The organism is Pseudoalteromonas sp. P1-26 (assembly GCF_001401795.1).
GTDB lineage: Bacteria > Pseudomonadota > Gammaproteobacteria > Enterobacterales > Alteromonadaceae > Pseudoalteromonas.
Map to the genome: position 1 here is coordinate 57,672 of NZ_LKDX01000006.1, position 86,611 is coordinate 144,282.

Consider the following 86,611-nt stretch of genomic DNA (forward strand, 5'->3'; position numbering starts at 1 on the left):
CGGAGGGAAACCACCTGTTTGATAACCTTTTTGGATTTGGCCATACACGTTCATGTTATTGCTAAGCTGGTAAGACGCATTTAAATCCCATGTTACTGCATCAAAATCAGCACTTACGTATTTACGTGTCGCAAACGTTGGGAATAAGGCATCGGCTTCTTTTTTATCTTTCGAATAACGTAGACCACCGCCTACAGTTAAATCGTCGCTTAGGTCATAGCTCGCATTGATATAAGCTGCGTATGAGTTAGTTTCTTGGTTGATATCAAAGTAACCATAATCACCAAAAGACGCTGTAGTACCATCATTCAGAAGACCATCAGGTGTATTGAATGGGCTAAATACAAACGGGCCAGAGCTTGTGAAGCCATCTTCATTAAAGAAGTATAAGCCAGACACAAAGTCCATATTATCGAAGCTACCGTTTAACTGGATTTCGAATGAATATTGATCTGCGCCGCCTTCTTCAGGGAACTCTGATAAGTTAAGGGCAACAGCATCATCATCAAGACCCCCTTCGTATTCTGAGCTACGGTAGCTGGTGATGAACTTAGCCGTATACGTATTATTGATATCCCAGTCAGCTGTTAGTGAAGTACCCCAGCCTGAATAAGCCGTCGATTCAATACCCGCTACCGTTGTTGCTAAATCATCAGGTTCGCTTGGTAACATGTCTTCTGTTAGTAGTGGGAAATCACCATTGAATGGGTCATTCGGGTCAAGTGGCGCCGTTAGTTCAATTGTGTATGGTGATTGGCCTGATTCGTTATCAACACCATCAATTGAGAACACAAAAGATAAGTCGCTGTTTGCTTGCCATTTAAGCGCCATACGACCGCTTAACTCTTGCTCTTCACCAATTTCTTTTTCTGGGTTTGCAAGGTTAATTGCTTCGCCTACACCATCGCGTTGCTTATAAGACACGCTTGCAGACATGCTTACAGTGTCAGTAAGGCTGTTATTAAAGTAAACGTCACCGGCTAAACGACCACGGCTACCTACTTTTGCATTTGTAGTTACAATGCCTTCATCACCAGGTTGCTTAGTAATAATATTTACTGCACCACCTAATGTGTTACGACCGTACAAAGTACCTTGCGGACCACGTAATACCTCTACACGCTCAACATTTGGTAATGATAAGTTAGAGCCCATTTGGCGACCAAGGTAAACACCGTCTAAGTAAACACCTACCCCCGGATCAGTTGTGATCACGTGGTCTTGTAAACCAATACCACGAATAAATACAGATGCATGGGCCGCATTACCTACACCATAACGAGTGATGTTTAGGTTAGGTACGTATTTACCGATGTCTTCAAGGTTGCTCATGTTCGCTTTATCAATCAGGTTTTCGCCGATTGATGTCACTGCTGTTGGCGACTCAAAAATGCTTTCTGTACGCTTACGCGCTGTTACTTCGATTTTTTCAAAAGCATCTTGTTTAGCAGTGGTTTTTTCTTGCTCAGCAAAGGCTGAAGTAGATAATGCAGCAACAATGGCTACAGTTAACTGTGAGAGGTGACGTAATTTCAATTAAAACTCCAAAGGATACCGTGTGTGTGTATTTTTACCCGTAAATTTCAGGCATAAAAAAAGACGCTTAGGTATAAGCATCTTTCCTCTGGAGGGGTATTATATGTTAGTTTTGTGAAAATATGTATAATTATTTTAATTTTTATCAAAAACTGTATAAATAAACCACATCACCTCCGTATTTTCGAATTATAAGCTACTAAATTCTTTGCAAATTAGTAAATAAAAATAAATGTTTAGCTCTGTATTACCGCTATAAACTTACTAGTTAACACAATTAAAATGAACAAAAAGTGAACCTTATTTTTGTTGTTTTTCAATAAAGTAGAAACAAATTTCAGAAATTTCTCAGCTTCCAAAGAGTACCTAGCTCAGGTAATGTTTAATTAAGTGCAGCCAAGTTGGCAAAAGCTAACTAAACAAAAATGTGCGCAAAATTTTCCTCTGTTGGAATTTCATTTTTTAAACGTAATAATCAGCAACACAATTTACTTGTTATCATTTATCGATAGTTTTTGGCGTGAATATGGATTTTCTTTTTAATAAAAGCGCGGCTGATTCTGTATCACCTGCTTCGACTCTTCCCTACTGTATTGCGAATGATGATAAAACTCTGCTGCTTAATTACGACTCTTTAGACACTTTAACCAACCGTGAATTAATAAGTGAATTTATGAAGGTTCATGGCTATCATCATCTGGTAATTTTTAATATGCCTGATAGAGCGGATGTGCTGCCATTAAAAGACTGGCCAAAGCTAAAAGGGTTATTTTTCAAAAACACCAAAACTGATATTTTTGAACAAGGGCTACAAGAAATTAAAAAGGGAGCCTTGTGGTTTCCAAGAACAGTAAGCGATAAATGGATGAGAGAAATGCTCGAAACTGAGCAAAAAAATCAAATTCAATCAAATAACTTAACGTTTAAAGAATCTAAAGTACTGCACTTGCTTTCTTCTGGCGCGACCTGCCCTCAAATCGCCGATACTTTATTTATTAGCGAAGCGACGGTGCGAGTTCACTTGCACAAGATTTACCAAAAAATTAATGTTAAAAACAAACAAAAAGCCTTGCAGTGGTGCGAAAGAAATATAGACAAACTCAATAAGCTTGCGGGCTAAATTGCAATTAAGTTGTAACTTGGTACAGCCTCATAATTCTGTTTCCATCCTAGCGCCTATAACATGCGCTATACAGCATTGCTCAAAGCTTTAAGTATTTTTGCAAAATAATTATTTAACTCTTTGCCTTTTGGGAAAATCGTTTTTGATTGAATAACAAACAAATAATGGTCTATGCTTTTACTTGACCACATTTTGCAAGGAGCAAACTTTGAAAGTACTCACCCCCTTACGCGCCACAATTTTAATGGCAGTCACAGCGGTCTCATTGACAGGTTGCCAGCTTACCTCAAGTGAATTACCTGCAATCAGTGATTCAGGAACAAAAAACTCAGGTCACGTTGTGTGGCATGATTTGATTACACCCAATTTGGCACAATCTCAAACATTTTATGGCAGTGTATTTGGTTGGCAGTTTCAAGCCGTTAACGATAGCTATACGCTGGCATCCTTAGACGGAAAATTAATTGCAGGCATGGCTGAACTTGATAATAAGCAAAATGCTAGCCACTGGTTGAGCCTTATCAGTAGTAAAGACATCGCTGCCGTCAGTGAAAAAACTATCAAAGCCGGAGGTAAAGTCTTAGTAAGCAGTACCGAAATTAAAGGCCGTGGCACTATTGCTGTATTAGAAGACCCCCAAGGGGCTGTTTTTTCACTGATCAATACTGTTAATGGTGACCCTGAAACGCATCAAACCGATAACGGCTGGATTTGGCAAGAAGTATGGAGTGATAACCCTGAGCAGAGCAAAGCCTTTTACCAATCACTTGGTAATTATTCAGCACAAAATAAACCGCTTAATAATGGCAATTACAGTTACTTAGCCTTAAATGGCACACCTGCGATTGGCTTTGTAAAAAAACCAGATGCCGAGATAGGCAACACATGGGTGAATTACATTAAAGTAGCCGATGTTGACGCGACCCTATTAAAAGTAACTGCCGCAGGCGGCATAGTTCTAATGGCACCAAATGACAAAGTACGAAGTGGCAGCGTCGCCATTATTCGTGATCCAGCGGGTGCTGGTATTGTAATTCAGGAGCAAATGTAATGAATAAAAAAATGATTCGCTTAGCTGCTCTTGCGGCTGCAATGTTAGCTTTAAATGCCTGCACCCCCTATGCAAGCCTAGATATTAATGCGCCATTTAAAGTAGGTCCTGTGTACGTTAACCCAAGTATTGGCATTGGCGGTACACTTTAATCAATTTCAGGGCGCTGCGTTTTAAACAAAGCGCCCTATCATTAGTGTTTTACTTTTAAGCGCCGTACCTGGGTCAGCACATCTTCAGCTTTGGCGCCTAGGTAAACGTAAATTGCCAGTGCAATCAACAGACCTACCACAGCAAACATCATCAATACAGCAGGTATAACATACTCAGTTTGCCCGAGTGCTGCTTTAAACATGGTTAGTAAGGCTTCTATCGATACTGCAATCAAAATTGTTGAGATAAAGCGTGTGATCGTTCGTCTTGTTGAGCTGTGCCGAAAAATATCCTTATGCATGAGGATTTCTTCTTCTAGAATTGTTTTGCCTAAATCAAAAATAGCCAACGCTAAAGTAACAAAGATAATAATAGTAAATGGTTTAAGCGGGTCTGACTGGGTGTCTTCGCTTAAGACTAAGTCCGCCATTCCGGCAAATACTTTATATAACAGATAGAACACCAAGCAGAACAAACAAGCGACAATCAAGCCATAACCCACCTTAAAGTAAGGTGTCATTCTTGCTCGCTTGGTGTCTCCCATAATAAATTCAATCAGTTCTGTTAAACACACATCGATAACCAAAAACTGCTGTTTATCGTTGCCTGAAGGGATTGTTTTGATCACTGAGATACAAAGGTGCTTAGTCGCAGTCGAAATATATGGCGAAGTAAAATGCGGCACGGGTGTTGACGAAGCGAGTAAAAAATAAGGCCGAGCACTTAAGTCCTGCCCAGCCCCAATATGACCCAGTTTCTTGTTGTACTGACGCTTAAAGCAAACATTGTCACCTTGCTGAATGCCTTGTTCATTCAAGCAATATTGCAATTCTAGAAATGGATATTGATTGACGAGCTGTTGGTAGGCTTGCTTGTTAGTCAACGATGCCTGAACACTGGCAAGTATAGAAAGAAGAAGTTCATGAATAAGCTGTTGTTGCTCTTCATAGCGTTCTATAGCACTTAAATAACTCATTCTGGCCATCTTGCTTCCTCAAAGTAGTGATATCCACTCTAGTTAAGCAAGGAAGACTCCAATTTTTATTTCAATTAATAATCAATTAGTTAATTTCGTGAACGGGAATGACATTAGAATAAAAGCACTATAAAGGTGCGCATTTTGTTTTATGAAGCACTAAAACGAAAAAAGCTGTAACTCTGTGAGTTACAGCTTTTTAATTTTGGTGCGGATGGGGGGACTTGAACCCCCACGGCCGAAGCCACCACCCCCTCAAGATGGCGTGTCTACCAATTCCACCACATCCGCATACAATTCTGTATGTTGTTAAGCTTTACGTTTACTTGAGGAATGAAAACTGCTTAACGATAATTAGCAAAGCTAATTAGTTAGGTACGTCAGACGTTTTATCTTCTGTCGCAGGCACATCAGATTGTGCTGGCGTTACAGTTTCAACAGCTGGCGCAGCTTCTAGGTTTTCCCACTCATCAGTCTTTTTGATTTGACCTGCAGTAAGGTTACCTAGAACAATACTTAGTACGAAGAAGATCGTCGCTAAGATTGTTGTTGTTTTAGTCATGAAGTTACCAGCACCTGATGAGCCAAATACGGTACCAGAAGCGCCAGCACCAAATGATGAACCCATATCTGCGCCTTTACCTTGTTGGATTAAAACCATACCAACTAATGCTAAAGCAACAATTAAATAAACTACTAATAAAATTTCGTACATCTTATACGGTCCCTTTTGCACTTTCACAGATAGCAGTAAATGAATCTGCTTTAAGACTCGCGCCACCAATAAGGCCGCCGTCTATATCTGGTTGTGCAAATAATAATTCGCTATTTTTTTCATTCACGCTACCACCATATAAGATGGTTAATTGCTGTGCTACGTCGCTATCTGAAGAAGCAATCTTCTCGCGGATAAACTTGTGCACGGCTTGCGCTTGCTCAGGAGAGGCAGTCTTACCTGTGCCAATGGCCCAAACGGGCTCGTATGCTACCACAGAATTCTTCAGTGCTGCTACACCTAATTTGCTAATTACAGCATCAATTTGAGCTGCAACCACTAATTCAGTTTCGTTTGCTTCACGTTGCTGCTCACTTTCACCCACACAAAGGATAGGAGTTAAGCCAACTTGCTGCGCTCGCGCAAACTTATCTGCAACAACTTCATCTGACTCACCGTAGATACTACGACGTTCAGAGTGACCAACCAAAGTGTAAGCTGCGCCTAGGTCTTTGACTAGCTGAGCATCAACTTCACCAGTAAAAGCACCAGCTTGGTTTTCAGAGACTGTTTGCGAACCAAACGTGACGTTTTGTTGCTGCAAAGAACTCAACAATGGGAATGGTGGAAACACCACTATATCCAGTTCATCCGATTGAACATTTTTGATAGCAGTTGATAACTGTTCAACAAGCTCTAGAGAGCCGTTCATTTTCCAATTACCTGCGACCATCGGCTTACGTGTTGCCATTATTCCACTCCACATTAGAAAGCGGGCAAGATACTAACTCGACTTGCCCAAAGTTACAAGAGGTTATTGTTATGCCTCGGTTTGTTTGCTCACAGTTTCGACAACTGCGGCTATTTTACGTGCGCTATCAAGGACAACTTTTTCCTGTTCAGCTTCAACCATTACTCGCACAACAGGTTCAGTACCTGATTTACGAAGTAATACACGACCTGTATCACCTAATTTTTCTTCAACTTGTGCAACAGCATCAATCACCGTTTGATCTTGCGTTGGATCAGTACCTTGTGGGTAGCGCACATTAATCATTTTCATTGGATATTTTGTAAAGCCAGCCCCTAAGTCTTGCAATGTTTTATTCTGCGCTACCATCGCTGCTAATACTTGCAAGCTTGAGATAATGCCATCACCTGTGCTAATTAAATCTAGATTTAATACGTGACCTGAGCTCTCGCCGCCGATTTTCCAACCCTTCTCTTGAAGTAGCTCCATCACATAGCGGTCACCCACTTTGCTGCGAGCAAACTCGATTCCACGAGCCTTTAAGGCATTCTCAAGACCCATATTTGACATGACAGTGCCAACGACACCACCACCTAAAATATCGTCATTTGCAGCTTGGCAAGCAATGATATAGACAATGTCATCGCCATCAAATACACGGCCATTATGGTCAACCATCATTACTCGGTCACCATCGCCATCGTAGGCAATACCAACATCGGCATTGTGTTCTAATACCTTGCGTTTAAGCGTTTCAACATGAGTTGCTCCACACTCTAAGTTGATATTTACCCCGTTTGGCTCACAGGCATGGCAGATAACATCCGCGCCTAGTTCACGCATTACTGAAGGTGCAATGTTATAAGTAGCACCGTTAGCACAATCGAGAACAATTTTTAAACCTTCAAGCGATAAGCCTTGCGGGAATTGGCTTTTGCAGAATTCAATGTAGCGACCATCAGCAGTTTCTAAACGACGCGCTTTACCAAGCTTATCAGAAGCAACACAGGTCATTGGTTCATCCATCATGGCTTCAATTTCAAGTTCTACTTCATCTGCAAGCTTTAAACCACGACCACTGAAAAACTTAATACCGTTATCATGGTAAGGGTTATGAGATGCACTAATCACAATACCCGCTTCAGCACGGAAAGTTTGCGTTAAATAAGCAACAGCTGGTGTCGGCATTGGGCCTAACAAAACAACATCAATACCAGCAGCAATTAAACCTGCCTCAAGTGATGTTTCGAGCATGTAGCCAGAAATACGGGTATCTTTACCAATAATGACTTTTTTTGTGCCAATTTTTGATAATACACGCCCTGCAGCCCAACCTAACTTTAAAGCAAATTCAGGTGTGATTGGAAACTCACCCACCATGCCACGAACACCATCTGTGCCAAAATACTTTCTTGTGTTACTCATTTGAAATTCCTCGATCACATGCTTGCCAAACCGCTAGCACGTCAGCTGTTTCTTGTACGTCATGAACACGAATAATTTTTGCGCCATTTTGTGCTGCTATCAGCGCACCGGCAAGGCTTCCCGCTAAGCGTTCATGTGTGTCTCTATTTAATAAATTACCAATCATCGATTTACGAGAAAGGCCTGCTAGTACTGGTAAATTGAATTTATTAAATATATTAAACTCTTTAAGTATTTGATAATTATGAGCCAAAGTCTTACCAAAGCCAAAGCCCGGGTCTAAAATAATACGTTGTTGCTGAATGCCCGCTTGCTCACACACAGCTAAACGCTCTGCAAAGAACTCATTAATATCATTAAACAAGTCATTATAATGCGGGTTACTTTGCATAGTGCGAGGCTGACCTTGCATATGCATTAAGCAAATTGCCACCTCTGGGTATTGTGCCAGTACCTCAATTGCACCAGGTTCTTGTAACGCTCTAACATCATTGATGATGTCAGCTCCTGCGATTATCGCTTGGCGCATTACTTCGCTCTTGCTGGTATCAATCGAAATAATACAATCACTGCTTGCTCTAAGCGCTTTAACTAAAGGAATAACGCGTTCAAGCTCATCTTCAAGAGATACATCAGGTGCCCCTGGGCGGGTAGACTCACCACCTATATCAATTATTTTTGCGCCTTGATTTAATAACGCATGAGCTTGTTTGACAGCGCTGTCTAGCTGGCAATAACTACCGCCATCAGAGAATGAATCTGGAGTGACATTTAAAATCCCCATCACCACTGGGGAATCGAGGTGTAATGTGCGACCTCGAGGTAAGTTAAGAACGGTCATTGAACACCTATGCTATAAATTAGCGTCAATTGCGCATTTATTATTCTAGATAACAGTTTGAAAATTGCGCATTTTTTGAAATAAAAAAGCCCCGACTAGCGGGGCCTTTCTGTGTCTAATTGTACCGACTATTCGGCTTTGTCATCAACATTTGTTTTTGTTTCTGATGATTCTTCTGGCTCTTTTGTGTCGTTTTCGACAACTTTTGCAGCAGAAGGAGCTGGCTTTTTATCATCTGAACGGCGGTCATGAACATCACGTGGCTCACGTACAGGCTGACGTGCCATTAAGTCATCAATTTGACCCGCATCAATCGTCTCGTACTTCATAAGTGCATCTTTCATCGCATGTAAGATATCAATGTTATCTTTAAGGATTTGCTCTGCACGTTGGTAGTTACGATCTGAGAATAAACGAACTTCTGTGTCGATCACTTTTGCAGTTTCATCAGACATGCTCATAGCACGGCTACCGCCGCCACCCATGTACATTTCGTTTTGATCTTCAGCGTAAAGTAATGGACCTAGTTTTTCACTTAGACCCCATTGAGTAACCATTTTACGAGCAATATCGGTTGCACGTTCAATATCGTTACTTGCACCGGTTGTCACTTTATCTTCACCATAGATCAGTGCTTCTGCTATACGACCACCGTAAAGGCTAGAGATCATTGACTCTAATAGCTCTTTAGAGTGGCTCACACGGTCTTGCTCAGGCAGGTACATAGTGACACCAAGTGCACGACCACGAGGAATGATAGACACTTTATAAACGGGATCATGTTCAGGTACCATGCGACCAACAATCGCGTGGCCCGCTTCATGGTAAGCAGTCATTTCTTTTTCCTGCTCACTCATCACCATGGTCTTGCGCTCTGCACCCATCATGATTTTATCTTTTGCAGCATCAAACTCTGCCATGCTAACAACGCGTTTGTTACCACGAGCTGCATATAAAGCGGCTTCGTTAACTAAGTTTGCAAGGTCAGCACCAGAGAAACCAGGCGTACCACGTGCAATTACCGCAGCTTCTACGTTGTCGCCTAGTGGCACTTTACGCATGTGAACTTTAAGAATTTGTTCACGACCACGAATATCAGGAAGTCCAACAACAACTTGACGGTCAAAACGACCAGGACGTAATAACGCAGGGTCTAACACATCTGGGCGGTTCGTTGCAGCGATAACGATAATACCTTCGTTACCTTCAAAGCCGTCCATTTCAACAAGCATTTGGTTAAGTGTTTGCTCACGCTCATCGTGACCACCACCCATACCAGCGCCACGCTTACGGCCTACTGCATCGATTTCATCAATAAAGATGATACAAGGTGCTGCTTTTTTAGCTTGCTCGAACATGTCACGTACACGTGATGCACCGACACCTACAAACATTTCTACGAAATCAGAACCTGAAATTGTGAAAAACGGCACTTTAGCTTCACCAGCTACTGCTTTAGCTAGTAACGTTTTACCCGTACCAGGAGGACCAACCATCAACACGCCTTTAGGGATGCTACCACCTAGTTTTTGGAATTTTGATGGGTCACGTAAGAAGTCTACAAGTTCAGTTACATCTTCTTTCGCTTCGTCACAACCAGCAACATCAGCAAACGTCGTTTTAACTTGGTCTTCACTCATCAGACGCGCTTTACTCTTACCGAAAGACATCGCGCCTTTACCGCCACCACCTTGCATTTGACGCATGAAGAAAATCCACACACCAATAAGCAGTAACATTGGGAACCAAGAGATTAAAATGCTGGCGAGGAATGACTGCTCTTCTGGCTTAACGCCTTTTACATTAACGTTGCTTTTTAAAAGATCATTCAAGATGTCTTTATCATACATTGGCATGATGGTTTGAAAGCGCTCACCATTTGTTTTAGTACCAGTAATCGTACCTGTGGTGCTTTCAATTGAGACTTCTTGGATAGCGCCACTACGAGCGTCGCTAACAAATTGAGTGTAACTTGTTTGGCGATCTGCCTGATCACCACCATTAAAGCTCTGAAACACTGACATTAGCACAACTGCAATGACCAGCCAGAGTATTAGATTTTTCGCCATATCGCTCAAGGAGTTAACCTCTTGTATCCAATTAATTTAAATTCAACTTAACGCAGCACAACTGTACTACAGTTTGTAGCCTGTCGCCACTATATAAACTTCCCGAGAACGGGCGCGTGATGCATCGGGCTTTCTAATTTTAACCGCTTTAAAGCTATTACGTACTTCCTGCAAGTATTGATCAAATCCTTCGCCTTGGAAGACTTTGACACAAAATGCACCATTTTTCTTTAAAACTTGGTGGCACATATCTAATGCCAACTCAACTAAGTACATACTACCAGCTTGGTCAACAGATGTATTGCCGCTCATATTGGGTGCCATATCAGAAAAAACTACATCAACATTTTTTCCATCAATACGGGTCAATAGTGCATCAAGTACCGCTTCTTCACGAAAGTCGCCCTGTAAGAAGTCAACACCTGCTAAGGAATCCATAGGTAAGATATCACAAGCAATTACTTGACCTTTATCCCCTACTTTTTCTGCTAAATATTGCGACCAACTACCTGGCGCAGCACCTAAATCAACCACCGTCATCGATGGTTTGATTAATTTATCTTTGTTTTGAATTTCGTCTAATTTGAATACCGCACGAGAACGCCAACCTTTCTTTTGCGCTTCGTGAACATAAGGATCGTCGAAATGTTCTTTCAGCCAACGCTTAGAACTGGCTGAATGTTTTTTATTTGCCATAAAATTAATACGTAACTAATTAGTAATATTCTCTAGATGGCGTTAGAATACCCTTAATTCAAGCCATATTCAGCAAAATTTGTAACATGATGAAATTATCGAACAAACAAAAGCAGTTTTTAAAAGGCCAAGCGCACAGTTTAAAACCTGTTGTATTACTTGGTGCAAACGGATTAACCGAAGGCGTTTTAGTTGAAATTGAAAGCGCCCTAGAAATTCATGAACTAATCAAAGTTAAAGTTCCTACAGATGAACGTGAAACTAAAACATTGATTTTTGACGCAATTGTTCGCGAGACAGGCGCAATAAAACTACAAACAATTGGCCATACAATTGTATTGTATCGCCAAAGCGAAGAGAAAAAGATTCAATTACCACGCGGTTAATCCTGCCTTGTGAAATTTCGAATCAGAAAAAGCCAGCAAATATGCTGGCTTTTTTGTAGGCAGAAATAATTTTGAATTAATTTGTAACTAAACTTTTTAGCTAGGCTATTTTTGCTCTCGCGTGTATTTAAGAACCCGATTAATAAACTCGGTAGTTAATTCATTAATTAACCCTGTTTCTGCATTGAGAACTAAGCTAAACCCTATGTTTAGATGCGGGAATACTACAATATCGCTGCGATAGCCTTGAACCCAACCACTGTGGTAATAAAGTACTTCATCATCATAGTTGTAAACACGCCAACCCAATCCATAGTAAGCATCTTTAACATGACTTCGCCAAACTCGGCGACGAGTTTCTTTTTTAGTATGTGTATAAGGACGGGTTTGTTTGATCAATGCTTCGAGTGGTAATACATCTGGGTATTGTCCTAGCTGCGCATTCAACCAAATAGCCATGTCATTTGCGCTGGCGTTCACACCTGCAGCTGCAGGCACTTTATAGTAATTCTTCTTTAAACGAGATGTATACCAACGCTTTCTTCCGCGTACATGAGGATGAGCATAGTTATTGTCTTTCACCATCCCCTCAAAACCAACACTGGCATCCACCATTTTTAAAGGCGCAAAGATATATTCTGAAATCCAATGTGAGTAGTCCATCTGTGTTGATTGATAAATCACTGAGTCAATCAAACTAAACATCACATTTTGATAGCCGTAGCACTCGCTTGGTTTGCAGATAGGCTCAACAGTCAATAGCCGCTCGACAATATCTGGGTAACTCATACGCGACTCAATTAGGTTATCGTATGCATTAGGTACTAGGCCACTAGAATGACTAAGGATATGATAAATTTTTAACTCATCTTTGTAAGCAGTATTAGAAAAAGCAGGAATAAACTTACTTATTGGGTCATCAATATTAAACTCCCCTTGCGCTGCAAGTTTAGCAGTTAATGAGCCCGCAAAGGTTTTAGAGACTGATGCCAATCGAAAGCGGGTATGTTTATCGACTTTACGACCTTTTTCTATTTTTGTTCGACCAATACCATTAATAAAATCATCATGACCAATATTTACAATCGCCAATGAACCACCTGGGATCCCTTTGCTTTTTAACTTACGGGTAAGGTGTTTATTATAATCAGCAACGAAAGTTTGCCATTGCTTATCACTCGAAGCAGCTTCTCCGCTAACAAAAAGCAGTAAAAAAGAAAAAAGAAAGGGAATTAAAGATAAGCTGTACTTCATTATTTATTTTTTTAAGTCTGTTTAGGAAGTTTCTTATAACATAATATCATGAACTTTTGCCTCGACTAACGTACAATACGCTTAATCTTAAATATTTATGGGTAGATTAATCTTTATGCGCTTACTTGTAGTTTTGTTTTTTACTTTAATTTCAGCTGGTTGTGCCCTTAAACCTGAACCTGCGCCATTACTTTCGATGCCAAAGAAACCAAGCTTACAAAGCCAACGCTTTCAAGTAGAGTATCAAACAGAGCATGCAGCTCCTAAAGTGAAGTCAGTACAGTTGCCTGCACATGCAGTTAGTAAAAACCAAACTGTGGTGATAGTTGCCGACAAAACCAGTGTGACAGATACACTTTACACGCAACTGACTGAAGCACTTACAGCCAAACAATTAAAGGTTGTAGAAGATGGCACTCAAGCAGATTACACCCTATCTATTCACCAGCTTGACCTTGAACTGATTGAAGACACAGAATATCAATTAGTCAAACCAGAAAAGCCTCTGCCTTTATTTGATGAAGTTGCAAAACAGTTTCCAGTTCAGCAATGTGCGACTATTTTAGGTCAAGTAAGCATGCGCTTAACTCACAAGAAAACCGGTGATGTTGTGTGGTTTGCAAAGTCATCAATTGACAGCGCAAGCTTTCACCGTGAACCCCTTATTTATAGCTTTGTACAACAGCAAGTAATCAAGAATGAGCTTGAAGTAGCGAGCTTTGTGCACGAGCAAAACTCGGAACAAGCTCGCATGGCGCGAATTAATCAAGAAGTGACGATTCCTGCTTATCAAACTATCACGCAAATGACCGCCTTAAAAAAAGAGCAAGGCCCGTGTAACCGTACAGAAATTAGTGCACTTACACCTATGATGCAGTACTACCTGAGCAGCATTTTAATCGATAAAATTAAAGTTCAGTAACTAACTTTTGCTGTTTGTCTGCCCATAGGCAAACAGCTTCCCTCCTTGAATTTGCAACACTTTCTTACACTTCCAATTTCTGTTACTACATTTTTTTACAGATTACAGGAACTCCTTAACAATATACTATAAGCTATTACCCTTTCTCACAGACAAGGAAGCAACATTGCGAGCTTACAGTGCCCTATTATTGATATGTTTAACCTTGCTTAGTACCACAAGCCAAGCAAGTAACCGCTATTATGCAGACAATACTTTAGAGCCAAGCCAAGGCTTTGCATGGGACTGGGGCATTGGGTTAGGTTACTACATTGAAGATTCTTACCTTGTAGGCATGGACTCTTACAATGATGGCATAGAGCCAGATGTACACCTCGCAGTTTCTTACGACAGCTTTTACCTCGATTACGACCAAAGCCAACTTAGTGGCGGTTTAACATTAGGTTACAGCGTTATCGATAAATTTGAATGGGGCTTAGATATTGTCGGCACCAACATTCAATCTGGCTTTGATGAAACAGGCTTAAATATTTATGGTAACGAAGTAATTAAAGAGCTTGAAGGGATCAGAACACGCGACTACGACTTTGATGTAGGTCTTCGCCTATCACGTCGCTTTGAAAACTCGCAAATTTCATTTGAATACCTGCATGATATATCAGGTGCGCATAATGGCTGGGTAATGAATTCGTTTTTTAGTCAGATCATTCCTTGGCGAAATTGGGAGTTTCGCTCTGGCGTTGGCTTAAGTGCCTACTCAGCAGACTTTACAAATTACTACTTTGGCATTTCAGAAGCTGAAGCGCTCGAAACTCGCCCTGTATATAACCCAGATACCTCTTACAGCCTTATTTTTGAATTTCATGCAGAATACCCAATTAACAGACATTGGGTGTTTTTAACTGGTTGGTTATCGACTTGGTTTTCAAACGATATTCACCAAAGCCCTATTATTTCTCAAGAGTATCAGCATAAAGCCAAGGTAGGCGTGCGTTATGTTTTCTAAGTATTACTTGTGCTTTACCTTATTACTGTCAGGGCCATTACTCGCTGAGCAGCAATCTGTAGGCAAGAAAGATATTGAAAATGCGTTAGTTGCCCTGCCCGACACTTGCGTAGCGCTGCGTGAAGGTAGGAATTGCTACGCTGAAGTTGATTTAACATGGCATCAGCAGCAAGTTGGTAACTACTGCTTACGTAATGCGCAAAGCAAGCACATTATTCAGTGCTGGTTGATGCAACAAAAGGGCTTATTTAGATACCAATTTGATTCAGCAGAAACCATAGGTTTTGAACTTATAAGCAGTGATAACGGTAAGGTTGTCGCAAGTACTGAAATACAATTACAGTGGGTCTATCAAAATCGTCAGAAGAAACGTCGTTGGCGACTGTTCTAAGCAGGAGTAAATAATGGAACATTACGGAACTATCTTATTAGTAGAAGATGATATTTCTCTCGCCAATTGGGTTGCGGAATATTTAATTGAACAAGGCTATCAAACAACAATATGCCAACGTGGCGACCAAGTGGTTGAACAGGTGCGTAAAACAAACCCTGACTTAGTTTTGTTAGATATTATGCTGCCTGGTCAAGACGGTATTAGTGTGTGCCGTGATTTAAGACAGTTTTATCAGGCCCCGATTATTATGCTCACCGCACGTGATGATGAAATGGATGAAGTGATTGGCCTTGAAGTTGGTGCCAGTGATTACATGATGAAACCCGTTCGCCCTCGCGCTTTATTAGCACGTATAAAAGCAGCACTTCGCTCTAAATCAGATACACAAGAATCAAGCACAAGCTCTGAGCTTATTAATGTGGGTAAGTTATCAATCAATACTGAGTCACGTACCGTTTACTTTAATAATGATGAGGTTCATATCTCAAGCGCTGAGTACCTACTACTGCATTATTTAGCAAGTAATGCAGGTCAAGTGGTTTCACGTGATGCAGTGTTTAAGGCAACGAAAGGGCGCGAATATGATGGCTTAGACAGAAGTGTGGATGTGCTGATTTCATCATTACGTAAAAAATTTAATGATGACCCTCAGCACCCTGAAAAAATTAAAACTATCTGGGGCAAAGGCTATTTACTTGTTGCCACCGCTTGGCAATAACGACTCGCGCCTGTGAAAAAGTTTTATATCTCACTCCTTGGCAGTGCCCTGCTTTCAATCATCGTGTTGGGTTGGCTAATTGATGCTTTTAGCCAACAAACCCAAGCACCTCAGGATGTGTTTTCTAGCGAAACACAAATGATTAAAGGCTTTGCAAAGCAACTCGCTAAGTATGATGCTAAAGAGCGTGAGCAAGCTATTGCGGATATTAACCAAAACTTTGCTGTGCAACTAGAGTATCGCCCTACACAGTCGCTTGCGCTACCTCATTCATTGTTAACACAAATAACCCAACCTAGTGGCCTTATCCTCGAAGATCAGCAAGGATACTATTTACTTTACAGTGAAGCAGCTTTAGGCACACACCACTTAAAAATGCGTTTAGATAAAGACTTAACACACGAGCAAGGCAACGATGTATTACTGACCTTGTTATTCTACGCTGGGTTATGCGTATTTATGGGCTTTATCATTGCGCCACTGGCCAAGCGTTTAACGGTATTAAACGAAGCGGCACAACGCTTTGCTAAAGGTGATTTAAAAAGCCGTATTCACTTATCTCACTTTACCTATATCAAAGATGTTGAGCTGACATTTAACCGTATGGCGAGTCAAATTGAAAAACTTCTTGATGAAAATAAGTTAATGGCATCAAGTTTATCTCACGATATTCGCACACCTATCGCCTGCTTAAGGTTTGGTCTCGAGGCAGCGCAAGACTGCCCTAATAACGAAAAGCGCCTTGAGTATCTTGCTCGAATGGAAAACGACTTAGATCAAATGGAGTCAATGCTAAAAAGTTACTTGGCATTTGCAACCCTTGAGCAAAAAGCGAATCAGTTGACCTTTAATCATTCTGATCTAGAAACCTATATTCTTACTTTAATTCATCAAATTGAGCCTAAGCTTGAACAACAAAGCTTGCGCATTAATCACCGAGTTGAAGGCGGTGATATTTGTGCTGATTTACACTGGTTAGCTCGGGCCATTGTTAATTTATTAAGTAATGCTTGCGACTTTGCTGAATCAGAAATTTTGCTCAGTGCAACCAGTACCAGTGAATCCGTTACCATAAAAATTGAAGATGACGGTCCGGGTGTCAGCGAACAAAACTGGCAAAAAGTATTTACTCCATTTTTCCAAGAACAAACACATCGTAACCGGGATGGCGAAAGCTACGGGCTTGGCCTTGCTATCGTTGCGAAAGTGGTTGATTGGCATCATGGTACGGTCGAAGTATCAAAAAGTAAGCAACTAGGTGGCGCGTGTTTTACTCTTTCAATTCAAAATAAAAGCCAATAAACATGTTTCATTTGTGTTAATTGTTTCGTATTGTAATGCGCAATTGCACGAAATCTACGCTGACAGCTCGCACATAACGAAGAACAACGAAAATGCGGATGATTAACCCTTTTTATTTAGCGTTAATTCAAGTAGATTGTCAGCGCCGTCACAAATAGAGAAGTAACAATAATATGAGCGCATCACGTGGGGAGTTCAGCTCCCGCTTTGGATTTATTATGGCTGCAGCAGGCTCTGCTGTTGGCTTAGGAAATATTTGGGGTTTCCCTACACAAACTGCAAGTAATGGCGGTGCCGCATTTTTAGTGGCTTATTTAGTGTTAGCATTTTGTCTTGCTTATCCTGCTTTAATGGCTGAGTTAGTAATTGGTCGTCATGGTCAAGCTAATGCCGTCACTTCACTTCGAAAAGTAACAAATCAAGCATGGCAAAAGAAGTTTGCCTTCATGGTAGGTTTTGGCGGTATTATTTGTGCGGGTTTAATTTTAAGCTTCTATGCTATCGTCGCAGGCTGGATGCTGAGTGCGACACTCGAACCCGTTGCGCAATTAGCGGGGCAAGAGCAAGCTGGCACTTGGCTTAGTGAGCAGTCACTATCAAGAAACCTTTTATTCACTGCCGCATTTATTATTTTAACTGTTGCGATTATCTCTAAAGGCGTCGAAAACGGCATTGAAAAATGGTCTAAGCGCTTAATGCCTGCCCTGTTAGGCATTTTATTTATGCTAATTATCTATGTAATGACTCAAGATGGCGCAATGGAAGGCTTAAAAGCGTATTTAGTGCCAGACTTTTCATCGATTTTAAACCCTGAGTTATTAGTGAATGCGTTAGGACAAGCATTTTTCTCATTATCGCTTGGTACCAGCGTAATGATCATCTATGGCTCATACATCAGCAAGAAAGAGAACTTAGTATCTTTAGGCGCTTATGTGACTTTAATCGATGTGTTCATTGCCTTTGTAGCCGGTTTACTCATTATTCCTGCAATGTATGTAGCACAGGCACAAGGCGTACAAATTTTTTCAGCCGAGGGTGCACTACTTTCTGAAGATACCTTAGTATTCCAAGTTCTTCCGGCACTTTTCACTAGCATGGGTGATGTCGGTATTTTTGTTGGCTTTGCTTTTTTCGCGTTAATGAGTATTGCAGCGTTAACCTCATCGATTTCGATGCTAGAAGCACCAGTTTCCTATGCTGTTGAACGCTTTGCGTTAAAGCGTGTGCAAGCAACATGGATCATTGGCGGTATTATTGCGCTCATTAGTTTTACAATTGTCTTTAACTTAGGCACCTTGTTTGGCTTTGTGATCACCTTAACCACTAAGATTGGTCAACCAATTCTAGGCTTAATGTGTTGTATTTTTGTCGGTTGGATTTGGCATCGCGCGTCACTGCTAAATGAAATTCAACAAGGATGCCCTGAAGCTGCCAATAGCTTCTTCTGGAAAGTATGGCCATGGTATATCAAGTTTATTTGCCCACTAGCCATATCACTGGTATTTGCCAACTCTCTGTTAAGCTAACAAATGTTTATGTTTGAAGTGGCCATTTAGGCTACTTCAAACACATATCTTGATGTGGAATGCCATCTTCTAGGTAATCATCGCCCACATTTTCAAAACCAAATTGCTGATAAAACCCTGTTAAATAACACTGAGCACCAATCATAATCGCTTTGTCAGGCCAATGCTCTTTACATGTGTCTATCGCAGTTTGCACCAACTTACTCGCCAAACCTTCACCACGAAATTGCTTTGCTACCAGCACACGACCAAATGCGCTAAATTGCTCACTCTTTTTATAGCATCGTGCATAAGCCGCCACTTGCTGACCTTTAAACAAGAACACGTGCTGGGTCAGTTCATTGTTATCCACTTCGTCAATTTCTGGGTAAGGGCAAGTTTGCTCTACCACAAATACATCTACCCGCGCCCGTAAAATGGCAAATAACTCATCTTTACTGAGTTCGCTATAACTTTTAACAGTAAACATAACGCTCCTTTATGAAGACAAAAAACCCAGCCGTAGCTGGGTTTTAACTAGCTATTTAGTCGTTAATCTTTAAGCAAATAATCGTTCTAGCTGATCACACAACTGCGATAGGTTGACATGATCATGCTCTATAGTTAAATCGACATAACCATCCCCTCTAAAGGCACGGTCAAGTTCAATCAGTACATGAGTTTTGTGCGCTTCAGGCACAAACGACAACTCTATCTCTTGTAGACCAAATAGGCTTCGGCTATTTGGGCGATACTCTAGCTCTTGATAACATCCCGAATGTGATTGGAATGTAGGTGCTCTTAAGAAGCCTTTTTCAACATCCGCTTTCACTAGGCTAAAACCAAGCCTATCCATCGCTTCCATTAACGTGCTTACGGCATCATTAGGATAAATGTGAAGTGCATCACGATCAGTTGGATCAAGTGCTAAATCAATATCTAGGCCTGTTTCAAGCCACACATGTGATTGGTTATAACCAGCGTTAATTTCGGTGATCGGTGTTTCTGAATGCAGTCGCGCTTCAAATGGAATATGTTTTTCTGCACCTGCTGCAATCGTGCCGATATCTGTAATTCGCCACTTTTCAATCACATGGTTTGTAAAGTACTCACCATCTTCACCTTCAACTTTAACACGCGTCATCAGTGCTAAGTCTAAACCCGATATGTCTTGATCAACATCGCCGCCTTTAATAACAATAACGGCATTAAATTTTTGACCCGGTTGTAAATGCTCTGTCTCAAGTACAGTGTCAACTTTTGCTGCACCAATACCTACTGATGCAAGGATTTTCTTAAACATCTTTTCTCCTTAAGCCAGCTTATAACCTATGGCTTAAATTCCTTTGTTAATGCATCTTAACCACAATTAAAAGCTAATGTCAGCGAAAAAATGATGCTTTTGGTGGATTAATCAATAAATCATGTATAAGTGCTTATTTTTTGAACTCTCACTGTCTGATATTGTTTTCCAACAACAAATATTTCGCTACACTTCTAGCAAATGAAGTCAAAAGAAAAACTATGGAACTAATCTACTTTGCTACCGCGTTCGTTTGTGGCTTTGCTGTTTACCAGCTAAAGCTGCCTCCTCTTATCGGCTTTTTATTAGCGGGTTTTGCACTTAACCTATATGGATATAAGACAACCGAGCTGCTTAATACGTTGGCAAGCTTGGGAGTTACTTTGTTATTGTTTAGCATTGGTCTTAAGCTCAAAGTATCAAACTTAATGAAACCACAAGTTTGGGCGCCCGCCTCAATGCATATTGTTTTAAGCAGTACGCTCTTTAGTGGTTTTATGTTGTTGCTAGGAGCCCTTGCACTGCCTTTATTTAACGAACTTAGTTGGCAAAGTGCATTGTTAGTCGGTTTTGCCTTTAGCTTCTCGAGCACCGTATTTGCCGTAAAAGTGCTTGAAGAACGCGGTGAAATGGCAAGCCTCCATGGTAAAATCGCCATTGGTATCTTAGTTATGCAAGATATCTTTGCCGTTATATTCTTAGCCATCAGCACTGGTAAAGCCCCTAACATTTGGGCTTTGGCATTATTGGTTGGTTTACCTATTTTACGCCCTGTGATGTTTTGGGTATTAAATCGCTCAAAACACGGTGAGTTATTGCCCCTGTTTGGCTTTTTCTTTGCGCTAATTATTGGTTACCAAGCCTTCGAGTTTGCAGGCCTTAAAGGTGATTTAGGTGCGTTGATTATCGGTATGATGTTCGCATCCCATAAAAAAGCCGGTGAATTATCAAAGTCACTGCTTAATTTAAAAGACGTGTTACTGGTTGGCTTTTTCTTAAATATTGGTTTGAATGCAGAGCTGACTAGCCATGCTGTGATTGTTGCACTCATTATTATTTTGGTTTTGCCTGTAAAAGTTGCACTTTATTATGTGCTGACAAACGCTTTCAAATTACGTGCTCGTACTTCACTATTAAGCGCGTTTAGCTTAGCTAACTACAGTGAATTTGGTTTGATTGTCTGCGCCGTTGCAGCCACCAGCAATCTAATCACGTCTGAATGGCTAGCTGTCATGGCTATCGCTGTGTCAATCACCTTTATACTCGCATCACCTTTAAATAAACGCTCGAATGAAGTGTATGTAAAAATTGAACATTGGTTGCTTAAATTTGAAAGTAACAGCCGTCTTGCAGAAGAGCTGCCAGTTAATCTAAATGACACTAAAATCGTGATCTTTGGTATGGGTCGAATTGGTACAGGTGCCTATGAAACAATCAGCCAAACTCACCCTAACCTTGTCGCTGGTATCGATATTAAGCCGGATGTTGTTGATAAGCATATTAAACGAGGCCGCAGAGTGTTACTTGCTGATGCCACTGACCCTGACTTTTGGCAGCGGGTAAACCACTCACATGTAGGTATGGTGATGCTTGCAATGCCAAAACACATGCAAAATATTTTTGCCTTAGAGCAACTGCGTGCTTCTGGTTATGAAGGTCAAGTTACAGCGATTGCAAACTATCCAGATCAGCAAAAAGAACTAGAGGATATGGGTGTCGATTCTACTTATAACTTCTATTTAGAAGCTGGTAGCGGCTTCGCAGAGCATGTAAAACAAAAACTTTTCTCTTAATGTAAAAAATAATTCTCGGTACCTTTTCATGGTACTGAGAATTATTTTCACTGTATTCAGTTAGTTGGCTAACTAGTTTTCACGACATATCAAATCAGTCCCTCTATTGGGTCAAGCTTATTTACAAAGCTTTACATCCAGATTAGCAATCAGGCTAAAAAAAAGAGTAGAATTAATTTCAAGATGCTTAGCTAAGTATCTATTTTTAACACAAAAAAGTTTAACAGTGTTGTGTATTACCGCTGTTTTTAATTCAGCACTGTTAGATGGATTGAGGTTGTTTAAATGAAAAATAAGTTTACCAACGAATTTTTAGCAAACACGGATGATGCACGTGCTGGGAAACTTTCAGATATTCAGCAGCAACTTGATGAGTTACAAAACAATGGCATGACTGCAATGGATATTAGAACAGTGCTATTCAACAAGATGCTCGATGTATATCAAGTACCAAGCGATCATTTTCTTCGTGATGGTGAAACACCAGAACGAATCGACGACCCAGCTATTGTCGTTAAGCTAAATAAACTTGGCTTTACGAAAAAGCGTCGTCACCAACTACACTAATACGCCGTAATTAGTGGTTGTTATTCTGAGGGCCTACATCCCTCACTAAATAGGCTGTTTCTTGCCCGTCACAGCCTATTTTCTCTCTCCTTTTTACCGTATCATCTAGCTTTAAAATTTCTTTGAGATAAAGATGGATTCAGCTCAACTCAAACGCGCCATAAATACTAAGATGCCATTTGGAAAGTATGCTGGTCGCCCTTTATTGTTGCTGCCAGAGCCTTATTTAGTCTGGTTTAAACAGCAAGGATTTCCTGATTCCCAGTTAGGCGCACAGCTGGCAATGATGTATGAAGTGAAGCTCAATGGCCTTGAAAAAATGCTAATGCCATTATTAGATGAAAAATAATTAAACTTTTTTCGAACTTTTATTTTTAAGTGCGGTCTATTACTTTGCTACTTGTTTATTTTTGGTTTTAATCTTTAAAAAGCGCCCTAGGCGCTTTTTTTATGCCTGCAATTTAAAGCGAGTTACTTTTAAACAAATGAATAGTAAATTTAGCTCCACCTAATGGTGAGTCACACACCTCAGACTGCCCTTGATGCCAACTAACAATTTTAGCAACAATCGCCAGACCTAACCCAAAACCACCGGTTTTCTTATCACGACTTTTATCTAAACGAGTGAATGGCTTAAAAATACTTTGCCACTCAGATTTAGCGATCCCTAGGCCGTCGTCTTCAACACTTATTTGTATCGAATCCCCTAAATCTTCAAGACTTACATGAATTTTATGGTTTGCGTATTTTTGTGCATTGCCTAATAAGTTTTGAATACAACGCGCCATAAAATGCTCGTCACACTCGTAGTAAAGCTGCTTGGGTGCAGTCAATGCTACCTCTATATCAGTAGCAAACTCGAGTTTATTCACCACACTATTGATAAGCGCTGTTAAGTCACAGGAACGGGGCTTTAAGCTTGGTTGGTGTGAATCAAGTCGTGCGTATTCAAGCATTTCTGACACCAGTGCTTCAAGCTCTGCAATATCAGCCTGCATGTTATCAATGTATGCATACGACTTTTCATTCTCGATTTGCTCTTCGAGCATGGCAACAGCAAACTTTAAACGCGCAAGGGGTGTTCTAAACTCATGAGAAACGGAAGAAGTTAGCTCTTGCTGCGCAGCCAGTAGATACTGAATACGTTCTTGCATCGCGTTTAGGGTATCAGTAATCGGCAGAAAAAATGATTTAGAGGCATCCTGAAGCTCAAAGTCTTGCGATCCTCCTACAGCTTCACAGGCAAGCGTCAATTTATTAAAGTCACGCCATAGCAATAGGCTCCAGAGTCCAATTGGTAGGCCAATCACAGTTAATAATAAAAAGTATGGCCAAACGGAGCTAAAGTTTGGATTTTCAACTGAAAGTGGGCCTACATGTAAAAGCTGAGTGTCATTAAGAGCTATGTACCAAACCACTTCTTGTTCTTGATTGAACAAATACAGGTAATGATCATTGTTGAGCTGTGTTTTTAGGTCTTCAGGAAGTGCTAGATCGGTAAGATTAATTATCTCGCTTTCGAATTCTTGTTGGAGTGTCGCTAAGCCATTTTCAGTTTGGCTTAAGAACCACAGAGATTTACCAAATTCTTGGTCTAGGGCTATTTGCTGTTGCGTTTCTTCGTAGGGCCATAACTGCTCTATGACCCCACTAACTAGAAACAGAGAAACTATTATATAAAGATATAAGCTAGCAAATAGTTTCCCCATTAAAAATTACATATCCCATGCGTCAGATACAAAAAGGTAACCCTGTCCCCAAACTGTTTTAATTCGGTATGGTTTATCACTGTTATCACCTAATTTCTTACGGATACGCGATACACGTACGTCAACGGTTCGGTCTAAACCATCATATTGACGACCAATCATGTGTTGATGAACATGCTCACGACTTAACACTTCACCAGCATTTGACGCAAGCAACCAAAGCAGCTCAAATTCATGAGAAGTCAGTGTAATTTCACTGCCTTTAAGTGTAACAATGCGGCTAGTTTTATCAATGGTTAAATCGCCAAAGCTAAGCTCTTCTGGCGCTTTGTTTGTAGCTTGACCGCGACGTAACAATGCATTGATACGTGCTAACAATACACGAGGTTCTGCAGGCTTAATTACATAATCATCTGCGCCAAGTTCAAGGCCAATCACTTGGTCAAAGTCCTCACCTTTAGCTGTCAGCATTAAGATAGGTAAGCTAAATTTATCACGTACCTGACGGCAAACGCTAAAGCCATCTTTACCCGGTAACATGACATCTAAAATCATTAAATCAACTGGGTTGTTTTCAAGGTATTCAAATACTTCGTCGCCGCGTTCAAGGACCGCAACATCCAACCCATTATGTTGAAGGTAATCACGTGTTAACTGCTGTAAGCCGAGATCATCTTCAACAAGTAAAATCTTTGCCATTGGTTGCTCCTGAATTAAAAAAAGCTCCACGGTGAGCGTAATCTACGCCTCGTTGTTTTTGCTTCGGTGCTTTGCACTTCGACTTTTGCGGTCGCAATTTTGCTCCCCGTGTGCGGATTGACTAAGGAGTATATTGTTTCAACCTGAACCCGCGCTTTATGGCTGTAAAGCCCTTTTTTGCTGTCGTTCCAGCATTGAATTTGTTGGTTATTTTGAAACAAACACAGATCTTGAGGCAGCTGTGTTTGCCAGCTGATTTTTAACTCAAGATCACAAAATTCGTGCTGTTGTAATACAACACACACTTTTGGCGTGATATCAAACTGAGTCGCTTGCGCATGGCTTGGGGTAACCCAAATAACAGCAACAAACACACACAGACTAAAAACAAAATACTTCATATTAAAAAATATGATTGAATCCTATAAATGCAGTCATCGAGTACGTGTGTTCAAAAAGCGGACTGTCATCCACGGCTGAGTAGTCATAATATGCTAAATGAAAACGAAGAGAGTTAGCCTCACTCAGGGGCCAACGGGCGTCGATTTTAGCATAAGGTTGCCAACTACTGCCAACATCTATTTCCCCATATGAGGACTCTTTAGCCGATAAACCATAAAAATAATCATTTAGTCTGGCTGATTTGTACCAAACCCCTAAGCTAGGTGCGACAGATAGGTTTCCTATTCGGTGATGTGATTGCCATTGTAAAGCACTACGAAGGCCTTTATAAACGCCCGAAATATCGGCTAGTGCCTGTAAAGAAATCACATGATTATTATGAATATAGTGATAGCTTAAGCCAGCATCTAATGCCCATCGTCTCTTTTTAATATCGCTTGTTGATACTGACTTTTCTGCCAGTTCATTACTGGTGGTCGATTCAACAATAAAGCTATTCGATGTTTGCAGTGCGAAAACATTGCTAGGGTGAAAATCTATAAAGAAGCGAGTCTCAGGGTTGAACTCGGTTACGAAATTAACAACATGAGTATCGCTTTCTTGGAATGAATAACCTAAACGGCCATTATCGAAGAACCATTTTTCACCATAAAAAGCGATTTCAGGCAGCACAATTAATGGTAAGTTATCACCACCATGAAGTGGGTTCGTGATCACCCCAGCTCCCGTATTAATACTTAGGTGCCACTGCTGGGTATCGATCTGTTGATTTGCCACACGGCTTTCACGTTCAGTGCGCGTTGAGTCATCGGCGCTTGCTTGACTTACTAGCATGCCTATCAAGACATAAACCGCTGCGCACATCCTGATCGTTTGAGATTTCATTGTTATTTTACGACCAAAGGGGTTTTGCAATAAGAGCATAATATCAAGATGTGAACAAACTGTCGTTGCAAGGTTACAACTATTCACAAATTTGATACATATATCGGTTAAGTTTGTTACTCTTCGACGATTTCGATACGATTTCGGCCATGCTCTTTGGCTAAATAGAGTGCTTTATCGGCTTTTGCTATGAGTTGTTCTGGATTACTATTTTTAGCTTTTATAGCAATACCAAAGCTAGCAGTGACTTGGCTTAACACCTTATTAGATTTAGGCTCTTTAATCTGTAATTTAGCGACAGCATGACGCAGCTGCTGAGTAAAATTAGTCATGTCACTGATACTTGCAAACTGTGCGGTGAAACAAAACTCTTCACCACCATAACGATAGGCCTGACCAACACTAGATACATGTTTAAGTAGTTTTGCTGAAACTGCACGCAAAACTTGGTCTCCTTTTTGATGACCAAAAGTGTCGTTAAATTGTTTAAAGTGATCGATATCAACCATAGTAAGAACAGTGACTTCAGCTAAGTCATTGGTTTGACAAAACCGCGTGATATCTTCATCAAACTTACCGCGGTTATAAAGCCCTGTAAGCGGGTCTTTTTCGGCTTTACTTCTAGACCTGACAAGCTCTTGTTTTAATTCTGTAATTTCTGAGTAAGCCAGCGCAAGCTGATTTTGAAAATCTTGTGCACGACTTTGCAAAGCTGCCGACTCGTCACTTAAGCGCTCGACACAATCAAGTACATCATCAAAGCCCCTTTCCTGACTTATATCTGCACTAGTTAGTGTGTCACGGCATTCTTGCAAAGCCTGGTTGAATTCAGCTGAGTAACTAAGTGCTTCATTGATATCTTGATGCACTTTACCAACAACATCATTAAAGCCGCCAGATAGCTGATAAAATAGTGCCAAGTCGTCCCGAGATAAATACTTGTTGAAAAGGTGCTTTGCCTGCTCATGGCTACAGGTATTGTGCTTTTTAATAATACTATCAAGCTCTTTGTTTAAATCTTGGTTCTTTTCGCTAACATAACAATACCAAAGCGCATAATTAAGCGGAGTAATTGGCATTTTGTACTTAACCATTAGAGGAATTGCGAGCTTCAGACAGTGGCTCGAGTAGCTTAAAGAGTGTTCGGCTTGCGCTGAAAGTATCATGAGTCTAGGCCATGAAAGTTTTATTATTTTAAAATACGGTATCAACCCCATTAAAAAAATCAATGAAAAAGGATTTTACAAACGTAAAACCAGCAAAAACCACGAATATTTTTTACAAAAACCAATACTAAATAATTAATTTAAATTAAGCCATTTGTATCAACATAATATATTTAACAATAAAGTGTTATTGACTAGATCTTAAGCTAGATTGCTTGCTGAGTAAGCGATTGAGCAATACTCCAAATTGCATTGAGTGCCGGATCATGGCGCTCTTTATTTAAAACAGCTAGACCAATTTCAAATCCTGCAATAGTCTGCTCTGCATCACTCACTATTTGTACTTTATCTTTGAGCGGGCTGTTATCCAGTACAATTTTTGGCACCATGGCAATACCCAAGCCTAAGCTCACCATAGAAACCATAGCTTCATGACCTGCAACCTGCGCATATATACGGCCATGAATATTCTTTTTACGCCACCACTGCTCAAGACGTTGCCTTGATAACCCCTGCTCAGCAACAATAAATTCTAAATCTGACCAATCAATTTGTTCACTGGCAGAAAGCTTTTCACTGATCGGGCATGCTATTTTTGGTGCTATCAGTACTAATGGTGAGTAACCAACGCTGGTAAAGGCTATTTGCCCAGGTAACTTCATCGGTTTTGCAGCAATAGCCATATCTTCATGGCCATCTAAAACACGGTTTATGGCAAGAGCAGGATCACCGGTATTGAGGGTAATTTCAATATATGGATGTTGCATTCGCAGTTGCTCGAGTATTTGGTGTAAAAAGCTATAAGAGGCGGTTACTGAGCAATAAATACTGACATTGCCATAAACATGCTGTTGCGGCTCTTGTACGTTAGCCTTAAAACGGTGCCAGTTAGCCAGCGTCGCATTGGCGTACTCAATAAATGACTCACCCTCGCGAGTTAATTTGACGGTGCGATTATCCCGATTAAACAGCACTACCCCAACTTCTTCTTCAAGTTGCTTGATGTTGCGGCTCAATGTTGGCGCACTGATATGACAAAGCTCACTGGCCCTAGCAAAGTGCAGCGTCTTAGCTAACGCCAAAAAGTAATTAAGATGTTTGTGATCCATACCGCCACCATTTCATTTTATGAAATACTTTAATTCAAATATATCATTTTACGCAAGGTAAAAAATTGCATAGTGTTAATACATACAAAGAACACCACGTCGGTTCTTTGATTTTCTAACAAAATTGTATTTATAGGACACTAACAATGGCGAATTATTTTAATACTCTTCCTTTGAGAGAGCAGTTAGCGCAATTAGCGCAGTGTGAATTTATGGACCCAGCAGAGTTTGCTGATGGTGTAGACGCTTTAAAAGGGAAAAAACTCGTTATTGTCGGTTGTGGCGCACAAGGCCTTAACCAAGGTTTAAATTTACGTGATTCAGGTTTAGATGTTTCTTATACTCTTCGTGAGTCAGCTATTGCTGAGCGTCGTCAATCTTTCTTAAACGCATCTGAAAATGGTTTTACTGTAGGCACTTATGAAGAGCTTATCCCAACAGCAGATGTAGTATTAAACCTAACGCCTGATAAACAACATACGGCTGTTGTAACTGCCATCATGCCGTTAATGAAACAAGGTGCAACACTTGCTTATTCACACGGCTTCAACATTGTTGAAGAAGGCATGCAAATCCGTGAAGACTTAACAGTAATCATGGTTGCACCTAAGTGCCCTGGTTCAGAAGTACGTGAAGAATACAAACGTGGCTTTGGTGTACCAACATTAATTGCGGTTCACCCAGAAAACGACCCTCAAGGCCATGGTTTAGCGCAAGCTAAAGCGTATGCAGCAGGTACCGGCGGTCATCGTGCGGGTGTATTAAAATCATCATTCATTGCAGAAGTTAAATCTGACTTAATGGGTGAGCAAACGATTCTATGTGGCATGTTACAAACAGGCTCACTACTTTGCTTCGATAAAATGGTCGAAAAAGGCATTGATGCAAGTTACGCATCAAAACTAATCCAATACGGTTGGGAAGTGATCACTGAAGCACTTAAGTATGGTGGCGTAACTAACATGCTTGACCGCTTATCAAACCCAGCAAAAGTGAAAGCATTTGAATTAAGTGAAGAACTTAAAACAATTATGCGTCCACTTTATAACAAGCATATGGACGATATCATCAGCGGCGAATTCTCTCGCGGTATGATGGCTGACTGGGCTGAAGATGACGCAAAATTACTAGCATGGCGCGCAGAAACTGCTGAAACTGCATTCGAAAAGCAACAAAATACCGACCAAGAGATCAGCGAGCAAGCATTCTTCGATCAAGGTATTTTAATGGTTGCCATGGTTAAAGCAGGTGTTGAGCTTGCTTTCGAAACCATGACTGCGGCAGGTATCATCGCTGAATCTGCTTACTATGAATCACTACACGAAACGCCGCTTATCGCAAACACCATTGCTCGTAAGAAGCTTTTCGAAATGAACCGAACTATTTCAGATACTGCAGAGTATGGCTGTTACTTATACAACCACGCGTGTTTACCGCTGCTACAAGACTTTATGAAAGGCATCGATACAGATGTGATTGGTAAAGGTCTTGATAGTGCAAGCAACCAAGTTGATAACCAAACCTTGATTGCCGTGAATAAAGCACTACGCGAGCACCCGGTTGAAATCATTGGTAGCAAGCTACGTGGTTACATGTCAGCAATGAAGAAAATTGTTTAACCCTGGAAAGTAAGTTTCGCTTGTTAGAAACCAAGCCCAATTGCTTATATGCTTTGGGCTTTTTTTTTGTCCCTACATTGATTCGTCATCTGTAAAGTGTATGCTAAAATTACTGACTTAAATGTTGTAAACTAAGACACTTTCATGGCGTTAAATCAACTCACCATTACTAAAAAAATTACACTGCTTGGCAGTTCTATAGCTCTCATTGTTGCTGCGTTAATCGGCGCAACAGCGATATACAGTGCAAAACAAATCATCGAAAAACGAATGATAGAATCTGAGCTACCTAGCAAACTTCAAGCAATTGATAACTATATTACTCACGATATAAATCAAATGATCAGTGCAGCTGAGCAACTCTCTAGTAACGAGTTTGTATTAGAGTGGGCGCGTTCAGGCAATACTGATGATAAAACACTGCTAAAAGAACTTAACCGCCTTGTTAAGCAATACGATTTAGCAACCGCCTCGTGGGCTAATCGTGAAACGGCACAATATTGGAACCAAGACGGTTTCTTGCGCGTTTTAACACAAGAACAAGATGGTTGGTTTTTTGCGTTTACAAACACCGCACAGCCTTTTTCTATCAGTATCTATCAAGAATCACCGACTGATGTGAAAATGTTTGTAAACCACCAGCAAACCAACGGCATTGGTTTAGCAGGCCTTGCTAAAAGCATTGACGATATGCAGGCTATGCTGCAGCGCTTCCAAATCGAAGAAACCGGTTTTGTATTTGTTGCCGATAAAAACGGCCTCATACAGTTACATAAAGACGAAAATAAGGTCGCTAAAGCTAAATTGGATGACGTTTATAAAACGGGAATCACGCGTACTCTGCTAACGCAAAGCGACTTCAATTTACAAGAGATTGATCTTAATGGTGAAGCAACCTTAGTGGCTGCAAGTCCAATTAAAAACACCGATTTATTTGTTATTGCCCAAGTACCTAAGCACGAAGTGTTTTCGAGTATTCAGGTTTTACAATGGCAAATCATCAGCTTTGCAATAGTGATTGCGCTGATCGCAAGTTTTGCTGGTTTAGTGCTTGCACGCACGCTTTCATCGCCGCTGTCGAAAATGGCTGAGTTATTCACCCGTTTAGGCTCTGGTGATGCTAACTTAGCATATAGACTTCCTGACTCTGAGCAGCCAGAACTTGCTAACTTATCTGCTGGCTTTAACCAATTTATCTCTAAGATTGAAACTGCAATTAGCCAAGTAGCTCAAGAGAGTAGTGAAATCAGACAAAGCGCTGATCATGTGTTTCAGCAAGCACAAAAGAACTCAGTAGCACTTGATAATCAAAAAGAGCAAACAATCTCTGTTGCTGCGGCAATTAATGAAATGGGTGCGACAGTGCAAGAAATTGCCTCAAGCGCAGCGAACACGGCTAAGCTCACTGAGAATAGTAAGCAGAACACTGAACAAAGCCATACTCAGGTAACGCAAAGTAAAGAAGCGATAATAGAGCTGGCATGTGATATCGATAATATCACCGAGCAAGTAAACGAGTTGGCAAATAAAACGCAAGCTATCGCCAGTATTGTTGACTCTATCAGGGGTATTTCTGAACAAACCAACTTGTTAGCACTCAACGCAGCGATTGAATCTGCTCGTGCGGGTGAGCACGGCCGAGGCTTTGCTGTTGTAGCTGATGAAGTAAGAGCGCTTGCAAATCGCACTTCACAATCAACAACTGAAATTCAAACTATGATCAGTGAACTTACCAGTACCTCTGATTTAGTAGTGAATCACATCAATCACTCGAAATCACAAGCTCAATTAAGCGTTGATGCAATGCAGAGCTCTGTTGAATTACTTAATGCCATTAACGATGCTGCCAATGAAATAAACGATATGGCAACCTTAATAGCAACTGCGACCGAAGAGCAAAGTAATGTTGTGGCAGATGTGGGTCGTAACATTGAGCAAATAAGTGACATTAGTGATAACGTCATGCGTGAACAAATTGACAGTGAACAAGCAATCAAAGACTTAGCGAACAGTGCGCAAACTCTTGATGACCTTGTTGCGACTTTTGATAAACGCTGACACGTTTTGTAACAGTTAACCCTGACCCTTTTTCATTCACGGCCTATACTTAAATGGTATTAGGCCATGATTTAAGAGGGTCAGATGAAATTATCTAGCATTGTTTTAGCCTCAAGCTTTTGCTTATTAACGGCGTGTAGTAGTACAGAAAATAACACCGCTCCCCCACCACTTGCTTTGACGCAAAGTAATACGTTTACTCAAACCCCAGTTGAAACTCAACAAGAGATTTTTGCATTAAGCGAACATGTTAAAGAGCAACTTGATAATGCTTTTCCAAAAGACAGCCGTTCATTGCAAAGCACTAAACGTTTGCTGAAGTTCCTGTTGCAAAATGGCGATGCGTCTTTATCTTATCAATCTGGTGCTACCTTAACCGCTAATCAAGCCTACTCAAATTTAAACGCCAACTGTTTATCGTTATCGATTTTAGCCTATAGCCTTGCTGACTACCTTGGCCTTGCAGGACAATTTCAAAAAGTGCATATCCCAGAATATTGGGCACTTGATAATGGCTTTAATTTACTCACAGGCCATATCAACTTAAAAGTAAGTGAAGCTCAAAAACTTGTGGTAAATAGAAAAGTCATTTACCCAGAAGAGCGCTCTTTAGTGATAGACTTTGACCCTAACAGCCGCCAAGAAGCGTTTAAAACTAGCAACATCAATAAAGCCCGCATCACAGCAATGTTTTATAACAATAAAGGTGCAGCTGCGATGCTAAAACATGATTATGATACTGCTTTTAGCTATTACAAAGCAGCAGTTGATATTGATAGCAACTACTCAGGTGCATGGGGTAATCTTGGCGTGTTATTCAGATTAACGAATGACTATCAAAGTGCTGAAACAGCCTACCAATACGCGATTAGTTTAGATCCAGACAACAACACCGCCTTAGGCAATTTAGCAAGACTCTATAACCTGACCAATCGTAAAGAGCAAGGTCAAGCTATATTAGCCAAGCTTGATAATAAACGCCAAGCAAACCCGTATTACCATATTTCTTTAGGAAACGACGCCTATACAACCGCCCGTTATCAAGATGCCATAAAGCACTACAAAAAAGCCCGTGACTTAAACCCAACCCTGCATGATACTGATTTTGGTTTAGCGAGAACCTACTATCAATTGGGTGACTTAAAGCTGGCTAAAAAGTATTTAACTATGGCTAACAATAAAGCAGACTTTGATCATGATAAACAGCGTTATGAGAGTAAATTACAAGCGCTTCGCTCGCATACTGCAAAGCTTATTGATTACCGCTAGTGCTGTACTGATAAGCATTGGGCAAGCATTTGCCAATACAGACTTAGAACACGACATCATAACGCTAACATCGGCTCAATTTGCAGGACGAAAAACGAATACCGAGGGCGCGAAATTAGCCGCCGACTTCATAGTAGAGCGCTTTGTAGCACTTGGCTATTCGGTTAATGAACAAGGTTTTACTTATCAATCAGGATTCTTTGGTAAGGCTACAGGACGGAACATTATTGCGTCCCAAAATAGCCGCTGTGAAAACTGTAAAAAAGTTATTTTTACTGCCCACTATGATCACCTAGGGCAAAAAGGCAGTCGGCTTTATCCTGGTGCTAATGACAATGCCAGCGGCGTTGCCGCTTTACTTTATTTAGCTAAACACTTTGCACAAAGCCCCCAGCCCTATCAATTAGTTTTTGTTGCAACCGATGCAGAAGAAAATGGCCTACATGGTAGCGAGTACTTGGTATCGACACTTAATAAAGACGAAATCAAACTTAATATTAATTTAGATATGCTCGTTGTAAACCCACGAAAACCGCGTATCTATGCGTTTTTAGATAAGCAATCATTAGCGCAATATCAAACTGACATTAAAACCCTATCTGATGAGCATCTAACCTTTATGGCAACTAGCTCGTCAGCGAGGCTGAATCGATTATTTGATCTCAAAGTTGATTGGCGCAGAGCAAGTGACCATTATTCATTCGCTAAAGCCGGGATCCCATACATTTATTTTGGCATCGGACACGATAAACATCATCATCAAAGCACCGACACGGCGGCGCACATCGACTTTACATTGTTCGAATATGCCATGGCGAAAATAGCCCTATTTATTGAGAAGCTTCCAAGTTAGTTATTTGGGTAGTTCAGAGGTTAAAACAAACTGCCTTTTTTGTGCTTTGCTGAGCTTTTTTACGCTTATTTCAAGTTTAGTTGCTTCACTACGATTACCTACCTGCTGTTGATAGATAAGTGTTAAAGGCCCTTTGCCTTTGAGGTTTTTAGCCCCTTTTCCCGCTTGATGCTGCATAAAGCGCTTTTCAACGTTAGTGCTGATCCCAGTGTACCAATGACCTAAACGTGTCTGCACTATATACAAATGCCACAGAGCCTCTGAATTTTCGTTGTTTTTTATAAGCTGCTGTAAACTTTCTGGGTTTGCTGTGGTCAAATCTGTGCCTCGTGATTGTTAATCGCATTTCAGTAAAAACAATTACTGAAAAGGGTTTTACCTTCTGTGACTAATCGGTATCATGCAGTGTATAAAAAATAAGGATTCAAACAAATAATGCAGTCGTTTAAAACTTTTTCTTTTTGGTTAGTACTTACCCTTACTTTAAGTGCTACAGCAGGGTGTTCAAGCTGGGTTTACCGAATCAACATTCCTCAAGGTAACTTCCTAGAGCAATCAGATGTAGATAAGCTTCGTGTAAATATGACTCGCGAGCAAGTACTGTATGTACTAGGCAAGCCAGTAGCTGAAGACTCATTTGATAAAAATACCTGGCACTACCTGTACGTATTCAACCTTGGTCGTAGCAACGAGCAACGAAAGTCACTCACTATTAACTTTGAAAACGATAAGCTTGTTTCGTTGTCGGGAGACTATGAACAACCTAGCGAATTTAATACGCCGCTTGAACAAGAGTAATAGCAGCGCAAATTATTAAGGGTAGCCTAAGCTACCCTTTTTTATGCTTTATTTAAAGGGCGACCGCCCGTCACTTTGTTGGCTCGGCCCTCTTCTTTGGCTTTTTCAGCCCGGCGTCTGCGTGCATCCTTTGGATCAGCAATAAGCGGTCGATAGATTTCTATGCGATCGCCATCTTTTACTTCTTGATGCAGTTTACAAGTACGATTCCAAACCCCAAGCGTTAGGTTATTTGCGTCTATTTCTGGGCACTTATCAATAATACCTGACTTAATCACCGCTTGCTCAGCTGTAGTACCTACTGGTACTTCTACCAGCAAACTGGTTGCCGTTGTTGGTAAAGCAAAAACCACTTCAACAGTGATCATGGGCGAACTCCATATACAGTTTTAGCACGTTGTGTAAATGCATTAACCATGTTCTTAGCGACTTCGTTAAATACTTTTCCGAAAGCCATCTCAATAAGTTTACTAGCAAATTCAAACTCAAGGTGAAGCTGAACTTTACATGCTTTATCGTCCAGCGGTAAAAAATGCCATTTACCTTGCAGCTTTTTAAATGGGCCATCGACTAAGCGTAGTGCAACAGTTTGCTCATCTATGAAGGTATTTTCGGTAGTGAACCACTTTTTTAAACCCGCTTTTGAGATCTCTAAACTGGCCGTCATGCCACTGGCTTGTTGTGTGACGATTTTAGCATCTGAGCAATGTGGTAAAAACTCTGGATAAGCATCAACATCATTCACTAAATCAAACATTTCTTTGCTGCTGTACATTACCAGCGCACTTTTTTCTATTTGCGGCATATTCACTCCCAACTTTGTCGGCGAATTTTAGCAAGCTTTGGCTATTTCCCCAAATTTTAGTAACACGAAAATATCTGCAAAGCCTTAAAAAAGCGATGTAAAAACGCTGTTTTTACGTATAATATGAGCCACTATGGCTAAGAAAAAATCATCTAAATCGACAAGTAATACCATCGCGCTTAACAAAAAAGCGCGTCATGAGTATTTTTTACACGATAAGTTCGAAGCAGGGGTTGAACTACAGGGCTGGGAAGTAAAAAGTATCCGAGCTGGTAAAGTAAACATCTCTGAGACTTATATTCACATTAAAAACGGCGAAGCATTTTTACTTGGCAGTCAAATTCAGCCTCTCAACAGTGCTTCTACTCACGTAATTTGCGATCCTTTAAGGTATCGTAAGTTACTTTTAAATAAGCGTGAAATCGATCGTCTTATCGGTGCTACAGAACGCGAAGGTTTTTCATTAATCGCGACTGCAATGTACTGGAAAAAATGCTGGGTGAAGTTGGAGTTCCACCTTGCTAAAGGTAAAAAGATGCACGACAAACGTGAAGACGGAAAAAATAAAGATTGGGCGCGTGAAAAAGAACGCCTAATGAAACATAAAGCTTAATTTATGAAATGAGCCTAACCTTTTTGGTAGGCTCGTACCCCTTACCAGTCCTGACTTTCCCTACTTAAGAACCTTAACCCCTTAATAAACCCATACTTTTTTGCTATTTCAACCTTCTGCATTTACATGATATCAATCTTTGTCGTGATTAATTCACAACACTTTCACAATTATACAAGGATTGAAATATATGAAGAACACCCATCGCTTTATACAACGACCTCTCTATGCATTTACAGTTGCAGCATTAGCAGGCACAAGTTTTATGTCAGCTGCTGCAGAGTCAGACGGAGCTGAAAAGGTCGAGCGTATTGAAGTTACAGGTTCTCGCATTAAGCGCTCAGATATTGAAGGGCCATCACCGGTTCAATCAATCAGTCGTGCAGACATCGATAACATGGGCTACGACAACCTACAACAACTATTAGAACGTATGCCAGTTGCAGGTAATGGTACTTTCTCTACTCGCGGTAATAACCAAGACTCTACAGCTAATGGTGCTGCAGCAGTCAGCCTTCGAGGCTTAGGCTCAGACGCAACATTGGTACTTATTAATGGCCGTCGTGTATCTATTAGCGCTTTTGCTGAAAGCATTACTAATTCGTTTGTTGATATCAACTCAATCCCTGTCTCTGCGATTGAGCGTATCGATATTTTAAAGGATGGCGCATCAGCTATTTATGGTTCTGATGCAGTTGCAGGTGTAGTTAATATTATCTTAAAAAAAGATATTAACGGCCTAGAGGTAAACCTTGGATATGGTGGCACTGACGGTCCTAACTACGAAGAAAAAACAGCAAGCCTAGTTTGGGGTACCAGTACAGAGAAAAGCAGCGCATCAATTATTATTGATTATTTTAACAATACCGCGCTCTCTTCTGATGAAATGGGCCGCCTAGGCACAGCAAACCAAGAACCATACGGTGGTATGGATTTTCGCTCATCCCGTGGCTTCCCAGGCTACTTCTATGTAGATGGTGAAAAAACCATTGATCCGGCCTGTCCGGCAGAAAATGCAACTGCAAGTGGCAGCTGCTTATTTGACTACGGCCCATATGGTTACGTAACTCCAGCATCTGAGCGTGTCGGTGCTATCTCACAATTTGAATATAACTTCGACAATGGTATTTCAGCTTTCTTAGAGGTTGCAGTACAACATAATACGTCGCAAGCTGCAGGTGCACCAACGCCTCTTGATGAAGACGCAGGCCTTACCGTGCCAGCAAGCCATCCTAACAACCCGTTTGGCCAAGATATCGAAATTGGTCGCTACAGAACGGTAGATGCCGGCCCTCGCCAATGGGATATTGAATCAGATACGCTGCGTTTTGTTGCAGGCCTAAAAGGTGAGATCAGTGACTGGAGCTGGGAAGCAGCAGTTCAAAAAGGTCGCAGTAAATCAATGCAAACCGGTGACAGAAGCCAAGGTTGGGTGCGCACTGATTTCTTACAACAAGAAATCGATGCTGGTAACTATAACCCATTTGGTGGCACCTATAATGACCAAGCAGTGATTGACCGTATCACGACAAGCTTAGTGCGCCGTGGTGAGTCTCATATGACTTCATTTGATGCAAATATCAGTGGTGAAGCATTCAGCTTTGGCGATGATGTGGTGATGATGGCTGCTGGTATTGAATACCGTGAAGAAGATGTAAGCGACATTCCAGACGATCAATTCCAACGTGGTTTAATCTTTGGTACTGAATCTGTCTCAGCCGCTGCTGAACGCGACCAATACGCAGCTTACATTGAGTTTTCAATTCCGTTAGCAGACAACCTAGAACTGCAATTAGCGGGTCGATACGATGACTACAGTGATTTTGGCTCAACAACAAACCCTAAAGTAGCTGTTCGCTGGGCACCAACTGATTCAATCACTGTGCGTGGCTCATGGGCTCAAGGTTTCCGCGCGCCTTCACTGGCACAAATTGGTTTAGGTCCATCTGAAGAGAGTCAGTTCTTTGTAGATACTTACCGTTGTCAGGCAACTGGACTTGACTGTAATGCGCTTGATTACAATATCCAATTTGCGGGTAACCCGAACCTTGAAGCTGAAGAATCAGAGTCATGGAATGTGGGTTTCATTTGGGCACCTACCGCTGAATTTGGTTTTGGAATCGATGTATGGAGCATTACACAAGATAATAAGATTGACGAGCAAGAGTTCGGCCCTATTTACGATAACAACTGTAATGACCAAAACAGCACTGTGTGTGTGCGTTTAGCACCACAAAATGGTCAGAGTTTAGGTGTAATCCAAAAAGTTTACAGCACCTTTGAAAACGTTTCATCACAAGAGGTATCTGGTGTCGATGTATCGGCTAACTACACGCATGCGATGAACGATTATGGCTTCTTAAAATTCAATTTAGAATGGGCTTACCAAAACGAATTTAAGAAAGATGGCCGCGATTACACTGGCGAGTACCGTTACCCTGAAAACCGTTGGATTTTCTCAACAAACTGGGAAATGGGTGACTTCAATACTAATGTAAACGTTAGTTACACTGGCGAGTTTGAAGATACCCCAGATATCGACTTTGACGGTAATCTAGACTTTGATAGCAACACATCACGTATGGTTGATTCACAAACGCTAGTTGATTTACAAACTGCGTATAACTTCTCAGAGAAAATCAAACTTTCTGTGGGTGTGAATAACGTGTTTGATGAAGATCCTCCGTTTGCAATCGGTGATGGTGATGGCGACTTATATGGCTATGTATCAAGCGTACATAACCCACGTGGTCGTTATTTCTATACTAAGCTAACAATGCGCTTTAACTGATCTCGTTGAGCTTAAAAACAAAAACCCGCCAATTGGCGGGTTTTTTAATTCTTTAACTAAGGCCTAGATTATAGGTCACCTTCGTTTTCAGAAAGGAATTTAGCAACACCTGCAGGGCTTGCGTCCATACCTTTTTTACCTTCAGTCCAACCAGCTGGACATACTTCACCGTGCTCGCTGTGGAACGCTAGCGCGTCAACCATGCGGATCATTTCGTCGATGTTACGGCCTAGTGGAAGGTCGTTAACTACTTGGTGACGTACGTTACCTTCTTCGTCGATTAGGAAAGAACCACGGAAAGCAACACCTGCTTCTGGGTGCTCAACGTCGTATGCTTGACAGATTTCGTGTTTAACGTCTGCAACTAGTGCATATTTAACTTGACCAATACCACCGTCAGCAACGGCAGTGTTACGCCATGCATTGTGTGAGAATTGTGAATCGATAGAAACACCGATTACTTCAACGCCACGCTTTTGGAACTCTTCAAAACGCTTGTCGAAAGCGATTAGCTCTGAAGGACAAACGAAAGTGAAGTCTAACGGGTAAAAGAAGATAACTGCTTTTTTACCTTTGATAGTTTCTTTTAGGTTGAAGTTTTCAACGATTTCACCGTTACCAAGAACAGCTGCTGCAGTAAAGTCTGGTGCCTGACGGCCAACTAATACACCCATTTTTATCTCCAAATATTTGAGTTTATTTCCAATTGCCTATGCAATACTCACTTAGATATGGTTACTAAAAATCAAAAACCAAGAGTAAGTATTGATAATTTGCAAGATAGTTTAATGAGGTTACAGACAAATGAACAATCGAAAAAAACGATATGCTTAATCGGAAAAATTGATTCGCTGTAAACGTGGATTGAGATAACTCTATATTAGTGTGCGAATTGACCCACAGAACACAAAAAACCCAGCTTTTAGCTGGGTTCTTAAATGAATATCAATACAGACGCTTAGTCCATGATATCTTCTGGCATATCACCACGGATTTGCTGCCAGATTTCACCTGTTTGATGACCATATTTACGCATCATAGAAATCGCACCGTCATGCTCACGACGCTCAGCAAGCTCTGTTAGGTCTTTATAAAACTGACGCGCTAATTCACGAGTACGTGAATCAGAGAAGTAATGGCAGCCAATTTTTGAGTAGAAACCTTTAAAACCATTTAAGATAAGCACATAGATACGATTATTACCTGCTACTGCTAATTCATGGTGAACTTTATAATCGTAATCAGCAAATGCTTGAGCACTGTCTTCAAGTTCTTCACTTTGCGATAAAATTTCAATTACACGCTCTGGGGCAAGTTTAATAGCCGCACGGGTATAAATTGCGCTGATATTAGTGCGAGCAGAAAGTAATTGGTCTGTAAGCTCTGGCATTTTGTCTTCATCAAGACGTGCTAGCGTCTCTAAAATGTTAAGACCCGAGGTTTCCCAGAAGTTATTTACACGGGTAGGTTTACCGTGTTGAATCGTTAGCCAGCCATCACGGGCTAGACGCTGAAGTACTTCACGTAAGGTTGTACGTGTTACACCAATCAGCTCTGACAATTCACGTTCAGCAGGAAGAATTGAGCCTGGCGGAAAGTCACCATTCCAAATAGATTCAACAATGTATTCTTCAGCAAAACCTGCTGGGCTTTTCGCTTTAAAAATTCTCATCCAATTTCCACTTGAGTTAGCAACTACTTTTACCGCATTTGGTGTTCAACTCACTGATTGTACCAGATGATCAGCAACTAACAAGTAAACTAACTCCGCAGTGCATAAAAATCTGTAAAATCTCGATAAATAAATGACCTTTTGGATTAAAAGTACACCAAATAACAATACTTTCGGTATATTGAATTTCCAAATATTAACAATAACAACCAGCACTATTAAAAGGTACGGCCATGCAGCAGCGCGTTTTACCAGCAATATTTAAAAATTTTTTGGGGACTTCACCACAGTGGTATAAATACACCATTATTGCGTTTTTACTAATCAACCCGGTGTTATTTCAACTTAACCCTTATCTGGCAGGATGGGTGTTAGTGCTAGAGTTTATTTTTACACTCGCCATGGCGCTTAAATGTTACCCGCTACAACCGGGAGGCTTATTAGCAATTGAGGCCTTATTTATCGGCATGACAACCGCCGGCCAAGTTGAACATGAAATAGTGCAAAATATCGATGTGATCCTGTTACTTATCTTTATGGTTGCCGGCATCTATTTTATGAAAGACTTGCTTTTGTATATCTTCACAAAGCTGGTTGTTTCGGTGCGAAGTAAAACCGTATTGTCGCTGTCGTTCACGATTGCTGCGGCTTTTTTATCTGCTTTCTTAGATGCGTTAACGGTGATGGCCGTTGTTATTGCTGTCGCGATGGGCTTTTACAGTATTTACCACAAGGTTGCATCAGGAAAAGACTCTAGCAGCGAGCATGATATTAATGACGATAACCAAGTTCGCCCTGTCAATCGTCAGGAGCTTGAAGAGTTTCGTGCTTTTCTTCGTAACTTATTAATGCATGCATCAATTGGTACTGCCTTAGGCGGTGTTTGTACCATGGTAGGTGAGCCACAGAACTTGATCATTGCAGAGCGTGCTGGCTGGTTATTTGGCGAATTTTTCTTCCGAATGTTGCCTATTACTTTACCCGTTATGATCGCCGGTATTGCTACTACTTTCTTACTCGAAAAAACCAAAGCCTTTGGTTACGGCGCAAAACTCCCTGCCCCCATCCACACGATTTTATCGGATCATGCCAAAAAGCTTGAGAAAAAACGCACCACACGCGACAAAGTGAACCTAGCGATTCAAGCTTTCATTGCTGTTTGGTTGATCATAGGTTTAGCCCTTCACCTAGCCACTGTTGGTTTAATTGGTTTGTCTGTAATTATTTTTGCCACAGCCAGTGCTGGTATTATTGAAGAACACCAGTTAGGTAAAGCATTTGAAGAAGCCCTACCATTCACAGCATTACTTTGCGTATTCTTCTCAATTGTCGCAGTTATTATCGACCAGCATTTATTTACACCTGTGATCGCATGGGTGCTTACCTTTGAAGGTCAGCTGCAACTAGTGATGTTCTTTATTGCCAACGGTATTCTGTCGATGGTCAGCGATAACGTTTTCGTGGGTACTGTGTATATCAATGAAGTGGCTGCTGCGTTACAGGCAGGTCAAATTACCCGTGATCAGTTTGATTTGTTAGCTGTAGCAATTAATACCGGTACCAACCTGCCAAGTGTTGCTACACCAAATGGACAAGCTGCATTCTTATTCTTGCTTACATCAACATTAGCCCCTGTGTTAAGGCTATCTTATGGACGCATGGTATACATGGCGCTACCTTATACCATAGTGTTGACGATTGTTGGCTTGAGCATGACTTTATTCAGCCTTTCAGATATGACTGACTTACTTTATCAATGGGGATTAATCAATCACCACAGCGGTGCGTTACCTGGCTCATTAGGTGGTCATTAAAACGATTATTTAAAACAATTTATTTGCAACAAAAAAGCCCGTTTGATGCGGGCTTTTTTGCTAGAGCTCTTTTTTGCTAAATAAGAGGCATTTAATCAAGTACTTTCGCGTCGTTTGCTTTATTAAGTAAGCTGCGGCTTTGCGTTAAGAAATGTGCAGTTGCATCAGAGAAGTATTCTTTTGCATCAGCAAATGCGGCAATCAATGATGCTTTATCCCCAGCTTTTAGCTTTTCTAGCGTGTCTGCAAAAGTATCTTGGTAGTTGGCAAGCAGTGCTTCTACATCGTCGAATTGCGCTAACATGATGTCAGAGTAAAGCTCTGGCGATTGGGCAAATAAGCGCCCTACCATCATTAACTCTAATTGATAAATGGGTGATGAGCAGCTGCGAAGCTCTGCAAGTGTATGGCTTTGCTTGGCAAGAAACTGGCCATATACAAAGGTTGTTAAGTGGCGCATAACCTGAATGATCTGCATTGCTTCATCGTGTTTTTTAGCATCCATTTCAACTACTTGACAGCCCCAAACTTGTAGTTGTGCCATTAACCCTTTAGCCACTTCATGATCTCGCCCTTCACACACGACGACCGTTTGCTTTACCCAGTGTGAAATATCTGGGCCAAACATGGGGTGTAAGCCAACTACTGGGCCGCTATGAGCCGCCATAAGTGCTTTTAAAGGCTTTTGCTTAACAGAGGTAATATCAACCAGCAAACAGTCATCATCAAGTGTTGGTAATGCTGCGACGATTTGCTCAAGTGCATTAATTGGCACACTGACAAGAACCAATTTTGCCCCTTTTAATATCGTTTCACTTTGTGCTTGCTGTGCTTTATCTAAAATACGCACTTCATAACCTGAACGAGTAAACTGTTGTGCAAACAACTGGCCCATTGCACCTTCACCACCAACAATTACAATAGGTGATAACTGAGGCGCAACACAAGCAAGGCTACCTTGCTGATTCTGATAAGCTTCACGCATCATACGGCGTAGGATGTCCTCAACTAACTCAGGGTTAACCCCTTGTGCGATTGCTTCTTGACGACGTGCCGCGAGTAAATCAGCCTCGCGATCAGGTGCATGTAATGGAGCACCGATTTGTTGCTTAATTGCGCCTATTTTTTCTGTAATCCCATTACGCTTTGCCAGTAATGCCACCAATTGCGCATCACATTCATCTATTCCTGCTCTTAAATCAGCTAGATCATTCACTGTTACCACGTTACCACACCTCAAACCCTTAAAACGTAAATATTTATATACAAAAAAGTAAAGCTTTTAATACAAATTATAGTAACAGGATAACAGCCAAAGCACAAAGCCCTAACGTGCATGTAGCATAGCTCATAAAGGGATAACAGATAATTTAGAAGGGAGTATTTCTCAGGGGAGAGAAATTTTTTTGTGGTATAAAAACCAAAACGGGTTGCAACCTAAGGCTGCAACCCGTTTTATTTTGCGTTGTAAAACAGCGCGTATTAGTTAAGTTTTTCTCTAATACGTGCAGATTTACCAGAACGCTCACGTAGATAGTAAAGTTTCGCACGGCGAACTGCACCGCGACGTTTAACTGAGATACTATCGATAAGAGGGCTGTGCGTTTGGAATACACGCTCAACACCTTCACCGCTCGAGATTTTACGAACTGTGAATGCTGAGTGAAGACCACGATTACGCTTAGCGATTACAACACCTTCAAAGGCCTGTAGACGCTCTTTGTTACCTTCTTTTACACGTACCTGTACAACTACTGTATCACCAGCGCCGAATGCTGGTACGTCTGTTTTAAGCTGCTCTTCTTCAAGCGCTTTAATAATATTTTGGTTTACTTTTGCCATTATATTTCTCACTTTCCTAGGTGTAACTGTCTTCTAGCCACAAGCTTGTTGGTACTCTTGCTGAAATTCAGCAAGGAGTGCCGCTTGCTCCTCAGTCAGAGCTAGGTTATGCAACAAGTCAGGACGACGAAGCCAAGTTCTACCAAGTGATTGCTTTGTGCGCCACTTAGCGATTTCTTGGTGGTTTCCGCTGAGTAATACAGCAGGCACCTGTTTATCATCCAATGTCTCTGGCCGTGTATAGTGAGGACAATCAAGCAAGCCATTCGAAAATGAATCCTGCTCAGCTGACTGGTTATGACCTAACACCCCTGGTACTAATCGTGCTACTGCATCAATTAGCGTCATCGCGGGTAGCTCACCACCACTTAAAATAAAATCACCAATTGACCATTCTTCGTCAACGTATGATTCTATAATTCGCTCATCTATACCTTCATAGCGACCTGCAATTAAAATCAGCTTTTCTGATTGTGCAAGCTCGCTTGCACCTTGCTGATCTAATTTGCGCCCTTGCGGTGACATATAAATTACTTTTGCACCATCACCTGCCGCTTTTTTAGCGTCAAGGATAGCTTGTTTCAATGGTTCAACCATCATTAACATGCCAGGACCGCCCCCGTAAGGACGATCATCCACAGTTCTATGCTTATCAGTAGCATAGTCACGTGGGTTCCAACAGTTAAAGTCGATTAGACCATTTTTAACTGCGCGACCTGTTACCCCTTGGGTGGTAATCGCATCAAACATGTCCGGGAAAAGGCTTATCACCCCTACCCATAGCGAACTCGTTTGTGACATTAAAACCCTGGGTCCCAGTCTACGGTAATTTCTCTTGCATCATGTTTAACTTCTTTAATAACAGAATCTGTTAAGAAAGGAATTAAACGCTCTGCTTGGCCAAATGCATCTTTTTTGTTTGCTTTCACAACCAAAACGTCATTTGACCCTGTCTCCATTAGGTCATCAACAGTGCCTAAGTTATAACCTTTATCAGTTACAACAGACATGCCGATCAGATCTCGCCAATAGAATTCACCTTGCGGTAATTCTGGTAGCTGCGCTGCATCTACTGAGATTTCTGCATTGGTTAAAGCCATTGCTTCGTCTCGGTCGTTTACTTGCGCAACTTTAGCGATAAAGCCTTTGTTGTGGCGACGCCAGTCGACCACTTCTAAGGTCTGCCATTTACCTTGTTGCCCTATCAACCATGGGCTGAAATCGAAGATCCCTTCGGGATCATCAGTAAATGAATGCACCTTAAGCCAGCCCTTTATACCATACGGGGCACCGAGCTTTCCTACTGTAATATACGAGGTGTTCTCTTGACTCATGGTTACTCTTACGCCTATTAAGCCGCTTTACGAGCGTCTTTAACTAACTTAGCTACGCGATCTGAAAGAGATGCGCCTTGACCTACCCAGTGATCAACACGAGATAAATCTAAACGTACTTTTTCTTCCTGACCAGAAGCGATTGGGTTAAAGAAACCTACTTTCTCGATGAAGCGACCGTCACGCGAGAAACGGCTATCCGCAACCACAATTTGATAGAAAGGGCGTTTTTTAGCGCCACCACGTTGCAAACGAATAGTTACCATACCGTCCTCTACATTAGATTGACTGTTTTCATTAATAAGATTTACTCCCCAGTACGGGAAGCTGGGGAATTGTACGAGTTTTTTGCAACATTGCAAGTAAGAACTGCTGCAAAATGTAAGTTTAGTTGATTAAACACTGATCTGGGCTTTAAATCTTACATGCAGCTAACAACTACGCATAAATTATCTACAAAAAAAGGAGCTATATGCTCCTTTTTATACACTTAATAAACAGCACTATTAAAATTTAGGGCCGCCACCCATCATACCTGGTGGTAACATGCCTTTCATGCCGCGCATCATTTTCTTCATGCCACCTTTGCCTTTCATCTTCTTCATCATCTTCTGCATTTGCGTAAATTGCTTAAGCAGTTTATTGATTTCTTGCACCTGAGTGCCAGAACCTGCTGCAATACGTTTTTTACGCGAGCCTTTGATGATTTCCGGGCGAGCACGCTCTTTTGGCGTCATAGAGTTGATGATAGCTTCCATTTGTACGAAAGTTTTATCACCCATCTGGCCTTTTACAGCGTCTGGTAGGTTTTGCATGCCTGGCAGCTTATCTAGCATCGACATCATACCGCCCATGTTCTTCATCTGACGAAGTTGCTCAGCAAAGTCATCTAATGTGAAACCATCACCTTTAAATACTTTTTCGGCAACTTTAGCGGCTTTCTCTTTATCTACTTTCATTTCGACTTCTTCGATTAATGAAAGTACATCACCCATACCTAGGATACGAGAAGCAATACGGTCAGGGTGGAATGGTTCAAGAGCATCAGTGCGCTCACCCACACCCATGAACTTAATTGGCTTACCGGTAATATGACGAATCGATAATGCAGCACCACCACGAGCATCACCATCGGTCTTGGTTAAGATCACACCACTTAAAGGAAGCGCCTCATCAAATGCTTTTGCAGTGTTTGCTGCATCTTGACCTGTCATCGCATCAACAACGAACAAGGTTTCGATTGGGTTAATCGCACTGTGAAGTGCTTTGATCTCATCCATCATGTCGTTATCGACGTGTAAACGACCTGCGGTATCAACTAATACCACATCAATGAATTTCTTCTTCGCGTGCGAAATCGCATTGTTTGCGATATCAACCGGCTTTTGTGAAATGTCACTTGGGAAGAACTCAACCCCCACTTCATCAGCCAGTGTTTCAAGCTGTTTAATTGCTGCCGGACGATAAACGTCAGCACTCACAACTAATACAGATTTCTTTTTACGCTCTTTTAAGAATTTAGCTAGTTTACCAACACTGGTCGTTTTACCAGCACCTTGTAAACCCGCCATCATCACGACCGCTGGCGGCTGTGCATTAAGGCTTAGCTCTTCGTTAGCTTCACCCATGGCTTTTTCAAGTTCTTCACGAACAATCTTTATAAAGACTTGGCCAGGGCTTAAGCTCTTTGTTACTTCAACACCTACAGCGCGTTCTTTAACTTGCTTAACGAACTCACGAACAACAGGTAATGCAACGTCCGCTTCCAAAAATGCCATGCGGACTTCGCGTAATGTATCTTTTATATTGTCTTCAGTTAGGCGTCCGCGGCCACTGATATTTTTTAAGGTTTTACCTAAGCGTTCTTGGAGATTCTCAAACATGTAAAGGTTCCGATAAAACGTGTTGCACCTGCAATGTACATAAATCAAACAAGTTTGGCGACAATACAGGCAATATTAAAATTTAATTCCTAGCAGTATACCGTAAATGGTGGTCGACAATACAGTGTTCAAGTGTGCAGTTTGAGTTTCTTTTTACAAACTCTATGCTTTTGCCTTGCTATAAAATACAATGGCATCAAAGAGACAAGGATTTATCGATATAAATTAAGTGGCCAAAACACGATGATTATTAGTTTAACTATTATTGCTAGTTTGTTTTATGTGTTAGCAACGTCACATGTGCTATCACGCCTTTTTCACAAACAAGGTCCAAGCCAAAAGCTCACAGTCATTCTTAGCACTGTGGCTATCCTTGCTCATATGCTATTACTGGTTAATTCAGTTTTTCGTGCTGACGGCCAAGATTTAAGTATCGTCAACGTTGCCTTATTAACCTGTTGGGTCATTGTGGTGTCGGTGACTGCTGTGTCTCTCAAATTCCCCGCGACTTTATTGTTGCCAGTTGTTTATGGTTTTGCAGCCTTACTGACCCTTGCCAGCTTGTTTATACCGCATCATGTGATTTTGCAATCAATCGATGTTGAGCTTGGTTTAGTTACTCACATATCGTTATCACTGCTAGCCTATTGCGTTTTGATAATCTCAACACTTTATGCAGTCCAGTTCTACTTTATTGATAAGCGCCTCAAACGCAAAGACTTGGCAATTGTACACAGCCACCTCCCTCCTTTAATGGTGGTTGAGCGTCAGCTATATCAATTACTCACGCTGGGTACTATCTTACTGACTTTTGCTCTCCTTTCTGGGTTCATCTTCTTAGAGGGAATGTTTGCCAGTGAGTTTATCCACAAAACGGTTTTATCGTTAATTGCTTGGCTAATTTTCACTGTGGTCACTGTAGGTCATTTACGCCAAGGCTGGCGTGGTAAGCCTGTGGTATTTTCGATCATGATAGCCGCTTTTATCTTGTCACTTGCTTATTTTGGCAGCCGTTTCATCCAAGAAGTGGTTCTAAATAAGTTTTAACTTGACTCAGCAAGCTGTCTCTAGCTTAATATGCACTGATTTATAAAAAAAGGATCCATCCTTGGACGACATATCGACTAGTACCCTGTTTATTATATTGGGATTATTGATACTTATTTCTGCTTATTTTTCTGGTTCTGAAACTGGAATTATGTCAATCAACCGTATTCGCCTGCGTCATCTTGCTAAAGAAGATCATCGTGCAGCGAAGCGCGTCAGCAAACTATTAAGTCGCCCTGACAGACTCATTGGTCTGATCTTAATTGGTAATAACCTTGTAAATATCGCTGCAGCACAGGTTGCAACGATTATTGGTATTCGTTTGTATGGTGATCTCGGTATCGCTATTGCAACCGGCGCGCTAACGCTGGTTGTTTTAATCTTTGCCGAAGTAACGCCAAAAACACTTGCTGCGCTATACCCAGAGAAGGTTGCTTTTCCAAGCTCAATTGTGCTCAAAGGCCTATTGAAAATCCTTTTCCCGTTTGTGGTTATCGTAAACTGGATGACCAACGGCATGTTACGCTTGTTTGGTATTACTACCGCACAAATTGAAGAGCACAGCTTAAGTAAAGAAGAACTAAAAACTGTGGTGAACGAATCAGGTGCACTGTTACCTGCTCGCCACCAAAGCATGCTGACTTCAATTTTAGATTTAGAACAAGTCACTGTTGAAGATATCATGATCCCACGCAACGAAATTGTTGCTATCGATATCAATGACGATTGGAAGCTTATCAGCCGCCAACTTACTCATGCACAGCACACCCGTGTACTGTTGTATCGTGACCAAATTGATGATGCTGTTGGCTTTATTCACTCACGTGATGCACTGCGTCTATTAACGAAAGAGCAGTTTGATAAACCATCACTACTACGCGCGGTACGTGAAATTTACTTTATTCCTGAAGGCACATCACTGAACACGCAACTACTTAAGTTTCAACAATCAAAAGAACGTATTGGCTTAGTTGTCGATGAGTATGGTGATATTCAAGGTCTAGTAACGCTTGAAGATATTCTTGAAGAAGTAGTGGGTGATTTCACTACAACGCAAACGCGTACACCGAGTGAAGAAGTAACAGAGCAAGATGATGGCTCAGTACTTGTTGATGGCGGTGCTAACATTCGTGATTTAAATAAAGAAATGGGTTGGGAGCTACCGATTGATGGCCCGAAAACGCTAAGTGGTTTAATCGTTGAATACTTAGAGGACATCCCAGACTCAAACCTAAGTTTACGTATTGCCGGCTACCCTATTGAAGTTATCGAGATAAAAGAAAATATGGTTAAGTTAGTTAAAGTTATTCCAAGTAAACGTACAGAATAATTTTCTACACCATCTAAACAAAAGGAGTAGCTTGCTACTCCTTTTTTGTTACTTATAGCTGAATTACTTCTGAAGATTCACATTTTATTAGCTATCCCGCACACCCGAACACGAATTCCTCTACTATTATTTTCTTTTGCATATATTGATATAAAAGGGAAAATAATGGACGAAATATCAATCGAGAAAATCTATAACCAAGCTATCGAATTGCTGATGCTTTACGGGCCAAAGTTTATCCTCGCAATACTGGTTTTAATTATAGGTTGGTGGTTAATTGGTAGAATTGCCAATATGGCCGAAAAATCAATGAACAAGGTCAAGTTTGAAGTTGGCCTTACGCACTTTTTAGTCTCCTTTATCTCGGTCATTTTAAAAGTACTGTTGCTGATATCTGTTGCTTCTATGATTGGCATAGAAACCACGTCGTTTATCGCAATGCTAGGTGCTGCAGGCCTTGCGGTCGGCATGGCTCTTCAAGGTAGCCTTGCTAACTTTGCAGGTGGCGTGCTTATTCTATTCTTTAAGCCTTTTAAAGTTGGCGATGTAATCGAAGCGCAAGGCTACATGGGTACAGTTGTTGAGATACAAATTTTTGTCACTGTTTTACTCACTTACGACAATGAAAAGATCATTATCCCAAATGGCACGCTATCAAATGGCTGCGTTAAGAATAAGTTTTCAGAGCCAACACACCGCGTTGCAATCGAATTTGGCATTAGTTATGGAGATAATGTCCATAAAGCCCGTGATGTGCTTATGAGCGTGCTTAATGACTATGATTTAATACTAAAAGATATAGAAGATAAAAAACCATCGGTTCATGTTAGCCAGCACGGTGAAAGCCATATTGGCATGTTGGTATGGGCGTGGGTTGAGTCTGATAACTACTGGCCAGTGTATTTTGGCTTATACGAACGCGTTAAAATTGCCTTTGACGCCGCTGATATCACGATTCCATTCCCGCAAAGGGATGTTCACATTCACCAGTTTCCTGGTAAATAACTAACAAAAAGCCCGCTAATTGATGCGGGCTTTCTATTTATGCATTAACTAAACAAGCGTTCAAACCAGTTTTTGTCTAAATCGGCTTCACACTTTTTAAGTTGTGCGCCATAGCGGCTAGCTCGATGTTTAACTTTATTAGCAACGCTCATTAGCCATTTTTTACTTTTATAAGTGCCTCGCTTATAGCCGCCCCACCCTTCGTGGTAATTTAGGTACTGCGCGTAGGCGTCCCATTTCGATATACCATTTACTTTATGAGTTTTGTAAACGAACCAGGCCATAAAGTCGATAGCATCATCAAAATCATCTCTGTCTGCACCGCTGTTACCTGTTTCACGAATGTAATCTGACCATGTTGGGGTTTTTGCTTGAGAGTAGCCATATGCAGAGCTAGCACGTCCGATTGGAATTACCCATAAGAAGTATTCCATTGGTGGCGCTGCATCATGGCGGAATGAGCTTTCTTGATACATCATGCTCATTAGCACATGTTTTGGCGAACCCCATTTTTCTTGTGCATCACGAGCATCGTAATACCAGTCAGGTTTTTCTTCAAAAATCTTACATATATCATGAGGTTGCTCAGGGGGAGCCGTTGCACAACCAGCCAAAGATGCGGCCAGCGATAAAATAATTATACTTTTTTTCATTTTTTTATGGATCTCGCTGAACTTTTTCTCATCAGGTCAGTCTGAACTTATGAATGCAGCAGTATAGCATTGTTTCATCCCTGAAGAATCTTTGACGCAGCCTCCCTAGGCTGCGTTTTTTTATGCCTTCACAATACTAAGCTTTAGCAAAATAGTCATCTAAAAATGCAGTGAAAGATACACTGTCTGCTGCTTTAACTTCACGCTCTTTAAGTACAGAGTCAGTCGCTTGCTTTGCCAAAAATGCTTGATCATAAAATTGGTAATCAGCATCAAGGTGGCTTTGCTTGTACTGCTGTGCAAGTGCTAAAGCGAAATGACCATTATCTTGGTTCTCTTTTGCCAGCGCACTAACATATTTGCCAGAGAAAGTTTTACTTGGATTGTTCACCCAAGTTGCAAGCTCAGCTATGGTTTCGCTGTAATAACTCACGCCATATGCATTATCCATGTAACGGGCAACCTCAGATAGCTGAGTAAAAATTGTCTCGGCCCAATCAGTTAGACGCACCATCTCCCCCTGCTTGTTGAGCATTAGCTCTGGGTCTCGACCTTCATTGACAACCGCATCAAGGTTAGTAGTGCTTAGTTTTTGCTCTTGCCAATCCATTTCTGGCGAGTCATTCAATAAACAATAGGTTAAGAATACGTCTAAGAAACGAATTTGCTGTAAATCAATACCCGTTTCACTAAACGGGTTAACATCAAGCGCACGTACCTCGATGTATTCTATACCGCCGCGAAGTAATGCATCGGTTGGTGTTTCGCCCGATGCTGCATTGCGCTTAGGACGAATTGGCGAGTAAAACTCGTTTTCGATTTGCAGAATATTTTTATTTAACTGCTTTGGCTCAGCACTCGTGTAGTCATCTATATGACCATAAATATCTGATGGTGTATGAATCGCCTCTTTTAAGCCTGCTACATATTCTTCGAGTGAGTTATACATAACACGTAAAGACGATTGTGCACTGTTAGTGTAACCAAGGTTACCCAAACGCAGCGCTGTGCCTACTTCTAAATAAAGAGTACCTTTACCTAGCTTTTTGAATGGTAAATCAGTTGCGCGCCCTTGTAAGAATGAACTACATAATGCTGGTGATGCACCAAATAAAAAGCTGATCAACCAAAGCTCACGCTTAAAGTTACGAATAAGCCCTAAATAGCCATTCGAAATAGACTCAGCTAATGTACCTTGGTTGCCGTTTAAGCTATACAGGCTTTGCCATAAGCTCTCTGGGAAAGAGATATTAAAATGCACACCGGCAATGGCCTGCATCATGCTGCCATAACGGTTCTTTAAGCCTTCACGGTAAAGTGTTTTCATGCGGCCAATGTTTGAGTCACCAAACTGTGCGAGTACAATGTCATCTTGATGTTCAATAAAGCATGGCATACTAATCGGCCATAACAGCTCATCGTCCATCTGCGATAAGGTGAACTTTTGCAAGTCTTTTAGCTGCGCGAGTGTTTGCTCTGCAGATGTACTAACCGGAGTGATAAATTCTAAAAGTGATTCTGAAAAATCAGTGGTGACATGCTCATTCGTTAAAGCGCTACCTACGCCTTGTGGATGACCTTGCTGTGAGATAACACCACTTGGTTTTATCCTTAATGCTTCTCGCTCGATACCACGTTGAATCCCATTAATTGCGTTAGGAAATTGTGCCGTTAACGCTTCTAGCGTTTTATTTAAATCATGTTTTATCAAAAATGCTTCCTCGAGCCGCGTGGCTGTAATCCTAAGTGTATGGGGGCAAAAAACAATTACTCAAGTCAGAAATATCAGTTTCATTATTTACCCATACACTTGAAGCTCAATCTTGCCATTGTGAGTCACAATATACAATTGCTTTGGTGGCACTTCATTGTTGCTAAAACGGTTAAAAATACAATTTAGGCTTTTTCCTTGAGGATATTAGACCTTTTAACTAATATAAAAGACTGAGGCTAAACATAATAATTCAGGCAAGATATTGTTTTAGATCAAAGGGAAGATGAAATTATTAAAAGTTTCACAGTTAACACTATGTCCCCCCTTCCCTTACATTTTTCTGAGACTATAATCCGCACACCATAAAAAAGTATATTTCGAGGACTCATATGCGTCGTGGGCAAGAAATCGTCAATCAAGAAGTGACATACTCAGATAATCAAGAGCTTGTCTCTACCACAGATTTACGCGGTGTAATCACATACGTAAATAAGGAATTTTGTACTATAGCAGGTTACACCGAAGAAGAGCTTCTCGGAAAAAATCATAATATTGTACGCCACCCTGATATGCCTAAAGCGGCATTTAAAGAGATGTGGGAAAAACTTAAAGAGGGCCACTCTTGGCGTGGCATGGTAAAAAATCGCTGTAAAGATGGTCGCTACTATTGGGTTGATGCGTTCGTTACACCTATATATGAACATGGCCAGTTAGTTGGCTATCAATCAGTGCGTACCAAGCCATCTGAACAATTAAAAACCCGTGCGATGGCCCTTTACACTAAAATTAATGACGGTAAATCAATCGCATCATTTCGTGAGAATATTTCACTTAGACAAATAGTGTCTGCGATTTTATTAATTGCAGGCATTGTTGGTTTAGCTGTGGCCGCCTCATGGATGATTGCTATAGCCGCATGTGTCCTTGTAGCACTACTTTTTGCTTTAAATTATGACGAACTCGTAGTTACGCCAAGACATTTAAAGCAGCAACGTGCAGAGTTTGATTCAGTATCACGTTATGTGTATTCGGGCTCGCACCCATTTAGTATTGCTGCCTATAATCAGCAAATGCTGTTCGCTAAGCTTAGAACTGTATTAGGTCGTGTTAAAGACTCTACTTACTCATTTAAAGACATTGCTACCAACTTAGATAAACAATCGTCACTAACCGAGCAAGGTATTGCTGCACAAGGCCAGCGTTTAAGTGATATTGCTACGGCAATGACACAAATGAGTGCGACTATTGGCGAAATTTCAGCTAATACCCATCACACTGCTGATAAGGTTAAAACCACTTACCAAAGCTGTAACGATATCAAACTGCATATTGAAGATAATAGCAGCATGGTGACTGATCTAGCTAACCAGGTAGAGCAAGCAGCCACTACCGCTAACTCTCTTGCTAGTGAAGCTGACAAAATAGGCCAAGTAATGAGTGAGATTGAAGGCATTGCTGAACAAACAAACTTATTAGCGCTGAATGCAGCAATTGAGGCAGCACGTGCAGGTGAGCATGGCCGTGGTTTTGCGGTTGTAGCAGATGAAGTACGCGCACTTTCTTCACGCACGCAAAATGCGACGGCACAAATTCATAGCTCAATTAAAGAGATCCAAGATACGTTATTTAGCTGGTCTAAAGTGATGCAATCAACTAAAGCGCAAGCAGATAGTTGTGTTGATACGACTGCTCACACTCAAACTGAGCTTGCGAGCATCTTCGCACAAATTGATGAAATATCAGGCCTTGCGACGGAGATTTCGACGGCTGCTGAGGAACAACAAGTTGTCAGCACCGATATACGCGAAAATGTAGAAAGCATTAAAGGACACAGCGAAGAGAACTTAAAGCTTAGCTACAACGTGGCTAAAGATGCAGCGGGGCTTGTTGAAGGCTCACGCAAAGTTAACGATATGCTGTTAACCTTTAAAGTTTAAACTTAAATGATACAAAAAAGCCGCATCATAATTGATGCGGCTTTTGTTTTTAGGGCTAATTAACGACTCGAGAAAACAAGTCCATTCTCATCAGCATCAATATGGATGATGGCACCTGGTTGGTAATCCCCTCCGAGCAGGCGCTGTGCTAATGGGTTTTCAATGGTATGTTGAATAGCACGTTTTAAAGGCCTTGCCCCATACACAGGATCAAAACCACTTTCAGCGATGCGGTCTAAAGCTGCATCCGTAACTTCAAGAATGTAGCCTTTTTCAGTTAATCGCTCACGTAGCTTACTTAACTGAATATCTGCAATTTCCTTAATGTGCTCATTAGCAAGTGGATGGAATACCACGGTTTCGTCGATTCGGTTAATAAACTCAGGGCGGAACTGACTAACTAATACGCCCATCACTTTTTCTTTTAACCCGGCATAATCATTTGAACCTGCTTGCTCTTGGATAATATCTGAACCCAAGTTAGAGGTCATGATGATCACCGTATTTTTAAAATCAACGGTACGGCCCTGACCATCCGTTAATCGCCCATCATCAAGAACTTGCAGTAAGATGTTAAATACATCAGGGTGCGCTTTTTCGACTTCATCCAATAAAATGACGGAATACGGACGACGGCGTACCGCTTCAGTTAAATAGCCACCCTCTTCATAGCCAACATAACCCGGAGGTGCACCGACTAAACGTGCCACCGAATGTTTCTCCATAAACTCCGACATATCAATGCGCACCATGGCATCTTCAGTGTCAAACATGAAGCTGGCTAGTGCTTTGGTCAGCTCAGTTTTACCCACCCCTGTTGGGCCTAAGAATAAGAATGAGCCGATTGGGCGATTTGGATCAGCAAGCCCTGCGCGAGAACGACGAATTGCATTTGCAACAGCTACAACAGCTTCATCTTGACCAATCACTTTGTGGTGTAATTGATCTTCCATTTGCAGTAGCTTTTCACGTTCGCCTTGCAGCATTTTCGATACCGGAATACCTGTCCAACGCGATAAAATCTCAGCGATTTCGTCTTCACCTACTTGGTTTTTAAGCAAGCTCATTTCTTGCATTTCAGCTTGTGAAGCAAGGTCGAGTTTGCGCTCAAGTTCAGGGATACGACCATATTGAAGTTCAGACATACGCTGTAAATCGCTGGCACGACGCGCCACGTCTAAATCAAGGCGTGCCTGCTCAAGTTCTGCTTTGATTACTTGCGTGCCTTGCAGTGAGGCCTTCTCAGCATTCCACACTTCATCTAGTTCGCGGTATTGCGCTTCAAGTTCAGTGATCAGCTCTTGCATTTCGGTGCGGCGCTTTTGACTTGCTTCGTCTTTTTCTTTCGCCAGTGCATTATCTTCCAGTTTTAACTGAATAATACGACGTTCTAGCTTATCTAAAGACTCTGGTTTTGAGTCAATTTGCAAACGAATTGAAGAACCTGCTTCGTCAATTAAATCTATTGCCTTATCTGGTAATTGCCGATCGCTGATATAACGATGCGATAACTGCGCCGCGGCAACAATGGCCGGATCGGTAATATCAACTGAGTGATGCAGCTCATAACGCTCTTTTAAACCACGTAAAATCGCAATGGTGTCTTCAACCGATGGTTCATCAACAAACACCTTTTGGAAACGACGCTCAAGTGCCGCATCTTTTTCAATGTATTGACGATACTCATCAAGAGTTGTAGCACCCACGCAATGTAACTCACCACGGGCAAGTGCAGGCTTTAACATATTACCCGCATCCATTGCACCGTCTGTTTTACCTGCGCCTACCATAGTATGAATTTCATCAATAAAGAGGATGACTTGGCCTTCTTCTTTGGCAAGTTCATTCAATACTGATTTTAAACGTTCTTCAAACTCACCACGGTATTTAGCGCCAGCAACCAAAGCACCTAAGTCGAGCGATAACACTCGCTTGTTTTTTAGGCCTTCAGGTACTTCACCATTGATAATACGTTGTGCAAGGCCCTCAGCGATCGCTGTTTTACCTACACCTGGCTCACCAATTAACACCGGATTATTTTTAGTTCGGCGCTGTAAAACTTGGATAGTACGACGAATTTCGTCATCACGACCAATAACAGGATCAAGCTTACCTTGCTCTGCTCGCTCAGTTAAATCGATGGTGAATTTTTTTAATGCCTGACGAGTTTCTTCAGCATTTGGGTCTTCTACTTTTTGGCCACCACGAATGGCTTCAATTGCAGATTCGATCTTGCTAGAAGTAATATTCAGCGCTTTAAAAATGTCACCTAATGGACCTTTATCATCACACGCGGCAAGAACAAACAACTCACTCGAAATGAATTTATCTTTTCGTTTTTGAGCATATTTATCGCATAAGTTAATTAATGAAATCAGGTTATTTGACAGCTGAACATCGCCACCAATACCTTCAACTTTAAACAGTTTCTCGATTTCTTGGGATAACTTGGTGTTTAACTCATCAGCACTCACACCTGCTTGTGCAAGTAACGCACGCACACTTGAACCATTTTGCTGAAGCAATGAATACATTAAATGCACAGGCTCAATAAATTGATGATCGCGCCCAAGTGCTAATGACTGCGCATCTGAAAGCGCAGATTGAAATTTACTTGTAAATCTATCTAAACGCATAAGGGTTTACCTATTAAAAAATCTAATTGCTTAATTAATGGGTATGCTTAGTGATTTGTTCAAGTAAAAGAAGAAAATTTAATCGCAAAAAAGGCGTATTAATTGCGCCAGATCAAGCTCGCCATACGGCCTGTTTGTCCGTCACGGCGATAAGAGAAAAACTGTGATTTTTCAGTAACAGTACAGTGCTCACCACCATACATTTTGACCACACCTAATTGTGCTAATTGCTGACGTGCTAATAAATAGATATCAGCCATGTATTTTTCATGTTTGGCTGTAAAAGCTTGTTGATGCTCTGGGTTTTGTGAGCAAAAACACTCTCTTACTTCTTGCCCGACTTCAAATTGTAAAGGACCAATAGCTGGGCCTAACCAAGCAATAATATCGCTTGCTGGCGCTTGAAAATGCGAAACCGTGTTTGCCAATATACCTTGCGCTAAACCACGCCAGCCACCATGTACAGCAGCGACTTCATCCCCAGAACTCGAACAAAGTAGTACCGGCAAACAGTCTGCTGTCATTATAGCAAGCGGCTGCTTTACTAAACGGGTGTAGAGCGCATCAGCAGAGCGTAGTTCGCTTAAATCAGACTCTTCATCAATCACGACTACATCGCTGCTATGTGTTTGGTTTAACCACACAGCAGGATTAGGCAGCTGATTTGCAAGTAAGGCACGATTTGCAAGCACGGCTTGCTCATCATCACCAACATGTAAACCCACATTAAAACTATCAAAGGGTGCAACCGAAACACCACCCTGTCGGGTGGTACTCAGCGCGCTAACAGAGTTTGGTGCAGTCCATGCTGGTGTGATCATAACGCTTAAAACTCGATATTTGGGTTTGCTTTAGTATCAGCGCGCAAAGCTTCTGTCATAGCTTCCATATCATCTGGAATTGGCGCTTGCCAAGTCATCAGCTCACCAGTGATTGGGTGCGCAATTGATAGCTTAACAGCATGTAATGCTTGGCGTTTAAAGTCGCGTAGCATTTGAAACAGCTCAGGTGTAGCACCTTTTGGCGGGCGCGGACGACCACCATACAGTTGGTCGCCAACTAATGGGTGGTTTAAATAAGCCATGTGTACACGAATTTGGTGAGTACGGCCTGTTTCTAGGCGTAAACGTAAGCGTGTATGTGCACGGAACTTTTCTGCAACACGATAATGCGTCACAGCTGGTTTGCCCATTTCATGCACGGCCATGTGAGTACGTTTTGTTGCATGGCGACCAATTGGTTTTTCAACCATGCCACCTGCTGTCATTGTGCCATTACAGATTGCTTCGTATTCACGGGTGAAGTTTTCACGCTTTTGTAAAGCAGAAACTAAATGAGTTTGTGCCGGAATTGTTTTCGCCACCACCATTAAACCGGTGGTGTCTTTATCTAGACGATGCACAATACCTGCACGAGGCACATTAATGATGTCAGGATAATGATGTAGCAAAGCATTTAATACCGTGCCATCTGGGTTACCCGCCCCTGGATGTACTACTAATCCCATAGGTTTATTGATCACCAAAATATCATCGTCTTCATAAACGATGTTTAATTTGATATTTTGTGCCTCGTATTCACGAGGGGCTTCGATGGTTGTTTCAACACTCACCGTTTCGCCACCGAGTAGTTTTTCGCGCGGTGTGTTTAATATTTCGCCGTTTACTGTGATTTTATCATCCAAAATCCACGTTTTTATGCGTGAACGAGAATAATCAGGGAACAATTGCGCTAATACTTGGTCTAGACGTTTACCGCCAAGGTCAATTGGAACCTCGGCTTGGAGAGAAATTTGCTCTGACATTAGTAACTTTACCCAATTTACCAGTGCAAGCTGTGCTCGACTGGGTTAGAATCGCTTTAATATAATACGTATAGTTTACTCGGTTTTCCTCACTTGGCCTAGCCGAAGACATCGAAGGTAAGAAATAAAATGATAAATAAAATAGGGAAACGTGCGTTCGCCATAGTTTTTTCAGTATCTGTACTTGGCTTAGGTGCCTGTTCATCAGCACCAGACCAAGAAGATATCCAACGCGTTCCTAATAAATCTGCGCAAGCTTTATATGAAGATGCAAAACAAACATTAGATTCTGGCTTGTATGCTCGTGCAATTGAGCTATTAAGTGCTATTGATTCTCGCTATCCTTTTGGTCCTTTATCAAAACAAGTACAAATGGACTTAGTATTTGCGCATTATCAAGCAGGTAATACTGAGCAAGCACTAGCAACTATCGACCGTTTCATTCGTTTAAACCCAAACCACAAAGATTTAGACTACATGTATTACATGCGTGGCTTGGTAAACATCAAAGCGGATGAAAACGCATTCCAAGAATATTTTGGTGTAGACCGTGCCGACAGAGACGCAAATCGTACTCGTGTCGCATTTACTGATTTATCAACGCTTTTAAAGCGTTTTCCTAACAGTGCCTACGCACCAGAAGCGAAAAAACGTTTAGTATGGCTACTGAATAAAATGGCACGCTACGAGTTAAAAGTTGCTGAATACTACTATGAGCGTGAGGCATACCTTGCTGCAGCAAACCGTGGTAAATATGTGGTTGAGCACTACTCACAAAGCAGCTACCTTGATCAAGCACTAGAGATCATGGAAAAAAGCTACAACAAGCTGGGTTTACCTGAGTTGAGCGAACACGCTAAAGCGACGCGAGAAGCTAACAAGCGTTAAAATAGACTAAAAGCAAAAAAGGCGCCTTAGGCGCCTTTTTTAATGTTTGCGGTTAATTTAAATTTGTATTAAATCGCATCTTCATCTTCTTCAGCGGTACGAATACGTACTACACGCTCAACGTCAGTGACAAAGATTTTACCGTCACCAATTTTACCAGTTTGCGATGTTTTAACGATAACATCGATAGCACGGTCAACATCTTCGTCGCTTAATACGATATCTAGTTTTACCTTAGGTAAAAAGTCCACCATGTACTCAGCACCGCGATAAAGCTCGGTATGTCCTTTTTGACGGCCAAAGCCTTTTACTTCACTTACCGTCATACCTGTGATGCCCACATCTGATAATGCTTCGCGTACATCATCAAGCTTAAATGGTTTAATAATTGCTTCGATTTTTTTCATTTTCGGGTTACTTATTATTTCTCGATTGCCTCGATTTTAGACAATCCCATTGCTGATGGCAAACAAAGCTATGAATTACGGTGATTAAATCAGCAATCATGATATTATTAAACCAAAGTGACTCAAAATAGAGACAACAATGAAATCATTACAACGGGGTTTTACATTATTAGAGCTGATGGTCACGCTTGCTATTGTGGGTATCGTTGCACTGATAGCACTATGGGATAGCTCAGATATGCTTGAAAATGACCGAGCTGAGAGCTACTTATTAGAATTAAAACGTACTTTAAGTTTTGCGAGGGCAAAGGCGACGAGTAGTGACGAATTAGTTATAGTGTGCGCAGGTGATACAAAAGCAATTGAACAAAATAAATATGTATTTTGTTCAAGGGACTGGAGCCAAGGAAGTGTTTTTGTATTTGTAGATAAGAGCCCAAATGGTACTTTTAACCCTGGTAGAGGCGATATCATTTTGCGCGTTATGGAAGAGATACCTGACAACAGCTCACTTCGTTTTTCTGAATCTAGAGTTATAAGATTTGAAACTAGCGGTATGATTAGAACTGACCCAGGCACATTTGTTTATTGCCCTTCAAAGAGTAGCAATGATAACAATAAAGCCTTATCTATTTCAAAATCTGGCACCGCAATGTATGAAGGAAAAACAACAAAAACATGTGATTAGTCCTATCTAATTGACAAACATCGAGCACCTATTACAGTTAAATAAATAGTCGCAATTTTGGAGTCTTCAAGGATGAAGGCACTTACAACTCTGCGCAGCCTCAATGGGACAACGTTAATTGAAAGCCTCGTAGTGCTATCAATTTTATCACTCCTGCTGCATATCGCCTTATTTGAATTTAAGCCACTTCTGGCTACAAACCGTTTAGAAAGCAACATGCAAACGGTGAAAAGAGCACTGCAGTTTACTCGCCTAAAAGCGCAAACAAATGATGCCTATGTCACCTTCTGCGCCTTAAAAAACAACAGATGCAACAAAGCTATATGGCACAAATCGTTAACCGTTTTTGTAGACAAAGGCGAACTAGGTATATTTGAAAGTGGTGATACTAAACTAATGGAAATCGAAGCAATAAGTAAGTTTGACATGCTAACATACCCACGTCATGCAGTTACGTTTAGCCCAGCGGGTATGCCGATGGGATTAGGCAATGGCACTTTTATCTACTGCCCAGAATACATAAAAGCAAGCCTCAAAGGGCTTGCAATTAGGGTCAGCTCGATAGGCCGAGTTAGATTAATTGATACAGATAAATGTCAAACTGATAATTGATAAAGCTTATTTACCCCAACAGGTACTTGAGTCAGCAGAACCTGTTGACGTTTTTAAACCTGTATCAGAAATAGACAATGTTGCACATTCAGAATCTTGTAATGGTGGGCCAGATTTAGGTGTTGCCTTAAATGTAAATGTACCTGCATCATTATCTACCTTAACACTAATGGTATAAAAGTTACTTTCTGTTGTCGTAGAAACACCTAAATCAGCAATAGTGCTTGTATATTCACGGTTATCGACAAAGTATTGCTCTTGTTTATTAGCTGCATCTAATAACGAAGTAATTGCCTCAGTTCGAGCGGTACGTTTTACGTGCTCAAAATAACTAGGAATAGCAATGCTAGCGATGATCCCCAAGATAGCTACAGTAATCATCAGCTCGATTAGCGTAAAACCATTATGACTCTTTGTTCTTATAAAGTTCATATTTTAAAAACCTATATAATTGTTTTTTAGAGGAATTACCTCTATTTCTTCTTATCTTAGATGGCTAACAATAATTATGCAATTAAGGCGAGTATTCAAATAGCGACCACATGCTCTGCCTTAACATGTAAGGCAGAGCAGTCACTTAGTGCTTTATTGGCTATTATCGTTTCGCTCTTGCTTATAAATGAAAGTTTGTTGTGTTTTAAAGCCAAAGCCAATAGGCACTGCATCACTTACAAGTTTAATTTTACCATCTTCGATAACTAAACCTGGACCTTGGATCTCCTGTACTTTCAGTGGATTTTGCTCACCTTTGATACCTGGACCAATGGTTAAAAACTGGCTTTGCTCTTTAACCTTTTCATCTGTGTTGTCATCACAGTAACCATCGCTATTACCATCAACACAACTGTCACCTACACCAAAATAAAGTTGAGGAGTATCTGGCACGTCATTCGAAGTAGTAAATTTCAAGCTATCATAAACTTTTGTACCGTAATGTAAGTGGAAAGCGTATAAACTTCCTGAACCACCAGTTAGTGAACACTGATTCGCTGTTTCTGTAGATGAAGCTGGTGTATAGGTTGTGAAATAAGCGACACCACCGATAACTGTACTTGCTGCAAGGGATTTTTCACCTGCAGAAGCTAAATTGTAATACCAACCGTTATACTCACCTAACTCAATTTCTAAGTCAGTAAATTTATCCACGTCGTCCAGTGCATTTCCAAATGGATCAGAATCCATATTCATCAAGTCTGCTTGTGTAATTGCTACGGGTACATCACTACCAAGGAATGGCTGAGTTACCGTATTGATATCACGGATCATGAATAGTTGATCATTGGTAACAGTGCCCGTTGGTTTAGAGCGGTTACCACTACCTATTAGCACAGCATCAAATGGCGTATCAATTCGTGTAGTTACTGTTTCACCATTAACAGATGTTTCTGATACTTTGCTAAACATAGTTCGTGCAATTAAAGGCTTATAGAAAAAGCGGCGATCTTGGGTTGAAAGTGCGCTACCTAAACTTGCTAATTTAAAATGTGTCCATGGGTTTTCTGAATTTGTGGGGTTGTCAGAAGGCATATCAACACGCCAAACATCACCGCCTGTATCCGTTGCATACAGCCTGTCAATATAACCATCATAGTCAGAATCTAAGATACTAATATCTGACGCAATACTATGCTTACCTAAAAAGCCATTCTCACTCGGCGTTAATGCCCACACTTTTTTGCCCGTTTGCGCGTCAACAATAAAAATACCACGTCCATGAGTATCGTCTGTACGAATAACATTGTCTTTGTTTGTATCATAACCCGCGCCAAAAATAAGCACTGGTCTATCTTTATAACCATCGAGATTCACATAAGTAACAGAAGGTTTAGACCACGTTTGCCCTAATTCTTTAAAGTCGCCTGTACCACCTATAATCGGTTCATCCCACAGTAAACTTGGCGAGTTTGGGTTAGTTATGTCGAGTCCGTAGTAGTAATTTCCACCGCGTCTTAAGCCAAAGAATGCCCATACTCGGTCAGAGCCATTTACTACTCCATCACTATTTTTATCATCAAAGAATACTGAGATTGGCCCGTCAACACCATAAACCTTGGTATCTGCTTGGTTATCACGAAGTGGCTTTATTATTTTATACAAGCTTCTAGGGATAAACGCCCAGCTTTCACTTAGCACATCATTTTTATCTTGAAACATGTGCAAGTAACCGGCATTAGTGCCTATTAAAACTCGGATATCATCATTACCATAATCAATTGTTACAGGTTTTGAATGCAGCGGATCACCAAATATGTCTTTACGTGAATCCGTTGTCGATCCATCTTTGTCTTCATCATAAACATCAAGACCTCTTGACCAATTAATAAGATCTTCAACTTCATCCGCATCAGCTTCAAAATCAACGGCAGCCTTGTCTATAGTCCCGTAATGGAATACAACGCGATAACGGGTAAAGTTAAGCATGCGACCGTTGACATTTGTTAGCACTTTACGCCCCTCATTCGGCACGCTAGAAGAGTTAGACAAATACAGATTTACACCACCTAACTCAACTGAATTACCATCAGCGCTTTCACCGCTCGGTAACCAAAAGGTTTTCGCATCTTTATCGATTAAACCATCTTCATTTAAAGCAGGCTTACCATCTCTATCGATAATTTGGTCACCAGACACTTTTAGCTTTTTCAGATTTCCGCGCCAACGAGCCCCTGTTTTAGGATAAAACATCGCATAATAAATTGATTCGCGGCTGCGTGTTTGGTCAACATTATTACTTGCTATAGATGGCGCCGTGAACGTATCGTTCACTTCTCGAATTTGAGTAATCGTATTTTTAAGGGCTTCAGAAAGTTGCTCTGCAGTGTTCGCATGAAGGTACTTACCGCCCCCTTCAGATGCCGTTTCAGAAAGTAAACGTTTACCATTATCACTCATACCACTACCAAAACCTATGGTATAAACTCGCCCTGTTTCGTGAATATCAGTCGTCGTTGGCCTTAAGTCAACCTCTACATCATCAGTACCATGAATAACTTTTGCAAGCTTGTGTAAGTACACCCCGGCAATTTTATCGCTATCACTTAAATAACTACCAAAATACGACTTGTGTAAAGCACTAATATTAGAGTCTTGTTCATTATCAGAGCCAGCTGATGGGTCACCGTCTGTCATATAGATAATGTTAACTGAGTTATCACAGCGTTTTACTTCTTCAGTATTATCAAACGGTGAAATGTATGAATAGGTATATTCAATGCGAGGCTCGTACCAACAAACTCTTCTCCGCCCCTTACCTGAGCACACCTTAACTGATGTCGTATAAGGCGTTCCTCTTTCTATTGTGGTATCACGTAGTGCGGCATTAACTTTTTCGCCGTAGAAAAGGCTTTGCCCAGTAATGTAAAGATAGGCTTCCCAAAGCGTTTCGGTCAGTGGTGTCCCGCCATCGGCTGGAAGCCCTGCAATTGTGGTCTTTAAGGCTGATATATCTGAACCAATGCCTGCAAGTACATAGCCACCATTGGTGCTGTTAAAACGCATTAAGCCAAAATCAATGTCATCGTTACCATCAACCAGTTTAGTAATAGCATCTTGCGCAACGCCTAAACGGCTATCACTACATAAAATATAACCACCTGAGTAGCCACAACTGTTACCGGAACTAGTCGAAAAAGCCATACTTCCAGAAGTATCAAATACAATTAATACGCGAGGTTTCTCATCGAGATCAACATTATGATTTACATAAAGCTCTATATCTTCTGCTGAACTAGAAAAGCTAACCGCAGCAAAGGCACAAAGAAGTATCCTGTTTACTGTTTTACTAATTTTCATTACTTCTCCCGTCACCTTAATGCTATTAATTTAGCGATTAGCTTTGTTATTGCCGAACTTCTGCTTTGTGATTTTCTGCAGCAGTTGAAAACCTTAACAGTGCGATAAATTACAACACCCTTATGTTTGAGTTGCTGCAATACTTATACAGAACCATAAAAAGGCTAAAAAGCATTTATAAAATTCAAACACACTATAATTATTATAATAAAAAGCTACTACTATTCCACACTTTTCTTATCTAAATTAATAATAAAAAAAATAATTAGAGCATAAAAGAGAAATAAGAAAAAACGACCGGAAAAATAATCCTGAATGGGTTGGTAAAACAGTGAAAATAAAAATAAAAGTAAAAAATAAACAGTAACTTAATAGAGAATAGAAATATTAATTTAATATAGAAAAAACACTGACAATGAGTTCACCCAAGTTAAGCTTATAAAACGGGTGACTGAGAAAATAAATACTCAAAAACTCATAAAACCAGTGTTCAAAAAAGGATGTTATTTAATCTAGTGACTTCTGTCGTTCTTTTCTTTTTTATATATGTAAGTTTGTTGAACTTTAAAACCAAGAGGTTCATCACTCACTAATTTTATCTCTCCATTTTCAATAGTTAAACCGGGTCCATTTACCCCTTTGACTTTAAATGGGCTTTCTTCACCTACGATTTTGGGTCCAACAGTCATAAATTGGCTTATCTTTATTTGCTCAATTTCACCTTCGTAGTCATCACAATAACCATTGCCGTTTGTATCTTTACAGCTGTCAGTTTCGCCAAAAAAGAGTTTTGGGGTGTCTGGTACATCTGTGCCTGTCTTAAACTTCAAGTTATCATATATTTTTGTACCGTAATGAAGGTGAAATGCGTATAGGCTTCCGACACCACTTACAACCTCACATTCATTTACCTTATCTTCTAATGAAGGAGGAGTATAACTTGTAAAATAAGCAACCCCACCAATCACAGTACTAGCTGCCAGAGACTTTTCACCTGCAGACTGAAGGTTGTAATACCAGCCTTTAAACTGGGCTAACTCAACCTCAAGTTTGACAAATTCATCAACCTTATCAAGTACTTTCCCGAAAGGGTCTGAATTAACATTCATTAAATCAGCTTGTGTAATATGATCAGGTGCATTACCGATGAAAGACTGTGTAACAGTGTTTTCATCTCGAATCATAAATAATTGATCGTTAGTTTCTAAAGATGTCGGTTTTGCTCGGTTACCACTACCAATTAACACTGCATCAAAAGGAGTATCTACACGTGCCGTAATTACTTTACCATTAATCTTTGCTTTTGAGACTTTGCTAAACACACTTCGTGCAATAGTTGAGTTATAAAAGAAACGTCTATCTTGGCTCTTACCCTCACCACCTAGGCTCGCAAATTTAAAGTGGGTCCAAGGTTGCTTTGCATCCTTCGGGTTGTCAGATGGCAAGTCAACACGCCAAACATCTCCTCCAGTGTCAGTAGCGTATAACCTGTCAATAAAGCCATCATAATCTGAATCTAACAGACTGATATCTGAGGCAATACTGTGTTTACCCTTGAATCCATTTTCTGATGGCGTTAAAGCCCACACTTTATTACCCGTTTCAGCATCAACGATATAAATGCCCCGCCCTTTAGTATCGTTACTACGATTCGAGTTATCTTTATTTTGGTCATAACCTGCACCAAAAACTAACAGTGGGCGATCTCTATAACCTTTTATGTCAATATACGTTACTGAAGGCTTAGACCAAGTTTGTGCTAACTCTTTAAAGTCTCCCTGCCCACCAACTATTGGCCCTTTCCACATCAATTTAGGTGAATTTGGCTTTGTAATATCCAAGCCATAATACTCAGTTCCACCTCGTCTTAGACCAAAAAACACCCAAACTCTGTCAGCGCCATTTACAACACCATCATTATTTCCATCATCAAAGAAAACCGACATAGACCCATCTATACCGTAAACTTTAACCCCTTCTTTATTATCTCGAAGAGGTTTAATAATTTTATACAAGCTTCGGGGTATAAAGGCCCAGCTTTCCTTGAGTACATCATTTTTATCCTGAAACATATGCAGATAGCCTGCATTGGTCCCAATCAAAATACGTACGTCATCGTTGCCATAATCGATTGTTGTTGGCTTTGAGTGAAGCGGATCTCCAAAGATATTTGGACGGGTATCATCGGTTGAACCATCACTATTTTCATCATCCACATCGCGGCCTCTAGACCAGTCAATAAGATCAAACACTTCATCTGGATCAGACTCAAAATCCTCTGCAGCTTTAAAACGATTTCCGTAATGGATAATGACCCTATAGTCAGTGAATGGAAGCATTCGACCACCAGAGACATTTGTCAAAACCTTCCTGTCTTTATTCGGTATGCTTGATTGTTGAGATAAATATGAATTGACTCCTCCATATTCAACAGCATTGCCGTCAGCTTCACTACTACCGTCTGGCCAAAAGGTGTGAGCATCTTTGTTTATTTGCCCATTTTCATCTAGTGCTAGATTACCTTTAAAATCAACGATAGTATCACCCGATACTTTTAATTTTTTCAGATTGCCGCGCCAGCGTGCGCTGGTACTTGGGTAAAACATTGTGTAGTATAATGAATCTCTACTACGTGTTTGATCAGCGTTATTCGAAGCCACCGAAGGGGACGTAAAAGTTCCAACTTCAGCCCTAAGACCATTAAATGTTTGCTCTAAAGAATCAGCTAATTCTTTTGGGTTTTCTGCTTTGAAGTAGCTTCCCCCCCCTTCATTCGCGGCCTTTTTTAGTAATGCTTCACCTCTTTCTAAAAGCCCATTACCAAAACCTATTGTATTGATAAATACCTTGTCTTTAATCTTCGCCGTTTTTGGAAATATGTCTATGTCCACATCATCTGTGCCATGCATAACTTTAGCAAGGGCTGCTAAGTAGCTGTTTGCATTGTAATCATCAAGGATAGGCGTTGCGGGCTTTCCAAAAAATTGCCGGTGCAACAAATCTATTTCATTATTTCTAGCATCATCAAAGTAAGGGGAACCATCGGTAATAATTAAAACATTCACACTGTTATCACAACGTTCATCTTTTGTGAGTCTAGAGTCAAAAGGAGAAAGATATTTTTTACCAATTTCTGCCGAAGTATCGCGCAACGAAGGATCTATAACGCTTGCAAAATCAACATTTTGCCCAGTTAGGTACATGTATGTTTCCCACAATGTTTCAGTAATAGGCGTGGAACCACCAGCAAACGTATCGCTTATAATTGATTTTAACTTTTTATGCTCTGTGCCAACTTTGGCTCTAAAATACCCGCCTTGATTATGCGCAAACCTCACAAACCCGTAATCAAGGTCTGGGTTATTATTTATTGTTTTTATGATTGTATCTTTTGCTACCTTCATCCGGCTGTCAGGACATGGAAACCAATAACGATCGGTCGGGTGAAAACATTTGTCTCCTGTATTAGCAGATTGCATCATGCTTCCAGATGTATCTAAAATAAATATTACACGACCTTTTTCTGTAAGGTCTTTATCGTAATTAACATACAGCTCTATATCATCGGCATAGCTTTTGCTATCCAAAAATAGAGAGCAAGCGACTGAAAGACAAAGTAATAAATTTAGACTTTTCATAGCGACCTTCTTATCAACCACCCGTATTCAGGCTCGCCATTTCCTGGGCAACCCCTGTTGTAATCGTCAAAGTATGCTTACTTTTAGTGCCATAGGTAATGGTGGTATCAACTTGAACCATGTTGCAGGAGATACCTGCAGTGAAGTTAAATTTACGCGGACAAGGTAAATCAAGAACACCGTTATTTAAATTTGTCATCGTATTGGTTGCGTCGCCAACCTTTCCCATTGCATAGCCACCATCAGGAATTTCTGCCGCTTTCATTAAAAATGCACTGTCGCCACCCGCGGCGGCTTCGTTTGCAATAACTTGCTGAACAGTTCCTATTAATTCATTTTCTGCTGTTTCTCGCTCTTGGGCTGCATTAGTAATTTTAATATCTATGCTACTACTACTCATCAAAGAAACGGCAATACCTGTAACAGCTACCACCATAATCAAAGCAACGATTAACACCACCCCTTGTTGTTTCTTTTGCAAGGTTAAATGCGCCATAAATTTGCTCCAACATTGTTCAAGCGGATAGTGGTCGTAAATAGTGCGCGTCGGTAGTTATCGTCAAATGTAAGAACGCGGCTATTTGCGTCTTCACCCAATGTATAAGTTTGATTTTTTGACTTAAGGTTTGAATCTGGTAAAAGCGATCTCACAAGTAAGAATACTTGCACTGTCAAAATACCACGGCGATTTTCCCAATCAGTGTTAGTCATTTGGCTGATACTTTTATATGTATCAACACGACTGTTATTTGTAGTATCAAGACCAAACACAAAGTGCATATTTTCTACCCCTTCCATAACCGTTTCAGTTGTCATGCCCCCAGAAGGAGTTAAGCGTTTACGTCTAAGTAAAGGAACAGACACTCTTTGATCATTAATGGGGTAGGTTTGCTTTGTTATGTAATAAACATGATGTCGATAGCGCCAAATCGTTGCATTACCATTTACAGCTGCTGCCGCGATTGGGCCGCGCTGAAACTCAGCAAGCTCTTGCTCGGCGATAAAATAGTAATACTTATTATTGGTTTGATTTGGCCTTATCTGTAGCCCTTCTAAAAACTTAATTTGTAAAACATCTGTGTTTTTTTCAACATTAGTAATACAGCCAAGTGCCGTGCTAGTGGTTGTTTGCACTGCATAAACAGAGCGAAAGTTACTGGTTGCAGCTGTATCTGGAAAGCTGCCATTATTAAGGCCTTCTGAACAATCATTGCCAGGATTTCCTAAACTGTTTGTATTTGCATCTGAGAAAGAGTCTTCATAAAACGTGCCCCAAAAACCAATCTGTTCAATATCACGTTGCATGATATTCATAGCCAGTCTGCCAGTTTCTTGTAGCTCACCAATTGTCATCGTGTCACGAGTTGTTGATTTCATGCTTATATAGGTAAACATCACCCCGCCGAGCACCACACCTCCGATGAATAAAGCAACCATCATCTCGACGAGAGTAAATCCATTATGCTTTTTCATATCAAGACCTTAAATAAATATAGCTTTGTAGAACAATCAAACGTCGCTTATCGCCTTTAGAACCACAATCAATTGCAGCTGTATCTTTATTAGCACTAAGTTCTTGACGGCCTTGCCAACTGATCACAACCTCAATATTAAATTCGTTAGCATTGCCTGCAGCAACGGGAGTACTATTAATGCACACAGTTGCATCGTCTAAAGCGCCGGTGTTTTCACGAGCCTGAATTGCACGCACCCACTGTTGTTTATCTAATTCTGCCAATTGCTGAGCACTACATGCTGAGTTATAGCAACTCAAACTCGTGTTTAGAGCTGTATCACTATCGAAAGTGCCATTGTATAACGCAGCAAAGCCAGGTGAGTCATTCGCTCGCATACGCTGGATAATGTCATTACCAAGTGCCACAGCAGCTGCACGCTGCATTGAATCAAAGCTAGCTTGTTTTGCTTTAGCTTGTAAGGCCACGGCACCCAATAAACCAAAACTCAAAATAACAAAAGCAATAAGCACTTCAATAAGCGTAAAGCCGTTCTGCTCAGAATGTTTAATCATGGTGAAGTTCAATGATACTTTTACATACCGTAAGAGTATTACGACACAGATAAATAACAATCTGTATATGGACAAGCGGTCATAATGCGCGATAAACGGCACTTTAACTTTCTTCAGAACCAAGTCGCGAATAATAAAGAAGCTGGGACTTTAGGAGATAAGCTGCTGTATTGAGAATTTTTATTATTTACCCATTACAGCTTTAACATTTTTAAGCTCTCGGCGACTAACTGCCAAAGGCTCCTCAAACTGCTTCATTGTAACTGTATGCCCACCTGAAGATGGGCTATTAAGGCTAACAATATGTTGCTTATTCACAAGTGTATTTCGGTGAATTCTAAGTAGCTGCAGCGGATAGGTTTGCTCTAGTTGCTTTAAACTTTGCTCAACAAGTGCCTCACCTTCAAAAAACACTACTCGGGTATATTTTTGCTCTGCGATACAGCAAACCACATCATCTAAATTGACTCGTCGTATTACACCTGCAAGTTGATAACTAATGTAATTATTTTCAGGGGGGCTTATTTGAGTACGATTTAGTTTACTCAGTTGTGCCATTGCTTTAGCTAATGCCTGCTCAGACACAGGTTTAACTAAATAGCCATCAACAGCGAGCTCAAATGCGGTTAATGCATGTTCTGAATGCGCTGTTAAAAACATGACTGCAGGAGGAAGTGGAAACTGTTTTAGCTCTGCAGCCACCTCAAGGCCAGACTGCTTAGGCATATTAATATCAAGCATCACTAAATCGGGCTGGAGCTGCTTACAAAGCGCTATTGCTTGCTCACCATTATTGGCTTCACCAACAATAGTGCAATCTTCATTAGTAGATAATAAACGTTTGATACGCGCCCTTGCTAAAGGCTCATCATCAGCAATCAATACTTTTATCATGCGCCCCTCTGCTTTGGTATAACCAACTTCACTCTAAAAATTCCCTCACGGATAGTCGTCGTAAGTTGCGCTTTTTGTTGATAGAAAAGCGCCAAACGTTGGCGAATATTATCCAGTGCCATCCCATTTCCTGTTCGTGAGTTATTCACTTCTGCAGCTACAGGATTCGTTATAATAAAGGTATAAGCTTTATCCGACTGATGCATTTCAACAGAAATATTGCCCTGCTCTGCTGGCTCGACGCCATAAAATACCGCATTTTCAATAATTGGCTGTATTGTTAAACACGGAATATCAATGTCTGGCAACTCGCCAGGTAATTGCCAGCTTAATGCTAGGCGTTCGCCATAGCGCCAACGCTCAAGGGCTACATACTGCCTACACAAAGTGATTTCATCAGCAAGCTTTATGGCTTTACCGCTGCGCATTGCGGCCTGCGACAGCGCCGCCAGCGCTAAAATTGCTTGTTCAGCCGCGTCAGCATCGTAATGTGTAAGCTCAGCAGCAGTGTTCAAACTATTAAACAAAAAGTGGGGGCGAATTCTTGCTTGTAAGGCATCAAGCTCAGCCTGCGCTAACGCTTTCGTTTGCTGCTCTTTTTGATTATGAATAAGCAAAAACTGACTAAATAGCGCCGTTACTAAAAATATGATCAGTAAATTGCTGACAATAAAACTCGACCTCGACTCCATAGCGAACACATCTGAAAACACTGACAAAAACAGCCAGCTAAAAACATACGTTAATGCCAGTAACGTGAATATCAGAATGAATAGCTGCTTTGAATGTGACAGCTTTGTAAGTAAGGCTCGGCACACATACAGTAACGACAAGCTTGAAAGAAAGATTAGATGTAAAAAGCAACTAAATATAGCAAGGCGTAACCAAACATCACCTAAGCTCATGGGTGAGAAGGCGAGCAAAATAGCGATGACTTGGCTGACGATCAGTGTGGCAAGGACACCGCGAGATTGAAAAAGAGCCGCAATCAGCAAGCCGTTAGAATTAGGCTGTTTGCTCATGGGCTCCTCTTTTAACTGTTGACTACTATTTGCTTAGATTAGCGTAGCTCAACAGGAACGGCAAATACTATGTTCTCTTCTTCACCAGGATTTTCAACAACTTGATTACCACCCAATTCTTTTAGACGAGCAATTACTTGTTGAACTAAAACTTCTGGTGCAGATGCACCCGCAGTCACACCCACTGTATTGACACTGTTGAACCAATCCGCTTCAACATTACTCGCATCATCAATTAAATAAGCAGTGGTGCCCATTTTGTCAGCAAGTTCACGTAAACGATTTGAGTTAGAGCTATTTTTAGCCCCTACTACAAGCAGCACATCCACTTTATCTGCTAAGTCACGGACTGCATCTTGACGGTTTTGCGTAGCATAACAAATGTCATCTTTACGCGGGCCATCAATTGCCGGAAACTTAGTACGAAGTGCATCAATCACATCTGCCGTATCATCTACAGATAACGTCGTTTGGCTACAGTAAAACAGGTTTTCAGGGTTTTTAACCGTTAGGCCAGCAACATCTTCAGGGGTTTCTACTAAGTAAATACCACCCGCTTCGTTGTCGTACTGCCCCATTGTGCCTTCTACTTCAGGATGACCATGGTGACCAATTAACACGCATTCAGTGCCTTTACGACTTGCGCGTGTTACTTCCATATGTACTTTTGTCACAAGCGGGCAAGTGGCATCGAACACTTTAAGGTCGCGGCGTTTTGCTTCACTACGAACTGCCTGCGATACACCATGCGCACTGAAGATAACAATGCTGTCGTCAGGAACCTGATCTAGCTCTTCAACAAACACAGCACCGCGATTTTTTAAGCCATCAACAACATATCGGTTGTGAACGACTTCATGGCGCACATAAATTGGCTTTTCAAAGATATCCAGTGCACGCTCCACAATGCTAATTGCACGGTCTACACCTGCGCAAAAGCCACGTGGATTTGCTAATAAAATGTCCATTAGCCTGTTACCTCTAAAATATCAACTTCAAAGGTTAATCGCTGCCCTGCAAGAGGGTGGTTGAAGTCAATCGTGACTGAGTCACCTTGGACTTCACGAACAAGACCCGGAAGCTCAGTGCCATCAGGCTGAGTAAAGGCAATGATATTACCTACTTCAGCAGGAGTGTCTGCACCAAACTTGCTGCGATCAACATAATAAATGTTATCTGGATTTGGCTGACCAAATGCATCTTCAGGCTCTAATGCAAATGACTTACTGTCACCAGCCGCTAAACCGAGTAAACACTTTTCAAAGTTTGCTGTCAGGCTACCATCACCCATTCGCAATTTTGCAGGTTTATTATGTACCTTGGTTGAATCGGCTGCTGAGCCATCTTCTAACTTAATTGAGAAATGAAAGATCACTTCAGAGTTTTCACCAATTACAGCTTGGCTCATGCTTGTTGCTCCTTAGGACTTTCGCCTGTGAAGGCATCAAATAAAAGTAATGCGGCACCAATACAAATTGCACAATCGGCAATATTAAAAACAGGAAAGTGCCAGTTTTCGTAATATACATGCAGGAAGTCAATGACATAGCCATAAGCTATGCGGTCGTATAAGTTGCCAATCGCACCGGCTAATACTAACGCATAAGCAGAACATAATACTTTATTAGACGCTGGTAAGCGTTTCAGCCACCACACTAAAAGCACACTGATCGACACTGCAATCAAACTAAAGAACCAACGCTGCCAGCCACCTGAATCACTTAAAAAGCTGAAGGCTGCACCATAATTATGTACATAAGTGAAATTAAAAAACGGCAGAATATCAATCGACTCTTCGTAGGCCATGGTACTAACGACAAGTGATTTTGTCGCATAGTCTACTACCAAAAGTAGTAGACTAAGCCATAACCAAACCAAGCCACTTTTTCCGGCTAGTTTGCTCACAAACAACTCCTATGCGAACTGACGCTGTTCACCATCGCCATCAACATTGCTTACACAACGGCCACAGATCTCAGGGTGAGCAGGATCAGCACCTACATCATCACAGTAATGCCAACAACGCTCACATTTTTCAGCGGTTGTTGCAGCAACTTTAATGTATAAGCCATCAATTTCTGTAGCTTGCGTATCTTCTGGCTGTGCAGTCACAGTTTCAACGGTTACGCCTGACGTTAATAGTACAAAGCGCAGTTCATCACCTAATGCAGCTAATTTCGCGCTTAGCTCTTCACCTGCATAAATGTTTACGTTTGCTTGTAGAGTTGCACCAATAACTTCTTCTTTACGAGCTGCTTCTAGTACACGGTTTACTTCATCACGCACGTTAAGGATTGTTAACCAATCATCGTTGCTGAATTTACCTTGTGAAGAGGCTTGCAAGCCATCGTACCACACTGAAGTGAATACAAATTTGTCACGCTCACCTGGTAATGCTTCCCAGATTTCTTGCGCGGTGAAGCTTAAGATCGGTGCCATCCAACGCGTCATTGCTTCAGCAATATGGTAAAGCGCAGTTTGACATGAACGACGCGCGTGGCTGTCGCTTTTCGCTGTGTATTGACGATCTTTGATTACGTCTAGGTAGAACGAACCAAGCTCACCAGTACAGAAGTTCATTAGCTTTTGCGTTACAAGTAGCATTTGATACTTGTCGTAAGCCGCTAAGATTTCATCTTGAAGTTCAGCTGCACGGCCCACAATCCAACGGTCAAGCTCAACCATGTCTTCAATAGCAACTTGATCAGTTTTTGGATCAAAACCATTTAAGTTCGCAAGTAAGTAACGGCTCGTGTTACGAATACGACGATAACGGTCTGCTGAACGCTTAAAGATTTCATCAGATACAGTCATTTCAGCTGTAAAATCAGTTGATGCAACCCATAAACGTAAGATGTCAGCACCTAGTTTGTTCATCACGTTTTGTGGCGAAATTACGTTGCCTAATGATTTAGACATCTTGCGGCCATTTTCATCAACCGTGAAACCATGTGTTAGCACTTGCTTATATGGCGCATGACCATTAATAGCAACCGATGTCATCATTGACGACATAAACCAACCACGGTGTTGATCAGAACCTTCTAAGTAAAGATCAGCAGGGCCGGTTAAATCTTCACGTGCATCAACCACACATGCGTGAGTAACACCTGAGTCAAACCATACATCTAGCGTATCTTGTACTTTCATGTATTGCTCAGCGTCATCGCCAAGTAAAGTAGCTGGGTCTAAGTCATACCAAGCTTGAATACCTGATTTTTCAACCAATTTCGCAGCTTCTTCGATAAGCTCTTGTGTGTTCGGGTGAAGCGCACCAGTGTCTTTATCAACGAATAATGCAATTGGCACACCCCATGTACGTTGACGTGAAATACACCAATCAGGACGGCCTTCAACCATGTTTGCAATGCGGCTCTCGCCCCACTCAGGTAACCACTCAGTCTTTTTGATTTCGCTTAATGAATCTTGACGAAGGTTAGCTTGGTCCATACTTACGAACCACTGTGGCGTAGCACGGAAGATAATAGGTGTTTTATGACGCCAGCAATGTGGATAGCTGTGCGTAAGCGCATGATGATGCAATAACGCATTGTTCTCAGTTAATACGTCAATAACGCTCGTATTCGCTTTAAATACGTGCTGGCCTGCAAACATTGGTGTGTCAGGTAAGTAAACACCGTTAGCACCAACCGGATTAGCTACTTCTAAACCATAAGCAAGACCTGCCGCGAAATCCTCTTGACCATGACCAGGTGCGGTATGAACAACACCAGTACCAGAATCAGTCGTTACGTGATCAGCAACAATCACAGGCACTGTGAAGTCATAGAATGGGTGAGCAACTTGTAAGTTCTCAAGTGCAGCACCTTTTACATAACCGAGTACGTGGTAATGTTTGAAGCCATAACGGTCCATAGCATCTTTAACTAGCTCAGAACCTAAAATTAGACGTTGCTGTGCACCTTCATCATCAATTTGAACAAGAGCATATTCAAGCTTTTCGTGAACCGCTACTGCACGGTTAGCTGGTAATGTCCAAGGTGTTGTCGTCCAGATCACTGTACTAACTGCACCTGTACCTTCATGGCCTTCAGCAAGTTCAAACGCATTAATTACAGCATCTTGATCAGCAAACTGAAAACGCACATCGATTGCTGGAGACTGTTTATCTTGGTATTCAACTTCCGCTTCAGCAAGTGCTGAACCACAATCTGTACACCAGTGAACAGGCTTAGCACCTTTGTGTAAGTGACCATTTTTAATGATGCGACCAAGTACACGAATTGCATTCGCTTCAAAGTCAAAGTTCATTGTTAAGTAAGGCTTGTCCCAGTCACCAAATACACCAAGACGTTTAAAGTCTGTTTTTTGACCTTCGACTTGTTTTTTTGCGTATGCGCGACATTTTTCACGGAACTCAGCAGCAGACACCTTCACGCCTGGCTTGCCTACTTTCTTTTCAACCATTAATTCAATTGGTAAACCGTGACAGTCCCAACCCGGCACGTAAGGTGCGTCGAAGTCAGACAAAGTTTTTGACTTAACAATAATATCTTTAAGAATTTTGTTTACCGAGTGGCCTAAATGGATATCACCGTTTGCATACGGAGGACCGTCATGCAAAATGAAGGTTTTTTTACCTTTTTTAGCGCTGCGAATTTGACCGTAAAGATCGTCTTCATACCATGTCTTAAGCATCTTTGGTTCACGTTGTGCCAAATTGCCGCGCATTGGAAACGCTGTTTCCGGTAAATTCAAAGTATGTTTGTAGTCGCTCATTAATCCTACTTTCCGTATCGGCTACCTAATTTAAACCAAAACACTGCTTAGCGGCGGTTACATCATCTGCAATCTGCGCCGTCAGTTGTGTTAATGTCTCGAATTTTTTCTCATCGCGAAGCTTTTTAATAAGCTCCACGTGCATAAATTGTCCGTAAATGTCTTGCGCAAAGTCGAAAAGATGGACTTCTAACAATGCGCGTGTTCCATTAAATGTGGGTTTGTTGCCAATATTTGCAACCCCATATAATTCTTTATCACCAACTTTAGCTCGTACCGCAAATACCCCATTTACAGGGCATACTTGGCGTTTTAGTGCTATGTTGGCAGTTCTGAACCCTAATTCACGACCTTTCGCCCAGCCATGAATAACACGTCCAGAAATCGCATAACCATGACCTAACATGGTTTTTGCATCTTCTAATTGCCCTGCAGCAAGCGCATGGCGAATAAGGGTACTACTAACTCTATCATTGAGTCTGCGAAAACTTGCAGTACTTTTCACATCCATGTTCAGCTCAGTGCCCATGGTTTTTAGTAATGCAAAATCACCACGACGACGTTTGCCAAAACAAAAGTCATCACCAACAGTTAATGCCTTAACGCCTAGTTTTTCAACCAGTACTTGGCTGACAAACTGTTCTGCTTCCATGTTGGCAAATTGCTGATTAAAGCTAATGCAAATCACTCGCTCCACGCCTAATTTAGCAAGCAAACTGAGCTTATCACGTAGTCGAGTTAAACGCGCGGGAGCATTATCTTTAGCAAAAAACTCTTGTGGCTGAGGCTCAAATAACATCACGGTACTTGGCAATTGATGCTTTTCTGCGTCTTGCAGCAAGCCTTTAATCACTTCTGCATGACCTAAGTGCACGCCATCAAAATTACCAATGGTCAACACACAGCCATAATGCTGCGCGCGAATATTGTGAATACCTCTAATTAACTCCATGCCACCTTTTTGCCTTTATCAGCGAGCCCAAAACATTGATATCGGGCTTGAAGCGCCGATTATAATCTTTTTTTTAGTTTGATTCAGTAGTTGCAACACTTTTTATCGTATTTAGTCGCACACCTAAAATGAATAAGGCCGCAAAGTAAACAAAAACCGCCAGCACTAATAACCCACTCAACAGCAGCACTTGTTCAGTAAAGTACCATGTTTTCCACGCAAATTGCTGGCCAACATACCACACTGCAGCAGCCATTAATAAACTTGAAAACAAACACTTAAAGGTGAAACCAAGGCTCATCGCAGAAAACTGATAAACGCCTTCTTTACGTAGTTGATGATACAACAAATAGGCATTACAACTGGCCGACATCGCGGTTGCTAACGCTAACCCCAAATAGCCAATAAATGGAGCTAGCATAATGTTAAACACCATATTTAACACCAGTGTTTTAATGCCTATTTTTACCGGAGTTTTAGTATCTTGACGTGAATAAAAACCCGGAGCTAACACCTTGATTAACATAAAGCTAACCAGTCCCACTGAGTAGGCCATCACACCGTAACTTACCGCTTTTACATGATCAATTTCACCGTTTTGAAACGCACCATGATCAAATAAAACCGTAATAATGAGCGGGCTTATCACCATTAAGCCAAACATGGCTGGCAAGCCTAAGAAAATAACAAACCTCACCCCCCAGTCGAGGGTTAGTTGAAAATCTTTTGTGCTATTGGTGCTATGTAACTTAGACAATGCAGGCAATATGACCGTCGCGATACCGATACCGAATAAGCCAAGAGGAAACTCAATTAAACGGTCTGAGTAGTAGAGCCACGCGATAGAGCCGGTCATCAACATCGAGGCGATCATAGTGTCGAGTAACAGGTTTATTTGACTGATAGACACGCCAAACAAGGCTGGTAGCATGAGTTTTCGGACTTTCTTAACGTTTTCATCTTGCCAGCCCCATTTAGGGCGGCTCAACATGCGGGCACGATACAAAAATGGCAACTGGAATAATAACTGTACTAAGCCCCCTACAAACACGCCGATGGCAAGCGCGTATGCCCCCACCGAAAATTTATCGTGTAGAAAAACAGCACACGTGATAATTGATACATTTAACAGCACAGGGGTAAATGCCGCAACAGCAAAACGATTATATACGTTCATAACCGCACCACTTAAGGCAACCAGACTCACAAAAAATAAATAAGGGAAAGTCAGCTTTAACAGTGCACTAGCCAGTACGAACTTTTCTGCATTTTCGCCTCCTTGCCACCAATCGATAAACCAGCCAGTACCAAATAAGGCCGCTATCACAGGAGAGGCAACAACCCCAAACAAAGTAACAATTAATAAAATAGTACCTAGGGTACCGGCTGCTTGAGCTACAAACAGCCTCACTTTATCATCGCCTTGTTGTTCTTTTATCTCAGATAAAACCGGCACAAAAGCTTGAGCAAAGGCACCTTCGGCAAACAAACGTCTTAAAAAGTTAGGAATTCGATTGGCAAATAAAAACACATCCGCAGCAGCACTGGCACCTAGCAGATTTGCCACAACAGCATCTCGTACTAACCCTAAAATACGCGAGATCATCGTCATTGCACTAACAATCATCCCAGAACGAAATAATCCTTTTGCCACCTTAAACCCATTATCAAAAAACTTCTAAGATGGGCGATTATGCCTAAAATATCTTTAAAGCACTAGGCTCGAACCCGACCCTTTGTTACAATGGCGATATTAACTGCTAAAGCGGCAAATTGATGTTCGTTATAAGGAGCAGTTTTTCTTGAGATGTCAAAATTTCGTTGACATTCATGATAAAAACAGGCATATTCCACGGCCTTTAAATTAAGCTTATTTTAAGATTGTTAGGAGCAAACCTTGGCTAACATCAAGTCTGCAAAAAAACGCGCTATTACGAGCGAAAAAAATCGTCAACATAACGCAAGCCGTCGTTCAATGATGCGTACTTACTTCAAAAAAGTAGTTACTGCTATTGAAGCGGGCGACAAAGAAGCTGCACAAGCGGCATTCGCTGTTGCAACACCTATCCTAGACCGTTACGCAACTAAAGGTCTAATCCACAAGAACAAAGCAGCTCGTCATAAGAGCCGTTTAGCAGCTAAAATCAAAGCGCTATAATTTGTTTTTGATGAATATGAAAAAACCGGCTTTTGCCGGTTTTTTTTTATCTGTAATTTAATACCAATCCGCTTAATTAAGTAGTCTATTTTGAGGCAATAAAACCTCGTTGATAAAAAGGCAAAAATTTCGTTATTTAGTTGTTCTAAAAGAGAAATTTTTAACGCAGTTAGCGACAGGTTTAATCCCTCAAAATGATTAAGTATTATTGCGGGTTGGTATAAAAGGCACGTGTTCTATATGCCTCATTAAAGTTGTTAACTAGACAATTTCGAGCTCTGGATAAAACTTTTTCAGCATAGCGGCAATCTTCTTAGGTGTGAAAGGTTTTACTACAAACCCTTTAGCGCCCTTCTCAATCGCTTCTTTAACGTTTTCTACTGTTGAATGGGCTGAAACCATTACTACGTTTGCTTCAGGCGAAATTTCGTTGATTTGCGAGATAATCTCTTTGCCGTCACCATCGGGTAATTCAATATCTAAAAAGATAATATTGAACTCTTTTTCTTTACATGCGCTTAAACACTGCGCGGCCGTAGAAGCCTCACGCACATTATCGATACCTAGGTGCATTAATGTTTGATTTAAAAAACTGCGAACTGTGCCTACGTCGTCCACAATAAGAATTGAAAGCTGCGTATCCATACTATTCCTCTTAAACTATGAAGATAAACACTCATTGCACTGTAGAGTGTAACGCATTTAAGCTATAAGTGATTTGAATTTGACTATTATATCAAAAACTTCGTTATAATCTCATTATAGAGACCTATGTTTAAAAGGCCAGATAAGCTTTATGTCTAATAAAATAAAAAAACAATCTTTGCTTGGTAAAACACCTGCACGAAAAAAACCAACACAAGCAAAGCGCCAAAGACCAGCCCCCCAGCAACAAGCGCGTGCACAAGCTGCGCAGCAAAGCGTTCCTGAAGTCGAACTTAAAAAAAGTAAAACACGGTGGTACGCGCTCGCAGCAGTTGTATTAATTCTGCTAATTACGCCCAAACCTGTGTTAATCACTTATGAAAAGCTAGGTATGGTCTCGCAAAGTGTATTTTGGCCAGGGGTTTTTGGTTATGGTGCAAACTTATTTGATTCAACCCTCAGCCCCCGTGCAGACCTAAGCCGCAACATTATTTACCTGTGCCAGGATAAGCGCAAACCAGATACCTGCCAGAAGTATCGCGTGACAGAGCAAAGTGGCTTTTTTGCTGCCATGAAAAAGCTAATAATGGATTAAAAAATCTAATCCGAAAATTTAAAATTACTTGGTTGAAAGCTGTGTAAAAGATCACCATAATGGCGCTCCTTTTTCAACACAGACACGATCAGATACGACCATGCTAAACGAGCTAGATTGGCTTTTAAACTTAACGTTACTTGCACTAGGACTAGGTGCATTTTTTATTAACCAGCTTACATTACTGCGTTTTGCAGCGATTAGCGCGTGTAGTTTATTATTTTTATCGTTTAGTTTAGATCTGATGTCATCAAGCGTTATCTCAAATATGAGCTTGGTGTTGATCAACACATTTTATTTATTCAAGGTCTACACATTTGGCCAATTGAATATCAATCAAGGTTAATCTTCTCCTAAGATAAATTGATAGAATAGGCTATCCCATCTATCAGCTTTTATGCCCAAGCAGTCCTCTGCTTGGGCTTTTTTTTACTTACAAAATGATTGAACTGAGATACCATTAATGGCGTATATAAATAATTTGGAGGTACCTTATGTCATTAAACGACTTCGACTTATTTCTCTCATCAATGGAAGACGTAAAACCTCTTAAGCATGACACTGTTCAATTTGATTCTACGAAACAGGGCCCTTCTTTAGCGCAACAAGAAAAACGTAAAGCAGCTGAGTGTGATTTAGCAATTGATGAAAACTATTTACGTACTGAATTCGTTGAGCTATTAGATCCTCATGCCATATTGGCATTTAAAAAAGATGGCGTACAAGGCCAAGTATATAAAAATCTGCGCTTAGCTAAATATCAACTCGATGCCACGCTTGATTTGCATGGCCAGCCTCTTCAACGAGCGCGCAGTACGCTTTTTAATTTTATTGATGACTGCCATAAACGAAATATTCGTGTCGTACTAATTCGCCATGGTATTGGTATCAAAAATAAATCACAGCCGGGTATTTTAAAGAGCTATACCAATAAGTGGCTGCAAGAAATTCCAGCGGTTTTAGCCTTTCATAGCGCCCTTAAGCATCATGGTGGTAGCGGTGCGACGTATGTGATGATTAAAAAGTCAGACGAGAAGAAACACGAGAACAGAGAAATCCATTCAAAAAGAAGTTAATAGAATAAGTGATTGAAGTGCAGCATAAAAACATGCTGCACATATTAACTGTGATTGGTTGGTTATGATTGGCTTACTTCAATAGCCTGAGCTGGCTGCTCCGACGCATTCGCTTGATTAAACCATGCTGAAACACCAAGAACGATTACTGACACTACGACTAGACTAAATTTAGCTCCACCTTGATTAGATTTCATAACGCCTCTTTTTTATTGTTGTTTTTTTATTGAGCAACAACAGAATAGCAAAGTTACAGATGTTAACAAGGTGTACATTAAACTAATTTGTAATGTGTCAATAACCTTTTGTTCTATCAACCTGATTTATTAGATTTTTACCTTCAATTAACCTTTTGACATTACCCGCAATTTGCAAAGTCACAGTCTCTAAATCTGACAATGCAGCACAGTGAGGTGTTAAGGTCACCTTTTCATGAGACCAGTAAGCATGCGACTTAGGTAAAGGCTCTTCGCTAAACACATCAAGGGTAGCGCCGCGTAATTGCTCACTATCAAGTGCTTCAAGCAAATCTTCATCGACAACATGCTTGCCTCTGGCAACATTAATAAGCACTGCATGATTTTGCAATTTACTTAGCAGTGATTTGTTAATGATACCCTGAGTGTGTTGGTTAAGTGGCAACAAGCACACGAGATAATCAATTTGACCAAGCATGTCATCTAATCCCTGCTGTGTGTAATAGGTACTTACTTCAGCATCGTGTTTTTCACTATTAGACCAAGCACTCACTCTAAAGCCATTTGCGAGTAAACGCTTAGCACAGGCTTTACCGAGTTCACCATAACCCAAAATACCCACATGTTGATGTGAATACGCTCGCTTTGGCTTCCAAGTACTGCCTGATTGTTTTAAATAATATTCTTTGAGTCTCAGCTTGTGTGCCAACACATGGGTCAACACGTACTCTGCCATATCATTCGCAAGATTATCATCAACAATTCTAACAACGGGGACGTGCGCCGCTATCTTCGTTAAGTCGATGCTATCAACGCCAGCCCCAAATGAAGAAACCGCTTTTAAATTTACCAGCTTAGGCCATAAGTCAGCAGGGGCATTCCAAGCCAGTACAAACTCAACGGCTTGGTAATCAGTGCATTCAGACCAAAGCTGCACGTCAACCTCTGGTAATAACGCTTGTAATCGGGCAATTAATTGGCTGCAATCTCGGCCTGTTACAGCTACAAGTAAAATCATTGTCTTCTCCATTTTGCCTCGTACTCGAAGCGCTCTTTAAAAAGTCACACAACTGCAACCTAACTGTCACAGCGAACTCTTACCCTAACCTCATCGCTGAATGCGTTTATGTTTGAGGTTTGTATGATCAGTGTTGATAAAGTAATAGAAGCAAATTTACCACAGTTAGAAAATTCACCAAAAGTAAAAGGCTTAGTAAAGAAAGGTTTGGGTTATTTATTACACGAGCAAGAGTTTGTTGCCTTTGGTGATGCATACCCACACTTACAAGGACTTGAGTTTGTAGAGCAAGTACTTGATGAGCTAGACTTTGACACGCGCTACAAGCCAAAGCAGATGGAACATATTCCTAGTGAAGGTAATGTCGTTATTGTCGCTAACCACCCTATCGGTTCTCTTGATGCATTAGCGCTAATAAAAGTCTTATCAAGTGTTCGCCCTGACTTAAAAGTCGTTGCAAACCGCATGCTGATGTCAATCACTCCGATGCATTCATTACTTCTTCCCGTTGACAACCTCTCTGGTACAAGCAAAAAGAAAGAGCTTGCTAATATCCAACAGCATTTAAAATCAGACGGTGCGTTATTAATCTTTCCTGCAGGAGAGGTGTCACGCTTAAGTCCAACGGGCATTAAAGACTGTAAATGGAATACTGGCTTTTTACGTATGGCGAAAAAGGCCAACGCACCTATTTTGCCTATTTACATCAAAGCGAAAAACAGCCCGTTATTCTACGGCACCTCAATGATCTACAAACCCTTAGCCAGTTTGTTATTAGTCAAAGAGATGTTTAAACAACGACAAAAATCATTAGAGTTTGAAATTGGCGCGTCCATCCCGCCTGAGTCATATTTAATCGAGAATTTAAAAGACAAAGAAATAGCTCAGCTGATAAGAAAGCAGTTGTATCGACTTATCACAAAAAAACCTCTGCCGTTAAAAACGCAAACCCCTATTGCCAGTCCAGAAGCAACGAAAGACCTAAAAAAAGCCATTGAAGAATGTGAGTTATTAGGTGAAACCTCTGATGGTATGAAAATTTACTTATATCAATACTGTGGTAGCTCACCGATTTTCCGTGAACTGGGGCGACTGCGTGAAATTGCGTTTCGGGCAGTCGGTGAAGGCAGTGGCAAACGCCGAGATATAGATAAATACGACATGGATTATCAACACCTTGTGCTGTGGGATGCTAAGCAACTTGAACTAGTCGGCGCATACCGACTTGCCTGCGCACAAGACATTATAGAAAAACATGGCCGTAAAGGTTTATATACCGATAGCCTATTTAGCTACAGCGATGATATTGCGCCTTATTTTGAAAAGG

Annotated in this window: 84 protein-coding genes and 1 tRNA gene (1 of these 85 running past the window's edge); 33 read left to right on the forward strand and 52 right to left on the reverse strand. The window is 41.0% G+C overall.

All coding sequences use genetic code 11. The features are described from left to right. Positions 1–1,536: the 5' portion of a TonB-dependent receptor gene (locus AN394_RS05135; protein WP_055020939.1), read on the reverse strand. It extends 687 nt beyond the left edge of the window; 1,536 of the gene's 2,223 nt are visible here — the first part of the coding sequence; its start codon is at positions 1,534–1,536; the stop codon falls past the left edge of the window. Positions 1,537–2,062: 526 nt separating this feature from the next. Between AN394_RS05135 and AN394_RS05140 the strand changes: the two genes are divergently transcribed. The 3 genes from AN394_RS05140 (at position 2,063) to AN394_RS22150 (ending at position 3,862) form a co-directional block, all read left to right on the forward strand. After that, complete coding sequence (locus tag AN394_RS05140; protein ID WP_055020940.1) at positions 2,063–2,656, forward strand: LuxR C-terminal-related transcriptional regulator; 594 nt, start codon at positions 2,063–2,065, stop codon at positions 2,654–2,656. 211 nt (positions 2,657–2,867) lie between these two features. After that, on the forward strand, positions 2,868–3,710 hold the full coding sequence (locus AN394_RS05145; RefSeq protein ID WP_235576242.1) for a VOC family protein: 843 nt from the start codon (positions 2,868–2,870) through the stop codon (positions 3,708–3,710). Next, positions 3,710–3,862 carry a hypothetical protein gene (locus AN394_RS22150; RefSeq protein ID WP_167350228.1) on the forward strand — a complete coding sequence of 51 codons (153 nt, stop codon included), beginning with the start codon at positions 3,710–3,712 and terminating at the stop codon, positions 3,860–3,862. Before AN394_RS05145 ends, AN394_RS22150 begins: the two co-directional genes overlap by 1 nt. Positions 3,863–3,903: 41 nt before the next feature. On the opposite strand, the gene AN394_RS05150 is transcribed toward AN394_RS22150, so the two are convergent. From AN394_RS05150 to rlmE, 8 genes are all read right to left on the reverse strand, one after another. Next, positions 3,904–4,848 (reverse strand): hypothetical protein, encoded by a 945-nt coding sequence (locus AN394_RS05150; RefSeq protein ID WP_055020941.1) that lies wholly within the window; start codon positions 4,846–4,848, stop codon positions 3,904–3,906. 197 nt (positions 4,849–5,045) lie between these two features. Beyond that, a tRNA-Leu gene (locus tag AN394_RS05155) sits at positions 5,046–5,130 on the reverse strand. A 76-nt stretch (positions 5,131–5,206) separates the two neighbouring features. Then, on the reverse strand, positions 5,207–5,554 hold the full coding sequence (gene secG / locus AN394_RS05160; RefSeq protein WP_054551698.1) for a preprotein translocase subunit SecG: 348 nt from the start codon (positions 5,552–5,554) through the stop codon (positions 5,207–5,209). A gap of 1 nt (position 5,555) precedes the next feature. Continuing rightward, positions 5,556–6,305, reverse strand: a complete 750-nt coding sequence (tpiA, locus tag AN394_RS05165) for a triose-phosphate isomerase (RefSeq protein ID WP_055020942.1) — start codon at positions 6,303–6,305, stop codon at positions 5,556–5,558. Between the two features lie 69 nt (positions 6,306–6,374). Next, positions 6,375–7,730, reverse strand: coding sequence for a phosphoglucosamine mutase (glmM, locus tag AN394_RS05170; protein ID WP_055020943.1), 1,356 nt, complete (start codon positions 7,728–7,730; stop codon positions 6,375–6,377). Next, entirely contained in the window at positions 7,723–8,571 is an 849-nt protein-coding gene (folP, locus tag AN394_RS05175; protein WP_054561860.1) for a dihydropteroate synthase, read from the reverse strand. Before folP ends, glmM begins: the two co-directional genes overlap by 8 nt. Before the next feature lie 128 nt (positions 8,572–8,699). Next, positions 8,700–10,640 (reverse strand): ATP-dependent zinc metalloprotease FtsH, encoded by a 1,941-nt coding sequence (gene ftsH, locus AN394_RS05180; RefSeq protein WP_054561861.1) that lies wholly within the window; start codon positions 10,638–10,640, stop codon positions 8,700–8,702. A 66-nt stretch (positions 10,641–10,706) separates the two neighbouring features. Continuing rightward, positions 10,707–11,336, reverse strand: coding sequence for a 23S rRNA (uridine(2552)-2'-O)-methyltransferase RlmE (rlmE, locus tag AN394_RS05185; RefSeq protein ID WP_054551703.1), 630 nt, complete (start codon positions 11,334–11,336; stop codon positions 10,707–10,709). Positions 11,337–11,425: 89 nt separating this feature from the next. Here rlmE and yhbY point away from each other — a divergent pair, with 89 nt between their 5' ends. Beyond that, positions 11,426–11,722: a ribosome assembly RNA-binding protein YhbY gene (gene yhbY / locus AN394_RS05190; RefSeq protein WP_054562018.1), complete on the forward strand. Its 297-nt coding sequence runs from the start codon at positions 11,426–11,428 to the stop codon at positions 11,720–11,722. 105 nt (positions 11,723–11,827) lie between these two features. Here yhbY and AN394_RS05195 read toward each other — a convergent pair whose 3' ends face one another. Next, positions 11,828–12,976, reverse strand: coding sequence for a serine hydrolase (locus AN394_RS05195; RefSeq protein WP_055020944.1), 1,149 nt, complete (start codon positions 12,974–12,976; stop codon positions 11,828–11,830). Positions 12,977–13,091: 115 nt separating this feature from the next. Between AN394_RS05195 and AN394_RS05200 the strand changes: the two genes are divergently transcribed. From AN394_RS05200 to AN394_RS05225, 6 genes are all read left to right on the forward strand, one after another. Then, positions 13,092–13,898, forward strand: coding sequence for a hypothetical protein (locus AN394_RS05200; protein ID WP_054561863.1), 807 nt, complete (start codon positions 13,092–13,094; stop codon positions 13,896–13,898). 166 nt (positions 13,899–14,064) lie between these two features. Next, the gene (locus AN394_RS05205; RefSeq protein ID WP_054561864.1) at positions 14,065–14,904 is read left to right on the forward strand and encodes a MipA/OmpV family protein; all 840 of its coding nucleotides are present in this window, start codon (positions 14,065–14,067) and stop codon (positions 14,902–14,904) included. Beyond that, the gene (locus tag AN394_RS05210; RefSeq protein ID WP_054561865.1) at positions 14,894–15,295 is read left to right on the forward strand and encodes a DUF3019 domain-containing protein; all 402 of its coding nucleotides are present in this window, start codon (positions 14,894–14,896) and stop codon (positions 15,293–15,295) included. The genes AN394_RS05205 and AN394_RS05210 overlap by 11 nt, the downstream gene beginning before the upstream one ends. Positions 15,296–15,308: 13 nt before the next feature. Next, positions 15,309–16,016 carry a response regulator transcription factor gene (locus AN394_RS05215; RefSeq protein ID WP_054561866.1) on the forward strand — a complete coding sequence of 236 codons (708 nt, stop codon included), beginning with the start codon at positions 15,309–15,311 and terminating at the stop codon, positions 16,014–16,016. Between the two features lie 12 nt (positions 16,017–16,028). Then, the gene (locus AN394_RS05220; RefSeq protein ID WP_054561867.1) at positions 16,029–17,318 is read left to right on the forward strand and encodes an ATP-binding protein; all 1,290 of its coding nucleotides are present in this window, start codon (positions 16,029–16,031) and stop codon (positions 17,316–17,318) included. Positions 17,319–17,491: 173 nt separating this feature from the next. Beyond that, a complete protein-coding gene (locus AN394_RS05225; RefSeq protein WP_054561868.1) occupies positions 17,492–18,844 on the forward strand; it encodes a sodium-dependent transporter in 1,353 nt (450 codons plus the stop codon). A gap of 31 nt (positions 18,845–18,875) precedes the next feature. On the opposite strand, the gene AN394_RS05230 is transcribed toward AN394_RS05225, so the two are convergent. Together AN394_RS05230 and AN394_RS05235 are read right to left on the reverse strand one after the other, a co-directional pair. Further along, the gene (locus AN394_RS05230; RefSeq protein ID WP_054561869.1) at positions 18,876–19,313 is read right to left on the reverse strand and encodes a GNAT family N-acetyltransferase; all 438 of its coding nucleotides are present in this window, start codon (positions 19,311–19,313) and stop codon (positions 18,876–18,878) included. A gap of 69 nt (positions 19,314–19,382) precedes the next feature. Further along, the gene (locus tag AN394_RS05235) at positions 19,383–20,126 is read right to left on the reverse strand and encodes a sporulation protein (protein ID WP_054561870.1); all 744 of its coding nucleotides are present in this window, start codon (positions 20,124–20,126) and stop codon (positions 19,383–19,385) included. Between the two features lie 221 nt (positions 20,127–20,347). Here AN394_RS05235 and AN394_RS05240 point away from each other — a divergent pair, with 221 nt between their 5' ends. The 3 genes from AN394_RS05240 to AN394_RS05250 all read left to right on the forward strand — a co-directional run bounded on the left by AN394_RS05240 (position 20,348) and on the right by AN394_RS05250 (position 22,835). After that, a complete protein-coding gene (locus AN394_RS05240) occupies positions 20,348–21,919 on the forward strand; it encodes a cation:proton antiporter family protein (RefSeq protein WP_054561871.1) in 1,572 nt (523 codons plus the stop codon). 285 nt (positions 21,920–22,204) lie between these two features. Then, the gene (locus AN394_RS05245) at positions 22,205–22,486 is read left to right on the forward strand and encodes a hypothetical protein (RefSeq protein WP_054561872.1); all 282 of its coding nucleotides are present in this window, start codon (positions 22,205–22,207) and stop codon (positions 22,484–22,486) included. Positions 22,487–22,619: 133 nt separating this feature from the next. Further along, on the forward strand, positions 22,620–22,835 hold the full coding sequence (locus AN394_RS05250) for a DUF3820 family protein (RefSeq protein WP_054561873.1): 216 nt from the start codon (positions 22,620–22,622) through the stop codon (positions 22,833–22,835). 112 nt (positions 22,836–22,947) lie between these two features. On the opposite strand, the gene AN394_RS05255 is transcribed toward AN394_RS05250, so the two are convergent. The 6 genes from AN394_RS05255 to ilvY form a co-directional block, all read right to left on the reverse strand. Continuing rightward, positions 22,948–24,195 carry an ATP-binding protein gene (locus AN394_RS05255; protein ID WP_054561874.1) on the reverse strand — a complete coding sequence of 416 codons (1,248 nt, stop codon included), beginning with the start codon at positions 24,193–24,195 and terminating at the stop codon, positions 22,948–22,950. Positions 24,196–24,201: 6 nt separating this feature from the next. After that, positions 24,202–24,894 (reverse strand): response regulator, encoded by a 693-nt coding sequence (locus AN394_RS05260; protein WP_054562019.1) that lies wholly within the window; start codon positions 24,892–24,894, stop codon positions 24,202–24,204. A 14-nt stretch (positions 24,895–24,908) separates the two neighbouring features. Next, entirely contained in the window at positions 24,909–25,295 is a 387-nt protein-coding gene (locus tag AN394_RS05265) for a DUF3019 domain-containing protein (protein WP_054561875.1), read from the reverse strand. Between the two features lies 1 nt (position 25,296). Next, positions 25,297–26,130, reverse strand: a complete 834-nt coding sequence (locus AN394_RS05270; RefSeq protein ID WP_054562020.1) for a MipA/OmpV family protein — start codon at positions 26,128–26,130, stop codon at positions 25,297–25,299. Positions 26,131–26,297: 167 nt separating this feature from the next. Next, the gene (locus tag AN394_RS05275; protein ID WP_055020945.1) at positions 26,298–27,347 is read right to left on the reverse strand and encodes a GGDEF domain-containing protein; all 1,050 of its coding nucleotides are present in this window, start codon (positions 27,345–27,347) and stop codon (positions 26,298–26,300) included. Between the two features lie 206 nt (positions 27,348–27,553). Further along, positions 27,554–28,456, reverse strand: a complete 903-nt coding sequence (gene ilvY, locus AN394_RS05280) for an HTH-type transcriptional activator IlvY (RefSeq protein WP_054561877.1) — start codon at positions 28,454–28,456, stop codon at positions 27,554–27,556. 146 nt (positions 28,457–28,602) lie between these two features. Here ilvY and ilvC point away from each other — a divergent pair, with 146 nt between their 5' ends. The 4 genes from ilvC to AN394_RS05300 all read left to right on the forward strand — a co-directional run bounded on the left by ilvC (position 28,603) and on the right by AN394_RS05300 (position 34,255). After that, on the forward strand, positions 28,603–30,075 hold the full coding sequence (gene ilvC / locus AN394_RS05285) for a ketol-acid reductoisomerase (protein ID WP_055020946.1): 1,473 nt from the start codon (positions 28,603–28,605) through the stop codon (positions 30,073–30,075). Positions 30,076–30,219: 144 nt separating this feature from the next. Further along, positions 30,220–32,133, forward strand: coding sequence for a methyl-accepting chemotaxis protein (locus AN394_RS05290; protein ID WP_054561879.1), 1,914 nt, complete (start codon positions 30,220–30,222; stop codon positions 32,131–32,133). Positions 32,134–32,217: 84 nt separating this feature from the next. Continuing rightward, entirely contained in the window at positions 32,218–33,402 is a 1,185-nt protein-coding gene (locus AN394_RS05295) for a tetratricopeptide repeat protein (RefSeq protein ID WP_054561880.1), read from the forward strand. Then, on the forward strand, positions 33,344–34,255 hold the full coding sequence (locus tag AN394_RS05300) for a M20/M25/M40 family metallo-hydrolase (RefSeq protein ID WP_160316763.1): 912 nt from the start codon (positions 33,344–33,346) through the stop codon (positions 34,253–34,255). The genes AN394_RS05295 and AN394_RS05300 overlap by 59 nt, the downstream gene beginning before the upstream one ends. Here the strand turns inward: AN394_RS05300 and AN394_RS05305 are convergent, their stop codons facing one another. Beyond that, positions 34,256–34,573, reverse strand: coding sequence for a GIY-YIG nuclease family protein (locus tag AN394_RS05305; RefSeq protein ID WP_054561882.1), 318 nt, complete (start codon positions 34,571–34,573; stop codon positions 34,256–34,258). A 117-nt stretch (positions 34,574–34,690) separates the two neighbouring features. On the opposite strand from AN394_RS05305, the gene AN394_RS05310 reads away from it, so the two are divergent. Beyond that, positions 34,691–35,053 (forward strand): outer membrane protein assembly factor BamE, encoded by a 363-nt coding sequence (locus AN394_RS05310; RefSeq protein ID WP_054551724.1) that lies wholly within the window; start codon positions 34,691–34,693, stop codon positions 35,051–35,053. A gap of 41 nt (positions 35,054–35,094) precedes the next feature. Here the strand turns inward: AN394_RS05310 and AN394_RS05315 are convergent, their stop codons facing one another. Then, a complete protein-coding gene (locus AN394_RS05315) occupies positions 35,095–35,421 on the reverse strand; it encodes an RnfH family protein (RefSeq protein ID WP_054561883.1) in 327 nt (108 codons plus the stop codon). Further along, the gene (locus AN394_RS05320; RefSeq protein WP_054561884.1) at positions 35,418–35,858 is read right to left on the reverse strand and encodes a type II toxin-antitoxin system RatA family toxin; all 441 of its coding nucleotides are present in this window, start codon (positions 35,856–35,858) and stop codon (positions 35,418–35,420) included. The genes AN394_RS05315 and AN394_RS05320 overlap by 4 nt, the downstream gene beginning before the upstream one ends. A gap of 133 nt (positions 35,859–35,991) precedes the next feature. On the opposite strand from AN394_RS05320, the gene smpB reads away from it, so the two are divergent. Beyond that, entirely contained in the window at positions 35,992–36,471 is a 480-nt protein-coding gene (smpB, locus tag AN394_RS05325; RefSeq protein WP_054551727.1) for an SsrA-binding protein SmpB, read from the forward strand. Positions 36,472–36,736: 265 nt separating this feature from the next. Further along, a complete protein-coding gene (locus tag AN394_RS05330) occupies positions 36,737–39,262 on the forward strand; it encodes a TonB-dependent receptor (RefSeq protein ID WP_235575475.1) in 2,526 nt (841 codons plus the stop codon). A 68-nt stretch (positions 39,263–39,330) separates the two neighbouring features. On the opposite strand, the gene AN394_RS05335 is transcribed toward AN394_RS05330, so the two are convergent. After that, on the reverse strand, positions 39,331–39,936 hold the full coding sequence (locus AN394_RS05335; protein WP_054561886.1) for a peroxiredoxin C: 606 nt from the start codon (positions 39,934–39,936) through the stop codon (positions 39,331–39,333). 284 nt (positions 39,937–40,220) lie between these two features. Continuing rightward, positions 40,221–40,934 (reverse strand): fatty acid metabolism transcriptional regulator FadR, encoded by a 714-nt coding sequence (fadR, locus tag AN394_RS05340; protein WP_054561887.1) that lies wholly within the window; start codon positions 40,932–40,934, stop codon positions 40,221–40,223. Positions 40,935–41,167: 233 nt separating this feature from the next. On the opposite strand from fadR, the gene nhaB reads away from it, so the two are divergent. Then, positions 41,168–42,748, forward strand: coding sequence for a sodium/proton antiporter NhaB (nhaB, locus tag AN394_RS05345; RefSeq protein WP_054561888.1), 1,581 nt, complete (start codon positions 41,168–41,170; stop codon positions 42,746–42,748). Positions 42,749–42,839: 91 nt separating this feature from the next. On the opposite strand, the gene tyrA is transcribed toward nhaB, so the two are convergent. The 6 genes from tyrA to ffh all read right to left on the reverse strand — a co-directional run bounded on the left by tyrA (position 42,840) and on the right by ffh (position 47,807). After that, positions 42,840–43,973, reverse strand: coding sequence for a bifunctional chorismate mutase/prephenate dehydrogenase (gene tyrA / locus AN394_RS05350; RefSeq protein WP_054561889.1), 1,134 nt, complete (start codon positions 43,971–43,973; stop codon positions 42,840–42,842). A gap of 257 nt (positions 43,974–44,230) precedes the next feature. Then, positions 44,231–44,590: a 50S ribosomal protein L19 gene (gene rplS, locus AN394_RS05355; protein ID WP_054551733.1), complete on the reverse strand. Its 360-nt coding sequence runs from the start codon at positions 44,588–44,590 to the stop codon at positions 44,231–44,233. Positions 44,591–44,623: 33 nt separating this feature from the next. Continuing rightward, on the reverse strand, positions 44,624–45,391 hold the full coding sequence (trmD, locus tag AN394_RS05360) for a tRNA (guanosine(37)-N1)-methyltransferase TrmD (protein ID WP_054551734.1): 768 nt from the start codon (positions 45,389–45,391) through the stop codon (positions 44,624–44,626). Next, entirely contained in the window at positions 45,391–45,924 is a 534-nt protein-coding gene (gene rimM / locus AN394_RS05365) for a ribosome maturation factor RimM (RefSeq protein WP_054561890.1), read from the reverse strand. The genes trmD and rimM overlap by 1 nt, the downstream gene beginning before the upstream one ends. Before the next feature lie 17 nt (positions 45,925–45,941). Beyond that, a complete protein-coding gene (gene rpsP / locus AN394_RS05370; RefSeq protein ID WP_054551736.1) occupies positions 45,942–46,190 on the reverse strand; it encodes a 30S ribosomal protein S16 in 249 nt (82 codons plus the stop codon). A 240-nt stretch (positions 46,191–46,430) separates the two neighbouring features. Further along, a complete protein-coding gene (ffh, locus tag AN394_RS05375; protein ID WP_054551737.1) occupies positions 46,431–47,807 on the reverse strand; it encodes a signal recognition particle protein in 1,377 nt (458 codons plus the stop codon). 243 nt (positions 47,808–48,050) lie between these two features. Here ffh and AN394_RS05380 point away from each other — a divergent pair, with 243 nt between their 5' ends. The 3 genes from AN394_RS05380 (at position 48,051) to AN394_RS05390 (ending at position 51,189) form a co-directional block, all read left to right on the forward strand. Next, positions 48,051–48,854: an inner membrane protein YpjD gene (locus tag AN394_RS05380; protein WP_054551738.1), complete on the forward strand. Its 804-nt coding sequence runs from the start codon at positions 48,051–48,053 to the stop codon at positions 48,852–48,854. Positions 48,855–48,915: 61 nt separating this feature from the next. Further along, entirely contained in the window at positions 48,916–50,184 is a 1,269-nt protein-coding gene (locus tag AN394_RS05385; protein WP_130051057.1) for an HlyC/CorC family transporter, read from the forward strand. A gap of 165 nt (positions 50,185–50,349) precedes the next feature. After that, entirely contained in the window at positions 50,350–51,189 is an 840-nt protein-coding gene (locus AN394_RS05390) for a mechanosensitive ion channel family protein (RefSeq protein ID WP_054561892.1), read from the forward strand. Positions 51,190–51,233: 44 nt separating this feature from the next. Here AN394_RS05390 and AN394_RS05395 read toward each other — a convergent pair whose 3' ends face one another. Further along, a complete protein-coding gene (locus AN394_RS05395) occupies positions 51,234–51,842 on the reverse strand; it encodes a hypothetical protein (protein WP_054551741.1) in 609 nt (202 codons plus the stop codon). A gap of 136 nt (positions 51,843–51,978) precedes the next feature. Next, positions 51,979–53,553 carry a glutamate--cysteine ligase gene (gshA, locus tag AN394_RS05400; RefSeq protein WP_055020947.1) on the reverse strand — a complete coding sequence of 525 codons (1,575 nt, stop codon included), beginning with the start codon at positions 53,551–53,553 and terminating at the stop codon, positions 51,979–51,981. A 392-nt stretch (positions 53,554–53,945) separates the two neighbouring features. Between gshA and AN394_RS05405 the strand changes: the two genes are divergently transcribed. Continuing rightward, positions 53,946–55,493, forward strand: coding sequence for a methyl-accepting chemotaxis protein (locus AN394_RS05405; protein WP_054561894.1), 1,548 nt, complete (start codon positions 53,946–53,948; stop codon positions 55,491–55,493). Positions 55,494–55,552: 59 nt separating this feature from the next. Here the strand turns inward: AN394_RS05405 and clpB are convergent, their stop codons facing one another. The 3 genes from clpB to rluD all read right to left on the reverse strand — a co-directional run bounded on the left by clpB (position 55,553) and on the right by rluD (position 59,933). Continuing rightward, positions 55,553–58,129: an ATP-dependent chaperone ClpB gene (gene clpB / locus AN394_RS05410; RefSeq protein ID WP_054561895.1), complete on the reverse strand. Its 2,577-nt coding sequence runs from the start codon at positions 58,127–58,129 to the stop codon at positions 55,553–55,555. Between the two features lie 98 nt (positions 58,130–58,227). Continuing rightward, positions 58,228–58,950 (reverse strand): peptidoglycan editing factor PgeF, encoded by a 723-nt coding sequence (gene pgeF / locus AN394_RS05415; RefSeq protein ID WP_055020948.1) that lies wholly within the window; start codon positions 58,948–58,950, stop codon positions 58,228–58,230. A 5-nt stretch (positions 58,951–58,955) separates the two neighbouring features. After that, positions 58,956–59,933 carry a 23S rRNA pseudouridine(1911/1915/1917) synthase RluD gene (gene rluD / locus AN394_RS05420; protein WP_054561897.1) on the reverse strand — a complete coding sequence of 326 codons (978 nt, stop codon included), beginning with the start codon at positions 59,931–59,933 and terminating at the stop codon, positions 58,956–58,958. 129 nt (positions 59,934–60,062) lie between these two features. Here rluD and AN394_RS05425 point away from each other — a divergent pair, with 129 nt between their 5' ends. Continuing rightward, entirely contained in the window at positions 60,063–60,821 is a 759-nt protein-coding gene (locus tag AN394_RS05425) for an outer membrane protein assembly factor BamD (protein ID WP_054561898.1), read from the forward strand. Positions 60,822–60,889: 68 nt separating this feature from the next. On the opposite strand, the gene AN394_RS05430 is transcribed toward AN394_RS05425, so the two are convergent. Continuing rightward, a complete protein-coding gene (locus tag AN394_RS05430; protein ID WP_054551748.1) occupies positions 60,890–61,228 on the reverse strand; it encodes a P-II family nitrogen regulator in 339 nt (112 codons plus the stop codon). A 139-nt stretch (positions 61,229–61,367) separates the two neighbouring features. On the opposite strand from AN394_RS05430, the gene AN394_RS05435 reads away from it, so the two are divergent. Together AN394_RS05435 and AN394_RS05440 are read left to right on the forward strand one after the other, a co-directional pair. Then, the gene (locus tag AN394_RS05435) at positions 61,368–61,916 is read left to right on the forward strand and encodes a GspH/FimT family pseudopilin (RefSeq protein WP_054561899.1); all 549 of its coding nucleotides are present in this window, start codon (positions 61,368–61,370) and stop codon (positions 61,914–61,916) included. A 72-nt stretch (positions 61,917–61,988) separates the two neighbouring features. Further along, positions 61,989–62,528 (forward strand): GspH/FimT family pseudopilin, encoded by a 540-nt coding sequence (locus AN394_RS05440; RefSeq protein ID WP_055020949.1) that lies wholly within the window; start codon positions 61,989–61,991, stop codon positions 62,526–62,528. Between the two features lie 6 nt (positions 62,529–62,534). On the opposite strand, the gene AN394_RS05445 is transcribed toward AN394_RS05440, so the two are convergent. The 14 genes from AN394_RS05445 to murJ form a co-directional block, all read right to left on the reverse strand. Then, positions 62,535–62,960 carry a type IV pilin protein gene (locus AN394_RS05445; protein ID WP_054561901.1) on the reverse strand — a complete coding sequence of 142 codons (426 nt, stop codon included), beginning with the start codon at positions 62,958–62,960 and terminating at the stop codon, positions 62,535–62,537. A gap of 153 nt (positions 62,961–63,113) precedes the next feature. Next, positions 63,114–66,320, reverse strand: a complete 3,207-nt coding sequence (locus AN394_RS05450) for a PilC/PilY family type IV pilus protein (protein WP_055020950.1) — start codon at positions 66,318–66,320, stop codon at positions 63,114–63,116. Positions 66,321–66,832: 512 nt separating this feature from the next. After that, a complete protein-coding gene (locus tag AN394_RS05455; RefSeq protein ID WP_055020951.1) occupies positions 66,833–69,958 on the reverse strand; it encodes a PilC/PilY family type IV pilus protein in 3,126 nt (1,041 codons plus the stop codon). A gap of 13 nt (positions 69,959–69,971) precedes the next feature. Continuing rightward, on the reverse strand, positions 69,972–70,454 hold the full coding sequence (locus AN394_RS05460) for a hypothetical protein (RefSeq protein ID WP_054561904.1): 483 nt from the start codon (positions 70,452–70,454) through the stop codon (positions 69,972–69,974). After that, entirely contained in the window at positions 70,442–71,431 is a 990-nt protein-coding gene (locus tag AN394_RS05465; protein WP_055020952.1) for a PilW family protein, read from the reverse strand. The genes AN394_RS05460 and AN394_RS05465 overlap by 13 nt, the downstream gene beginning before the upstream one ends. 1 nt (position 71,432) lies before the next feature. Further along, positions 71,433–71,987, reverse strand: coding sequence for a type IV pilus modification protein PilV (pilV, locus tag AN394_RS05470; protein ID WP_054561906.1), 555 nt, complete (start codon positions 71,985–71,987; stop codon positions 71,433–71,435). A gap of 183 nt (positions 71,988–72,170) precedes the next feature. Next, the gene (locus AN394_RS05475) at positions 72,171–72,881 is read right to left on the reverse strand and encodes a LytTR family DNA-binding domain-containing protein (RefSeq protein WP_327077757.1); all 711 of its coding nucleotides are present in this window, start codon (positions 72,879–72,881) and stop codon (positions 72,171–72,173) included. Further along, on the reverse strand, positions 72,878–73,903 hold the full coding sequence (locus tag AN394_RS05480) for a sensor histidine kinase (RefSeq protein ID WP_055020953.1): 1,026 nt from the start codon (positions 73,901–73,903) through the stop codon (positions 72,878–72,880). Before AN394_RS05480 ends, AN394_RS05475 begins: the two co-directional genes overlap by 4 nt. Positions 73,904–73,941: 38 nt before the next feature. Continuing rightward, positions 73,942–74,871 (reverse strand): 4-hydroxy-3-methylbut-2-enyl diphosphate reductase, encoded by a 930-nt coding sequence (ispH, locus tag AN394_RS05485; RefSeq protein WP_054561908.1) that lies wholly within the window; start codon positions 74,869–74,871, stop codon positions 73,942–73,944. Next, positions 74,871–75,311 carry an FKBP-type peptidyl-prolyl cis-trans isomerase gene (gene fkpB, locus AN394_RS05490; protein WP_055020954.1) on the reverse strand — a complete coding sequence of 147 codons (441 nt, stop codon included), beginning with the start codon at positions 75,309–75,311 and terminating at the stop codon, positions 74,871–74,873. Before fkpB ends, ispH begins: the two co-directional genes overlap by 1 nt. Beyond that, complete coding sequence (gene lspA / locus AN394_RS05495) at positions 75,308–75,808, reverse strand: signal peptidase II (protein ID WP_054561910.1); 501 nt, start codon at positions 75,806–75,808, stop codon at positions 75,308–75,310. Before lspA ends, fkpB begins: the two co-directional genes overlap by 4 nt. A 9-nt stretch (positions 75,809–75,817) precedes the next feature. Next, complete coding sequence (ileS, locus tag AN394_RS05500; RefSeq protein ID WP_055020955.1) at positions 75,818–78,643, reverse strand: isoleucine--tRNA ligase; 2,826 nt, start codon at positions 78,641–78,643, stop codon at positions 75,818–75,820. Positions 78,644–78,668: 25 nt separating this feature from the next. Continuing rightward, positions 78,669–79,595 carry a bifunctional riboflavin kinase/FAD synthetase gene (gene ribF / locus AN394_RS05505; RefSeq protein WP_054561912.1) on the reverse strand — a complete coding sequence of 309 codons (927 nt, stop codon included), beginning with the start codon at positions 79,593–79,595 and terminating at the stop codon, positions 78,669–78,671. A gap of 73 nt (positions 79,596–79,668) precedes the next feature. Further along, positions 79,669–81,249 (reverse strand): murein biosynthesis integral membrane protein MurJ, encoded by a 1,581-nt coding sequence (gene murJ / locus AN394_RS05510; RefSeq protein WP_268795220.1) that lies wholly within the window; start codon positions 81,247–81,249, stop codon positions 79,669–79,671. Positions 81,250–81,492: 243 nt separating this feature from the next. On the opposite strand from murJ, the gene rpsT reads away from it, so the two are divergent. After that, complete coding sequence (gene rpsT / locus AN394_RS05515) at positions 81,493–81,753, forward strand: 30S ribosomal protein S20 (RefSeq protein WP_054561913.1); 261 nt, start codon at positions 81,493–81,495, stop codon at positions 81,751–81,753. A gap of 261 nt (positions 81,754–82,014) precedes the next feature. On the opposite strand, the gene AN394_RS05520 is transcribed toward rpsT, so the two are convergent. Continuing rightward, positions 82,015–82,398, reverse strand: a complete 384-nt coding sequence (locus tag AN394_RS05520) for a response regulator (RefSeq protein WP_054561914.1) — start codon at positions 82,396–82,398, stop codon at positions 82,015–82,017. Between the two features lie 151 nt (positions 82,399–82,549). Here AN394_RS05520 and AN394_RS05525 point away from each other — a divergent pair, with 151 nt between their 5' ends. From AN394_RS05525 to smrA, 3 genes are all read left to right on the forward strand, one after another. Further along, positions 82,550–82,993: a hypothetical protein gene (locus AN394_RS05525; protein ID WP_054561915.1), complete on the forward strand. Its 444-nt coding sequence runs from the start codon at positions 82,550–82,552 to the stop codon at positions 82,991–82,993. Positions 82,994–83,093: 100 nt separating this feature from the next. Then, positions 83,094–83,339: a hypothetical protein gene (locus AN394_RS05530; protein ID WP_054551958.1), complete on the forward strand. Its 246-nt coding sequence runs from the start codon at positions 83,094–83,096 to the stop codon at positions 83,337–83,339. A 148-nt stretch (positions 83,340–83,487) separates the two neighbouring features. Next, the gene (gene smrA, locus AN394_RS05535) at positions 83,488–84,069 is read left to right on the forward strand and encodes a DNA endonuclease SmrA (protein WP_054561916.1); all 582 of its coding nucleotides are present in this window, start codon (positions 83,488–83,490) and stop codon (positions 84,067–84,069) included. Positions 84,070–84,131: 62 nt separating this feature from the next. Here the strand turns inward: smrA and AN394_RS22420 are convergent, their stop codons facing one another. Both AN394_RS22420 and AN394_RS05540 read right to left on the reverse strand, forming a co-directional pair. After that, the gene (locus AN394_RS22420) at positions 84,132–84,266 is read right to left on the reverse strand and encodes a hypothetical protein (RefSeq protein ID WP_258535966.1); all 135 of its coding nucleotides are present in this window, start codon (positions 84,264–84,266) and stop codon (positions 84,132–84,134) included. A 97-nt stretch (positions 84,267–84,363) separates the two neighbouring features. Next, positions 84,364–85,284, reverse strand: a complete 921-nt coding sequence (locus AN394_RS05540) for a glyoxylate/hydroxypyruvate reductase A (RefSeq protein ID WP_055020956.1) — start codon at positions 85,282–85,284, stop codon at positions 84,364–84,366. 123 nt (positions 85,285–85,407) lie between these two features. On the opposite strand from AN394_RS05540, the gene AN394_RS05545 reads away from it, so the two are divergent. Next, positions 85,408–86,611: lysophospholipid acyltransferase family protein (locus AN394_RS05545; RefSeq protein ID WP_055020962.1), on the forward strand; the 1,204-nt coding region annotated here is incomplete at its 3' end.

Bases quoted from the DNA above. Each gene is read 5' to 3' on its own strand.
- AN394_RS05440 (WP_055020949.1), top strand. From the start codon at position 61,989: ATGAAGGCACTTACAACTCTGCGCAGCCTCAATGGGACAACGTTAATT.
- rluD (WP_054561897.1), bottom strand. From the start codon at position 59,933: ATGTCAGAGCAAATTTCTCTCCAAGCCGAGGTTCCAATTGACCTTGGC.
- ftsH (WP_054561861.1), bottom strand. From the start codon at position 10,640: ATGGCGAAAAATCTAATACTCTGGCTGGTCATTGCAGTTGTGCTAATG.
- AN394_RS05200 (WP_054561863.1), top strand. From the start codon at position 13,092: ATGCGCTTACTTGTAGTTTTGTTTTTTACTTTAATTTCAGCTGGTTGT.
- AN394_RS05300 (WP_160316763.1), top strand. From the start codon at position 33,344: ATGAGAGTAAATTACAAGCGCTTCGCTCGCATACTGCAAAGCTTATTG.
- pgeF (WP_055020948.1), bottom strand. From the start codon at position 58,950: ATGATCACACCAGCATGGACTGCACCAAACTCTGTTAGCGCGCTGAGT.
- AN394_RS05540 (WP_055020956.1), bottom strand. From the start codon at position 85,284: ATGATTTTACTTGTAGCTGTAACAGGCCGAGATTGCAGCCAATTAATT.
- trmD (WP_054551734.1), bottom strand. From the start codon at position 45,391: ATGTCACAAACGAGTTCGCTATGGGTAGGGGTGATAAGCCTTTTCCCG.
- ffh (WP_054551737.1), bottom strand. From the start codon at position 47,807: ATGTTTGAGAATCTCCAAGAACGCTTAGGTAAAACCTTAAAAAATATC.
- AN394_RS05290 (WP_054561879.1), top strand. From the start codon at position 30,220: ATGGCGTTAAATCAACTCACCATTACTAAAAAAATTACACTGCTTGGC.
- AN394_RS05250 (WP_054561873.1), top strand. From the start codon at position 22,620: ATGGATTCAGCTCAACTCAAACGCGCCATAAATACTAAGATGCCATTT.
- AN394_RS05240 (WP_054561871.1), top strand. From the start codon at position 20,348: ATGGAACTAATCTACTTTGCTACCGCGTTCGTTTGTGGCTTTGCTGTT.
- AN394_RS05195 (WP_055020944.1), bottom strand. From the start codon at position 12,976: ATGAAGTACAGCTTATCTTTAATTCCCTTTCTTTTTTCTTTTTTACTG.
- AN394_RS05335 (WP_054561886.1), bottom strand. From the start codon at position 39,936: ATGGGTGTATTAGTTGGCCGTCAGGCACCAGACTTTACTGCAGCAGCT.
- rlmE (WP_054551703.1), bottom strand. From the start codon at position 11,336: ATGGCAAATAAAAAACATTCAGCCAGTTCTAAGCGTTGGCTGAAAGAA.
- AN394_RS05150 (WP_055020941.1), bottom strand. From the start codon at position 4,848: ATGGCCAGAATGAGTTATTTAAGTGCTATAGAACGCTATGAAGAGCAA.
- clpB (WP_054561895.1), bottom strand. From the start codon at position 58,129: ATGCGTTTAGATAGATTTACAAGTAAATTTCAATCTGCGCTTTCAGAT.
- AN394_RS22150 (WP_167350228.1), top strand. From the start codon at position 3,710: ATGAATAAAAAAATGATTCGCTTAGCTGCTCTTGCGGCTGCAATGTTA.
- secG (WP_054551698.1), bottom strand. From the start codon at position 5,554: ATGTACGAAATTTTATTAGTAGTTTATTTAATTGTTGCTTTAGCATTA.
- AN394_RS05225 (WP_054561868.1), top strand. From the start codon at position 17,492: ATGAGCGCATCACGTGGGGAGTTCAGCTCCCGCTTTGGATTTATTATG.
- AN394_RS05260 (WP_054562019.1), bottom strand. From the start codon at position 24,894: ATGGCAAAGATTTTACTTGTTGAAGATGATCTCGGCTTACAGCAGTTA.
- rplS (WP_054551733.1), bottom strand. From the start codon at position 44,590: ATGGCAAAAGTAAACCAAAATATTATTAAAGCGCTTGAAGAAGAGCAG.
- tpiA (WP_055020942.1), bottom strand. From the start codon at position 6,305: ATGGCAACACGTAAGCCGATGGTCGCAGGTAATTGGAAAATGAACGGC.
- AN394_RS05475 (WP_327077757.1), bottom strand. From the start codon at position 72,881: ATGATAAAAGTATTGATTGCTGATGATGAGCCTTTAGCAAGGGCGCGT.
- rimM (WP_054561890.1), bottom strand. From the start codon at position 45,924: ATGAGTCAAGAGAACACCTCGTATATTACAGTAGGAAAGCTCGGTGCC.
- ileS (WP_055020955.1), bottom strand. From the start codon at position 78,643: ATGAGCGACTACAAACATACTTTGAATTTACCGGAAACAGCGTTTCCA.
- smrA (WP_054561916.1), top strand. From the start codon at position 83,488: ATGTCATTAAACGACTTCGACTTATTTCTCTCATCAATGGAAGACGTA.
- nhaB (WP_054561888.1), top strand. From the start codon at position 41,168: ATGCAGCAGCGCGTTTTACCAGCAATATTTAAAAATTTTTTGGGGACT.
- AN394_RS05315 (WP_054561883.1), bottom strand. From the start codon at position 35,421: ATGATCACTGTTGAAGTGGTTTTTGCTTTACCAACAACGGCAACCAGT.
- AN394_RS05210 (WP_054561865.1), top strand. From the start codon at position 14,894: ATGTTTTCTAAGTATTACTTGTGCTTTACCTTATTACTGTCAGGGCCA.
- AN394_RS05395 (WP_054551741.1), bottom strand. From the start codon at position 51,842: ATGAAAAAAAGTATAATTATTTTATCGCTGGCCGCATCTTTGGCTGGT.
- AN394_RS05520 (WP_054561914.1), bottom strand. From the start codon at position 82,398: ATGGATACGCAGCTTTCAATTCTTATTGTGGACGACGTAGGCACAGTT.
- ispH (WP_054561908.1), bottom strand. From the start codon at position 74,871: ATGGACATTTTATTAGCAAATCCACGTGGCTTTTGCGCAGGTGTAGAC.
- pilV (WP_054561906.1), bottom strand. From the start codon at position 71,987: ATGATTAAACATTCTGAGCAGAACGGCTTTACGCTTATTGAAGTGCTT.
- AN394_RS05405 (WP_054561894.1), top strand. From the start codon at position 53,946: ATGCGTCGTGGGCAAGAAATCGTCAATCAAGAAGTGACATACTCAGAT.
- AN394_RS05525 (WP_054561915.1), top strand. From the start codon at position 82,550: ATGTCTAATAAAATAAAAAAACAATCTTTGCTTGGTAAAACACCTGCA.
- AN394_RS05275 (WP_055020945.1), bottom strand. From the start codon at position 27,347: ATGATACTTTCAGCGCAAGCCGAACACTCTTTAAGCTACTCGAGCCAC.
- AN394_RS05140 (WP_055020940.1), top strand. From the start codon at position 2,063: ATGGATTTTCTTTTTAATAAAAGCGCGGCTGATTCTGTATCACCTGCT.
- ribF (WP_054561912.1), bottom strand. From the start codon at position 79,595: ATGGAGTTAATTAGAGGTATTCACAATATTCGCGCGCAGCATTATGGC.
- AN394_RS05390 (WP_054561892.1), top strand. From the start codon at position 50,350: ATGGACGAAATATCAATCGAGAAAATCTATAACCAAGCTATCGAATTG.
- AN394_RS05480 (WP_055020953.1), bottom strand. From the start codon at position 73,903: ATGAGCAAACAGCCTAATTCTAACGGCTTGCTGATTGCGGCTCTTTTT.
- fadR (WP_054561887.1), bottom strand. From the start codon at position 40,934: ATGAGAATTTTTAAAGCGAAAAGCCCAGCAGGTTTTGCTGAAGAATAC.
- folP (WP_054561860.1), bottom strand. From the start codon at position 8,571: ATGACCGTTCTTAACTTACCTCGAGGTCGCACATTACACCTCGATTCC.
- AN394_RS05435 (WP_054561899.1), top strand. From the start codon at position 61,368: ATGAAATCATTACAACGGGGTTTTACATTATTAGAGCTGATGGTCACG.
- AN394_RS05450 (WP_055020950.1), bottom strand. From the start codon at position 66,320: ATGAAAATTAGTAAAACAGTAAACAGGATACTTCTTTGTGCCTTTGCT.
- rpsP (WP_054551736.1), bottom strand. From the start codon at position 46,190: ATGGTAACTATTCGTTTGCAACGTGGTGGCGCTAAAAAACGCCCTTTC.
- AN394_RS05320 (WP_054561884.1), bottom strand. From the start codon at position 35,858: ATGCCGCAAATAGAAAAAAGTGCGCTGGTAATGTACAGCAGCAAAGAA.
- yhbY (WP_054562018.1), top strand. From the start codon at position 11,426: ATGAAATTATCGAACAAACAAAAGCAGTTTTTAAAAGGCCAAGCGCAC.
- AN394_RS05245 (WP_054561872.1), top strand. From the start codon at position 22,205: ATGAAAAATAAGTTTACCAACGAATTTTTAGCAAACACGGATGATGCA.
- AN394_RS05430 (WP_054551748.1), bottom strand. From the start codon at position 61,228: ATGAAAAAAATCGAAGCAATTATTAAACCATTTAAGCTTGATGATGTA.
- ilvY (WP_054561877.1), bottom strand. From the start codon at position 28,456: ATGGATCACAAACATCTTAATTACTTTTTGGCGTTAGCTAAGACGCTG.
- smpB (WP_054551727.1), top strand. From the start codon at position 35,992: ATGGCTAAGAAAAAATCATCTAAATCGACAAGTAATACCATCGCGCTT.
- AN394_RS05255 (WP_054561874.1), bottom strand. From the start codon at position 24,195: ATGGGGAAACTATTTGCTAGCTTATATCTTTATATAATAGTTTCTCTG.
- AN394_RS22420 (WP_258535966.1), bottom strand. From the start codon at position 84,266: ATGAAATCTAATCAAGGTGGAGCTAAATTTAGTCTAGTCGTAGTGTCA.
- AN394_RS05380 (WP_054551738.1), top strand. From the start codon at position 48,051: ATGATTATTAGTTTAACTATTATTGCTAGTTTGTTTTATGTGTTAGCA.
- AN394_RS05460 (WP_054561904.1), bottom strand. From the start codon at position 70,454: ATGGCGCATTTAACCTTGCAAAAGAAACAACAAGGGGTGGTGTTAATC.
- AN394_RS05265 (WP_054561875.1), bottom strand. From the start codon at position 25,295: ATGAAGTATTTTGTTTTTAGTCTGTGTGTGTTTGTTGCTGTTATTTGG.
- AN394_RS05295 (WP_054561880.1), top strand. From the start codon at position 32,218: ATGAAATTATCTAGCATTGTTTTAGCCTCAAGCTTTTGCTTATTAACG.
- AN394_RS05270 (WP_054562020.1), bottom strand. From the start codon at position 26,130: ATGCTAGTAAGTCAAGCAAGCGCCGATGACTCAACGCGCACTGAACGT.
- AN394_RS05465 (WP_055020952.1), bottom strand. From the start codon at position 71,431: ATGAAAAAGCATAATGGATTTACTCTCGTCGAGATGATGGTTGCTTTA.
- AN394_RS05215 (WP_054561866.1), top strand. From the start codon at position 15,309: ATGGAACATTACGGAACTATCTTATTAGTAGAAGATGATATTTCTCTC.
- AN394_RS05310 (WP_054551724.1), top strand. From the start codon at position 34,691: ATGCAGTCGTTTAAAACTTTTTCTTTTTGGTTAGTACTTACCCTTACT.
- AN394_RS05235 (WP_054561870.1), bottom strand. From the start codon at position 20,126: ATGTTTAAGAAAATCCTTGCATCAGTAGGTATTGGTGCAGCAAAAGTT.
- AN394_RS05445 (WP_054561901.1), bottom strand. From the start codon at position 62,960: ATGAACTTTATAAGAACAAAGAGTCATAATGGTTTTACGCTAATCGAG.
- fkpB (WP_055020954.1), bottom strand. From the start codon at position 75,311: ATGAGCCAAGCTGTAATTGGTGAAAACTCTGAAGTGATCTTTCATTTC.
- AN394_RS05330 (WP_235575475.1), top strand. From the start codon at position 36,737: ATGTCAGCTGCTGCAGAGTCAGACGGAGCTGAAAAGGTCGAGCGTATT.
- AN394_RS05455 (WP_055020951.1), bottom strand. From the start codon at position 69,958: ATGAAAAGTCTAAATTTATTACTTTGTCTTTCAGTCGCTTGCTCTCTA.
- AN394_RS05425 (WP_054561898.1), top strand. From the start codon at position 60,063: ATGATAAATAAAATAGGGAAACGTGCGTTCGCCATAGTTTTTTCAGTA.
- ilvC (WP_055020946.1), top strand. From the start codon at position 28,603: ATGGCGAATTATTTTAATACTCTTCCTTTGAGAGAGCAGTTAGCGCAA.
- glmM (WP_055020943.1), bottom strand. From the start codon at position 7,730: ATGAGTAACACAAGAAAGTATTTTGGCACAGATGGTGTTCGTGGCATG.
- AN394_RS05230 (WP_054561869.1), bottom strand. From the start codon at position 19,313: ATGTTTACTGTTAAAAGTTATAGCGAACTCAGTAAAGATGAGTTATTT.
- AN394_RS05530 (WP_054551958.1), top strand. From the start codon at position 83,094: ATGCTAAACGAGCTAGATTGGCTTTTAAACTTAACGTTACTTGCACTA.